At 69.9% G+C, this 82,865-nt stretch carries 75 protein-coding genes and 1 pseudogene (1 of these 76 only partly in view); 39 read left to right on the top strand and 37 right to left on the bottom strand.

What is annotated here, in order from left to right; genetic code table 11:
- The first annotated feature begins 932 nt into the window (after positions 1 to 932).
- Positions 933 to 1,400: a hypothetical protein gene (locus KV381_RS36250; protein ID WP_218787150.1), complete on the top strand. Its 468-nt coding sequence runs from the start codon at positions 933 to 935 to the stop codon at positions 1,398 to 1,400.
- Between the two features lie 506 nt (positions 1,401 to 1,906).
- Here the strand turns inward: KV381_RS36250 and KV381_RS36245 are convergent.
- On the bottom strand, positions 1,907 to 2,806 hold the full coding sequence (locus tag KV381_RS36245) for a hypothetical protein (RefSeq protein WP_218787149.1): 900 nt from the start codon (positions 2,804 to 2,806) through the stop codon (positions 1,907 to 1,909).
- A 770-nt stretch (positions 2,807 to 3,576) separates the two neighbouring features.
- Here KV381_RS36245 and KV381_RS36240 point away from each other — a divergent pair.
- The 3 genes from KV381_RS36240 to KV381_RS36230 all read left to right on the top strand — a co-directional run bounded on the left by KV381_RS36240 (position 3,577) and on the right by KV381_RS36230 (position 6,408).
- Complete coding sequence (locus tag KV381_RS36240; RefSeq protein WP_256994996.1) at positions 3,577 to 3,795, top strand: hypothetical protein; 219 nt, start codon at positions 3,577 to 3,579, stop codon at positions 3,793 to 3,795.
- Between the two features lie 815 nt (positions 3,796 to 4,610).
- Positions 4,611 to 4,859, top strand: a complete 249-nt coding sequence (locus KV381_RS36235; protein WP_256995222.1) for a hypothetical protein — start codon at positions 4,611 to 4,613, stop codon at positions 4,857 to 4,859.
- A gap of 916 nt (positions 4,860 to 5,775) precedes the next feature.
- Entirely contained in the window at positions 5,776 to 6,408 is a 633-nt protein-coding gene (locus KV381_RS36230) for a hypothetical protein (protein ID WP_218787147.1), read from the top strand.
- Positions 6,409 to 7,210: 802 nt separating this feature from the next.
- On the opposite strand, the gene KV381_RS36225 is transcribed toward KV381_RS36230, so the two are convergent.
- Complete coding sequence (locus KV381_RS36225) at positions 7,211 to 7,975, bottom strand: hypothetical protein (RefSeq protein WP_218787146.1); 765 nt, start codon at positions 7,973 to 7,975, stop codon at positions 7,211 to 7,213.
- Positions 7,976 to 8,844: 869 nt separating this feature from the next.
- On the opposite strand from KV381_RS36225, the gene KV381_RS36885 reads away from it, so the two are divergent.
- Complete coding sequence (locus tag KV381_RS36885; protein WP_256995221.1) at positions 8,845 to 8,973, top strand: hypothetical protein; 129 nt, start codon at positions 8,845 to 8,847, stop codon at positions 8,971 to 8,973.
- 516 nt (positions 8,974 to 9,489) lie between these two features.
- Here the strand turns inward: KV381_RS36885 and KV381_RS36220 are convergent.
- Positions 9,490 to 11,202: a hypothetical protein gene (locus KV381_RS36220; protein ID WP_218787145.1), complete on the bottom strand. Its 1,713-nt coding sequence runs from the start codon at positions 11,200 to 11,202 to the stop codon at positions 9,490 to 9,492.
- Between the two features lie 315 nt (positions 11,203 to 11,517).
- Here KV381_RS36220 and KV381_RS36215 point away from each other — a divergent pair, with 315 nt between their 5' ends.
- From KV381_RS36215 to KV381_RS36205, 3 genes are all read left to right on the top strand, one after another.
- The gene (locus KV381_RS36215; protein WP_218787144.1) at positions 11,518 to 12,246 is read left to right on the top strand and encodes a hypothetical protein; all 729 of its coding nucleotides are present in this window, start codon (positions 11,518 to 11,520) and stop codon (positions 12,244 to 12,246) included.
- A 74-nt stretch (positions 12,247 to 12,320) separates the two neighbouring features.
- On the top strand, positions 12,321 to 12,590 hold the full coding sequence (locus tag KV381_RS36210) for a hypothetical protein (RefSeq protein ID WP_218784206.1): 270 nt from the start codon (positions 12,321 to 12,323) through the stop codon (positions 12,588 to 12,590).
- A 1,076-nt stretch (positions 12,591 to 13,666) separates the two neighbouring features.
- Positions 13,667 to 14,140 carry a peptidoglycan-binding protein gene (locus tag KV381_RS36205; RefSeq protein ID WP_218784208.1) on the top strand — a complete coding sequence of 158 codons (474 nt, stop codon included), beginning with the start codon at positions 13,667 to 13,669 and terminating at the stop codon, positions 14,138 to 14,140.
- 401 nt (positions 14,141 to 14,541) lie between these two features.
- Here the strand turns inward: KV381_RS36205 and KV381_RS36985 are convergent, their stop codons facing one another.
- The 7 genes and pseudogenes from KV381_RS36985 to KV381_RS36175 all read right to left on the bottom strand — a co-directional run bounded on the left by KV381_RS36985 (position 14,542) and on the right by KV381_RS36175 (position 20,865).
- On the bottom strand, positions 14,542 to 14,880 hold the full coding sequence (locus KV381_RS36985; RefSeq protein ID WP_266490182.1) for a hypothetical protein: 339 nt from the start codon (positions 14,878 to 14,880) through the stop codon (positions 14,542 to 14,544).
- A 177-nt stretch (positions 14,881 to 15,057) separates the two neighbouring features.
- Positions 15,058 to 15,237: a hypothetical protein gene (locus KV381_RS36195; protein ID WP_218787143.1), complete on the bottom strand. Its 180-nt coding sequence runs from the start codon at positions 15,235 to 15,237 to the stop codon at positions 15,058 to 15,060.
- 184 nt (positions 15,238 to 15,421) lie between these two features.
- On the bottom strand, positions 15,422 to 15,682 hold the full coding sequence (locus tag KV381_RS36190) for a hypothetical protein (protein ID WP_218787142.1): 261 nt from the start codon (positions 15,680 to 15,682) through the stop codon (positions 15,422 to 15,424).
- Positions 15,683 to 16,617: 935 nt separating this feature from the next.
- A pseudogene (locus KV381_RS36185) lies at positions 16,618 to 17,012 on the bottom strand (IS110 family transposase); the annotation flags it as partial.
- Positions 17,013 to 18,656: 1,644 nt separating this feature from the next.
- Positions 18,657 to 19,301: a ScbR family autoregulator-binding transcription factor gene (locus tag KV381_RS36180; RefSeq protein ID WP_098025820.1), complete on the bottom strand. Its 645-nt coding sequence runs from the start codon at positions 19,299 to 19,301 to the stop codon at positions 18,657 to 18,659.
- A 613-nt stretch (positions 19,302 to 19,914) separates the two neighbouring features.
- Positions 19,915 to 20,133: a hypothetical protein gene (locus KV381_RS36980; protein WP_306438629.1), complete on the bottom strand. Its 219-nt coding sequence runs from the start codon at positions 20,131 to 20,133 to the stop codon at positions 19,915 to 19,917.
- A gap of 267 nt (positions 20,134 to 20,400) precedes the next feature.
- Positions 20,401 to 20,865, bottom strand: a complete 465-nt coding sequence (locus KV381_RS36175) for a MarR family winged helix-turn-helix transcriptional regulator (RefSeq protein WP_218787141.1) — start codon at positions 20,863 to 20,865, stop codon at positions 20,401 to 20,403.
- Positions 20,866 to 21,296: 431 nt separating this feature from the next.
- On the opposite strand from KV381_RS36175, the gene KV381_RS36870 reads away from it, so the two are divergent.
- Together KV381_RS36870 and KV381_RS36165 are read left to right on the top strand one after the other, a co-directional pair.
- Positions 21,297 to 21,566: a transposase gene (locus KV381_RS36870; RefSeq protein WP_256995220.1), complete on the top strand. Its 270-nt coding sequence runs from the start codon at positions 21,297 to 21,299 to the stop codon at positions 21,564 to 21,566.
- Between the two features lie 267 nt (positions 21,567 to 21,833).
- The gene (locus KV381_RS36165; protein WP_218787360.1) at positions 21,834 to 22,076 is read left to right on the top strand and encodes a hypothetical protein; all 243 of its coding nucleotides are present in this window, start codon (positions 21,834 to 21,836) and stop codon (positions 22,074 to 22,076) included.
- Positions 22,077 to 22,368: 292 nt separating this feature from the next.
- On the opposite strand, the gene KV381_RS36160 is transcribed toward KV381_RS36165, so the two are convergent.
- The 4 genes from KV381_RS36160 to KV381_RS36145 are packed head-to-tail and all read right to left on the bottom strand — an operon-like array spanning position 22,369 to position 25,937.
- A complete protein-coding gene (locus KV381_RS36160) occupies positions 22,369 to 23,691 on the bottom strand; it encodes a glutaminase (RefSeq protein WP_218787140.1) in 1,323 nt (440 codons plus the stop codon).
- A complete protein-coding gene (locus tag KV381_RS36155; RefSeq protein ID WP_218787139.1) occupies positions 23,664 to 24,155 on the bottom strand; it encodes an N-acetyltransferase in 492 nt (163 codons plus the stop codon). Before KV381_RS36155 ends, KV381_RS36160 begins: the two co-directional genes overlap by 28 nt.
- 58 nt (positions 24,156 to 24,213) lie before the next feature.
- Complete coding sequence (locus KV381_RS36150) at positions 24,214 to 24,870, bottom strand: NADPH-dependent F420 reductase (protein WP_086778504.1); 657 nt, start codon at positions 24,868 to 24,870, stop codon at positions 24,214 to 24,216.
- The gene (locus KV381_RS36145) at positions 24,867 to 25,937 is read right to left on the bottom strand and encodes an LLM class flavin-dependent oxidoreductase (protein WP_218787138.1); all 1,071 of its coding nucleotides are present in this window, start codon (positions 25,935 to 25,937) and stop codon (positions 24,867 to 24,869) included. The genes KV381_RS36150 and KV381_RS36145 overlap by 4 nt, the downstream gene beginning before the upstream one ends.
- Positions 25,938 to 26,380: 443 nt before the next feature.
- Between KV381_RS36145 and KV381_RS36140 the strand changes: the two genes are divergently transcribed.
- Complete coding sequence (locus tag KV381_RS36140; protein WP_218787137.1) at positions 26,381 to 26,692, top strand: hypothetical protein; 312 nt, start codon at positions 26,381 to 26,383, stop codon at positions 26,690 to 26,692.
- A gap of 84 nt (positions 26,693 to 26,776) precedes the next feature.
- On the opposite strand, the gene KV381_RS36135 is transcribed toward KV381_RS36140, so the two are convergent.
- From KV381_RS36135 to KV381_RS36115, 5 genes are all read right to left on the bottom strand, one after another.
- On the bottom strand, positions 26,777 to 27,016 hold the full coding sequence (locus KV381_RS36135; RefSeq protein WP_218787136.1) for a hypothetical protein: 240 nt from the start codon (positions 27,014 to 27,016) through the stop codon (positions 26,777 to 26,779).
- A gap of 328 nt (positions 27,017 to 27,344) precedes the next feature.
- Entirely contained in the window at positions 27,345 to 27,497 is a 153-nt protein-coding gene (locus KV381_RS36130; protein WP_181008109.1) for a hypothetical protein, read from the bottom strand.
- Between the two features lie 91 nt (positions 27,498 to 27,588).
- Positions 27,589 to 28,545 carry a DUF5996 family protein gene (locus KV381_RS36125; protein WP_030627623.1) on the bottom strand — a complete coding sequence of 319 codons (957 nt, stop codon included), beginning with the start codon at positions 28,543 to 28,545 and terminating at the stop codon, positions 27,589 to 27,591.
- A 35-nt stretch (positions 28,546 to 28,580) separates the two neighbouring features.
- Complete coding sequence (locus KV381_RS36120; protein WP_218787135.1) at positions 28,581 to 29,306, bottom strand: flavodoxin family protein; 726 nt, start codon at positions 29,304 to 29,306, stop codon at positions 28,581 to 28,583.
- Positions 29,307 to 29,811: 505 nt separating this feature from the next.
- Positions 29,812 to 30,462 carry a MarR family winged helix-turn-helix transcriptional regulator gene (locus KV381_RS36115; protein ID WP_107491617.1) on the bottom strand — a complete coding sequence of 217 codons (651 nt, stop codon included), beginning with the start codon at positions 30,460 to 30,462 and terminating at the stop codon, positions 29,812 to 29,814.
- Between the two features lie 304 nt (positions 30,463 to 30,766).
- Between KV381_RS36115 and KV381_RS36110 the strand changes: the two genes are divergently transcribed.
- The 3 genes from KV381_RS36110 (at position 30,767) to KV381_RS36100 (ending at position 34,111) form a co-directional block, all read left to right on the top strand.
- On the top strand, positions 30,767 to 31,129 hold the full coding sequence (locus KV381_RS36110) for a nuclear transport factor 2 family protein (protein WP_030089380.1): 363 nt from the start codon (positions 30,767 to 30,769) through the stop codon (positions 31,127 to 31,129).
- 54 nt (positions 31,130 to 31,183) lie between these two features.
- Positions 31,184 to 32,023 carry an alpha/beta fold hydrolase gene (locus tag KV381_RS36105; RefSeq protein ID WP_218787134.1) on the top strand — a complete coding sequence of 280 codons (840 nt, stop codon included), beginning with the start codon at positions 31,184 to 31,186 and terminating at the stop codon, positions 32,021 to 32,023.
- 342 nt (positions 32,024 to 32,365) lie between these two features.
- Positions 32,366 to 34,111, top strand: coding sequence for a carboxylesterase/lipase family protein (locus KV381_RS36100; RefSeq protein WP_218787133.1), 1,746 nt, complete (start codon positions 32,366 to 32,368; stop codon positions 34,109 to 34,111).
- 56 nt (positions 34,112 to 34,167) lie between these two features.
- Here KV381_RS36100 and KV381_RS36095 read toward each other — a convergent pair whose 3' ends face one another.
- A complete protein-coding gene (locus tag KV381_RS36095) occupies positions 34,168 to 35,154 on the bottom strand; it encodes a pirin family protein (RefSeq protein ID WP_030080460.1) in 987 nt (328 codons plus the stop codon).
- Between the two features lie 61 nt (positions 35,155 to 35,215).
- Between KV381_RS36095 and KV381_RS36090 the strand changes: the two genes are divergently transcribed.
- From KV381_RS36090 to KV381_RS36075, 4 genes are all read left to right on the top strand, one after another.
- A complete protein-coding gene (locus tag KV381_RS36090) occupies positions 35,216 to 35,692 on the top strand; it encodes a carboxymuconolactone decarboxylase family protein (RefSeq protein WP_030080462.1) in 477 nt (158 codons plus the stop codon).
- Between the two features lie 328 nt (positions 35,693 to 36,020).
- Positions 36,021 to 37,760, top strand: coding sequence for a pyruvate dehydrogenase (locus KV381_RS36085; protein ID WP_218787132.1), 1,740 nt, complete (start codon positions 36,021 to 36,023; stop codon positions 37,758 to 37,760).
- An 82-nt stretch (positions 37,761 to 37,842) separates the two neighbouring features.
- Positions 37,843 to 38,847 (top strand): hypothetical protein, encoded by a 1,005-nt coding sequence (locus KV381_RS36080; protein ID WP_218787131.1) that lies wholly within the window; start codon positions 37,843 to 37,845, stop codon positions 38,845 to 38,847.
- 169 nt (positions 38,848 to 39,016) lie between these two features.
- Positions 39,017 to 39,598: a TetR/AcrR family transcriptional regulator gene (locus tag KV381_RS36075; RefSeq protein WP_030627647.1), complete on the top strand. Its 582-nt coding sequence runs from the start codon at positions 39,017 to 39,019 to the stop codon at positions 39,596 to 39,598.
- A gap of 193 nt (positions 39,599 to 39,791) precedes the next feature.
- Here the strand turns inward: KV381_RS36075 and KV381_RS36070 are convergent, their stop codons facing one another.
- Positions 39,792 to 40,697, bottom strand: coding sequence for an NADP-dependent oxidoreductase (locus tag KV381_RS36070; RefSeq protein ID WP_218787130.1), 906 nt, complete (start codon positions 40,695 to 40,697; stop codon positions 39,792 to 39,794).
- A 120-nt stretch (positions 40,698 to 40,817) separates the two neighbouring features.
- Between KV381_RS36070 and KV381_RS36065 the strand changes: the two genes are divergently transcribed.
- Together KV381_RS36065 and KV381_RS36060 are read left to right on the top strand one after the other, a co-directional pair.
- Positions 40,818 to 41,270 carry a MarR family winged helix-turn-helix transcriptional regulator gene (locus KV381_RS36065; protein ID WP_030080472.1) on the top strand — a complete coding sequence of 151 codons (453 nt, stop codon included), beginning with the start codon at positions 40,818 to 40,820 and terminating at the stop codon, positions 41,268 to 41,270.
- Positions 41,271 to 41,697: 427 nt separating this feature from the next.
- Positions 41,698 to 43,251, top strand: a complete 1,554-nt coding sequence (locus KV381_RS36060; RefSeq protein WP_218787129.1) for an MFS transporter — start codon at positions 41,698 to 41,700, stop codon at positions 43,249 to 43,251.
- A gap of 65 nt (positions 43,252 to 43,316) precedes the next feature.
- Here the strand turns inward: KV381_RS36060 and KV381_RS36055 are convergent, their stop codons facing one another.
- From KV381_RS36055 to KV381_RS36045, 3 genes are all read right to left on the bottom strand, one after another.
- On the bottom strand, positions 43,317 to 44,255 hold the full coding sequence (locus KV381_RS36055; protein WP_030080474.1) for a zinc-binding dehydrogenase: 939 nt from the start codon (positions 44,253 to 44,255) through the stop codon (positions 43,317 to 43,319).
- Positions 44,256 to 44,297: 42 nt separating this feature from the next.
- Complete coding sequence (locus KV381_RS36050) at positions 44,298 to 44,603, bottom strand: GNAT family N-acetyltransferase (protein WP_030080476.1); 306 nt, start codon at positions 44,601 to 44,603, stop codon at positions 44,298 to 44,300.
- Between the two features lie 101 nt (positions 44,604 to 44,704).
- Entirely contained in the window at positions 44,705 to 45,013 is a 309-nt protein-coding gene (locus KV381_RS36045; protein WP_030627659.1) for a GNAT family N-acetyltransferase, read from the bottom strand.
- A 225-nt stretch (positions 45,014 to 45,238) separates the two neighbouring features.
- On the opposite strand from KV381_RS36045, the gene KV381_RS36040 reads away from it, so the two are divergent.
- A complete protein-coding gene (locus tag KV381_RS36040; RefSeq protein WP_218787128.1) occupies positions 45,239 to 48,994 on the top strand; it encodes a S8 family serine peptidase in 3,756 nt (1,251 codons plus the stop codon).
- A 117-nt stretch (positions 48,995 to 49,111) separates the two neighbouring features.
- A complete protein-coding gene (locus KV381_RS36035) occupies positions 49,112 to 50,110 on the top strand; it encodes a helix-turn-helix domain-containing protein (RefSeq protein WP_218787127.1) in 999 nt (332 codons plus the stop codon).
- Between the two features lie 22 nt (positions 50,111 to 50,132).
- On the opposite strand, the gene KV381_RS36030 is transcribed toward KV381_RS36035, so the two are convergent.
- The 3 genes from KV381_RS36030 to KV381_RS36020 form a co-directional block, all read right to left on the bottom strand.
- The gene (locus KV381_RS36030) at positions 50,133 to 51,629 is read right to left on the bottom strand and encodes an FGGY-family carbohydrate kinase (protein WP_103538469.1); all 1,497 of its coding nucleotides are present in this window, start codon (positions 51,627 to 51,629) and stop codon (positions 50,133 to 50,135) included.
- A gap of 102 nt (positions 51,630 to 51,731) precedes the next feature.
- The gene (locus tag KV381_RS36025; RefSeq protein WP_030080486.1) at positions 51,732 to 52,508 is read right to left on the bottom strand and encodes a DeoR/GlpR family DNA-binding transcription regulator; all 777 of its coding nucleotides are present in this window, start codon (positions 52,506 to 52,508) and stop codon (positions 51,732 to 51,734) included.
- A 5-nt stretch (positions 52,509 to 52,513) separates the two neighbouring features.
- Positions 52,514 to 53,164: a histidine phosphatase family protein gene (locus KV381_RS36020; protein WP_030080488.1), complete on the bottom strand. Its 651-nt coding sequence runs from the start codon at positions 53,162 to 53,164 to the stop codon at positions 52,514 to 52,516.
- A gap of 203 nt (positions 53,165 to 53,367) precedes the next feature.
- Here KV381_RS36020 and KV381_RS36015 point away from each other — a divergent pair, with 203 nt between their 5' ends.
- The 7 genes from KV381_RS36015 to KV381_RS35985 all read left to right on the top strand — a co-directional run bounded on the left by KV381_RS36015 (position 53,368) and on the right by KV381_RS35985 (position 64,142).
- Positions 53,368 to 54,423 carry a 2-hydroxyacid dehydrogenase gene (locus KV381_RS36015; protein ID WP_218787126.1) on the top strand — a complete coding sequence of 352 codons (1,056 nt, stop codon included), beginning with the start codon at positions 53,368 to 53,370 and terminating at the stop codon, positions 54,421 to 54,423.
- A 58-nt stretch (positions 54,424 to 54,481) separates the two neighbouring features.
- Positions 54,482 to 55,954 carry an FGGY-family carbohydrate kinase gene (locus KV381_RS36010; RefSeq protein WP_218787125.1) on the top strand — a complete coding sequence of 491 codons (1,473 nt, stop codon included), beginning with the start codon at positions 54,482 to 54,484 and terminating at the stop codon, positions 55,952 to 55,954.
- Positions 55,955 to 56,108: 154 nt separating this feature from the next.
- Positions 56,109 to 57,143, top strand: coding sequence for a substrate-binding domain-containing protein (locus KV381_RS36005; protein ID WP_283782943.1), 1,035 nt, complete (start codon positions 56,109 to 56,111; stop codon positions 57,141 to 57,143).
- Between the two features lie 61 nt (positions 57,144 to 57,204).
- Entirely contained in the window at positions 57,205 to 58,047 is an 843-nt protein-coding gene (locus KV381_RS36000) for an ATP-binding cassette domain-containing protein (RefSeq protein WP_030627675.1), read from the top strand.
- Positions 58,044 to 59,327 (top strand): sugar ABC transporter permease, encoded by a 1,284-nt coding sequence (locus tag KV381_RS35995; protein ID WP_218787123.1) that lies wholly within the window; start codon positions 58,044 to 58,046, stop codon positions 59,325 to 59,327. Before KV381_RS36000 ends, KV381_RS35995 begins: the two co-directional genes overlap by 4 nt.
- A gap of 57 nt (positions 59,328 to 59,384) precedes the next feature.
- A complete protein-coding gene (locus tag KV381_RS35990; RefSeq protein WP_218787122.1) occupies positions 59,385 to 60,629 on the top strand; it encodes a hypothetical protein in 1,245 nt (414 codons plus the stop codon).
- A gap of 171 nt (positions 60,630 to 60,800) precedes the next feature.
- Positions 60,801 to 64,142 (top strand): S8 family serine peptidase, encoded by a 3,342-nt coding sequence (locus tag KV381_RS35985; protein WP_218787121.1) that lies wholly within the window; start codon positions 60,801 to 60,803, stop codon positions 64,140 to 64,142.
- A 101-nt stretch (positions 64,143 to 64,243) separates the two neighbouring features.
- On the opposite strand, the gene KV381_RS35980 is transcribed toward KV381_RS35985, so the two are convergent.
- From KV381_RS35980 to KV381_RS35955, 6 genes are all read right to left on the bottom strand, one after another.
- Positions 64,244 to 64,846 carry a hypothetical protein gene (locus KV381_RS35980; RefSeq protein ID WP_218787120.1) on the bottom strand — a complete coding sequence of 201 codons (603 nt, stop codon included), beginning with the start codon at positions 64,844 to 64,846 and terminating at the stop codon, positions 64,244 to 64,246.
- Complete coding sequence (locus KV381_RS35975) at positions 64,846 to 66,378, bottom strand: ATP-binding protein (protein WP_373461191.1); 1,533 nt, start codon at positions 66,376 to 66,378, stop codon at positions 64,846 to 64,848. Before KV381_RS35975 ends, KV381_RS35980 begins: the two co-directional genes overlap by 1 nt.
- An 11-nt stretch (positions 66,379 to 66,389) precedes the next feature.
- The gene (locus KV381_RS35970) at positions 66,390 to 67,076 is read right to left on the bottom strand and encodes a response regulator transcription factor (RefSeq protein WP_086779353.1); all 687 of its coding nucleotides are present in this window, start codon (positions 67,074 to 67,076) and stop codon (positions 66,390 to 66,392) included.
- Between the two features lie 97 nt (positions 67,077 to 67,173).
- The gene (locus tag KV381_RS35965; RefSeq protein WP_218787118.1) at positions 67,174 to 67,800 is read right to left on the bottom strand and encodes a bifunctional 2-polyprenyl-6-hydroxyphenol methylase/3-demethylubiquinol 3-O-methyltransferase UbiG; all 627 of its coding nucleotides are present in this window, start codon (positions 67,798 to 67,800) and stop codon (positions 67,174 to 67,176) included.
- Between the two features lie 53 nt (positions 67,801 to 67,853).
- Positions 67,854 to 68,429: a hypothetical protein gene (locus KV381_RS35960; RefSeq protein WP_030080511.1), complete on the bottom strand. Its 576-nt coding sequence runs from the start codon at positions 68,427 to 68,429 to the stop codon at positions 67,854 to 67,856.
- Positions 68,429 to 70,063, bottom strand: coding sequence for a DNA-binding transcriptional regulator (locus KV381_RS35955; RefSeq protein ID WP_218787117.1), 1,635 nt, complete (start codon positions 70,061 to 70,063; stop codon positions 68,429 to 68,431). The genes KV381_RS35960 and KV381_RS35955 overlap by 1 nt, the downstream gene beginning before the upstream one ends.
- A 203-nt stretch (positions 70,064 to 70,266) precedes the next feature.
- Between KV381_RS35955 and KV381_RS35950 the strand changes: the two genes are divergently transcribed.
- Positions 70,267 to 72,846, top strand: a complete 2,580-nt coding sequence (locus tag KV381_RS35950; protein WP_256995263.1) for a DEAD/DEAH box helicase — start codon at positions 70,267 to 70,269, stop codon at positions 72,844 to 72,846.
- Positions 72,847 to 72,932: 86 nt separating this feature from the next.
- Here the strand turns inward: KV381_RS35950 and KV381_RS35945 are convergent, their stop codons facing one another.
- A complete protein-coding gene (locus KV381_RS35945; protein WP_218787116.1) occupies positions 72,933 to 73,796 on the bottom strand; it encodes a class I SAM-dependent methyltransferase in 864 nt (287 codons plus the stop codon).
- Between the two features lie 353 nt (positions 73,797 to 74,149).
- Here KV381_RS35945 and KV381_RS35940 point away from each other — a divergent pair, with 353 nt between their 5' ends.
- The 6 genes from KV381_RS35940 to KV381_RS35915 all read left to right on the top strand — a co-directional run bounded on the left by KV381_RS35940 (position 74,150) and on the right by KV381_RS35915 (position 78,597).
- The gene (locus KV381_RS35940; protein ID WP_218787115.1) at positions 74,150 to 74,770 is read left to right on the top strand and encodes a hypothetical protein; all 621 of its coding nucleotides are present in this window, start codon (positions 74,150 to 74,152) and stop codon (positions 74,768 to 74,770) included.
- 291 nt (positions 74,771 to 75,061) lie between these two features.
- Positions 75,062 to 75,286 carry a hypothetical protein gene (locus KV381_RS36860; protein WP_256995219.1) on the top strand — a complete coding sequence of 75 codons (225 nt, stop codon included), beginning with the start codon at positions 75,062 to 75,064 and terminating at the stop codon, positions 75,284 to 75,286.
- A 305-nt stretch (positions 75,287 to 75,591) separates the two neighbouring features.
- Positions 75,592 to 76,248: a DedA family protein gene (locus KV381_RS35930; RefSeq protein WP_193463478.1), complete on the top strand. Its 657-nt coding sequence runs from the start codon at positions 75,592 to 75,594 to the stop codon at positions 76,246 to 76,248.
- The gene (locus KV381_RS35925) at positions 76,245 to 76,385 is read left to right on the top strand and encodes a hypothetical protein (protein ID WP_158101227.1); all 141 of its coding nucleotides are present in this window, start codon (positions 76,245 to 76,247) and stop codon (positions 76,383 to 76,385) included. The genes KV381_RS35930 and KV381_RS35925 overlap by 4 nt, the downstream gene beginning before the upstream one ends.
- Before the next feature lie 9 nt (positions 76,386 to 76,394).
- On the top strand, positions 76,395 to 76,949 hold the full coding sequence (locus KV381_RS35920; protein ID WP_218787113.1) for a tellurite resistance TerB family protein: 555 nt from the start codon (positions 76,395 to 76,397) through the stop codon (positions 76,947 to 76,949).
- Between the two features lie 292 nt (positions 76,950 to 77,241).
- Entirely contained in the window at positions 77,242 to 78,597 is a 1,356-nt protein-coding gene (locus KV381_RS35915; RefSeq protein ID WP_030080527.1) for a hypothetical protein, read from the top strand.
- A gap of 83 nt (positions 78,598 to 78,680) precedes the next feature.
- On the opposite strand, the gene KV381_RS35910 is transcribed toward KV381_RS35915, so the two are convergent.
- The gene (locus KV381_RS35910) at positions 78,681 to 78,878 is read right to left on the bottom strand and encodes a ferredoxin (protein ID WP_030080529.1); all 198 of its coding nucleotides are present in this window, start codon (positions 78,876 to 78,878) and stop codon (positions 78,681 to 78,683) included.
- Positions 78,879 to 78,883: 5 nt separating this feature from the next.
- Positions 78,884 to 80,176: a cytochrome P450 gene (locus KV381_RS35905; protein ID WP_103537523.1), complete on the bottom strand. Its 1,293-nt coding sequence runs from the start codon at positions 80,174 to 80,176 to the stop codon at positions 78,884 to 78,886.
- 448 nt (positions 80,177 to 80,624) lie between these two features.
- Here KV381_RS35905 and KV381_RS35900 point away from each other — a divergent pair, with 448 nt between their 5' ends.
- Positions 80,625 to 81,113, top strand: coding sequence for a flavodoxin family protein (locus KV381_RS35900; protein WP_218787112.1), 489 nt, complete (start codon positions 80,625 to 80,627; stop codon positions 81,111 to 81,113).
- A 44-nt stretch (positions 81,114 to 81,157) separates the two neighbouring features.
- Here KV381_RS35900 and KV381_RS35895 read toward each other — a convergent pair whose 3' ends face one another.
- Positions 81,158 to 81,649: an FBP domain-containing protein gene (locus KV381_RS35895; RefSeq protein ID WP_218787111.1), complete on the bottom strand. Its 492-nt coding sequence runs from the start codon at positions 81,647 to 81,649 to the stop codon at positions 81,158 to 81,160.
- 82 nt (positions 81,650 to 81,731) lie between these two features.
- Here KV381_RS35895 and KV381_RS35890 point away from each other — a divergent pair, with 82 nt between their 5' ends.
- Together KV381_RS35890 and KV381_RS35885 are read left to right on the top strand one after the other, a co-directional pair.
- Positions 81,732 to 82,304 carry a TetR/AcrR family transcriptional regulator gene (locus KV381_RS35890; protein ID WP_030080536.1) on the top strand — a complete coding sequence of 191 codons (573 nt, stop codon included), beginning with the start codon at positions 81,732 to 81,734 and terminating at the stop codon, positions 82,302 to 82,304.
- Positions 82,305 to 82,379: 75 nt separating this feature from the next.
- Positions 82,380 to 82,865 carry the 5' end (the start) of a GDSL-type esterase/lipase family protein gene (locus KV381_RS35885; protein ID WP_218787110.1) on the top strand. The gene runs 735 nt beyond the window's last position, so 486 of the gene's 1,221 nt are visible here — the first part of the coding sequence; the start codon lies at positions 82,380 to 82,382; its stop codon lies off the right edge, out of view.

Raw genomic sequence — 82,865 nt, 5'->3', positions numbered from 1 at the left:
GTGCGTAGGAGGGCTGCGACACGGCTCAGGAAGTGATGTCAGGCCGATCAATCGCCGTTCGCGGACAGGGATGGGCGCTTACTGGCGGCTACCGGACCAAAGGGCCGTCACCGTAGCGCCCACCACTGACAACACGTGCAACTACCACGAGGTAACCTGATCACCTGTCACCACATATGGCGGAAACGCACGCCGCTTTGGCTGTAATTAACCTGCTGGAGATGTGCGCCGTCGAGATGCCACCTCGTGCGGATGCGTAACTGCAAAGTGGCCAAGAGCCCTGAACCCTCCTCAGCTGCGCGCCGAGAAATAAATGGCTGGTAACAGTTCCTGGGCTGCTCTCCTTACACTCACGCATTGCAGAGCTACGGGCCTCTTGCGCCGCATCGCGACACATCACTCCTTCCACCTGGTCGGCATTCTTCGGGAAGAGAGGAAACGATTCGCTCCCTGACCCGTTGTCAGAGGCAGCCGCAACGATGACGCGCATGAGTCTCACTTCCCGCCTGAAGGACCCCGCATCCGCCATCTCACGCTTCCCTGGCGGAACACCTTTCCTGACGTCGTGCTGTGCGACTACCGCGATCGCCTGGCCCAGTACTCACCTCCGGTCAAGCCCGCACCTGAAGCGGGCACGCGCGCCGAGTACCGCATGCTGGGACACACCATCGACCACCGGCTCCGGATCAGCCCGGCGTGCCCACCGGCCAGCCGATCCGAGGGTGTGGTGCGCGCCGCGCTCGACGACGACGGGTGGCCCAGCGTCGAAGTCATCGGCACCGTGCAGGCAGCGGGACAGGTGCTCCTGGAGGAACTGTCCCGGTACGAGAACACTGATGGTCGGCTGCTCACCCTCGACGACGCATCCGAGGACCGTCTCGTGCGTCTGTGCCACGTAGCCTCCAGTTTCGAAGCGATCTTCCGCTGTGTGGGTGGGTACGCGGCAACAATCTCGGTTCAACCCGCCCGGGGACACCCTCGACAACATCACCGCCGCGGTGCCCGATTACGTGGTGGCCGACATCCGCAGCCAGATGCGGCTGGCCGGCACGCCGGGCCCCTTCGACCGCTTCATCAAGCTGCCCGCCGCTGCACGGATCGGCGGCCCCGTGTTCGACGGCAGTCGCGATGTCGGCGGAGCGGACGCCGACTTCATCCTGGACGGGCAGCTGATCGACTGCAAAGCGACCATCCGGCCGGAGCGGATGAGCCGGGCCGAGATCTACCAGCTCGCCGGCTATCTCCTGCTCGACTACAGCGACGCCTTCACTGTCACGGAAGTAGGGCTGTACCTGTCCCGGCAAGGCGCGCTCGTCAACTGGAGCGTGCAGGACTTCCTGATCTTCAGGGATGCCGGCTCACATTGCCTGAGCTACGGGCAGCATGCCAGCACGCATTGACCGAGGGCTCCGCCGGCTCGCCCGCGCCAGCGGAAGCGATGCGGCGTCCACTCCCCGCCCCGCAACGCGCCGGCCGTACAGGAGAGCCTCTTCGACTGAAGTTGCTGGCCGTGAGGCGGGGCTGGTACCAACCACAGCGCACGCCACGTCTGCGGCCAGACGTTGTTGCAGCCGTCGGCCCGCTGCGTCGCGCGGGCCTTCGGAACCCAACCTGCTGGACAGCTCAGGTCTGCTGGCTGCACGGGGCTCGTCGACGTAGCGCCCGACAGCCGCTTCGTGCCTACCGGGCAGGCAGCCTGCGAGAGTCAAAGACCGTGCCTGAGAGGATCAGTCGGCTCTTCGAGCCTGGTGACCTCACGAAGCATGTGGGTCCTGATCACCCTCTGGGTTCGAAGTAGGCGTTTGCCCGGTCCCGCAGTTGGTCCAGTGGTGCGTGGGCGGGGTTCAGCGACGCGCTGCGCACTGCGGACTTCACGGAGCGCATGGCCAGTTCGCTGTCGAGCAGCTCATAGCCTGCGTGTACCGCTTGAGCGAGGGCGCTCGGCAGCAGACCTGAACGGCTCGCGCTTCTCGTCGAAGTCGTCGACAGGAAGCACTCTGCCTGCCTGGGCGTCCTCCAAGACGCGAACGAGGAAGGTAAGCCACGCACGGCAGCGCACGCCGGCGTCGTTGACCACGTCAATTCTCCGTGCGACAGCGTCCCCCAGCCTCTGCCTGCTGTCAGCGCGTTCCTTCCTGCGCTGAACAGTCAGAGGGCCGATCGTCGCAGCCAGCGCTGCGATCAGAGCAGCAGCGACTGCCCCCAGCAGACCGATCTTCGCAGCATCCACCAATCCACAGTAGCCAACGCTCTGCCCGCACCACGCTCTCGATGCAACCGCCAAGGGCTCACTCTGCGGGGGACGGGACGTGGGAGGGCCTCGCGCTGCTCGGCGCAGGCCAGCAAGCTTCGGGCCAACGCCCGTGCGGCAGGTAAACCACAGCCGCCTGCCGAGTCGCTGTTCTTCGCTGAGCGAGCCGATCCAGTTGGCGATCACGCCGCCCAGGGAAGGCAGGACGTTCAGGCCCTCCTCTTCACTGTCCAGGAAGAGCCACCCTCGCCCTGCCTGGTCGGGCCGGCGGGCAGCCGCGAGGGCTGCGCCAATCTGCGACTCGGTCTGATGTCGCCCCAGGTCTATCCGGTGCGGCCTGGCCTTCTTCTTCCCCACGGCCCGGCCCTCGCGCAGGATCGTCACCGACTTTCCGGCACCTCGTTCACCGAACAGCGCGAGCACCGGCACATCCTCCAGGTCTACCAGCGCTCGCCCGCGGTCCTCCTCGGAAGCAAAACTGCTCCGGCCCCGCCCGGGTGCCGCACTTCCCAGCGGCACCACCCGCAGAAGCCACCGATACACCGTTTCGGACATCACTCGTGTCTGCATAAATGACGCGCGTAGAAGGCAGCGCTGGCAGGCCTCTCCTGCCTCTGTATGGGGCGATGGCAATGCTTGGTCTGCTGCTCATTCTCAGGTCTGTGCGGACGTGGCGTTGCCGATGACGTCTTGCCCTCAACGGTGCCCCTGCGGATGCTCCGCAGCAATCCCGGCACGAGATCGGCACGCCGAAGGCCGACACCAGAGGGTGTCGGTGGCGCTCGGCAGGCGCGGACCAACGCGCCTGCCGTTCCTGAGGTTCGGGCTTGCGACCAATCGCCTTCAGGTGACACCGGCAGCTGAAGCGGCGGGTGTCGTCGCTGCGAAGCGTCCACCAATCGGGCCTGACCGCAAGCGAGCGGGAACGAATGCTGGGCCACGCGGCCATCTGCCGGCCGGGTCGTCGATCAGGCAGCCTCGCTTGCTCGCATCTCGGGCGTGCGCATCGTGGAACGACGGGCCAGCGGCATGCCTGAGCGCTGCGGTGCCGGCGGAACTGCGTAGCCGGCAGGGGAACATTGACTAGGCCGTGAACCGACAAAGAGGACATATAGGCCTTGGGTGGTAGGTGGGCGGCGGGGCAGGCGTGGAAGGCTGTACTCATCGTGCAACCCCGCTTAAGGCAGGGCCAACTGCCCAGGGCTGCACGTCGATTGCGACCACTCAACCTGGCCCCGGCCGCCGCGCCGGGGCCCTTCGCCCGACGGAGTCATCTCGTGAACCATCTGTCCTCTCCCCTTGCGCCTACTGCCCCGGCTTCGTCAGTGCGCTGGGACCCCACACATGCCCTGATCCTGCTGATCGCGTTTCTGGCGCTCGGCACTCTGCTGTTCCTCAAGGGAACGCCCACCGGCGCCATCCTCGCCCTGCTCGGCGGCTGCGGTGCAGTCGGCGCAGGCACCCTCGCGCTCGCCGGCGGCGGCCGCCACTGGCTGATCGCCGTCCTGGCCGAGGTCGCGATGCGCTCCGGCACCGGCAGGTAGACACCCGCCATGGCCCCTCCCACCAGCGACGCAGACGTGCCCTACGCCCGTCTCGCCGCGCACCCGTCCGCGCTGCGCAAGCAAGCACGGCTCAGCCAGCGCGCTCGCACTGACCGCAGCAGTCTCCCGCGGACAATTCAGAACGCCGAGTCCGGCGCCTCCGCCCTCCCCGCAGTCCTCGACGCGCTCCTCGACGCGTGCCAAGCTTCCCCACGCTCGCCACGACGCGCACCAACTACGAAACCAGGGCCGCACCACCGCCCGCGACCGCCACATCGGTGCGCCCTCCGCCCGATACATTTATGGCCGCGGTGCACTCGCCGCCGTGCTCGCCAACGCCTACGAGAAGGCCGGCGCCCCCTCCCCCAGCACTTTGACCCGCCCCGCGGCAGGGCTGACGCCCATCCCCCGCACCACCCTGTACAACATCATCAACCGGCGCAGACTGCCCGCAACCGAGGAACAACTGGCAACGTTCCTAGCCGTCTGCCGCGTCAAACCAAGCGACCGCGTCCACATCCACAGCGCATGGCGCAGCCTTCGCAACTTCCCTCAGCCGAAACCGCCAACCCACCGATCAAGGCACACCAACGCCCACGAGAGAACGCCCGGCGAGGCGCGGTCCAGCACCTGACCCACGGTACCCAAGACCGGTCTCGTGACCGGGCCAATCAGTGCCGGTGGCTGGACGCAATGAGGTAGTGCTCGTGCTGGTCCGCAGTCAGGCACTGACCGGACCATCCGTGGCAGTAGGAGCAACTGGGCCCGTTCCACTCCCAGAAGTTTCCCGTCAGCAGCAGCGCCGCACGACTTCGGTGCAGTGGCCCGAGGACATCGACCGGCACCTGAACATCCTGGTCCGTGCCGCCACAGCGGCCGGCGAACGCACCTCGCGCGCCGAACTGCTCGCCGCCCTGGTGGCAGCCGCCGACCCGCAGCATGAGCAGCTGACTGTCCTGCTGCACCGCTACCGTCGCCTGCCGAAACCGCTCGCCGACGACGAGAGCCGTGAGGACCTCCCCCACGTCCGCTCTCCCGGACCGCGCCGTGCGACGTCCGCTTAAACGACCGGTACCTGCGGGAGGTCACCGCGGCTGGTAGGCAACCGCAGCACCGGGCTCGCCACAAACGGAGGGTCGGCTGCGCCGGCATCGGGCACTCGTGCCGGGCTCGAGCTCTACACCACCTTCAAGAGTGTGCGCAATCCACTACCCGCCAGCAGTGGGCCGCTTGTTGCACAGCGGTGGCAGACTGCAGTCCATGGGTGAGGGCAAGAGTGAGGTGCGCACTACACGGACGTGGGCTGATGAGGTGGCGCAGGTCCTACGGAGCAGCAGATTACACTCCGCGGAGCGGGAGCTGACCTGGCCGGAGGCGCTGGAACAGCTGCGTGCGCGGGCTGGCGACGGTCCCTACACCGGGCAGCAGCGGCAGCCTTGGGAAGCGACCATTTCCGATCTCACGCATGCGGCTGTCCAGTTGGGTCCGGCGGTACGACACCAGTTGGAGCCTCGTCTCTCCGAGCTCCTTTCCGCTCTGTCGACGCCACCGAACGCCAGCGCCACAGAGCGCATCGCCAAGGCGGCGCGGCTGGCTGATGAGCTGCTCATGCAGGCTGATAGTGGGCAGTTGCTGCCCGCGGCGTGGCAGGATTGGGCTCGGCACGCGATGATGTCGGCTTCGACGCACTCAACGGGTGCCGAAAACTGCTGTACGTGTTGTTGCAGCGCTCACAGCATCGGGCCGAACAGGTGTGCAGCCAGTTGTCCGGGGTGATGCGCGATGACGCAGTGACTGTACAGGGGCCCAGCTGCGGTTGGTGATCTCGATGTCTCTGCACCGTGGAGAGACATCGCGGGTTGTGCGGCCAGGTGGAGCCCACAGGCACGCGCTGATCTGTGCGAGCGGCTGGTGGTGACTCAGCCCCTCACGGCCCATCACGTGGTATGGCACGCATTCAGACGGGCAGCGATCAGCAGGATGGTCGAGGAATACGGGCCCGTTACGTTGTACGACAGCGAGTGGTTGCGCGGGAACCTGCTCAAGGACGGGCCCTTCAGGGGCGATCTCCCTGCCGAGACAAGAGCCGACGACGGCTTCTTTCCCGCTGAGATGCTGCCCGAGGGGAAGGATGTGGTGATAGCCAGAGTCGATTTGGGTTCCGGAGCAAGGGCCGACGCTCCGGCCGACTCCCGAGTCTTGGTGCAGTCGTTGATTCTGGCAGCCACGTTCCCCGAAGACCAGCACGGCTGGGAGCTCTACGAGGGCTACATACATGTCGCCGATGGTGCCTGCGGCTGGAAGGTTTTCAGTCTGCTCGACGAGGACATCGACGCCCGGATGCCTTACGGGCCGATGGACATCACTGCGAAGCGCCTGTCCGAAATGGCACCGCGCGTAGCTCCGCACCTGGCTTCCGGGCTTGCGAACGTGTCCGGTGTAGTCGATGCCATCGGCTGGTGGAAGGCCTCGGGAGTGCAGCCTCCGCACGCGTCAGTACTGCTGGATGTGCGCATCCTGGAGACCGTGGCGACGGCGGTGTGCGAGCACGGCCAGACCTGGTACGGATATCTCGACGCCTTCCAGAAGAACTCATGGATCCGTCGCCCATGACATCCGAGCTGTTCGATGTGGTGTGGCATGCGCGCGATGACCTCCACGGGTGGAGCCCGCAGGAACAGGAAGCGATCACCACGATCCATGACAAACTGCTGCGTCATCGAAACTGGGAATCTCGCGCTGACATGGCCCAGGTAGCTGTCGAACTTCCTCCTTGGCAGCAGCTCTCCCAGAGCACACCCTGCAGCATCGCCGGACCGCTGCTGCAGCTCACCGGATATCAACCCCTGCTGGCGTACGCGTCTGGTACACGGACCTGGAGAACCGGTGGACGCGAACCCTGGGCCGCCTGCGGCTGGTCCGCAACGCCCTCGCCCACGGCGGCCCAGTCACCGCGGCCGCCGCAGCCAGCGTCGCCCCAGTCGTGCACCAACTAGCTGGAGGGGCACTGCTGTCCAGCCTTACCGCACTCGCAGAAGGAACGCCTGTAGCTGATCAGCACGAGGCGCATCGCGATCGATGCGATGCGTGGGCCCGGGACCGTCTGTCAGGCAGCACGGCCTACAAGCCCCAGCAGCTGACCGCCGCGATCTTCGTCACTGGCAAGCAGCCGGCCTGCGCCCGAGTCCGCGCCGGCGCTCCAACGGACGCTTACCGCAAGGCGAGCACACAACAGGAAGCCAGAACCTCAGCCAGCAGATCCTCCGCTAAGCTCTTTCCAGGGCCGGTCACTTCGGGTGTAGTGACTCGCAATCACCCGGCCCACCTGGAGAGACCAGGGTTCGAGTCCCCGTCCGCTGTGCGGGTCGTCCAATAGGCAAAGACACCCTTCCTTCCTTCCTCATCTGTCCGTCTTTCACGTCACAGTCGGTCGTGTCCGTTCGATGGGGCTGGTCAGGTGTGTGAACTGCAGGTCCACCACGGCAGCGTCTGCCTCGAGATGACGGATCACGTCCTGCTGCCGTTTTGCTAGTTCGGTGATCACTCGGTGCGCTGTCCAGGTGGCTTCCGGAAGTTGAGCCGAACTGGCCACCGCATACCAGTTGCCCAGCACTTCCAGTGTGAGATCGAGAGTTCCGCAGGCCCCATGAGCGTCATGGCTGTCCGCGACCGACGCGAAAACCCCTTGGTGCAGTGCTGTGTTGCGCAGCACGTACATCCAGCTGAGCTGAGCTCGGCAGCGTTCTTCGGCGTCCCTGAGCCATGCTGCGCACTGCTTCGGGCTGCTCATGCGGGCTCGCCAGACGTCGATGTCATAGGCGGGCAGGCCGTGCAGGACGGTCCTCAGGCGTGACAGGGCTGCTGAGCCGATCTTCACTTCCTGAGCGGCTCCGGGTGGCTCGGCCAGCAAGTCGGCCCACCGATTGAGGTCGCTCAGCAGGCCATGGCCGTTAACCGGGGCTGCTCGGTCGATTTCGTTCAGCGGCTGGAGATACAGGTTGTCGGCGTCTGCCGCCTCCAGTTCGGCAGTGGCCGCTCGGCCACGTGCCTCCCGCAGTTGCTGTTCCAGGGCCGACTGAGCGCCCTTCTGGCGAGGTGCCGCCCAAGCCCTCCACAGCACGACCGGTCCCCGCCGCACGCCCGTCACCTCGCCATGAATCGCGCTGGCGACACGACGCACGCACTGATAGAACTGAGCAGCTGCTGGCGCATTGCCTGAAGGCTGAGAGCGCGGGCGAGTTCCACATGAGCGGCACTGTCGTTGTAGCCGTGACGGATTCCGGCCGCTTCGATGGCGGCCCAGGACAGGGCTGCGCTGGTGAGTGGTGAGGAGGTGGAACGTGCGATGTGGGCCATACGGAGGCATTCGCGGATTTCCGCAGGCCAGTGCCTGGTCAGTGGCCACGCAGTGTCGACCGTGGGCCCTCGAGAGGTGTAACGACGCGAGCGGTCGTCTGACCTCGAAGACCAACGTCTCCGGCGCCAGGCGCAGTTCGGCAAGCCGGTGGCCCGCGACATAGGTGTCGAGCGCCTCTTCAATCCGTCGCCTGGCCAGGTGAACGGCGACGCCCCGGTCAGGTGCCATGACGGACAAGGTCAACAGGACGGCAGCAGCAGCCCGTTCCCCTTCCCGTGGGTCCACGCCAGCGTGACGGCCGTGTAGCGCTGCGAACTTCCTCAACTTCGCGGTCCCCTGGCCCCAGCCGTCCGGTGCCTTCTTGCCGATTGGAAACTGCCGGACATTGGTGTCGGCGTCGAACAGCTGGCCAAGCCCGGCCAAGGTGCGGGCACCCTCCACGACGGCAGCCACCCGGATCTGGCGATGCGCTGGCCGCAGCACCGAGAGTAGCCCCTGCCCGCAAGGCGCTTTCCGAAGGAAACGCTGCAGATCCGCAACCAGGCATTCATAGTCTCGTCCACGCCACACGGCGAGACTCGCGACCCGGCGATGGCGCGCTCGGCCGCCGTCACAGGCATTGCTGTGTCCCAGGCCTGCTGAAAGAGATCCAGAACGATGCGCTCGATCTTGGGTACGAACGCTGCCAGCTGATGAGCCAGAACGCCGCAGCGGGACGGCTCTTTGAGATCGTTCCGGCCACGGAGCACCATGTCTGCCAGCAGATCGTGGATATCCGCGAGCGGCTGCTTGGCCGGGATTACAACAGCCTCCAGTGCTAGCACTGACTTCAGGGTTCGCTCAATGACCGTGTAGGCCAGCTTCTCGTTCGGCTGGGCGTCTTTGCTGTCGCTCGCGCCAGCTCGGGATCGGAGCACAGCTTCGGCGCGGCTGAGGGAGAGTACGGCTGTTCCCCGGCCGCCGCGTGCTGCGTGGCATACGCACCGGGATGCATCGCTCTCAACGTCGCCTGTATTAGCAGACTTTGATGGCCAGCCAGGCCGGCCTTGCTCATGCCGGCGACAAGCTCCGGCTCAGATCCGGGATAGAACATCCCCGGACCTTACCCAGTGAGCCGAGCCAACAGCACGAGGGCCCGCGTCCCGCACCCCCTGGTCAGGTCAGCCAAAGATCTGCAGCATCTCTCGGCCTTGCGCTCAGCGCGATCCAGTCCGAAGTCTCCAAGTTCTCCACCTGCGCACCGTACCGAGACATGGTGCCCTTGCTGATTCCCGCTTGCCCCAGCGTGGCCTGTCGCGCCGCCACCCACAACAGCATCGGCCCGGCTACTGCTCCCTTCAGATTCCGAAGGCGGGTGCAGCCGCCTGGTGAGCGTGTGCGGTGACATGCAGGGCAGCCAAGAGAACGAGTGCCACCGTCTGAGGGGCCGTCTCCGTGTCGGATAGATCGTGGAGTTCGCTGTTGCGGAGGTTGAGTCCTCCGTCGCTGTCGACGAGCAGGAGACGCAGGAAAGCCTGCCAGTCGGCGTGCATGCCGGCGTCGGTCGCGCGGTCGATGAGGGTGGCCAGGAGAGTCACTCGGCCGCGGCTGTCACCCTGTGGCGGCTGGACGATCGGAATGCGGTGATAGCGCAGGTTCTCCCGGAGGATCCCTTCGATCCGGGGCAGGGCGATCGCGAAGGCTGCGTCGTACCCCGCTCCAATAGTAGCGGAAGCGCGCGCGAGCTTGGTGGCGCGGATCCCCGTGATGATGGGGTCGGCCGTGAACAGCTGGGCAAGCTGGGCGGTGGTCGGGTCGAAGCGGTCTCCCACCGTCTCCAGGAGGTGGTGCACGTAGACAGAGGTGATCATCATTGCGGTGACGTGCCACTGCCTCGTCGTCCGCTGCCGTGCGCACTCGGGCCTCCGCCACAGGAACGGGGCCAGCGGCATTGATCCGGATGCTGGGATGAAGGAGGACAACAACCCCTCGGATGCCAGCCTCCTTGCATGTTCCTGGGCAGCCTGCCGCGTTCCGCAGGGGGCCGGCAGGCTGGCCAGTGCGCTGAAGGCCTGCCCGAGGGTCTGCGCCTGGCCAAGGACCCTCTGGGAGTAGTCCTCGATCTCGCCTCGCCGCAGAGGGAACTCGAAGTGGAAACTTTCCATGCCGAGTTGGTCCGGAGCGATCGCCTGCATCCGTACCCGAGCGTCATCGAACAGGTCCTCCAAACCGTAGTCACGTGCTGCGGTGGCTGCTGCGTTCAGCCGGTCCACGCGGACAAAGCCCGTGAACCGCTCTGCTTCGGTGAGCAGCGCTTCGACGATCTGTCGCTGCAGTGCCGTCCGTTCTTGCGGGTCTTGCGTCCCCGCGATACGCAGCTGCAGCAGTTCCACCACCACCGGAACGTCCCCTCCGTGGATGCCGGTGGCCCTGCTGAGGAGTGCTTGCACGGCAGCATCTGAGGCGTGGCGGCCCACCAGCTTCCTCAAGATCTCCAAGACCAGGCCCGGCGCCGCTTCCTGGGAGTCGTCGAGAAGCTCAGACACAAAGCTGATCATGGCCTGCTTGGTGGTGAGTTCCAGGTCGCGCACGCTCAGCCGTACCGCAAGGTCGTACGCGAAGCACAGGCAGTCACTGGCCCGGCAGCGCCCCGCGGAGCGGTCCGCCATACCCAGAAATCGGGGCACAGCCTCCGTGTAGTCTTCGATCGCCTCGGGCATGTGGAAACTCTTGCGCGCCTCCCACACCAGGTGATGCAGGCGGGCACGCAGCATGGGGTGGCCCACAGCCTCCGCATAACCGGCCCAGGTCTCCATGGCACTGTCCGAGACGGCCTGAGGGTTCGCAGGCCACCGATCGGCGCCCCGGCCGATGAAGTCCCCCGCCAGCCCTCCCCGTTCCGTGACGTGGAAACACAGGGCAGCCCATATCGCGTCAGCTTCGGCTGCGGCCTGACCTTGCCATGCCTCTGCGTTGGCACGCTCGATCCAGCGCTGCAACAGCTCCTGGAGAGAAGCGAACTCAGCAGCTGTCTCGTCGATGCAGGCAAGCACGGCCGGGTCGATTCCCATCTGAACCTCCTGGAAGACCAGTATCGGCCGCGTCGCATCTGCCACCTACCGGTTTTCATCTGCGGCCACACCACATAGGACTACGCCCGCGGCCCTTCCCCCGGCCCCGCACCAGAGGGTGCACGCCTGCACAAACGCGCGCTGCCGAAGATGGCACCAACCACCGGGCCCGTAGGACCACATGGGAAGTGTCACCACGCTGCCCAGCAGAGATGTCACGTCCTGCCACTGGTGACCTCACAGCCGTGCCATCGAGCGCAACTACAGAGGCACAGCTCACAGGGTCGAAGCCATCAACCTGACGCTGGCTCAGTAATGACACCACTGCGCTGGCATCGCAACGACACTTCACACGGTCGCTTCAAGCGCATCATCAAGCGCCGAGAGTGCGGACTGGTCGGGGGAAAGGCCTCGGTGGCCTACACCGTTCCCACTGGTGCCAAGAGCGATGTCTACTTCCGGGTCCCCTTCGCATACTGGCGCGAGGACTGGCACCGGAAGCTGGACATGCCCGGCAAGGCTGTTCTGCTGGCCGCGATGAGCAGGCGGAAAGAGACCTTCACCCTCCCGCAGGACACCCGCGGTGCACGTGCCCTGGGACTGGGCCGCCACACGGTGACGCGGGGCATCGAGGAGCTGCTGCACCACGAGCTGCTCGTGAAGACCGGGACCGACGAGGTGGTGAACGCGCGCACCAAGGGCGGCTACGAGTCGGTACACACCTACCAGCTGGCTGCCGTTCAACATCAACCTGAGCAACTCGGAGATCGAGCGCTTGAAGGCCGAGCGCACGGAGATCGAGCGCACGGAGGCCGAGCGCCTGGAGGCGAAGTACCAGACGCTGGAGGAGGTCGAACTGGCAGTCGAGGAGGTCGCACTGCTGGCTCGGGGGAGCAATGCCGGCAGGAAGGCAGGGCAGCCGGGATGAGTGCCGCCGACCACCTGCGGGCGCGGGGACCGCCGGGCCCGTCCACCGCCTCGAACACGGCGATGCGCACATACGACAAAGGGAAGTTGCAGGTCAATGCTTGCAGGCTGACCTGAGACTTCCTGTCGTGATCACAGAAATTCGCCGCTTGTCCTCCGGTCCGTCTCGCAACAGCCGAAAGGGGCGAACTTTGACCTCCATCGAACGTACCTCAGACCACCGCGCGAGCATCAGCCCCGCCCTGGCCTGGGCACAGCTCTGCACCGCCGTGGCCTGCGTCTCCATCGCCCTGATCCTGCAGCTCACGGGGGCGGCCGCGCTGGCCTTGCCCATCGCGGGCATCGGTGCCGCCGTGTTCGGTATCCAGATCACGGTCCACATCACCCCCACTGCCCGCTCGGCAGCCGAGGCCCGTCCGGCGGACGCCGGGCGGCGGCCGCGGTGGTGGCGGCGCACCTGATGCAGAAGCCCGGAGGGCGGCACCCCACCACGGGGTGCCGCCCGCCGGCATGCGTGCGGTGTGGTCACGGCGTCGGCTGGTGGCCGTTCTCGTTCAGGGGTGTTGCCGCCGGAACCGCGCTCGCCGTGCGAGGCTGCACCCCGGGGCCGGTGATCGTCTGTGCGGGCCGCTGAGAGCTGATCTCCCGCCCCGCCAGCGGAGGGGCGCGGGGTGGGAGATCAGGGCTCAGAACGGCGCTGGGGCTGCTTCCTGGGCTTCGTGAGGCTGGTGGGTCTCTTGTGCGGTGGCGGCTGCGACGGCTGCGTCGCGGACGGCTTCCCACTCGCATACGACACGGTCGCGGTCGCGCTGGGCGGCGATCCGGCCGCGGGCGCAGAGCGGGTCTCCGGGCGGCGCGGCCGCAGGTGTCGGCGTGGCCGGGGCAGGTGCCGTCGTCGGTCTCGGTCACGGGGAGGGTGGCGTCGATCCGGACGAAGCGCGCTTCGTCCTGGCAGGTGGCGCACTGGGTGCGGGTGCGGACGGTGCAGGTGTAGTCGTCGAGGCCGGAGCGGAGCGGCCACCCGAGGTGCAGGGCGCACCGGGTCTCGCCGACCACGGCCAGGGTCGGGCAGAGACCGTCGTCGGCCTCGCAGCCTGGGTTCAGGTCGATCCCGCGCCGGACCTGGTCCTGCTGGCGCTCCAACTCGGCATACGGCATCGCGGTGGGCTTGGGGGCGTCGTCCCAGCGGCGCCCCTCCCCCGGTGCCGCACAGTCCGGGCCCGGAGTGGGAGCTCTCTATCCGCCTTCCTTCGGGTTGTAGTTGGCCTGTGCGTATTTGATTAGTGCGACACGGTCCGCATGCGCTTCCTCGCTCGTGTCAAATGTTCTCGGCCGAGCATTCTTTCCGAAGGGACGTCGCTCGTCCCACCGTCCCGCCATACCGCCGAAGCGGACGGTGTCCCCGCAGGTCAGCGGCTGAGACGTCCCACGAGGAGGTCATTTCCGCAGCAGCCGTGGCCCCCTCGCTGCCCGCCCCGCATTCTGATGTCGCAAGCCGGTGGCACGGCAGGTGCCGCCCCACGACCCAAGGGAAAGTATGCGACCGAACGCATTGACGAGGACCGTCATCAGCCTCACCGCCGCCGTCGGCCTCACCGCCGCAACGGTGGCGGGCGCGGGTACCAGCTTCGCGGCGTCCCCGCAGGCCGCCGAAACCGCGGCGAGCACCCAGGACGTCTCCGTCGCCGCGGTGAACAACCTCGGCCTGAGCAGCGCGCAGGCCAAGAACGTGCAGCGTGCGCTGAAGGCCCGCTGGGGCTACAACGACGCGATCGACGGGCATCTCGGCACCAACAGCTGGAAGGCGATGCAGCGCTTCCTCAAGAAGAAGTACGGCTACAAGGACAGCATCGACGGAATCGTCGGGCCCAACACGGTGACGGCGTTGCAGAGTTACCTCTACTACTTCGGATACAACGGACATCTCAACGGAATCGCCGGATCAGAGACCAGGGCAGCGTTCAAGAATATGTCCGGTTCCTGCCCCGACCACTGCCTGCCGTCTCCCTGAGCGAGAGCACGAACACGCCGCTGCCCGTCCCTCTCTCCCTCGCGGAGGAAGGGACGGGCAGCGTCCAGATGACGGCCAGGCGGCTGTCGATCGCCCGAGACCGGCGGACCGAAGCAACCGACCTCGTCGCCCGTCTCAGCGGATCCGTACGGCAGTCAGCGTGCCGTGACGGCCCGATCCGGCGAGCACTTCGACCACCAGCTCGGCATCGAACGCCGTGTACGTCTCGTCGCCCGCGCGCCCTTCCCCGTGGCCGGAGCGTCGGCGAGGACCGTGCCGACGCGGGCGGCCAGCGCGGCGTCCAGACCGGCCGACAGCTGCGGCTGGCTCTCCCCGGGCCGTGTCTGCTTCCGATCCCCGGGGCGGTCTGCCGGCGGTTTCCTCAGTCGAGGTCGGCGGGTCTACCGTCCGCGTCCCTGCCGGGGTGCGGGGGTGTTGTGCTGGCGGTGTGCGGCGGGGGCGGGCTGCTTCGGCGGTGCCGTGTCCGGGACCTCGGTGATGGAGCGTGAGCGGGTGGCTGTGGTGGAAACGCGGGGGCCGGTGGGCAGGGCCTGGTCGAGTGGTGTGGTGAGGGCGTGGTGGGCGGCCAGGAGCAGGCGGGCGGTGATGCCGGAGGGCGGGCCGGTACGCCAGGTGGCGGTGTCGGGTGCGATCCGGGCGAGGTGCGCGGCGAAGGGCATGTTCTGCTGGGCCATGCGGTGCATGCGGTGGGCGAGGACGGGCCACTGACGGGAGCTCACCAGGAGCGCGGCATCCCGCTGGCAGCAGGGTCTCGTTGACCCTGCTGACCAGGGTGCGGTGAGCGTCGAGGGTGACGCCGAGCTGGTGAAGGGCGCGGGTCCGGTCGCCGAGGTCGAGGTCATGCAGGATGTTCAGGCCTTCGGTCAGCGGGCCCCAGACGTTCTTCGCGTCGGTGCTCACCGCCGGGGCGGCCCAGGGGTCGGGCTTCTGCGCCGTGCCGGGAGCGGCCGGCGCGGGCGCGGCGGGAACGGGAGCAGCGGCGGCGGGGCGATGGCCTGGTCGATGCCGAGGCCGGCTGCGTGGGCGTCGGTGAGGATGCGTGCAACGTCGACGCCCTGGTCGTGGAGGCGGCCCATGTGGGCGGCGGTATCGGGCCAGGCCGGGAGGCGAGGATCGCGTCGCGGATGAGGCCTTCGGGGAGGGTCGTGCGCAGGAGGTCGGCCCAGCGGTCGGTGCCCTCGGCCTGGATGCGGGCGATGTTCTTGGCGACCGCGTGCTCGACCCCGGCGGCCATGCGGCCCAGGTTCGGGAGGAAGGCGGTCAGGTCGACGCCGCGCGCTGGAGCCCGGCGAGCTGACGGGCCATGACGGGCCAGTTCGCATCAGCCATCAGGTCGTGCAGGGCGCCCTCCGGCATCACCGCCCGCCTGCTCCTGGCCGTGGTGGTGCTCCTGGAAGCGCGGCGGACCGCGTCGGCGATCGTGAGGAACAGCCGGACCGACATCGCCGCGGCCTGCGCCGCCTCGGACAACGCTTCGGAGAACGGCTCACCCGGCAGCTGGGCAGGTGCGGGGGTGGTCATGGTGGCGGGTCTCCTTCGTACGGTCAGCGCAAGCGCCCCGGGCCCGGGCCCGGGGGTGGTCCGGTGGGGGGTTGGGGCGGTACACCGGTAACGGGCGGGGGCGGAGCCGGGCCACGCTCGGCAGCAGGTGTCACCCGTACGGTGCGCGGAGAGGCCTGGGGCGCCGGGCGGGGTGTCGTCGTTCGCGGCGCCGTCGTGGCCGGTGGTGGTGATGGTGGTGGCTTCGCGGAGGAGGACTGCGGCCCGGGCGGCGGCTGTTGTCTGGGCGCGGTGGTGTTGTGCGCGGTGCCAGGCGGTCGCCGCCTCGATGGCTTCGGCGAGGACGAGCAGGAGGTTCAGGGCGGCGGCGCCGCCGCGTGCCGTTCTGGGTGCGTGTTCCAGGGGCGGGCGGCGGCCTTGAACCGGGTGCGGGCGGTGCCGTCGCGGGTGCGGCCGGGGGCTGCCAGACGGCGGCGCGCGGACCTTGTTGCGTACGGCGGCGGGGACGTCGCGGCGGCGATGGTGAGGAGGTCGCCCAGGGCGGTGGCGTCGCCCGCACCCTGCGTGCGTCCGGCGCGGGCCAGGAGGGCGGCTGCTTCGCGGATGCGGTGGTGTGCGCGGGTGATGTCCGGGGGTGACGGCGGGTTCGTAGCGTTCGCGGATGCGGGGCAGGGAGAGGTCGTAGGCGAGGGTCCGGCCCGAGAACCAGACCGGCCGCGGGCCATGGTCGGCGCGACCGCGTACCCGTCGATGGTCCCGTTCTCGTCGTGGTGTTCGCGGACGCGGAGGCTGGCGTCGCGGAGCCGGTTCAGGAGATCGGTGGTGTCGGTGGGGGCGTTCCGGACCGAGACGTGCCACATGTGCTCGGCCGGGCGCGGTCCGCGCAGGGCGTCAACCGGGGCGTCCAGGTGCAGTCCGAGAGCGGACAGAGTCATGCGGTCGGGGGGCGCGCAGGGCATCGTCTCGTCCTCGCTGTCGATGGCCCGCAGTGTGTGTGGCATCGCGCGGGCCGCGTCGGCGATGATGAACGCGTCCCTCGCGTCCGTCTTCGCCTCGCCGGGGTAGAGGTCGGCGATCCGCCGCATCGTCAGACCATGCAGGTAGGCGACCGGGCAGCCTCTGTCCCGGGCGACCGCCAGCGGCAGAGCCCCGATCGAGGTCGGCTGGTCGACCACGACCAGCCGTGTCCCGTGCTTGGCTTGCAGCTTTGCGAACAGCTCGCGGAGCTTGGGCTCGGTGTCGGGCAGGCGCTTGTCGAAGGCTTTCTTCCGGCCGGGGTGACGGCGGTGGCCTGGTGTTCGCTCTTGCCGCCGTCCAGGCTGGGGAAGACGTCGACGTCTCCGGTGTCGATCACGTGCAGGCCCCTCCATCACGCTTACGTCCGGCCTTGCCAGGGCACCGAGCTGCCACATCCACGTTACGGAGAACTCTTCCGGCTCGGGGGGAAGCCGTGCTCAAGCCCCTCATCAGCGGTCCGTCGGTGTCTCCGGATCCGGTGACCCACCCCCGGATCATGAACAACAAAGAGGGGGGAAGTCATGCAGGACCTGAAGGCCGGAGGCCTCATTGCGGAGCCACGAAGAAGGTAACGGGGGGTGAGACCGAGCTGGTCCAGGGCGCTGGCCCGGTCTCCGGGGCCGAGGTCGCGGGATCCGTAGGCCTTCGGTCAGCGGAACCCTGGCGTTCTTCGCGTCGGTGCTCACCGCGGGAGCGGCCCACGAAGCGGGCCACGCCGGTCGTCCCTCAGCGCCCGTCTGTCCAGCAGTACCGCCGGACCTGCGCCTTCCGAAGCCTCAGCGGCGCCGGGCGGCCACATCCCCTTGCCCTGGCGTGCGGAGTCTGTACTCGGCCAGCAGGGGTGTCACCGGTTCCGGGATCGTGGATCTTTACCGCAGGGCATACGGATGATCTCGCTGACCTCTTGTATGTGGGCTTCCGGGCGAAGCTCGGCGGTGTTTCCTCGTCGGGTTGGAACCTCGGGCCTCGTCGGCCGTCCTCCCGGTGCGTCGGGCGCCACGAAGGCCGGCCCGGCGGTCGACTCCTGCACATCCATCCCTCGTCACCGCCGCCCAAAGCCCGTACCTCAGCGTTCTGCTGAGCGAACACCCTGGGGCTGCGGGAGGGGGCCGGGAACATGCTGCTGGAGCAAGCAGGTCCGAGCGGACCAGGGTGAGTTTGTGATCATGACGTGCACCTCGTCGGGGCGGTGCCACGCCTGGGGGTGCACCTGGTCGGGTGGGTCGGGTTGCGGCCGGGCGTGACGCGGGCCGGCCTGGTGACCGGCCGTGTGGCCCCGGGCGGGGGTACGTGTTCGTGCGTGCCCGCCCGGTTTCCGCTCCCGGCCGCCCCGGCGGGGCGAGGAAAAGCCTTGGTGACCATCGGGCAGCTGCCCCTGCTCCATGCCCTGTGTGCCGGGCCACCCGAGCAGGCAGCCGGTGCTCTACCGCGGCGCCTTCAGGGACACGGCGGCCGCGGCGGTAGTTGGCCGTTGATCGTTGTCTGCGGTCCCGGACAGCCGATGGTGGCGGCAGCTGACGGTCGAGAGCGTCTGAGGGTTCGTACTGCCGGCCCCCCGGGACAGCGCGGGGCCGAATCGGGCGTGATCCGTGAAGGCGGGCGGGTTCGTATGCCCGGCCCGGGCACGGGGCGGAGGGGCGGATACCGGTACCAGGCCAGATACCGGTGTACCGGGTACCAGCGCCAGGGCAGGTGCCAGGGCAAGGCAGGTGCCCGGGCGGATGCCAGGGCAGGGCCGGTGTCAGGGCGGATGCCGGTGCATCCGGAGAGCCGGCCGGCGGGTCAGCCTGCCGGCCTCCCGGGGCGTGGTGCACCCTGGGGGCGCCCTGCGAAGGGCGGTGCGCCTTGCGGGGATGTACGGGGGTGCGTGGGCGGGAGGGCTCTACGGCGGCGCGGCTCTGCTGGGTCCCCGGGCCCGTGCCGTGGCCGACGGTGCGGTGACCGAGGCGAAGTGGTGGTGGGGTGCACGGGCCCGGGCTCAGCGTGGGCGGGATGTACCCGCAGGGCGACGTGGCGGGCCCAGGCGCAGTCGGGTGAGAACGGCCGGGCGGGCGAGGCCGGGCATGATCAAGGCCCACATGGCGCTGACCTGCTGGTGCAGAGCGTCACGCTCGGCAAGGGCGAGAGCGAGCAACTGCACGCCGCTGTAGCAGCCGACCAGTGTGCGGGCGGCCTCCCCGGGGTCGACGTGGTCCTGGAGCTCGTCGGCGTCCCGGGCGGACTCGAGAGCGGCGGTGACGGCCCCCAGCGACGCCGCGTAGCTGTCGGCGGTCTGGTACGGGCCCGGCTCGATCGACAGGCGTACAGCGGCCCGCAGGACGGGGTCCTCGAGGATACCGGCGGTGTAGTGGTGGCTGATGTCGATCAGAGCCTGGAGCCAGAGCTCGGGGACCGGTCCCGCCGCCATCTGCTCGGAAACCTGCTTGAAGTAGTCGTGCTGGTGAGACAGGATCGCGTCGCCGAGATCTTCCTTCGACGCGAAATGGTGGTAGAAACCCCCGCGGGAGACATTCGCCAGGCGCTGGATCTCCGGAGTCGTCGCACCGGCGTAGCCTTCCCGGTCGAAAACGATTCCAGCGGCCTCGACGATCCGCTGAACGGTCCGCTCACCGCGTTCCTGCATCGTCGTCATGCCTCCCTGAACCGCGTCCGACGCTACCCGAGGCCCTGACACCACGCCTGTCCTGAAACACCCCCCAACCCCAAACACCCGAAAGGGCACCCCGGGGGGCACCCCGCCCAAGGCACCAAAAACACCCCGACTCCAGGCACCAGAAACAACCCCGCCCAGGCACCGGAAACACCCCCGACCGGGCAGGACACTTCCACCATGCCGGGCACGGAAAGACACCCCCACCCCCACCCAAGGCACACGACGAGAAACACCCCACCGGTGCCGAGCAACCCCACACCAACCATCCTCGACACCACCCGCCCACCCATGCCACCCATGCCACCCAGCAATAAACCACCACAAAACCAGAGCACCACAACACCAGAGCCCAGCCGAAAACACACCCCTCGAAACCCCGAACCCCCACACCAACACAAACACAAACACAAACAGACTGAATAAGACTAAACAAGACTGAACAGCCACGACGCACACCAACCAAAAAGAACCACACACCACGAACACACCCAAGACAAGACGAAGGACACACAGCCCAGACAGCCAAAAGACCCCGACAGTCTTCGTTCAGCGAGGCATGCGTCGTCCCCGTACCCGTGCCTTCTCACGCAGGCCCGCGGCCCAGACCCCGTGTCCGGCCGGAATTGGCATGCCTGTCACGGCGGAAACCTGCACGTCCTCGAACGAGGCTCCCGCAGTGGACCCGTGATAAGCCCAGCCCACCCCGACCCCCGCTCGTCTCGGCAAGAACCAGCGTGGTGACGATGAAGCCTTCGGATAGTGCAAGCCAGATAGCATGGCTCGTTCTTCGGTGCCGCGTCAGAAGAGCATCAACAAAGGTCTTGAAAGTCTCGGGGCTGATCTGGCACTAATCTAATGCGTGACGCCCCGTTGGACGGGTTCCACAACGTCTCGTCACCCATATCGAGGTACTGGCACATCCCCGCGCCTCCAGCACGGGCACGGCGACGAGATGCCCTGGGCGAAAGAGGAACGCAAACCGGGCCAGCCAAACGCACGGAGCAAGGTGCCTGCGCGCCCCAGGGCGGCGGCGCTCGCCGTGAGGGGGCAGGTCATCCCAACCAAGGCCTCAGTCGGGCTGCGCCTCCAGGTGAGCGACGACTCGGCTCGAAATCTTGGTGAGCGTGTTCAGCTCGTCCTCGGTGAGGGCGTCGATGAACAGCCGACGGACATGCTCGACGTGAATCGGCGCGGCGCCTTCGATCGCCTGATAGCCGGCCGGGGTGGCAACGATAAAGGACCCACGTCCGTCGTCGGGGCATTCCTCCTTGGCCACCAGACCGCGCTTCGCCATCCGCCCCACCTGGTGGGACATGCGGCTCTTCTCCCACTCCACCAACTTGGTCAGGTCCATGAAGCGCATCCGCCCACCGGCCTCAGTGAGTTTGGCCAGCACGATGAAGTCGGCCGCGGACATACTGGAGTCAGCCTGGACGTGGCGGGAAAGACGTCCGATGAGCTTCTCCTGCATGCGGATGAAGCCGTCCCAGGCGGCCTGCTGCTCCGGGGTCAGCCAGCGCGGTGTTGCGTTCATGGACCAAGCGTATCGAGGCCATCGGCACGTCCTCCATACCGCTGACGCGGCAGGCACCGGTGATTGCCCAGAACATGCTGGTCTGCTCGCACCATTGGCGATACTCATGGATTGTGGCTTGTGGCGCCTCTCACAAAAAGGTCCTGGCTCGCAGTCACACATTGACCGCTCAGGTGTGCAGAGCAGCTCTGCCGGACCTGCGGGGACGGCCTGCGGGCGCGGGCTGCGGGCGGCCGACAGGATCTTGCTGCCACTCGCCCCGGGGTCTTCGATCCCGCGCCCCGGCCGCATCGCGCAGAACGAGGCTGCAAGCAGGCCGCCCGAGCCGGCCGAGGTATCCCGCAGGCGATGGCCCGCCAGTGGCCCTCCAACCGCACTTATCGCTGACGCGACGGCACTGCCGCTGTCGCGCTCACTGCATCGGCTAGGCCATGTTCTTCAAGTCGAATCCGTTCCTCGTCCCGCGTTGTGATGATCTTGGTGTGGAGCGAGGGGACCTTTCTGACGAGCAGTGGTCGGTGCTGGAGACGTTGTTGCCGGTTGCGGAGTTGGGTAGAACGTCTCCGGGCCGACGGAAGCTGATCGACGGCATTCAGTGGCGCGTGAGGACTGGTGCTCCGTGGCGAGATCTCCCGGCGGACTACGGGCCGTGGCAGACGGTCTACGGACTTTTCCGCCACTGGCAGCGCGACGGCACCTGACCAGACTGCAGGCCCGGGCAGACTCGGCTGGCTGATCACGTGGGAGGTCAACATCGACTCCACGATCTGCCGGGCCCACCAGCACGCCGGGGCGCCCACCGCGACAGGCAGGCCCAAAAGGAACTGCCAGGAGGTCTCCAGCTCGAACCGGACGACCACGGACTGGGCTGGTCCCGGGGAGGCTTCATCACCAAGATCCACCTGGCCTGCGAACAGGGCCGGCGGCCCCTGTCACTACGGTGGACAGAGCGAGGAGCAACAACAACGATGGGGGCTCAGTGCCACGGCGCCGATAGTGAGAACGGCGACCGCATTGATGACCCCTTTGAGGGTGTTCCGGTCATGATGATCAGCGACATCAAAGACGCCCACAACACCTTCGTCGTCGTCCAGTCCGACGAGGACGCCCCTGTCTGGTTCGCCTCAGTGGCCGTCCTGGACGAAAGCGGCCACGAGATCGTTCGCGACCTCACCATCTGGATGGCCGCCCGCAGTATCAGCGCTCGCTAGCCCTGAACCTCACCCCGACGTCGCACGTCTGCGGCCTGCTCCCGTGCTGCTGCTGCCTCCGCTCTGGCTCTGGCCCTGTCCTCTTCGAAGACCAGCACGGGGGCCAACGCATCCAAGGCCTCAGCGATCCTCTCCCGCCAGTCAGCGAACTCGGCGGAGCACCCATCGGACGGCTGCCGCGACTTTACAGAGCGGAGACAGCGCAGGGCGTGCTCGAGCACGGGATCAACCACGAGGCTTCTTTCGATCGGTACGCGGTCGACTCCATCGTGCACCACCTTCAAAGCATGGCCTAGCCCCTCCCCCGCAGTCGGCTCCTGTCCCGGGACATGCCCTGCTGCGCGACCACGGCCTTGTCCAGGCTGTCCACGACGGTCACTCGTCCGCCGTCGCCCGGATCGGGGTCGGGCATGATCGATTCCGGGTCGACCAAGTAGACCTCGTGGCCGTCGAGTGTCAGCCGACGCGCGACTTCCAGCAGCATGCGCCGGGCCACGTCATCGATCGCATGGACCCGGGTGAGGTCCAGAGCCACCCCGGTTTCCGGGTACGAGGTGCCCACGGTCTCCCGGATGATCCTCTCGGCTCCGGCGAAGCCGATACCGCCCTGCAGGTGAAGAGCCCGGAGCGCCTCCGGTCCGCTGCCGACGACATGGTTGGTCCGCAAAGCCGCCCGCGCGGTGGCGGGGACCTCCATCACGTGCAGACCCATGTCCGACGAGAACCGTTCGAACAGTGACACCCCGCGAACGCTGTTCCCGTGGTTGTCCAGTCGCGGTGAGAACGTGGCCATGCCGATCTGTCCGGGCAGTGCGCCGATCAGGCCCCCGGCGACCCCGCTCTTCGCGGGGATGCCGACCTGGGTGCCCCAGTCGCCGGCCGCGTCGTACATTCCGCAGCTGAACATGACGCTCAGCACCTGGCGTACCACCGGTTCCGGGACCACCTGCTCGCCCGAGAGAGGGTTCATCCCGCGGTTCGCCAGCGTCGCGGCCATGATGGCCAGATCACGTGTGCTGACGAGCACGGAACACTGGCGGGTATAGCCGTCGACGACAGCCCTCGCGTCCTCTACGAGGATGTGGTGGCTGCGGAGCATGTGCGCGATGGCGAGGTTCCGGTGGGCGTGTTTCATCTCCGACGCGTATACGGCCTCATCGGTCGCCAGTCGACGTCCCGCGAAGGCCGAGAGGCCGTCGACCACGCGTTCCACCCGCTCGGTGGGGTTCAGCGCCTCCACGCCGGCCAGGGAGTGGACGGTGATCGCGCCGGCGTTGATCATCGGATTGCGCGGGCGACCGGTGTCGCTTTCGAGGGAGATCTCGTTGAACGCCTCTCCGGACGGCTCGACACCGACCTTGGCGATCACAGGGTCGAAACCGCGATCCGCCAATGCCAGCGCGTACACGAACGGCTTGGAGATCGATTGAATCGTGAATTCGGTGTCGATGTCGCCGGCACCGTAGACCTCTCCGTCGATCATGGCGAAGGCGGCACTGAGGCGGTCGGGGTCCGCTGCAGCCAGCTCGGGTATGTATCCCGCCAGCTTTCCGGACGTGTCCGGCTGCACAGCGCCCAATACCTCGGTCAGATAGTCGGGAATGATCGACCGCATTCGTCCCCCTCCGTGGAAAATGGCAACCTCGGTTCTGCCGCATGATCCTGCCGCCGTGGCACCGACGCATCGGATCCGCAGTCCTGCGCCTCGCTTCGCGCGGCACGCGTGATCAGTCTGATGTCGTCGGGCAGGGGCTCACGGAAGGCGCCGCCATCCGCGACGAACTCCTTGCCGTGCAGGCGTAGATGGTGAGCCAGTAGCGGGCACAACGGCACGACGGTGTATTTTTCGTCGATGCTGCTGTGCAGGATTTCTTGCATCAGCAGCCTCTCCAGGCCGTGTCCATGGACATCTGAATATATTTCGGTGCGGAAGAAAATCCGCTCTTCGTGCTCTCCGGGAGAGATCACGAAGTCAGCCGTGCCGACAACGCTCTCATCCGCACGACGAACGGAGTAGGAACAGATCGATGGAGTGATGTCGGCCCGGACCATCACGGAAGCGCCGGTTTCTTCGGACATTTCTCGGATCATATGAATGACTTCTCCTGGGAGGAGATCCGCCTCAGGTGCTTTCGGTCTACGAGTGCTCGACGAGTCCCGCCTGAGCGGGGGTCTCGGTAAGGATTCGGAGCTGAGCGGCATCGACGTTGGCGCCGAAGGCGGGTGTTCCGGGTTCGAGCCGGATACCCGCTGCGAGGTCGCCGATGATGAGCGGATCGAATCCGAACGTGTCGACCAGCGCGGACACGGTGGCGAGATCGTCGGGCAGGTGGCCGGCGATCGCGATCGCCTTGCGTCCGGGGGCGCCTGCCGCACGTGCCTCGCCCTCGAGATCGTGGTAGCCCATGTGGTTGAAGGCCTTCACGACGCGGGCACCCTTCAGGAACCCTTGCACGGCCTCGCTCGATGAGGTCTCCGGCGGGAGGATCGTGTCGCGCGGGCCATCGACCTCCCACCAGTGGTTCATCGCGTCGACGACCAGCTTCCCCGCCAGCTCGGGCACGGGGAGCTCTCGGTGCCTGCCGAGCGGAAGAGCGAGGATCACCACGTCGGCGGCGTCCGCGGCCTGGGCCGGCCATACGGCCGTCGCCCCCGGGGTGAGAACCTTGGTGGTCAGCACGATCTTGGCGGGGTCACCGGATCCGGAGATCAGGACCCGGTATCCGGCAGCGCCTGCCCGGCGCGCCAGTACGGTGCCGATCTTCCCGGCCCCCAGAATCCCGATGGTGCTCATCGCTTCGCTCCGGCCGTAGCCGCGGGCTGTTCAGCCAAAAGCTCGCGGACCCGGGGGATGACCTGGGTGCCGTACAGCTCGACCGCCCGAAGCCGGGCCGACGCCGAGACGGTACCGGCGGCGGAGTAGATCAGGTCGAATCGGCCTGCGTCCAGCACCCGGACCGCGTGCGCGATCTTGGTCGCGACCGTCTCGACCGAACCGACGTACAGCGAGCCGTGGTCGACCTCGGCGTTGAACTCCTCCCGGCGGAGCGGCGGCCAGCCGCGCAGCGCCCCGATCCGGTCGCGTGTCTCTTTGTACCCGGGGTAGAAGAGTTCCTTGGCCTCCTCGTCGGTGGAGGCGATGAAGCCGGGCGAGTGCAGCCCGACCGGGCGTGCGGTCGTGCCGAACTCTTCGCTCGCCCGCCGGTACAGATCCACGTAGGGAGCGAACCGGTCGGGAGCGCCGCCGATGATGGCGAGCATGAGCCGGAATCCGTACTGAGCCGTGCGAATCACGGACTGCGGTGTCCCGCCGACGCCCACCCAGGTGTTGAGGCGTCCCGATTCGGTCTTCGGGTACACGTCCGCGGCGTGCAGGGCGGGGCGTGTGGTTCCTTCCCAGGTGACCGGCTTCTCGTCCAGGAGCCGGTGGAAGAGGTCGATCTTCTCCTCGAACAACACCTCGTAGTCCTTCAGGTCGTACCCGAACAGCGGGAACGACTCGGTGAACGAGCCGCGTCCGAGGATCACCTCGGCCCGTCCGCCGGACAGCGCGTCGACCGTGGCGAACCGCTGGAACACCCGCACCGGGTCGTCCGAGGACAGCACCGTCACGCCCGACGCGAGCCGGATGCGCTTCGTGACGGTCGCGATACCGGCGAGCACGGTCTCGGGGCTGGAGATGGCGAACTCCGGCAGGTGGTGCTCGCCCAGGGCGACCACGTCGATACCGACCTCGTCGGCGAGGACCGCTTCGGCCACCGCGGCGCGGATCGCCTCCGCGTGCGAGACGATGGCGCCCCGGTCGTTGCGGGGTAGGTCTCCGAAGCTGTCGATTCCGAACTCGATTGGCGAAGCATCCATCGTGGGCCTTCTTTCAACGCTTACGTGGGCTCAGCGCGAGATCGCACGCTGCTGCGAGGCGAGGTCGGGGCCTGCCCCCTGGGGTGGGCCCGCCCGATCACAGCCCTCTTGGGCGCCCCGCCACTCCCCTTGCAATTAAGTTGACACATCAACTCTGCCATTTTATTGTTTATACGTCAACAAAGAGGTGGGTGGGCGGCGAAGTAGCCGCACGTCAACGGCCTGGCGGGAGTCCGCAGTCGGGCCGACAGGCCCAGGACGGGCGATGCGCCGACCTGAGCGGCAAAGTGGTCAGTGCCGCTCCCCCGAGCTCCGGCAACCTGCGACTGCGGCCAGTCATCGGCGACCGTTCGTGGGCCGAGGCAGTCAGACGGTTCCGTGCGCCGCCATCCGAACGTTCGCCTCGTCGGCCGGATCCCCGGCATTCAAGAGAAGGAAACGCCATGACCCATCCGTTGGTCGGCAAGAGCTACAGGTTCGAACTGGGGCCGCTCAAGGTGAACTTCACGTTCGACTCCCCCTCCCAGGGCAGTTTCGTGGTCGAGCAGGGCGGAGGGCTGGCACCCGACGGCCACACCGAGACCGTCGAGCTGGATCTCAAGAAGATCCGCGAGGGTCTGTACCTCAATTCCTGGACCGAGGCCAGTGGCGCCACCGTGACGCATGTGGAGGACTTCGCGAACGCCACGGTGTACTCCAACGTCACCGTCGACGGCACCCTCTACAACTTCGTCGGGACCATCAAGGAGGCATGACGGCCTCACCGCGCTGCTCGTCATCGGCGAGCAGCAGCGGCGCGGCCACTGCCTTTGTGGCCCGAGCCTCTTGGGCTTCGCCGCTCACGCACCCTCCCCCAGCGGCACCGGCGCCGTCGGCCCGGACGCGTCCCGCTCGCCGAGCTCCGCATCCGGGGAGGCCTCCACGGGGGCCAGGCGCTCGTTCAGGCTGGAGACGACCGTCATGTCGTCCTTCAGGGACAGCATGGCGACCATCGTGCACAGGACGGAGCGCCCGTCGTCGGTGAGCGGCTGCGTGTCCGTGGACCGTGTGTCCGGATCGGTCCCGCCCTCCTCGCTCATGCCGTCACCCCTACCGGCGGCTCCGCCCGGTCCGCCCCGACGAGCGCGGCACCGAGTGCCCTCGCCTCATCCTGCGTGACGTGCGCGAGGAGTCGTACCTCCGCCACCCGGCCCACGGCCTCCGTCCGACCCCACCGTGCCGTCTGCACGGCCGGCTCGCACTTGAGCGCTTTCACCGTGAGATTCCTTCCCATCACATCGTGCGGATCGTGTCCGCACCCCAGCCGTTCCTCGGCCACCGCGAGCCGCGCTTCCGTAGAACCGGGCGATCAGCAGGGCCGTCTGCGCCCAACGGAATCGTGCCCGGCGAACGGTCGGCCCGGTCCGGTCAGGGCCTCTCGCCACCGGAAAGGGCCCTGCCCGTCACGGGCAGGGCCCACAGGTGACCGCGTGCGACCGGGAAGGAGATGCCGCGAGCGGTCTCGCACCCACCGGCGAGCATGCGCCGCGGCTTCCCGGCCTCCATCACGTTCTGCGTCATGAGTCCAGGATCGCCCTGCTCATGCCCGTACGGCAGGGCGAGCTGTCATCGCCGCGCATGACAAATGTCAGCAGCCGGGGCCGGCGACGGGCTACTTGGGCGACCAGCGGGGCGTGGAGGTTCCGTCCCACCGGAAGGGGTCGTCTTCCAATGCGGCGCGGTCCCACTCCCCGAGCACCGCGGCGGCCTCGTAGGTGGTGTGCAGGAACTCGGCGACCGCACGGTCGGGGTCGGGCGCGGAGCGGACGGCCTCGTAGGGCAGCAGGAACTGCTTGAACTCGGGGCTGAAGTAGGCGCTTTCGGGCCCGACCGGGTGATCGGCGAACCCTTCGGGTTCGGGGTAGGCGTACGCGTAGAAGGCTCCTTCCTCGCCGCCGCCGGGCCAGAATCCGCAGCTGGAAAGCTCCCGGGAGTAGCCCTCGACCATGACCCAGTCCCCGCAGTTGGGTGCGCCGCCGGGGTGCGGAGGAGCCGTCCGCCCGGAGAAGCGGGTGCAGGCGAGGTCCATCGCTCCCCAGAAGAAGTGCACCGGGCTGACCTTGCCCACGAAGTGCGACCGGAACTCCCCCATGACCCGGTTCGCCTGCAGCAGCTGTCGCCAGAACAGGGTCGCCGCCTCACCGTCGTAGGAGGCGTGGTCGTGGTCCTCGGCGAAGGGGATCGCCTGCTCGACCTCGTTGGGGTGCGGATGGATCGGGGCCTCGATCCCGAGTGCGTCGAGCGTGTGCCGGACCTGTGCGTAGAACTCGGCCACTGCCATGGGGCGGAGCGGAAAGCCGCGCACACCGCCGTCGCTGCTGCGGACTTCGAGCCGGTGGCCGACGAAGTCGAATTCGATCTCGAACGCCCCGGAGCGGTACGGGATGGTCGATGTCGTCAGTCCGCGGGGGCTGACGTACAACGTCACCTGCCACCAGTGGTTGACCAGTGGTGCGTGGGCCATGCGGATCTTGCCCACGATCTGGGTCCACATGTGCAGGGTGTCGCGGGTCGCCGTCCAGTCGGAGACTTTCAGGCTCGGCCAGTTCGTGGCAGCCGGTGCGGTCATCGCAGCTCACATCCTCGGTAGCGCCTGCAAGCGGGTCAGCGGTATTCGGGATTGGCGTAGTCGGGGCGGCAGCCTGCGTCCCAGGCCGAGCGCTGGTTGCCGTAGGCAGGAAAGCCACCGGTGTTGCGGATCATCGTCGCGGTGTGGAGGAGGTTGTACGTCATGAACGAGATGTTCCGGTTGGCGAAGTCGTTCTCGGGCCCGCCGGATCCCTCGTCGAGGTAGGAAGGGCCCGGGCCGACCTCGCCGAGCCAGCCGGCGTCGGCCTGGGGCGGGACGGCGAAGCCGATGTGCTGCAGGCTGTAGAGGATGCTCATGGCGCAGTGCTTGAGGCCGTCCTCGTTGCCCGTGATCAGGCAGCCGCCGACCCGTCCGTAGTAGGCGTACTGCCCCTCCTCGTTGAGTACGCCGGAGTAGCCGTAGAGCCGTTCGATGACGCGCCGGGTCACCGAGCTGTTGTCTCCGAGCCAGATCGATCCGCCGATGATGAGGATGTCGGCGGCGAGGATCCGCTGAAGGAGCGCGGGCCACTCGTCGGTGTCCCAGCCGTGTTCGGTCATGTCCGGGCGGACACCGGTGGCGATGTCGTGGTCGACGGCGCGGATCTGGTCCACGCTGACTCCGTTCGCCTCCATGATGGCCACGCTGCGGTCGATCACACCCTGGGTGTGGCTGCGCTCGGGAGATCGCTTCAGAGTGCAGTTGATGTACATCGCGCTCAGCCCGCTGAAGTCGGGCTTTTCGATCGCGGGAGCGTTCATCGCGGTGGTCCTTCCGGGTATTCGGTGCTGTCGGCCCCCGAGAGCCGACCTCTTCGTGGCCGGCCTTATGCGTATCCGGCACGGCAGCCTGGCAGCGGGCAGTGCACATGGAGCGCGCTTCCACTCCGCTTCCAGCGGTCTCCGTACAAGAAAAGACATGCCTTCCGGAAGGCGGGCCCGGAGGCGACTCGAGGATGTCCACGACTCGTTCCGGAAATGACCCGACGTCGTGGCCGGAGATTCCCTGGATCCGGTCCTGCAAAACCCTGGGCCGGCCTTGTTCACCCTTCACGCCGAACCGGGCACTGTCCCGTAACTTTCAGAAATTCTGTCCCCCGTGCACAGACAGTAGAGGTTTTCGTCGTCGAATCCTGCGATCACCTCGCACGGCTTGAGCGACCATGCTCCCCTCGGGCGTCGGTAGTGCGCCGAGTCCGGTCTCGGCTCACCTGCTCATGGGACGGCTTGCACCTGCCGCCGTACACTAGCACCGACACTTGACGTGTCAACTAGATGCCGGTCCGCGCCGGAGGACCTGGCCGCTCCTGTCGGCGTCCAGGTTGACGATGATCTTCTCGGCGAGCGTGCGCAGTTGCGCGATCTCGGTCGCGGTGAGGCCCGAGAGCACGACGTCGCGGGCGAAGACGTCCTGCAGTGGCAGCACTCGTTCCACCAGGTCGAGGCCGCGTCGCGTGAGGACGGCCTGATAGGCACGGCCCTTTTCTGGGGTGTCCTCGCGACGGAGCAGACCGGCCGCCTCCAGCGAGCGGAGTGCGTGAGAGAGCCGGCTCTTGTGAAACCGCAGGGCGCGGCCCAGGCGGGTGAGTCCCATCGTGTGCCGGTCCGCGCCCGCGAGCAGCGCGAGGATCTTGAAGTGGCTGTGCGCGATGCCGGCATCGCACTGCGTCTTCCGCTCCAGTTCGGCTTCGACCAGGTGCGCGAGAATCACCAGCGACTGCCAGTTCTCCCGCTGCTCCCCTGCCGCCCGGGGCGTCGCGGCGTCGCCGGATTCAGCGGAGGGAAGGAGTCGGTGCTGTCCGCCGGGCTGCGGCGATACGAGATCGGACAATCGCTTCTCCGCCTCCTCCGGCTCTCCCGGCTTGCCAAACAGCGAAGCCTTCGTATTATTGGGTCCGTCAGTGAGTTGCGAGTTCAACTCACCTCTATGACTGCCCTCGTAAGAGGAATCTAGTCGTGCCGCACGTCAGCTCTCCGGTAAGACGTTCGCGGCATACCCCGGTGCACTGCGGGTGAGGCCGGCCGCCGAATCCGGCGCGCGAATGACGTTCACGGTGACCAGCGGCAGAATCACGGCCCACGGTCCACACCGGATCGGTCGACGTGGACATCGTGGGAATTCACCCGTAGGCCATTCTCGTTCCCCGGCATGACGCCATATTCGATCGCGGCCCTCGGCGGTCGGCAGTTCCGGCCGGCCGTAACCTTCAAGGAGTCCAGGTATGTCGAACAAGGAAACCCTGCTCACAGCCATGCGGGAGCTTTTCCACGACAAGGATGTGACCGCTCTGGACCGCTACTGGGCCGAGCCGTACATCCAGCACAGCCCCAACCTGCCCAACGGGCTGGACGGACTCCGCGCCGCGGTGCCGACGCTGGAGGGCTTCCGCTGGAATCCCGAGCGGGTGTTCGAGGACGGCGACTTCGTCATCGCGCACAGCCGGGTGAGCGGCTGGCACCCCGACGGTGACGCGGCGATCGTCGACATCTTCCGCTTCGAGAACGGCCGGGTCGTCGAGCACTGGGACGTCGTCCAGCCGTACGTCGAGGCGGACCGGACCGTCAGCGGCAACCCGATGGTCTGACCCGGAAACAGAGTTTGACCAGCACGTTCGCCCATCTCGGAAAGGGAGAAGAACATGGGTTACATCACCGTCGGCAGTGAGAACAGCACGCCGATCGAGCTGTACTACGAAGACCAGGGAACGGGTCGGCCCGTCGTGCTGATCCACGGGTATCCGCTGAACGGTCACAGCTGGGAGCGGCAGACCCGGGACCTGCTGGAGGCCGGGTACCGCGTCATCACCTACGACCGTCGCGGCTTCGGACGCTCGTCGAAGGTCGGTACGGGATACGACTACGACACGTTCGCCGCCGACCTGAACACCCTGCTGGAAGACCTCGACCTCCGCGATGTCGTTCTCGTCGGCTTCTCGATGGGTACGGGCGAGCTCGCCCGCTACGTCTCGCGGTACGGGCACGAGAGGGTTGCGAAGCTGGCGTTCCTGGCTTCCCTGGAGCCGTTCCTCGTCGCCCGCGACGACAACCCCGACGGGGTGCCGCAGGAGGTGTTCGACGGAATCGCCGCAGCGGCGAAGGGGGACAGGTATGCCTGGTACACCCAGTTCTTCGCCAACTTCTACAACCTCGACGAGAACCTCGGCAGCCGCATCAGCCAGGAGGCCGTGACCGCGAGCTGGAACGTCGCGACGTCGAGCGCGCCCGTGGCGGCCTACGCGGTCGTTCCCGCCTGGATCGAGGACTTCCGCGCCGATGTCGAGGCGGTCCGCGACAGCGGCAAGCCGGCCCTCATCCTGCACGGAACGGCCGACCAGATCCTGCCCATCGACGCGACCGCCCGCCGGTTCCGCCGTGAGCTGCCCGAGGCGCAGTACGTGGAGGTCGAGGGCGCCCCGCACGGGCTGCTCTGGACGCATGCCGACGAGGTCAACGCGGCCCTTCTCGCCTTCCTCGGCTAGGGCGTGTCCGGCCCTGATCCGCCGGACACGCCCTAGGACGGTCGCAACACCGGCCCCCTTCTCCTCGCCCCGCAGCGGCTGATCGGCCGCAGCGGGGCGAGGAGAAGCCTGTGTCGATCGCGGGCCGGTGCGTCGGTGACCTCACCACCGTGGCGCCGCCCCGGTGGAGTTGGAAGAACGAGTGCACCCGACGGGCGGACCGAAGGGAGTGGGACGAAGGAAGAGACAGTGGTGGGAACGCGAAATGAGCGGCGAACGACCGGCGCCGCTCGGGCCGCTCGCGAAGATTCGGCGCGCGGTCAGCGCGGTCAGCGCGGTCCGGGACGGTCTCCGTGGACGTGGGTGTCCTTCGCTCTTCTGACCGTTGCCGGCTCCGTGGTCTCCTGGCTCAACCGGAGCCCGTGGTGGGGGTGGGTGCTCGTCGCCGCCGCCCTGGGGGTGCTGGTTCTCACCGTACGTTGGTGGCTTCGAGGTCCCGCCCTGCTCAAGGCGGGGGCGTGGCTGCTGGCGGCGGTGTTCGTCTGCACCACGGCCGTCCTCGCCCACCCGTCGCCGCAGAACCGCGTGGCGGGAGGCTCCGATCCCCGGCCGTCCCGGACCGTGCCGACGCGAGAGGGGCCGGTCAGGGGCGTTCTCAACGATGAGCGCGACGTCGAGATCTTCGCCGGGATTCCCTATGCCCGTCCCCCGGTCGGAGACCTGCGCTGGCGTCCGCCGCAGCCCCCCGAGCCGCGTCAGGGGCTGCTCAGCGCCGACCGGTTCTCCGACGTTCCCGTTCAGCCGGCCTCCACTTTCCTCACCCGGGCGCTGTCGCAGGTGGTGGAAGCTCCCTTGGAGAACACGCTCCTCAACCCCTACCCGGTGAGCGAGGACAGCCTCTACCTCAACATCTGGCGCAGCAGGAAGCCCGCCTCGGCGAAACTCCCCGTGATCGTCTACATACCCGGCGGAGGGTTCGCCACCGGCTCCGGCGCCCTTCCGCTGTACGACGGCGAGTCGCTGGCCTCCAGAGGCGAGACGATCGCCGTCACGATCAACTACCGGCTCTGTGCTCGGCTGTCGCAACACGGCGTGCTCGACCAGATCGCCGCTCTGCGGTGGGTCCGTCAGAACATCGCGGCCTTCGGCGGCGACCCGGACCGGGTGACGATCGCGGGTCAGTCCGCCGGTGGCGAGAGCGTGTGCGTCCTCGGGGCGACACCGCGTGCGAAGGGTCTGGTCGACGGCATCATCGGCGGTGGTGGAGCCTGCATGGGGACGCGCGGGAACACCGAGCGGGGCGATCAGTACGACACCGGGCCGGTGGCCGAGGATGCGGGGCGGCGCCTGAGCGAGAAGCTCGGGGGCGCCACCGTGGAAGAGATGCGCCGCATGCCCGTGGAACGGGTGGTGGACGCGGCCAAGTCCCTCAAGAGCCACTGGCGGCCGTCCATCGACGGCCTGGTTCTGGACCGGACTCCCGCGGAGATATACGCGGCGGGCGATCAGCTGGATGTGCCCACGCTCGTCGGCAGCAACGCGGACGAGGCCTCCCTCGCCCTGCTGAGCCCCCCGGACGCCGATGTGGCCGGCTACCGGAAAAAGGTGCGCCAGGAGCACGGCGCGGACGCGGACCTCTTCCTCCGCCTCTACCCCGGCGAGACGGAGGCGCAGGTGCTCGATTCCCTCCTCCAGGCCGAGACCGACAAGATCATGACCCGGGCCATGCGCCGGTGGGGCACCTTGCAGACGCGTACGGGCAAGGCGGACGTCTACGCCTACTACTTCGCGCACGTCCCTCCGGAAGCCGGCCTGAGGAAGTTCGGCGCCTATCACGGGGCGGAGGTGATGTACGCGTACGACAACCTCGGCAAGGACGGCGACGCCGCCTACGGGCAGCGCGACCACACCCTGCGTGACCAGATGAGCGGGTTCTGGATCAACTTCGCGCGTACGGGAGATCCCAACGGGCCGGGGCTGTCGGCCTGGCCCACTTTGCGGGAGGAGGCCGAGAAGGTGATGAGGTTCGATGGCGGCAGCGCCGTCGCACCCCGGCCTCGCCCCGATGCCGTCGACTTCTGGATGCGCTACGACGGGCCTCTCGCGTAACGCATCCCGAGCCGGCGTCGGCCGCCCGCGGGAACACGACTCCCGCGGGCGGCGGTTCAGGAGGTTGGCGGGTTACGGCGCGGCGCGAGCGTCGCGTTGGGCAGTTCCGGGGCGGGCAGCCGCTCTCCGGCGTACCCCTCCACCGTGCCGAAGCGTTCGGACGCCTGCTCCCAGTCCTTGCGGGCCCGCACGATGTCGTCGTGGCTGCGGCCGATGAAGTTCCACCACATGACGATCTCCTCATCGAAAGGCGGACCGCCCAGCAGGATGACTCGGGCCCGGGCGGAAGATGTGTTGCGGACGGTCAGCGAACCGTTGCCCGGAGGGAGGAATCCGAGCTGGGCAGGGCTCAGCGCCGTCCCGTCCAGCTCGATGTCCCCCTCGTCCACCAGGAGGCCGTGCTCGAACGCGGCGTCGACGCTCAGCGCGAGGGAGGCGCCGGCCTCGAGGATCAGCTCCGCGCCGAGCAGCGGTGTGAAGGTGCGCACCGGCGAGACCGCGTCCAGCAGGGAGCCGAGGAACACCTTGATCTCGGCGCCGTCCTTCCGGATCGGCGATGGCACGTACCGCTGAAAGTCCCTTTCCGCCTCGCGGTGTTCGTCCGGCAGCGCCACCCACAGCTGCACACCGTGCAGGACGGTGGTGCGAGCGGTGGAGACCTCGGAATGGCAGATGCCGCGGCCCCCCGTCATCAGATTGATCTCACCGGGGCGCACAAAGGCATGGCTGCCGAGACTGTCCCGGTGCTCCACCTCGCCGTCGAACAGCCAGGTGACCGTCTGCAGGCCGGTGTGGGGGTGCGGCGGGAGATCCATTCCGCCGCGCAGGGCGACGTCGTCGGGACCGTAGTGATCGACGAAGCACCAGGCGCCCACGAAGCTGCGGGCCCGCTGCGGAAGGGTGCGGCGCACGCTCATGGACCGCGGGCCGCCCAGGGGAACATCACGCGGCGTCAGGATCTCGACGCGGCGGAGAGCGGGTTCAGCCGCCTCCGGTCCCCGCGTGCCGTGCCTGCTGACGGGTTCATGTTCGACGTTGCTCATGCTCGACTCTCCAGACATGTAGTTTATTCTTCAACAATACTTCGATCGCAGGGAGAAGACAGTGACCATCACCTCGGCATCGAGCCGCGCCAAGAAGGTGTTCATCGACAAGTTCGACCCCGAAGCGTTCCGCGCTCTCGCACGGACCGCACAGGCCGCCGGGGCGGCGGCCGCCCGCGCCGGCCTGCCGGTCACCCTGGTGGAACTGATCAACCTGCGCGTCTCCCAGATCAACGGGTGTGCCTACTGCCTGCGCGCCCACACCCGCGCGGCGCTCGACGCCGGGGAGAGCCCGGAGCGCCTCGGGCTGCTGCCGGCCTGGCGCGAGACCGAGGTCTTCACCGCCACGGAGCGCGCCGCGCTGACCCTGGCGGAGGAGACGACCAGCCTGAACGGATCCGCGCGGGGCGGCGCGGCCGCCGCGGCACGCGACGATCTCACCGACGAGCAGATCTCGGCGGTGCTCTGGGTCGCCATCAGCATCAACGCGTTCAACCGCGTGTCGATCATGAGTGGGCACCCGGTGAAGGAGGCCTGACACCGGCACGGCCGACGGACCGGCGCACCCCTCCGTGGAGACGAGCCCCGGCCCGCGGCCTCTCCACGAGGGCGCCGACGGCCGCCTGCAGGACCATCCCCTCTGCACCCCGCTCGGCGCCTTCCAGCGATGCGAGACTCGCCCACATCCCCACGGTGCACGCATCGACCCTCTTTTCATGCTCGTCGACGGCCCGGCCGATCCGGCCCCGCCACACCCCCTCTTCAGCACAGCGACGCCCGGGCCGCCACGAAGTAGACGTATCAACTATATTGGCTGCCGATCGTCACACAACACAGGTGTGCAGTGCGAGGGGAGAAGTCCGGCGATGCGGAATCAGACCGTGGCCCAGCAGATGGTGGACGTTCTGCGCCAGGCGGGGGTTGAGCGGATCTACGGCGTGGTGGGCGACAGCCTCAATTCGGTGGTCGACGCGGTGCGCCGCACGGACGGCATCGAGTGGGTCCATGTGCGGAACGAGGAGGCGGCCGCGTTCGCCGCGGCGGCGGAGGCACAGCTGACCGGCAAGCTCGCGGTGTGCGCCGGAAGCTGCGGCCCCGGAAATACCCATCTGGTCCAAGGGCTCTACGACGCGCACCGTTCCGGAGCGCCCGTGCTCGCCATCGCCTCGCACATCCCGTCCCACCAGATCGGCACCGGCTTCTTCCAGGAGACCCACCCGGAAAGGCTGTTCACCGACTGCAGCGACTACTGCGAGATGATCAGCACCCCCGGGCAGATGCCGCGGGTTCTGCGGATCGCCATGCAACGCGCCCTGGGCAACAGCGGGGTGTCGGTCCTGGTGATACCCGGCGATGTCGCACACGACAAGGCCGTCCATCCGACGGGAGCCGGCCACCTGGTCACCGAACGCGGCCGGGTCGTCGCCCCGGCCGCGCAGGTGGAGAAGCTGGCCGACAAGCTCAACGCGGCGCGGAAGGTGATGCTCTTCTGCGGCGCGGGAGTACGGGACGCCCACGCCGAGGTCATGGCGCTCGCGGACAGGGCCGCCGCCCCCGTCGGGCACAGCTTGCGGGGCAAGGAGTGGATCCAGTTCGACAACGCCTACGACATCGGCATGAGCGGCCTGCTCGGCTACGGCGCCTGCTTCGACGCGATGCACGAGGCCGACCTGGTCGTCCTGCTCGGTACCGACTTCCCGTACAACGACTTCCTGCCGCAGGCACGAAGCGTGCAGATCGACCACGACGCAGGCCGCCTCGGCCGTCGGACCGTTCTGGAACTCGGTGTCCACGGTGACGTACGGGAGACGCTGCGGGCCGTGCTCCCGTTGGTCGAGGCGAAGGAGGACCGCGGCTTTCTGCACCGGATGCTGCGCAAACACGCCCGCTCGCTGGAGGCGGTGGTCTCCCCCTACACCCACGACGTCGAGCGGCACACGCCCATCCACCCCGAGTACGCGGCCTCGGTTCTGGACGAACTCGCCGCCGACGACGCGGTGTTCACCGTGGACACCGGCATGTCCAACGTGTGGGCAGCGCGCTATCTGACGCCCAACGGCCGGCGCCGGGTGATCGGTTCGTTCGTGCACGGCACGATGGCCAACGCGCTGCCGCACGCCATCGGCGCACAGTTCGCCGACCCCGGGCGCCAGGTGATCTCGATGTCGGGTGACGGTGGACTGGGCATGCTGATGGGCGAACTGCTCACCGTGAAGCTGCACGATCTGCCGGTGAAGACGATCGTCTTCAACAACTCCTCGCTCGGCATGGTCAAGCTGGAGATGCTGGTCGAGGGGCTGCCCGAGCACGAGACCGACCACGAGCAGGTGGACTTCGCGGCCATCGCCCGCAGCGTGGGCATCGAGTCGATCCGCATCGAGCACCCCGGGGATGTCGCCGAAGGGCTCAAGCGGGCGCTCGCCCATGACGGACCGTTCCTGGTCGACCTGGTGACCGACCCCAACGCGCTCTCCATCCCGCCGCACATCTCGGCCGCCCAGATCAAGGGGTTCGCCTTCGCCGCGGGCCGGACGGTGCTCGACGGGGGCGTCGGCAAGATGCTCGACCTGGCTCGGGCCAATCTGCGCAACATCCCCCGCCCCTGATGCGGATGCGACCCGCACGATCCGCACGATCCGCACCGGGAAAGGTTTCGTCCATGGAAGAGATACTGCGAGGACCCCGCTCATGACCTCCACTCCCCTGCGCTGGTCCGACACGGCACACGAGGTGCTGTCAGGAGACCTGAACGTCGCGGTCGCCTACGTCACCCCGGCCGGTGGCGCCGTCGTCGTCAGCGTCTCCCCGCTCGGCCTCACCGACCGATCGGCTGGCCGGATCGGGTTCACGACCTCGCTCGGCTTCCCCAAGAAGCTGGAGCGCATCCTCCGCGATCCCCGTGTCGCGCTCGCGTACCACACGCGCGAACACGGATTCGCCCGCCCCGAGGACTACGTCCTCGCCCAGGGCGACGCCGTGGTGGACATGCGCCCTTCGCCCCAGCGGCTGGACGATGTCATCAAGGCGTCCGATCGCTTCTTCGGCCGGGGAAAGAGCGGCCGGGCCTGGGACTGGCTGCTGCACGAGTACCGGCGAGCCCGGGTCTGCGTCGATGTCGACGTCAGGAGGATGACCACCTGGCCCGACCTGGCCGCCTACGGGCCGCGAGAGGTCACCGGACCCGCCTGGCCGGACGCCCCGGCGGAACAGCGGGCGCCCGAGAACGGCACCGCACCTCGCGTCGACGTCGCCAAGCTCTCGCGGAAGATCAACCCCCTTCCGTACCGGCTGCTGGCCTACCGGGGTGCGGACGGGTACCCCGTCGTGGTGCCCGTCGAGGTCGTCGGGCGTGACCACACCGGGTTCCGGCTGCTGTCACCTCCGGGGCTGCTTCCGCCCGGCGGGAGGCGCGCGGGCCTGCTCGCACACTCCTTCCGCCCGCAGAACGTCGGTCTGGCCATGATGACCTTCACCGGCTGGCTGACGGCCCGGAGCGAGACGGAGGCCGTCTACGCCCCCCACACCTCCACGGCGTTGGCCGCCCCGGCGAACAGGACCGTCCAGGCCCTGGGCAACGGAATCCTGGCCAAGCACGGCGTGTGGCGGGCCGGACGCGACGGCACCGGCGAGCGGCTGCGCGGCCTCGCCGGCCGGCAAGGTCAACAAGGTCAGCAACGGCGGCAGGAGAGCTGAGGCCGGCCGGAAGCCGCGGCGTCGGCGTCGGCGACGCTCCGGCCGTACGGGGTCCATGACCGCGGGTCCCCTCTCAGGACGCTTCCTCACGCCCCGGTCTACCGTCCTGCCGTGTTGTAAAGTGGACCAATTGGTCAGTAGGCGACGTCAGGACGGGCGGGTGGATCGGGTGTCCGATGGGCGACAGACACGCAACGCGGAGCGCACGCGGCGTGCGGTGCTCGATGCGGCCGTCCAGGTGATCCTGGACAAGGGTGCCGCCGTGACACTGGCTCAGGTGGCGGCGGCCGCCGGGGTGTCGAAGAGCGGTCTGATCCACCATTTCGGCAGCAGGGACCAGTTGGTGGTCGCTCTGGTGGAGGACACGCACGAACGCTTCCGGGAGACGGTCCGCGGCTACCTCGACCTCTCCGAGAACTACCCGGGAAAGATGCTCCGCGCGTATGTTCGCGCACTCTGCGCGGGAAGCGCCGAGGCAGCGACCGCCCGCGACTTCACATCGGCGCCGATGTGGGGCGGTCTCTACACGATCCCCGCGGTCGCTCCGGTCATGGAGGAGAACGCCGCGTGGTGGGACGAGCAGCTCGCCCTCGACGGGATCAGCCCCGAACGCATCCTGATCGTGCGGAGGGCCGCCGAGGGGATCGCCATGGCCGCCGTCTACGGAGAGCAGGACGAGAACAGCATCTCGACCGCGCGCGACCTTCTGCTGGAGTTGGCCAGCGAGGGCACCTTCCGCACCCCTCTCTGAGCCCCTGGGCAACGGCCCGGACCGCGTGGTCCGGGCCGTTGCAGTCGCGGACCGACCACCATCCGCTTCCTGGAACAGGCCGCCCGCACAGCACGGCTCGGGCCCGGGAGAATCTCCCGGGCCCGAGCCGTCATGAGGAATCCCGTCACGGTGGCCGCGCACCGGCGTCATCGGCCGGTGGCAGCACCCGCCGTCAGAGGGTCACGATGAGCTTCCCCTGGACGTGACCGCCCTCGGCTTCCCGGTGCGCGTCCGCGATCCTGTCCAGCGGGTACGTCGCCTGTACGTAGGGGGTGTACGCGCCCCGGCCGCCCAGCGCCGCCCCCTCCGCCAGCACAGCCGCGTCGTTCTCGGCGTAGACGTGCCGCACTCCGAGCTCCGCCGAGCGGGCCGCGTCGGCCACCGTCACGACGCGGTCCGCGTGGCCGACGAGGGCGACCAGGTCGGCGAGCGATCCGGATGCCGCCAGGTCGAGCGCCGCATCGACTCCCCCGGGCGCGAGTTCGCGGACCCGGTCGGCCAGTCCGTCACCGTAGGCGGTGGGCACGGCGCCCAGCGTCCGCAGATAGGCGTGCTTGGCCGGGCTCGACGTGCCGATGACGGTGGCACCACGTGCCGCCGCCATCGCGACGGCGGCGCCGCCCACCCCACCGGCGGCTCCCTCGATCAGCAGGGTGCGGCCGGAGAGGTCACCGAGTGCGTCGAGCGCCCGGCCCGCGGTGGCGACCGCGAGGCCGGCTCCGGCAGCCTGTTCCAGGGTCCACGCCTCGGGCACCGCGGCCCAGGCGGTCAGCACGGCGTACTCCGCGGCCGCCCCGAAGATGCCGCCGAGGCCGAAGACCTCATCACCCACCGTCACACCCGAGACGCCCTCGCCGACCTCGTCCACCACTCCGGCGGCATCGCGACCGGGGATCGCCGGGAACTCGACGGGGAAGTACTCGCGGACCTCTCCCGAGCGGAGCTTCCAGTCGATGGGGTTGACGCCGGCGGCGGCCACCCGGATGCGTATCTCACCGGGACCGGCGTGCGGCTCCGGGACATCGTCGATGACGAGCACGTCGGCGGGGCCGTAGTCGTGGTAGCGGGCAGCACGCATGGAGTCACTCCTCGATCCGAAAATTACTTACTGCGGAAATTAACTTACAGCGACTTCCTTTCCGCAGCAAATAACGGTGTGTTGCTTTCCGCGGCAAGGATTGATGCTAGGATCACGCACATGGCAGCAGACGGCGAACTCCTCCCGACCGAGTCGGATACCTGGGACTCGATGCTGTCGGTGCTGCTCTGGCTTCCGGCGGCGCTTGAGGCGCGCCTCAAGCGGGACGGCCTCTGCCACCACGAGTTCCTGATCCTGTGGTGCCTGACGGAGCACCGCGAGCGCACGCACACCATGAGTTCACTCGCCGAGCTGTCCCGGGTCACCCCGTCACACCTGTCCCGCCTCGCATCGCGCCTGGAGAAGCACGGCTGGCTCACGCGCGAGCGGGACCCTTCCGACGCCCGCGTCACCATCGCCTCCGTGACCGAGGCGGGATCGGCGAAGTACGCCGAGACGGCGCCGGGTTACCACGCGACCCTGCGTGAACACCTCTTCGACCGGCTGACCGAGGAACAGGTCGCGCAGCTCGGCGGAATCACCGCGACGGTCGCGCTGTCGCTGGCCCGGTGAGCATGACGATCCACACGGTCACGCCGCGACGCACGCCCTGACGGGCGGCTCGGCCGCCCCGTCCGGCAGCCTCGGCACGGCCGCGATCACGGCCCCTTCCCCGCACACGACCGCGTGACGCCCGCGACGGCCGCCGGCGACGCCTGCCTCGACAGCCGCGGGTAGCACCGACTGCCCAGGCAGGGGCGCCACCCCCGCGAGGATCGATCCGTCGCACCCCGCCGCCCCCTCGCCGCTCCTTCCCCGGTCAAGCGCATCAGGCACCTCAGACACCACCGAGAGCACCGCGCGAGCGCGCACAGTAACGCACAGCGACCACCTACCGACCAAATGCCCGGCACTACAGTTCGCCACGTGTTGCATTACCGACCATATGGTCCGTACGCTCATGGGTAGCCCGTCCCCCGCCCTCGTATCAGGAGCGCCCATGCCTGGCCCCCCTCCCAAGGCCACGGCCAAGACCTGGACCGGTCTCGCCGTACTCGTCCTGCCCCTCTTGCTGATCACCATCGACGGCACCGTCCTGATCATGGCGCTGCCGGAGATCTCGGCCGACATGAGCCCCTCGGGCACGCAGCAGCTGTGGATGATCGACACCTACTCACTCGTGCTCGCCGGTCTGCTCGTGGCGATGAGCTCCGTGGGTGAACGGTTCGGGCGGCGGCGGAACCTGCTCGTCGGAGCCGTCCTCTTCGCGCTCGCCTCGGTGCTCGGCGCACTGGCGACGGAGCCCTGGATGCTGATCGCCGCCCGCGCGCTCCTGGGCGTCGGGGGCGCGATCATGATGCCCTCGACGCTGTCGCTGGCCCGCAACATGTTCCTGGACCGGCAGGAGCGCCGTTACGCGATGGCCGTGTGGGCGGCGATGGCGTCGGTCGGCGGAGCCGCGGGGCCGATCGTCGGCGGCTGGATCATCGAGACGTTCAGCTGGCAGGCCGCGTTCCTGATGAACATCCCCGTCATGCTGCTTCTCCTCGTCCTCGGTCCGCTCCTGCTGCCCGAAAGCCGCAACCCCGATCTGCACAGGATCGACATCCCGAGCGTCGCGCTCTCCTTCGTCGGGCTGATCTGCGTGGTGTACAGCATCAAGACCCTCACCGGGGGCAAGGACGTCGGTCTCGGACTCACGGCCCTCGCCGTCGGCCTTCTGGCGATCACCCTGTTCGTCCGGAGGCAACTGCGGCTCCCCACACCTCTCCTGGACGTCAGGCTGTTCACGGTGCGGTACTTCCGCGGCGCCGTCATCACGGATCTGCTGGCCATCCTCGCGATGGCCGGAGCTCTGCTGGCGCTCACCCAGCACCTCCAGCTCGTCCTCGGGCTCAGCCCGCTCCGGACGTCCTTCTGGCTGATGCCCCAGGCGGTCCTCGCCGCCGGCGCCGCGTTCGTCGGGGCCGCCCTGGTCAAGCGTCATCCGCCCGCCCACGTCGTCACCGGCGGGCTCCTGACGACGGCCACCGGGTTCGGGCTGACCGTCTTCCTGACTCCGACATCGCCCCCTCTTCTCGTCGCGGCCGTGCTGGGGCTGGTCTCGCTGGGCGCGGGCATGGCCCTGGCGCTGAGCAACGACATCATCATGAGTTCCGTGAGGCCCGAACGCGCCGGGCAGGCCGCCGCGACGTCCGAGACCGCGTACGAGGTGGGTACGACGCTCGGCACCGCGGTGCTGGGCGGGTTGCTCGTCTCCTGGTACACCAGGGCCGCCTCCGCGGGAACCGACGCGCTCGGCCTCCCCGCGGACCTGCTCGACCGGGTGTCCTCGACGCTGGCCGAAGCCCTGATCGTGGCCGGGGAGATCGGCGGCGGCACGGGGAGCCTCGTCCTCGCTGCCGCGAAGGAGGCGTTCACCGAGGCGGCCGTGGTGACCGGTGTCGCCGGCGCCGGGGTGATGGTCGTCGCCGCGGTCTGGGCGCTGGTGACGCTGCGAGGCGTGTCCGCGAACCTGGACCTCGCCGAGGAGCACGAACGCCAGCTCCACTGATGCGGGTTCAGGTGGGAGCGGGGCGCCGCGGCCACGGGCGGCGGCGCCCCCTTCCACCTGCCAGGTCACCGAACGGTCGGAACGTCCAGTACGGCCTTGCCGTGGAGGCGGCGGGAGTTCAGCAGGTCGATGGCCTCGTCCGCGCGGCTCCAGTCGCCGCGCCAGCCGATGTGGGGGGTGAGCACCTGCTCCGCCATCAACCGGGCGAGATGTTCCAGATCCGGGCCGGGTGCGGGGCCGTCCAGCGAGTGGAACGTGACGATCGCACGGCCGTGCCGGTTCTCGCTGCCGAGAAACGCGCCCGGCGGGAAGGTGACGGGGCGCGAGGTGACATCGCCGACGGCGACGAGCGTGCCGTGTGCCGCCAGCTTCGCGAAGGAGTCCACCAGCTGCTGGCCGCCGACCGTGTCCACGACGGCGTCCCACTCCCCGTCGGCGTGCTCGGGTCCATGAACGATCTCGTCCGCGCCCAAGGCCAGGAGGGCGTCCCCGTGTTCGTCCGGATCACCCGTGGACGCCGTGACCCGGGCGCCCTCGGCGTGGGCGAGGCGCACCGCGAACCGACCCACCCCGCCCGTCGCGCCGGTGACCAGCACGCGTTTCCCGGACACGGGTCCGCAACGGCGGAGGGCCCTCAGGGCGCTGAGGCCGGCGACAGGGAGCGTGCTGAGCGCACCGGGATCGGTGCCGGGCGGCACGGAGCCCAGGGCCCCGGTGTCCACCGCGCGGAGTTCGGCCCATCCGCCGTCCGCGCCGATGGTGAGCACCGGAGTGCCGACGGGCGGTCCGGACCCGTCGGCGGCGGCCTCTTCCACCAGCCCGGCCGCGTCCCAGCCGAGAACGACGCCCGGCGCCGCCGTCGCGATGCCGTGGCTCACCTCGCCGAAGTTGAGGGAGGTGGCGGCCACCCGTACCAGCGCCTGGTGGGGCGCCGGCCTGGGTGGTTCCGCTTCACCGAGACGGATGCCGAGGGGCGTTGAGCGATCGATGATCAGAGCTCGCACGGCGGAACCAACCTCCTCCGGTGTCCGGTGATCCGGCGGGTGTCACAGCCCGAACCGCGCGTGCTGCGCCTCCGGCACCAGGTCGGTGTACTCCGGGTGCTTGCGGAGCCAGCCACGGATGAAGGGGCAGAAGGGAAGCACCGTGAGCTCCTGCTTCCTGGCCTCGTCGAGGACCGAGCGGGCCAGCGTGCCCCCGAGGCCTCGGCCCCCGAAGCGCGGGTCGATCTCCGTGTGGAGGAAGGCGATCTCGTCCCGGAATCGGTGATACTCGACGAATCCGGCCCGCTCATCGCCGTCGAAGATCTCGTAACGCGACTCATCGGGGTTGTCCGCAACGCGCGTTCCCATGGTTCCCTCCTCGGGGTGACTGCCGAACCTCTGCCTCTTCAACGAGCGGCAGGGACCTACCGGGAAAGCCAATCATCCATATAGTTGACCAGTCAACTGCTTCAGTCGCTGACCTTGCTGCGGGACTGGTACAGCAGCTCCTGGTAGTCGGGGTGCCGGGCGATCCAGCCCGCGAAGAAGGGGCAGGTGGCGAGCACCCCCAGGTTCGCCGCGCGCGCCTCGTCCAGGGCGGCCCGGGCCAGCGCGGACCCGACTCCTCGCCCCTCGTACGCCGGCTCCACCTCGGTGTGCACGAACGCGACGAGCTCTGCCGTACGGATGTACTGCGCGATGCCCGCCGGCTTGGACTCTCCGTCGACGTACGCCTCATAGCGGTTCGCCCCGGGCACGTCGCTCACTTCGACCGCCATGTTTCCTCCTTGAATACCTGCTCGCTACCGGCTCGACGGATACCCGTCGACCGTTACGTCACCTTAACCCCGGGAGGTTGACGCATCAACATAAGGTCGGTTCGGGGCTGTCGCTCTTGCGACATGTCCCACCTGCGTCACGGGATTCGCATGACACCCCTTCGGCCATCAGCACATTCTGGCCCGGCACGCAGTTACGTCGATCAAGAGGAAAGGCTGCACCTGATGAGACGGTTGCGCCTGTTGGCGGCCATATCAGCTGGTCTCGCGCTGGCCGCCGGCGCCGTGGTCCCCCTGCCCGCGAGTGCGCAAGCGCCCCGAGGCACGGCCGCCGAGCCCCTGTCGCCGGGCGACGCGCCGACGGTGCGGCTGATCACGGGCGACCGGGTGGCGCTCACCCGCGGCCCGGACGGCCGCCAGGCGGCGTCCGTGACGCCGGGCCCCGGGCGGAAGGGGCTGCTCTTCCGGACCCTGGAGCAGGACGGCCACGTCACGGTCCTGCCGTCCGACGCCGACGCGCTGGTGACGGCCGGGCGGCTGGACCGCGGCCTCTTCGACGTAACAGCGCTCCTCGCGCAGCGGTACGACACGGAGCACACCGACGCCCTCCCGCTGATCGTGGAGCAGGCCGACGGCATGACGGCCTCGTCGCTGAACGAACTGACCGGGCTGGCCGAGCAGTCGTCCGTGCGCAGGCTCGACAGCATCGACGCACACGCGCTGCGCGTCGACAACGCCGATCTCGGCCGGTTCTGGAAGACGTTGGTCTCCGCCGACGGACGGCGTACGAAGGCCGTCGACGCGCCGCGCGTGTGGCTGGACGGCCGGGTGAGCGCGTCCCTCGATCGCAGCACGGCCCAGATCGGCGCCCCGGACGTGTGGTCGGCCGGGTATCGCGGCGACGGGGTCAAGGTGGCCGTCCTGGACACCGGAGCCGACCAGAACCATCCCGATCTGGCCGGCCGGGTGACGGCGGCCAAGGACTTCTCCGACAGCGGCGGCACCGGAGACCTGTTCGGGCACGGCACTCACGTGGCGTCCGTCGTCGGCGGCAGTGGCGTCGCCTCCGGGTCCGGCAGCACCCGCCGGGGCGTGGCGCCCGGCGCACGGCTGCTGGTCGGCAAGGTGCTCGGGGACGACGGTTTCGGCAGTTCGTCGCAGGTCATCGCGGGCATGGAATGGGCGGTGGAGCAGGGCGCCGACATCGTCAACATGAGCCTCGGCTCGTCGGGCGCCAGTGACGGAACCGACCCGATGAGCCTGGCCCTCAACGACCTCAGCCGGCGCTCCGGCGCCCTGTTCGTCGTGGCCGCCGGCAACGACGGCGAGCAGGGCCCGCGGACGGTCGGCTCCCCCGGCGCCGCGGACGCCGCCCTGACGGTCGGCGCGGTGGACCGGGACGACTCCCTCGCCCCGTTCTCCAGCCGCGGTCCGCGCCCGGGTGACGAGGCGGTCAAGCCGGATGTGACGGCTCCCGGCGTGGGGATCGTGGCCGCGCGCGCGGCCGGCACCACCATGGGCACGCCGGTCGACGAGCACTACGTCGCCGCCTCCGGCACCTCCATGGCGACTCCTCATGTGGCGGGCGCGGCCGCGCTGCTGGCCCAGCGGCACCCGGAGTGGACCGCCGACCGGCTCAAGGACGCGCTGATCAGCTCCGCGGTGACCGTCGCCGGACAGAAGGTGACGGAGCAGGGCAGCGGACGGATCGATGCCCGGGCCGCCGTGCTCGGTGCGGTGAGCGCCACCGGAACGCTGGCCCTCGGGCCCTTCTCGACGGAGGCGGCCGAACCCGGTCTCTCCCGGCTCCGCTACACCAACTCCTCCGGCACGGACGTCCAGCTGAGTCTGGCGGTCGAGCTGGCCACGGAAGCCGGCCGGAAGCCCGCTGCCGGATCGGTGCGTCTCGGCGCCGACTCCGTACGGATACCGGCGAACGCGTCCGCCGAGGCTCTGCTGACCGTCGACCCGGCCCGCGCGGGTCGGGGCAAGTTCTACGGCTATGTCACCGCCACCTCCGCCGACGGCACGGTGCTCGCGCGGACCACGGTGAGCGTCGTCGTCCAGGGGCCCACCCACCGGATCACCTTCAAGACCATCGACAAGGACGGCAAGCGGGTCGGTGACCTGCCCACCGTCTGGGGTGCCGACGGCTTCGTCGGGTACACCGACCCCGCCGCGGCCACCACCGAGGTCGAGGAGGGCGTCTACCAGGTCAACACCAGCTGGACCGACTCGGCGAACGACGGCGAGGAGCTGCGCCACGCGGTGATCCCGGAGGTGAAGGTCACCAAGGACATGACCGTCACCCTGGACGCCCGGACCACCGTGCCGGTCGAGATCCGCACGCCTCGGCCCGCCGAGCAGCGCGGCATCCTCAGCTACCAGACGTACCGGGAGATCGGGGGCCGGGGGCTGACGCAGGGCACGATGTTCTTCGACAGCGCCAAGCGGCTGTACATCAGCCCGACCGCCCGGGTCACCGAGGGCACGTTCGAGTTCGCCTCCCGCTGGCAGCTCGTCGCCCCACTCCTCAAAGCGAAGGTGAAGGCGAAGAAGAAGCAGACCGACCTCGGCGCCTACTACCTTCCGATGTCACCCCTCCTTCCCGAGTCCGGCCAGACCCTGACCGCGGTCGACGCGGGTGACGCCGACAAGCCCGACTTCGCCAAGGCCCGCGGCCGGATCGCGGTCGTGAACAATCCCATGGGCGAGAACGAGAAGGACTTCGCCGAAGGCGCCGCGAAGGCCGGTGCCCGGGCGGTGCTGGTCGTCCACTTCGAGGACAACAGCTGGACCCGCTGGCAGCCGATGGGCGAGCGCTGGGCCGTGCCCACGATACGGATCGGCGCGTCGGAGGGGGCCGCGCTGCTGGCCCGTATCGCCCGCGGCTCGGCCTCGGTGGAATTCTCCGGCACCGCCCGCAGCCCCTACCTCTACGACGTGATGCAGGTGGCTCGGCAGCAGGTGCCGCGGAAGGTCGTGCACACGGTGTCCGCGTCCAACAGCGCGGTTGTTCCCACCACATACGCGGACAACGGTGTCAGCGGCTGGGCCAGTGAGCAGCGCTTCGGCTGGCGGCCCTACCAGCAGACGGCCTGGAACCAGTACACGCGGTTCGTGCCTCTGGGGTTCGCCCGCACCGAGTACGTGAGCGCCGACGACACCGTGTGGCAGCACCGGGTGCACCACACGACGACCTTCTTCGTGGACGAGCCGCTCGTCCACGGCATGCTCGACCAGCCGCGCACCTTCCGGGCCGGCCACCGGCCCGCGGAGACCTGGCAGGGCGCGATCGTGCGGCCCTCCATTCCGGTCGGTACCTCCACCCCGACCGTGCGCGAGGGAAACCTGCTGCGTCTGAGGATTCCGGAGTTCACCGACTCGCAGCCCGGACACTGGTCGCGCAGGAGTGCCGGCGACGGTCTCGGCGAGGTCCCGCAGGTCGATGTCGCGAGCGCGGTCCTGTACCGCGACGGCGAGAAGGTGGCCGGGGTGAGCAGCGCCTGGCAGGACATCAGCGTGCCGGACGCGCCCGCCCGTTACCGGCTGGATCTGTCGACGGCGCGCGAGTCGGAGGACTGGAAGGCCGGTGTGTCGGCCGATACGTCCTGGTCGTTCCGTTCGGGCCACAGCAAGGCGACCACGCCGCTCCCGCTGCTCCAGCTGGACTACGACGTACCGGTCGACGCCCGCAACGTGGTGGACGGCGGACGGTCGCACCGCGTCGAGGTGAAGGTCCGCGCGCAGAAGGGCCTCGCCGCCTCCCGTGGCGTCACCCTCCGCGTCGAGGCGTCGTACGACGACGGACGGAGCTGGACCACCGCGCGCACCAGGGCTCACGGCGACCTCGGCTTCCGGGCCGAGCTCACGGCACCGGCACAGCGCCGGACCTGGGTCACGCTCCGCGTCACGGCGAGCGACAGCGCGGGCAACTCCGTGCGGCAGACGGTGCAACGCGCCTACGCCGTACACCGGTAGCCCCGGCACGGGAGGTACGGGGGTGTACGAGCGGCGTCGTGCACCCCCGGTCCCGCCCTCCAGCCACGTAGTACGCTATTCAACAATCTGACCCAGGTCTCGGGGAGGGCATGCGCCATGCTGGAGATTGCGGGGCTCTCCCCCGACGAGGAGTCCGTCTACGGGCTCCTCGTCGCATCCGGCCGGGCGAGCGCGTCCGATCTCGCGGAGCGCGCGGGGCTGACGGCGGCTCACACCGCGGAAGTTCTCCGGGCGCTCACCGCGAAGGGCCTCGCCAGCCCGACCGACGGCACCCCGCACCTCTACATGGCCGCCGCCCCGGACGCGGCCCTGCTGCCGCGGATCAGGCACAGCGCCGACGCCCTCGACATCGCCCGGCGCGAGGCCGCTCGGCTGATGGACTCCTACCGCGAGACGATGCGTCGCCGCGACGCGGGTCAGCTCCTCGAGGTCATCACCGGCGCCGAGGCGCTGCGTCACTGCCTGCGGCAGCTTCAGAAGGGCGCGCAGGACGAGATGCTCTGGTTCTGCAAGGCGCAGTACGTGGCCATGCCCTCGGGAAGCAACTGGGACGAGTTCGACGCGCTGGCCCGCGGTGTGCGCTACCGGGTGCTGTACGAGAAGGCGTTCTTCGACGACGAGGACGCGGTGAGCAACGTGATGGCGGGCGTGCAGGCCGGTGAGGTCGCTCGCGCCGTGCCGCAACTGCCGCTGCGCCTGGCGATCGTGGATCGCGCCGTCGCGGTGTTCCCGCTCGTCAGCGGCGGGCCGCACGGCAGCCCGGAGGAGCCCACGACGGCACTGGTCAGGGACAGCAATCTGCTCGCGGCCCTCATCGCGCTCTTCGAGCGTTACTGGGAGGACGCGGTGCCGCTCGACATCGACGACACGGGCGGGCCGGCCGATGGCGGCCCCCACACGCCCGACGTCCTCTCCCCCACGGACCGCCGGCTGCTGTCCTTGCTGGTGGCGGGGGGCAGTGACAAGACGATCGCCTCGCAGATGCAGCTGAGCCGTCGTACCGTCCAGCGCCGGATCCAGAGCCTGATGGAACGCTCCGACGCCGCGACCCGTATGCAGCTCGCCTGGCACGCGGCGCGCCACGGGTGGCTGTAGACGGCGTCGGGCCGCGGCCGCGTCAGTCGTCGGGGAGCCAGCCGCGCTCGCGCAGTGCCTCGACGAAGCGGGCGTGGGCGTCCTCCAGCGCGGGGCGTTCCGCCGGCACCGGCTCGACGAGCGCCCCCGTACGCACCATGGCGGCGGCGCTCGCCGTGAGGTCTTCGTGGAGCGTGCCGGTCGCGGCGAGGAGTGCGGCGCCGAACGCCGTCTCCGCGCGCTCGACGACCCGGACCGGGCGGTTCAGAACGGTGGCGCGGATCGCCGTCCATACCGCGCTGCGGCTGCCTCCACCGGCCGCGTGCAGAGGGCCGAGCACCGGGACGCCGAGACGCTCGATCCGGTCCAGGGCCAGGCGTTCCACGAACGCCACTCCTTCGAGTGCGGCACGGTGGGCGTCCGTCTCGTCGCGGGGGCGGCCCCGTGCGAAGCCGCGCGCCGCACCGGAGACGAAGGGGAACCGTTCGCCCTCGCGGCACAGCGGGTAGCGCGTATACGAAGCCGGGCCCCGGGCCGCCGCCGCGGCGTCCAGCGCGGGCAGGCGGGCCGGAGCGGTTCGGGCCAGGCACTCGCCTCCGGTGTTGGACGCCCCGCCGGGGAGCCACCAGCCGTCGGGGTGCCGATGGCTGTAGAACGCACCCGTCGGATCACGCACCAGGTCCGCGGAGACCCCCTTCAGGACGTACGTGGTGCCGAGCACGCCCACGAACCGGCCCGGCTCGACCGCCCCGGTGGCGATCTGGCCCGCACAGCCGTCCGTCATTCCGAGGCGTACGGAGCACCCTTCGGGCAGGCCCGTGGCCTCGGCCGCTTCCGGGCCGACGACTCCGGCCCCGGTGCCGGGGGCGCGTACGGCGGGGAGCAGGTCGAGCGGGAAGTCGAGGGCGTCGAAGACCTCGTGCGGCCACTCCGAACCGCGGGCGTCGTAGCCGGACTTGAGCGCGTGGCTCCAGTCCGTGGCGACCGGGTGGCCGGTCAGTTCGCGCCCGATGAGGTCGGGGGTGTGCAGGACCTGGTGCAGAGCGGAGCCGTAGGTGCGGCGGCACCAGACGGCTCGGCCGAGCGCCGCGGTGGGGCCCACCGACAGGCCGAGCGCGTTCCAGCGGGCGCTGCCGGTTCGCTGGGCCTCGGCGTTGAGCTCGGCGGCTCGCCGGTCGTCGTACATGAGGGCCGGGCCGATCGGTTCGCCGTCGGACCCGGTGGGCACGATGGTGCCGGATGTGGCGGACACGGCCACCGCGATCACCTCGCGGCCGCCCCGGGGCAGCGCGGCCGTGGTGCGGCGCAGGGCCGACCGTACGGCGGGCCACCACGAACGGGCGTCCTGCTCGCTCGTTCCCGTACGCGTCCCCGTGACCGTCCCCGGAGAAGTGCGCACGGGGGGCGGCAGATCGGTCCGGGCTTCCGCGAGCACCTGCCCCTGTCCATCGACGCACAGGACGCGGACGGACGCGGTCGCCACATCGATGCCGATCACGGCCGGAGCATGGGGGCCGGTGCCGCTGGAGTCACTGCTCATGGTCGAAGGCGTCCTTCCCCGGCGGGACCAAGCTCGTCCGTCCACCCTCCATGGGTGGTCCTGTGTGAAATTAACACGCCTTCCATCATCGGGCGGGCTGCTTCACCGTGCGACGGCCGCCACCGTCACCTGCGTGCGTTCGCGGAGTTTGCCGAGCAGTTCGGCGTCCGCGCCGTCGTCCACGACCAGATGGTCCAGGTCGGCGACGGGCCCCACGCGGTGCAACGCGGTGCGAGCGAGCTTGGTGTGGTCCATGAGCATCACCTTCGTCGCCGCCGACGTCAGCATCGCCCGCTTGACCAGCACCACGTCCTGCTCCTGGTGGTAGGCCGTCCTGGCGTCGAGGGCGGAGGTGGAGACGGCGACGAGGTCGACCGAGAGCGCCTCCACCGCCTCGACGCAGGGCATCCCGAGGAAGGAGTCGTGGGTGCGCGAATACTCGCCGCCCAGGGCGATCAGGCGGATGCCTTCACGGTCGGTGAAGACGTCGAGCACCCGGCGGGCGTTGGTGACCACGGTGAGCGGCGCGAGGTCGACGAGCAGGCCGGCCATGACCAGCACCGTGGTGGAGTCGTCGAGCATCACCGACATGCCGGGCTCGACCAGTTCGGCGGCGGCGCGTGCGACGGCGTTCTTCTCCGCCGTGTTGACGCCGAGCCGGTAGTCGAGGCTCGACTCGAACACCGTCGAGGGCAGGGCGGACGCGCCGCCGCGGAAGCGCCTCAGTACGCCTTGCCGCGCGAGGTCGTCGAGGTCGCGGTGGACGGTCATCAGGCTGACGCCCGTGAGCCGCGCGAGGGCGGCGCCGGTGACCGTGCCCTGTTCCACGACATGGTCGGCGATGAGCCGTCGGCGTTCTTCGGCGGATCTCTTGGTCATGGGGGTCAGTCTCCCGCAGGGCCCGGGCCGGGCGCGGGGGCGGGGGGCGCGGTGGTGGGGACGTTGAGCGAGCGCAGCGCCGTGTCTGTGCCATGGATCTCGATCTCCGTGACCGCCCCGTTGTCCAGCCGCGGGAAGATCCGCCGGTAGTGCCCGAGGGGCAGTCCGAGCAGCTCGCACAGGGCGATGCGCAGCAGCGTGTTGTGGGCGACGACGAGCACCCGGTCGCCCTGGTGACGGCGTGCGAGGTCGCGGAGGGCTCCGGTCGCCCGTGCCGCTGCCCGGGCGACCGGCTCGGAGCCGGGGAAGGCGCCGGAGTCGGCGTCCTCGCGGAAGCGCCGTACGGCTTCGGGGTCCTCCTCGGCCATCTCCTGGACGGTCCGACCCTCGCCCCACCCGAAGTCCACCTCCCGCAGCCCCTCCTGGACGTCGACCGCCAGGCCCAGCGCCGCCGCCGCGGGCTCCGCCGTCCGGCGGGCGCGGCTGAGCGGGGAGCAGGCGATCGCGTCAACGCCGTTGCGGGCGGCCCAGGATCCGAGGGCGGCGGCCTGGGCCGTGCCTCTGGGCGTCAGGGCGACGTCGGTGACGCCGGCGTACCGGTTCTCCGCGTGCCACTCGGTCTCGCCGTGCCGTACGAGCAGGAGACGAGAGGTCATGGGGGCCGCCCTTTCGAGGTCGTGGCCGTGGCCCGTGCGCCGTACACGCCGAGTGCGCCGGGCACATTGCCCGCTCACGCGGCCGCTGTTAAATTTAACAGACTCTCCACAGCCCAGGACCGGGCTGTCGCGGCCCGGATCACGCTCCGACCTGCTCGCCCACGCCATCCCACCGGCTCTCCTCGCAGAAGGAATCCGACGTCATGCGCATCCTCGCCGCAGGCGACCACTTCGTCCGTCCCGCGTTGATTCGCGCGGCAGTGAGTCAGGAGCTGGCCCGCACGGGCGGGGAGCTGCCGGAGTTCGCGGAGCTGACCCTCCCCTGGCCGCACGAACCCTTCGGTCCGGTCGCCGGGGTCCATGAGGCGAGCGGCACGGAGGACGAGCTCGTCGAGGCGCTGGACGGGGCGTCCGTCTGTGTGACACAGATGGCCCCGTTCACCGAGCGGGTGTTCGCCGCGTCGCCGGCGTTGCGCCTGGTCGCCGTCTCGCGGGGCGGGCCGGTGAATGTGGACCTGGCCGCCGCCACCCGCCACGGAGTCAGGGTGAGCTTCGCCCCCGGCCGTAACGCCCCCGCGGCCGCGGAGTTCGCCGTGGGGCTCATGCTCGCGGCGATGCGGCGGATCGGCACGGCCGACGCGGAGCTCAAGCGGGGCGTGTGGCGGGGCGATCTGTACGCGTACGAGGAGAGCGGCGGCGAACTCGGCGGGGCCACGGTCGGGCTCGTCGGCTACGGGGCCATCGGCCGCATCGTGGCGCGGGTGATGCGCGCCTTCGGGGCGCACGTGCTCGCGGCCGACCCGTACGCCGACCCGGAGGCGGTCGCGGCCGACGGTGTCGAACTCGTCGAGCTGGACGACCTCCTGAGCCGGAGTTCGGTGGTGAGCCTGCATGCCCGGCTGACCGAGGAGTCCCGCCATCTGCTCGACGCCCGCCGTCTCGGGCTGCTGCCGCACGGCGCGGTCCTGGTGAACTCCGCCCGCGGCGGACTCCTCGACCACGCGCCGTTGCCGGAGCTGCTGCGCAGCGGCAGTCTGGGGGCGCTCGCCCTCGATGTGTACGACATCGAGCCGATCCCCGCCGACTGGGCGCTGCACGACGTACCGAACGTGATCACCACGCCCCATCTGGCGGGCGCGACCCGGCAGACGGCTCACCGCGCGGCGGACATCACCGCCGCGGAGGTCGGCCGCTTCCTGCGGGGGGAGAAGCTGGCGCACCTCGCGAACCGCGACGTCCTGGCGGCGGACCGGCCCTGACCGCCGCCGCCATCGAAGCCGCCCGGGAACCCATCGGCCCGCACAGGAGGTATCAGGCGTGAGCACGATCATCGGCGTGGACATCGGTACGTCGGTCATCAAGGCCGTGGCGTTCGACGGGACGGGCGACCGCCTGGCCTCAGCGAGCCGGCGCTCGCATGTGGAGATGCTGTCGGGCGGCCGGGTGGAGCAGGATCTCGACGAGGTCGTGGCCGGTGTCGTCGAGGTCGTTCGCGAGGTCGCCGCCGCCATCGGCCGTACGCCGGACGCCGTGGCGCTCACCGGTCAGGGGGACGGTCTGTGGCTGCGGGACGCCGAGGGGCGTGCGGTGCGGCCGGCCATCTCCTGGATGGACGCGCGGGCCTCGGACCTGGTGACCCGGTGGCTGGCGGACGGCACGATCGCCACCGCTTACGCGCACACCGGCTCCGGCATGTTCCCGGGGTGCCACGGCCCCCTGCTGAACTGGCTCCAGGAGCACGAGCCGGACGCGCTGGACCGGGCCGCCGTCGCGGGGTACTGCGTGGACGCCGTCGCCCAGCGGCTGACCGGCCGGGTGTGTCTCGACGCGTCCGATGCCACGCTGCCGTTCCTCGACCCGCGTACCCGCCGCTACGCACCTCGGGCGCTGGCCGCGTGCGGGGTCGAGGGGCGGGCGGGGCTGCTGCCGTCTCCCGCTACTCCCGGGACGGTGCTCGGGCTGGACGGTCGCGGCGCCGGACTGCTGGGGCTGCCCGAGGGGCTGCCGGTGGTGGCGGGGCCGTACGACCTGCCGGCCTGTGCGATCGGCAGCGGGGTGCGTGAGGTGGGGGACGGGGTTCTCATTCTCGGCACGACCCTCGCGAGCCAGGTGCTGACCGACCGCGTCGATCTCGATCCGCTCGCCGAGCCAGCCGGCATGTGGCTGTGCACGCCCGACCCGGGCCGGTGGCTGCGTGCCATGCCCGCCATGGTGGGGACGGCGGCGCTGGAGTGGGTGCTCTCCCTCGTCGGCGCGACCACGGCCGACGTCGACGCGCTGCTCACCGACAGCCCGCCCGGCGCCCGGGGCGTCCGCGCCTTCCCCTTCCTGTCCGAGGCGGGCGAACGGGCCCCGTTCGTCGAACCGTCGGCGCAGGGCAGGCTCGACGGGCTCAGTCTGGCGACCGGCCGGGCGGACGCGGTGCGGGCCGTCTGCGAGGCCATCGGGTACGCGGCCCGGCACTGCCTGGACGCGGCGGGGCTGAACGGCACGCTCGCGCTGTGCGGCGGCGGCACGCGATCGGTGATGTGGGCCCGGCTGATCGCCGACGTCCTCGGGCGGCCCGTCCGCATTCCGCTGGAGGAGCAGGTCGGGGCGCTCGGCGTGGTGTCCGTCGCCAGGGCCTCGCTCTCCCCCGGGTACGAGGCGCCGCCCGGGCGCCATCAGGTGGTCGACCCGCGCGCGGACGTACGGGCGCTGTACGAGGACGGATACGAGCGGTACCGCGCCGAGTTGGCGACGGCCAGGACCCTGTGGGCAGCACCCGCGGGGGTACCCGTACGCCGCTGAAGAACCCGACCGCCCTGTTATTTATGACATGCCCATTGACACTACTAACATTTCCGCTGTTAATTTGACGCGAAGGAGGGCTCTCCGCCTCAGGACAGAGGAGATTCCAGTGAAGCGACGCTCTGTCAGATCTCTTGCAGCAGCCTTGTCCGCGATGGCGGTGGTCGTCTCCGCCGCCGCCTGTACGACACAAGCGCCGAGCGGTTCGGACGGCAGGTCGTCAAAGAACGCGAAGATCGCCTTCCTGATGCCCGACATCGCCTCCACCCGCTACGAGCTGTACGACGCACCGCTCTTCAAGGCCAAAGTGAGGGATCTCTGCGGCGGTTGCGAGGTGCTGTACCAGAACGCGGGCGGCGATGCCGCGAAGCAACAGCAACAGGCCGACTCCGCTCTCGCACAGGGCGCCGATGTCATCGTGATCGATCCGGTGGACTCCGCCGCGGCGGCGAGCACCGTCCGTACGGCACAGGGCCGAGGGGTTCCCGTCATCGCGTACGACCGGCCGATCCCGGCGGTCACGGCGGACTACTACGTCTCCTTCGACAACGAGAAGATCGGCGCCATGATCGGCGCGTCCCTGGTGGAACACCTGCAGGCCACGAAGGCCGAGGGCGGTCTCCTCCAGGTCAACGGGTCACCGACCGACGCGGCGGCGGGCCTGATCAAGAAGGGCATCCACAGTGCGGTCGACTCCAGCGGATTCGATCTGCTCGCCGAGTACGACACCCCGGCCTGGGAACCGGGCAAGGCGCAGAGCTGGGTCAGCGGCCAGATCAGCAAGTTCCCGGGGAAGATCGCCGGTGTGGTGGCCGCCAACGACGGAACGGGCGGCGGTTCCATCGCCGCGTTCAAGGCGGCCGGGGCGACCGTGCCGCCGGTGACGGGGAACGACGCCGAACTCGCCGCCGCGCAGCGGATCATCAAGGGCGATCAGTACAACACCATCTCCAAGCCGATCAAGACTGTCGCGGAAGCGGCGGCGACCGCGGCCCATGCCTTCGCCCAGGGGAAGAAGCCCCGGGGGAAGACGACACTCTTCGGCACCCCCTCCGAACTCTTCACCCCGACCGTGGTCACCCGGGAGAACATCGCGGAGGTGCTGGTGGGCGACGGGAAGCCGCTGAAGACCGCCGAGGTGTGCACGGCGACGTACGCGGCCGCCTGCGCCGAGGCGGGTGTCACGTAGTCGCGGGAGCGGACGGATCCGCGCCGCTCCCTCTGCCCTGCCCGCCTCGGAAGGTCGGTCGATGTCCGCTGAGTCCTTTCCCTCCCCGCGAGAGGCGTCCGGAGGGCCGCTGCTGTCGCTGCGCGGCATCAGCAAGTCCTTCGGTGCGGTCGCCGCGCTCACCGATGTGGCCCTGGACGTCGCCGCGGGCGAGGTCGTCGCGCTGGTGGGCGACAACGGCGCGGGGAAGTCCACCCTGGTCAAGGTTCTCTCCGGGGTGCACCAGCCGGACACCGGTACCGTCGGCTTCGGCGACGCGGTCGTCTCCATCCCCTCCCCCGCCGCCGCACAGCAGCTCGGCATCGCGACCGTGTTCCAGGACCTCGCCCTGTGCGAGAACCTGAACGTGGTGGAAAACCTCTTCCTCGGAAGGGAGTTGCGCGGTCTGCGGCTGGACGAGGTGACCATGGAGGTCCGCTCCCGCGCCCTGCTCGGAGAGCTGTCGGCGAAGATCCCCTCGGTGCGCGCACCGGTCGCCGCCCTGTCCGGCGGACAGCGGCAGACGGTGGCCATCGCGCGGACCCTGCTGGGCGACCCCAAGGTGATCATCCTCGACGAGCCGACGGCCGCGCTGGGTGTGGCGCAGACGGCGGAGGTGCTCAACCTGATCGAGCGTCTGAAGGGGCGTGGCCTGGGCGTCATCATGGTCAGCCACAACATGGCCGATGTGCGGGCCGTCGCCGACACCGTGGTGGTCCTGCGGCTCGGCCGCAACAACGGCGTCTTCGACGCGGCCGAGGCGACGGCGTCGGACCTGGTGGCGGCCATCACCGGAGCCACGGACAACGTGGTCAGCCGCCGCGCCGGCCGGGCCCGGAGCGCGAGCGGCGGAACGGAAGCCTCGGGCGAGGGGGAAGCGTCATGACGGAACCGGCGGCGAGCGAGGGGGACGTCGTGACGGAGCCGACCGCGAGCCCGGAGCTCTCGCGGGTCGGCCCCCGAAAGCCGACGGCCTGGTCCGACGGGGCGCGCGACCGATGGCGGGCGGTCTCCTCCCGGCTGCGCGGCGGCGATCTCGGTCTCCTGCCCGTTCTCGCCGGGCTCGTCGTGATCTGGGTCGTGATGCAGATCCTCAACCCGATCTTCCTGTCGAGCGCGAACCTCACGAACCTCGCCCTCGAAAGCGTGCCGGTAGGGATCATCGCCCTGGGGGTCGTCTGTGTCCTCCTCGTCGGTCAGATCGATCTGTCGGTCGGCTCGGTCAGCGGGCTGAGCGCCGCCGTCCTGGCGGTCCTCTTCGTGGACCGGGGTCTGCCGTCCTGGCTCGCCGTGGCCGCCGCGCTGGCCCTGGCGGGTCTGATCGGCTGGTTCTACGCCCAGGTCCACAACCGGATCGGCGTGCCCAGCTTCGTCATCACCCTGGGCGGTCTCCTCGGCTTCCTCGGCGTGCAGTTGTGGATTCTCGGGCCGAAGGGTTCGATCAACCTGCCCTTCGATTCGGGCCTGGTGACGTTCGCCCAACTCCAGTTCCTGCCGCCCTGGCTGGCGTACACGCTGGTCGTCGCGGGCGCGGCGGTGCTGTACGCGACCGGTGCGGCCCGTGCCGGGGAGCGTCGGCGGGCGGGTCTCGCCGCCGCCTCGCGGGGTCTGCTCGTCGGGCGGAGCGTGACGTTGCTGGCCGGTCTCGGCGCGGCGGTCTGGTATCTCAACCGGGACCGGGGGGTGGGCTGGATGTTCGTGTTCTTCCTCGCCCTGGTACTGGCGTTGCACTACGTCCTGTCCCGTACCTCGTTCGGCAAGTCGATGTACGCGGTCGGCGGCAACTCGGAGGCCGCCCGGCGTGCGGGCGTGAACGTGCAGGCCGTCCTCACCACCGCGTTCGTGCTGTGCACGACGCTCGCGTGCGTCGGCGGGGTGCTGTCCGCCTCGCGGCTCGCGGCGGCCAACCAGAGCAGCGGCGGCGGTGACGTCAACCTCAACGCCATCGCGGCGGCCGTCATCGGCGGGACCAGTCTGTTCGGCGGCCGGGGCACGGCGTTCGCCGCGCTGCTCGGCGTTCTCGTGATCCAGTCGATCTCCAGTGGGCTCACCCTGCTGAATCTCGACTCCGCCTACCGCTTCATGGTCACCGGCGGGGTACTGCTGCTGGCGGTGTCGCTGGATGCCGTGGCCCGGCGTTCGCGGGTCTCGCACGGCAGGGCCTGAGATACCGCTCGCATCCGGTGGCGCCGCTCACCCCAGGATCTCGACCTCGGAGGAACCATGCGAAGCCGCGCACTCGCTCACAGCGCCGCCCTGTTCCTGTCCACCGTCCTCGCGTCGGCCCTCCTCGCGACGGGCGGGGGCCTGGCCCATGCCCGTACACCGGACACACCGAACATCCCGACCACGCCGTCCACGCCGTCCACCGGGCAGAGCGGGCACGCCGGCGCCGTGCCGCCGCGCCCGTCTCCGCCGCCCTCTTCCGTCGACGGCGGGGCCTGGCGGTCCGGGCATCTCCAGGGCGCGGCCGTCGACCGCCGCAGGGGCCACATGTACTTCTCCTTCACCGATCTGCTGGTGAAGACCGATCTGGCGGGCCGGCCGATCGGCTCGGTCACCGGCTTCACCGGGCACCTGGGTGATCTGGACTTCAACACCGGCGACGGCCGGGTCTACGGCTCTCTCGAGTACAAGGCCGCCGAGGCGTTCTACATCGCGATCTTCGACGGGTCCCGCATCACCCGGATGAACATGGACGCCCGGACCACCGATGTGGTCTCCACCGTCCATCTCCGGGAGGTCGTGCGGGACTACACCGCCGACATGAACGGCGACGGCGTCTTCGACGGCGACACCGGCGACACCCCCGACCACCGCTACGGCTGCAGCGGGATCGACGGTGTCGCCTTCGGCCCCGACCTGAACCGCAGGGGCGGCGGCCGGCTGCTCACGGTCGCGTACGGGATCTACTCCAACACCACCCGCACCGACAACGACCACCAGGTGCTGCTCCAGTACGACGTACGCGACTGGCGAAGGTACGAGCGGCCGCTCACGGAAGACGCGCAGCACACCAGCGGCCCCGGCTCCCCCGACGGCAAGTTCTTCGCCCACACCGGCAACACCACCTACGGCGTCCAGAACCTGGAGTACGACGGGTACAGCGGCAACTGGCTGATGGCCGTGTACAAGGGGAAGAAGACGGCGTTCCCCAACTACTCGCTCCACGTGGTGGACGGGTCGAAGCCCGCCCGCCGGGGAGTGGTGAAGGGGCAGCCGCGCCCGGAGTCCGGCCGCCTCCTGTCCCTTCTCCCGCGCGGGCTGTTCCACGAGCCGTCCGGTGTGTACGGGTACGAGTCGGCGGGGCAGTACGGTCTGGTCTCGCTCGACGACGGCCGCTTCTACCTGGGCGAGGCGGGTACCGCCGACTCCGGCGGCACCACGCTGCAGACCGGCCGGGCGGTGCTGCACCGCTGGACGGGAGCGGTGCCCGATCCCTTCACCTCACCGGGTCACGCTCGATGAGATCGCGGAGGTCGAGTAAGCCGAATCACGTCGATCGGCTGTTACACAACGATCATTGAGTGCGTTCGAACGGCCTCTGCATACTTCAGGAATCCGGGACGCGCACCTCTACAACACGTCCCGTGCGGCCGGGACTTCGCCCGCCCGAATCACTCCTGAGCAGGGACTGTCTTGCGTAAACGATCATTGAAGGCCTGTGCCGTCACGGCGGCCGCCGTCGCCGTGACGATGGGCATGACCGGCCCGGCGTCGGGGAAGACCGACGGCCCGGACCCAGCGGGCACGGCCGCCCCCAAAGGCTTGGCGGCGGCCGGTACAACCGTGCACACCGTCACCCTCATCACCGGCGACCGGATTCTCGTGGATGCCCGGGGCCGGGTAGGTGGCATCGAGCGGGCCGAGGGCCGGGAGGACATTCCCTTCTTCACCGAGATCCACGACGGCCGCACCCACGTGGTGCCGCGTGACGCGCGGCAGTTGATCGCCGACGGTGTTCTGGACCGGCGGCTCTTCGACATCACCGCGCTCGCCGGGCCGGAGAGCCGCAGGGCTCATCGGGCCGGTCTCAAGGTGATCGTCGGCTACCGCGGAGCCGCGGCCGGGTCCGCCCGGGCCGGGGTGCGGTCCGCCGACGGGACCACCGTCCGCCGGACCCTGTCGGCTCTGGACGCCGATGCCGTCACCGCTTCCGCCGCGACCGACGGCACGGGCGGACTGTGGGACGCCCTGACACGTCAGCGGCGCGACGGTTCGGCGGCGACCACATCCGGTATCGCGCGGATCTGGCTGGACGGTGTGCGCACGGCGTCGCTCGACCGCAGCACCGGCCGGATCGGCGCCCCGGCGGCCTGGGCCCGGTCGTTCGACGGCACCGGTGTGAAGATCGCCGTCGTGGACACGGGCATCGACGCCACCCATCCGGACCTGGCGGGCCGGGTCGCGGCGGAACGCAACTTCAGCGCCTCCCCGGACGCCCGCGACCGCGACGGGCACGGCACGCACGTGGCGTCCACGGCGGCCGGCACCGGGGCGAAGGACGCCCGGTTCAAGGGGGTGGCGCCCGGGGCACGGCTGATCAACGCCAAGGTGCTGGACGATCAGGGCGTCGGCGACGACTCCGGCATCATCGCGGGGGTCGACTGGGCCGTGTCGCAGGGCGCCGACGTCATCAGCATGAGCCTGGGCGGCCTCGACTCCCCCGGCATCGACCCGCTGGAAGCCCAGGTCAACAAGGTCTCCGCGGAGAAGGGCGTCCTGTTCACGATCGCCGCGGGCAACAACGGTCCGGAGCAGGGCACGATCGCATCGCCGGGCAGCGCGGATGCGGCCCTGACCGTCGGCGCCGTGGACGACGACGACCTGATCGCCGACTTCTCCAGCGTCGGACCCCGGACCGGTGACAAGGCCGTCAAGCCCGACATCACCGCGCCGGGCGTGTCCATCACGGCGGCCGCCGCGGCGGGCGTGGCGGGGCAGGACCCGCCCGGTTACCACAGCCTGAGCGGTACGTCGATGGCGACGCCGCACGTCGCGGGCGCGGCCGCGATCCTCAAGCAGAAGAACCCCGCCTGGACGGGCGCCCAGCTCAAGGCCGCCCTGACGGGCTCGGCCGAGGGCGGCTCCCACTCGGTGTTCCAGCAGGGCGCGGGCCGGCTCGCGGTCGACCGGGCGCTCGATCGGACGGTCGTCGCCGAGCCGGTTTCGGTCTCACTGGGCACCCAGCCGTGGCCGCACGCCGACGACTCCCCCGTCACCGGGAAGGTGACGTACCGGAACCACGGCAGCGCCGATGTGACGCTGGATCTGTCGCTGGCGGCGCCCACCGGCGCGGACGGACAGCCGGCTCCGGCCGGGTTCTTCACCCTCGGGGCACCGCGGGTCACGGTCCCGGCGGGCGGCACCGCCGCCGTGGACCTGACGGCCGACACCCGCCTCGGCGGTACGGTCGACGGCTCCTACTCGGCCACCGTCGTCGCGTCCGGGGGCGGGCAGAGCGTGCGCACGGCGGCCGCGGTGGAGCGTGAGCCGGAGTCGTACGACGTCACCTTCACCGCCACCGGACGGGACGGCGCGCCCAGCACCGGCTGGCAGGCCGACCTGAAGGGGCACGGCGGTTCCGCCTCGGGCCTGCGGTTCTTCCCCGACCTCTCGTCCGGTTCGGCCACGGTCCGGCTGCCGCGCGGCACCTACAACCTCTCGGCCGATCTGCTGGTCGACCCGGCGGCCCCGGGCAAGGGCGCCGACCTGATCAACAACCCGCAGTTCTCGGTGACCGGCCCCACCACGGTCGAGCTCGACGCCCGGACCACCCGCCCGGTGTCGTTCACGGTGCCGGACGCGACGGCCACGCCGACGCGCGCGGGCATGATGTACGCCCTCAACACGCCCGAGACGGGCATCACGCTGTGGAGCGACTTCACGAGCTTCGACAACGTCCGCACCGCGCACCAGGGGCCCCCGGTGACCGGCGAGTCCTCCCTCTACCAGCAGTGGTCCGCCCACTGGGAGCGCGGTGACACCGAGTACAACGCGCTCGCCGGCAGCCTGGTCCCGAAGCTGGCCACCGGCTACGGCAAGACCTACACGACGAGGAACATGGCCCTGGTCAAGGTGGGCATCGGCTCGTCCGTGCCCGGCGTCGACGGCATCGTCAAGGCGTACGGCGAACTGGCCCACGGGGGCGTCGACCCGCTCTTCTCCGTCCACAAGGTGCCGGGTACCCGGAAGGTGTATTTGTCGACGGACGACGAGGCCGTCTGGAACATCGCGGCGGGTGTGCTGGGCGAGAAGGACCCGGCGGGGAACCGGCGGATCGAGGCGGTCCACACCTTCGACGGGACACGGCGGTTCGAACCGGGAACCACGCACGCCGAGAACTTCCAGGTCGGCGTGGCAGGCCCGAAGGTGAACGCGGGCGACGGGATCGTCCGCGACGGCGACGACATCCACGGCTCGCTGACGCTGGTCAGTGACGGAGCGGGCCATCCCGGGTTCACCCGGTACGCCGGTGCGAGCACCACCATCCACCGCGACGGTGTGCTGTACGCGAAGGAGGACGCGGCGATCGACGAGCGGCTCTTCACGCTGCCTGCGGAGTCCGCGACGTACAAGGTGGCGACCACGATCAGCCGGAACCCTGCCGTCCATCGCGCGGGCACCCGGATCGACGCCTCGTGGACCTTCACCTCGGCCCGCACCGAAACGCCGGTCACGCTGCCGGTATCGACGGTCCGTTTCCTGCCGCGGCTCGCGCTGGACTCCACCGTTCCGGCGGGCGGCACGCAGACGTTCCCCGTCGTGGTGCAGGGCGCGGCGGCCGAAGCCGGTCCGAAGTCGCTGCGGGTGCTGGTCTCGTACGAGGACGGGAAGTGGCTGCCCGCCGAGGTCTCTGCGGGCAAGGTCACCGTGCGCGCCCCGGAGAAGGGCAAGGCGATATCGCTGAAGGCCGTCGTCCTCGACAGGAAGGGCAACGAGTCGACGGTCACGGTCCACAACGCCTTCTTCGGCAGGTGAGGCGCCTGCGGGCAGGGGGAACACGGCCCGGCGTGAGATGAGGTGAGGTGAGCGGCCCGGCGGAGCTTCGGTTCCGGCGGGCCGCTCGTTCTCGTACGGGATCAGCGTGCTGGGGCCGGGGCCGGGCGTACGGGGCAGTCGGCCGGCGCGAGGCGTCCGTCCTGCCCGACCAGGCTGACGGACACGGCCCCCTTCGTGTGCGCCGCGTACGCGGCCGTGCAGACGAGTTGGTCGCGGGCGGGTGCGGCCAGCCGCCTCACCGGCAGCCGCAGTTCGACCTCGACGGTGGAGCCGTCCGCCACGACCCGGTCGGCGGCGGTCGGGGCGCGCGGCAGGGTGGGGGCGTTGCGCAGCCCGGCCCGCCGTTCGGCGTTGTCCGGTCCGGTGAGCAGAGCGGTGACGGCCGCCAGCGGCGAGGACGCGCCCGTCCCCTCATCGGCGGCGGCCGATCCGGTGGTACCCGCGTTCGCGTCCTGCCAGGGATCCTGGACGATCCGGGGCACGGGCAGCAGTTCCCCGTCGGGAGAGAAGTAGAACAACAGGACGCGTCCCTCACGCGGAGGAAGCAGATCGCCGACGGCCGGCCGGCCCGCCTGGATCACGTCCGTCTCCTGGATGCCGCATCCGGCGAGCGGTCCTCCGGCGAGCACCAGGAGCGCGGCGAGGCCGCCTGCCGGTCGCCTTCGGAACATCTGCTTCCTCATCAGGTGGCCTCCTTTCCTCGCTCGCGCCTTCGGTTGTGGCTTCGGTTGTGGCTGTCCGCCGGTTCCGTGTCGTGGGCCGGCGGCGGGACGTCCGGCGCTCGGTTCCCGGCGGCGGGCCCGTCGAAGGGCAGTCGCACCGTGAAGCGGGCCCCGCCGTCAGGGGCGTTCTCCGCGTGGATCGTGCCGCCGTGCAGCCGTACGTTCTCCTCGGTGATCGCGAGTCCGAGACCACTGCCCGAGGAGCGGGACCGTGCGGCGTCGGCCTTGAAGAAGCGGTCGAAGACGTGCGGCAGCGCGTCGGCGGCGATTCCGGGGCCGCTGTCACGCACCTCGGTGATCAGGGCGCCGCCGCGTGCCGTGAGCCGCACGGTGACCGGTTCGGCGCCGTGGTGCAGGGCGTTGCCGACGAGGTTGGCGACGATGACGTCGTAGCGGCGCGGGTCGAGGCGGATGCGGAGCCCGTCGGGCAGCTCCGCCCGGACCCGGCCCTGCCACTGCCTGGCGGACAGGGTGCTGTGTACGGCCTCCGCCGCGTCCACCTCGTCGACGTTGAGCTCCGCCGCGCGGGCGTCGAACCGGGAGATCTCCATCAGGTCCTCCACCAGCACGGCCAGTTTGCCGGTCTCGGCGCTGATCAGGCGTACCGCGCGCGCGGTGTCCGGGTCGAGCGTCCCGGCGTCCTCGTCCAGCACGTCCGTGACAGCGAGCATCCCGGCGAGCGGGGTGCGCAGCTCGTGCGAGACGTCCGAGGCGAAGCGCCGGGCCCGGCCTCCCGCGTCCCGCAGCTCCTGCACGGAGTGTTCGAGGCGGGCGGCCGATTCGTTGAACGTCCGGGCCAGGTCCGCCATTTCGTCCCGGCCGTGGACGGGGATACGGGTGTCGAGCTGCCCGCCGCCCATGGAGTGCGCGGCGCGCCGCAGCGCGCGGACGGGGCGCAGCACGCTGCGTGCGGCGAGCAGGGCCGGCACCAGGGCGACGGCGAGTCCCGGCAGCGCGCCGTCGCGGGCGGCGGTGACCAGTGCGTCGATGTCCACCTCCTCGTTCGTCATGGGCATCACGGCGTAGAGGACCAGGCCGCTGGGCACCGCGTCGCCGCCCGCGACGATCCGGGTCATCACCGGCATCCCGATGGTCAGGTAGGCGCGCCCGTCCTTGACGACCCGTTGGAAGCTGCCGTGCGGTGAGGTGAGCGCGGTGCGGCGGAGTTTCGCGGTCAGCACCCCGGAGGCGGGGCGGTCGCCCGAGGAGACACGGACCGTGCCGTATTCGGCGAAGACGATCCATGGATGCGGTTTGGAGCGTGCCGCGATGTCGTAGAGGTGCCACCGGAGTGATTCCGGGTCCAGGGGCAGGCTGGGGACGAAGCGTTCGGCTTCCTCGCGGAAGGAGACGACGGCGGTGTCCTGCGCCCGTTCGAGGACCGCGCTGCGGGCCTCCCGGTAGGTCAGTGCGGCGGTCGTGACGGCGCTGACGGCGGCCACCAGCAGGAACGCGAGTACGAGGCGGGTGCGCAGCCCGAACGCGGCGCTCACCGCGGGTCTTCTCACAGCGGGCCGAAGCGGTAGCCGAAGCCTCGCAGCGTCTGGATGTACCGAGGGCTGCGGGCCGGGTCCTCGATCTTGATGCGCAGTCGGCGTACGCAGGCGTCCACCAGCCGGACGTCGCTGTGGAAGGTGTGCTCCCAGACGGCTTCCAGGAGCCGCTGCCGGCTGAAGACCTGATGGGGTGTCGCGGACAGGTACAGGAGCAGCTTGAGTTCGGAGGGTGCGAGGGCGACGGGCTCGCCCGCCTTGAGGACGGTGTGGCCGGCGCGGTCGATGTCGAGTTCACCGTGGTGCTCGACGGTGGGTCTCGCGTCGGCCGCCGGTCTCTCCATCCGGCGCAGGACGGCGCGTATGCGGGCCTCGATGACCGCGGTGCGGGCGGGCTTGACGATGTAGTCGTCCGCGCCCGCGTCCAGGCCGACGACGATGTCCAGCCCGTCGCCGAGGGCGGTCAGCATGATGATCGGCACCTGGCTGGTCTCGCGGACGCGGAGGCATACCTGGACGCCGTCCATGGCGGGCAGCATCAGATCGAGCAGCAGGAGATCGGGGCGGAAGGTGTGCAGGGCCTCCAGGCCGGTCTCGCCGGTGGCGGTGGCGAGGACCTCGTGCCCGCGCCGGCGCAGCCCCAGCTCGACGCCCTCACGTACGGAAGGGTCGTCTTCGACGAGGAGGACGCGTGACATGGAGGGGTCTCCGGGGTCGTGAGGAGGAGGGGACCGCGATGAAGGAAGCCGCGATGGCAGGAACGGCGATGGGGTGTGCGGCGGACGGGCCGTGTGCTCATGCGGTGGGGCGGGAGTGCACACTCACGGCGTAGCCGCAGCCGTCCTCGTAGGGGTCGCCGCTCCAGGTCGCGTAGCGCTGTCGCAGCGTCAGTCCGGCCCGGGCGCACCAGTCGTCGAACTCGGTGATGGTCACGGGCGGTTCGGGCAGCGGCAGATGTGCCGCGTCCAGTCCCATGCCGGTGACCAGCAGTCCGCCGGGGCGCAGCGTGGTTGCCAGGTGCCCGACGACGGCCGGTCCGGTGCCGGGGGCCAGCAGGGGGATGACGTTCCCGGCGGCAAGCGCCAGGTCGAACCCCGGTTCCAGGCCGAGGGCGTCCAGATGGGACAGGTCGCCGAGGAGCCACTCCTGGGTGGGTGCCTCGCGGCGTGCGACGGCGAGCATCGAGGAGTCGACGTCCACGCCGGTGCAGTGGTGGCCCAGTTCGGCGAGCCGGATCGCGATCCGGCCGGTGCCGCAGCCGGCGTCGAGCACCCGGGCGGCGGGCTCCAGCAGCGTGTCGCAGAAGGTGGCCTCGCCGTGGATGTCGTGGCCCGATGCGGCGAGCCGGGCGAACCTGCGGGCGTACTCCTCCCCGGCCTCTCCACCGGTCAGTTCCGCCCAACGGTCGCGTTGCCCAGTCATGTTTCCTTCTGCCTTCCGGTCAGGCTCCGCCGGTTCGTGTGCGGTGGGCACGGTCAGGCGGCCCAGCCGATGGAGGAGACGTTGCTGTATCCGTCGTAGTCGGAGCCCAGGTCCTCGATGATCCGGTCCCAGATGGCGTCGAGCTCCTGGGCGTCGTCGTCGAGCCAGGCGTCGACGGCCCGGTCCCAGACACCGCGGACGTTGATGCTGCGGCCGGCCAGATCGCGGCGGTACTTGCGCTCCACCTCGGACTGGTCGACGGGGTTGATCTCGACGCGGGTGCCGCGGCCGTTGTTGTTGAGCCGGTGCTTGAGGTCGGCGGCGACGTTGCGGCGGCGCAGGTCCCAGTAGGCGGCGTCCAGGCGGGTGCGGTTGGCGCGGTTGGGGGTGCGCTCCTCGGCGAGCCAGGCGATGAGGGTGCGGGGGGAGACATGGATGCCGGCCCGGTCCATGGCCTCGTAGCCGGCGTCGGTGGTGGTGAGGTAGCGCAGGCGGGCGGCGAGGCCGCGCTCGGTGTCGACCGGTGAGGCGATGCCGGTGACCATGTTCTCGATCGCGATGCCGAGGGCGTCGGCGCCGGGGACGCCGTTGGCGTTGTACTGGCCGAGGTTCATCCAGCGGCCTGCCATCAGCGGGTCACCGTGCCGATCGTGTACTCACCGGACGCCCTGCCCTCGCCGTACTTGATCTTCATCTGGGCCACGCCCCGGCCCTCGGGGAAGACCTGCCGCCAGTCGCCCGTGACGTGGAGCTCGTCGGTGCCCGTCATGGCGACGACGTCGAGGCCCGCCTGGTGGGCCTTGTAGGCCTTGCCCCAGAGGTTGGCGTACGCCTGGCTGTGGATGATGTGCATCCAGTCCGGCCGGACCATCTCCCGGTTGTGGATCGACTCCCCCATCGTCGAGATGAACTTGCTGTACATCGCTTTGACGTACTCCAGCGTCAGGAAGTCGTCCTCGGCGATGGCTGCCTCGCGGGCGGCCCCGAGGGTCTTGCGCAGGGCGTCGAGGAAGTTCTCCGTGGCGCCGGACGTCCACGACTCGTGGATGACGGGCGCCTCGGTGAGACCGTGCTTGGGGCCGGAGAGGCGTTGCAGCAGGCGCAGGGTGGCGTTGGTGACCCAGAGAGCGCCTGGTTCGTCGCGGTCGCCGATCGGGTCCGGCAGATGCGGGTGGGTCCACGGGGCGGGGGTGATCAGGTGGACACCGGAGCGTTTGGGTTCGACGCCGTCGGCGCCGGTGCTGTGGTCCAGCTTTCCGATGGGGAGCCAGCACTTCAGCGCGGACAGATAGGCCGCGTTGACGTCGAGCGCGGTGACCCGGATGTCGCCGGGGGCCTTGAGGGAGTAGCCGGGGTGGTGGAAGCGGGGACGGGCTTCCCAGATCTGGTCCGGGTCCTTCTTCGAGGGCTTCTTCAGGATGTCCGGCAGGGCGGGGTAGGCGGTGTAGTCGTAGCGTGCGGTGGCCCGGGTCTCGTTGAACAGGTGCATCACGTCCGGGATCGCCCGCTTGACCAGGGCCTTGAGCGCGGCTTCCTCGTCCCCTCCGGAGCGCTCGGCCTCTTCCTGGACGGCCCGGCCGATGAGCGAGGTCGTCTCGGCCTGGGCGCGGGCGGCCGACCTGGCCCGGCGCTGCGGGCGGGTCGGGACCGGCGCCGGGGTGGGTGAGGCGGTTGCCGGAGCGGGGACGGTTGCTGCCGGGGTGACGGCGGGGGTGGGCGCGGTCTCGTTCGAGGGGGCCGCGGGTACGCAGAAGGCGCCGGCGTGCAGCGGGTGGCCGTCGGTGGACCGGAAGGTGGTGGTGACTCCGCAGCGGACGCAGGGGCCCGGCTCGCCCTCGACGGCGAGCCCGTCCGGGCCGCGCAGCGTGTCGTGGCCGGTGAACGCGGGCACGGGCACCGTCGGTTCGGGGTCGGCGACGGCAGCAGGCGCGGGAGTGGGAGTGGGAGTGGGAGTGGGAGTGGGTTCGGACGCGGGCCCGGGAGCAGGGTCGGGGGCCGTGGCGGGAGCGGACGCCGGGGCGGCCGGGTAGATCTCGACGAGGCCCTTCAGCAGGCGCAGGTAGGAAAGGCGTGCGGGTGGCTGCGGATCGGAGACGCCGGTCTCCCAGTTGGCGACGGTGGAACGTCCGACCCCGACCGCCGACGCGACCTGGGCGCGGGACAGCCCGGCCGCTTCACGCAGCCGCTGCCGCTCGGCCGGCGGCGGAATGGCGGCCGTCAGGCGGGCCTCTTCGAGGAGCGCTTCGACACTGTTCTCACTCACCGACCCACCGTACAACAATTGGACATCATCTGCGCATATGTTGGACGCGTGTTGGACGGTGCCGGACGCGAGGTCTGATGCGATTCTCCCGGGCGGAGATGCGCGGGCGGAGCACCGGAGCCTCGCTATTGTCTGATGTCCGGGCTCGTCGGTCCGTCGTATCCCTCGAATCCGTCGGACACGGGGAGTCAGGAGTGGTGAGTGTGCAGGGGTTCAGCCTTCGCCCGCATCAGGCGGAGGCCGTCGATGCCGTGATCGAGGGCCTTTCCCCCACCGCGTCGCCCGCGGACGGTCCGGTGGCCGCTCGGGGCCTACGCGGACAGGTCCGGATGGCGACCGGCACGGGCAAGACCGTCATGGCGGCGGTGGCTGCCCGGCGGTTGGTCCCGCGCGGCCTGGTCGGTGTCCTGGTGCCGACGCTGGACCTGCTGACGCAGACGGTCGAGTCCTGGCGTGCCGTGGGGCACGACGGTCCGGCGGTCGCGGTGTGCGGTCTGGGTTCCGACCCGCTGCTCGAAGCTCTCGACGTCCGGTGCACGACGAACCCCACGCAGTTGGCGCTGTGGGCCGGCAGCGGGCCGATGCTGGTGTTCGCCACGTACGCGAGCCTGTCGCCCCAAGGTCTGGAGGACGACCAGGGCGACCGGGACGACCAGGGCGGGGCCGGCGCGGCCCCGGGTGTGCTGGAGCGGGCCCTGCTCGGCTCGTACGGACAGCGCATGGGCGCCTTCGACCTCCTGGTCGTCGACGAGGCGCACCGGACCTCGGGCGATCCCGGGAAGGCGTGGGCGGCCGTCCACGACCAGAAGCGGATCCCCGCCGCGCGGCGGCTGTACATGACGGCCACCCCACGCCTGTGGGAGGCGTCACCGGGCGCCGGCGCCGCGCCGGACGTGCCCGGCGGGGGGCTGGTGGCGTCGATGGACGACGAAGAGCTCTACGGCCCGGTGCTGTACGAGTTCGGGCTGATGGAGAGTGTCGAGCGCGGGGTCCTGGCGCGGTTCGAGATCGACGTACTGGAGATCCGCGACCCCGCACCGCCCGGGCCGGACGCGTCCTCGGAGGAACGACGGGGCCGGCGGCTCGCCGCGCTGCGGGCGGCGCTGCTGAAGCATGCGGACACCACGGGGATGCGGTCGTTCATGACGTTCCACTCCCGCACCCTGGACGCCATGGCCTTCGCCCGCGGCCTCCCGGAGACCGCCGCCGAACTCCACGCGGTGGACCCGGTCGCGTATCCGAAACGGATCGGCGCGGACTGGCTGTGCGGTGAGCACCCGGCCGCGCACCGCCGGGCCGTGCTGAGCCGGTTCGCGGACGGGCTGGACGCGGAGGGCTGGGTGACCGACCTGAGCTTCCTGAGCAGTTGCCGGGTGCTCGGCGAGGGGGTCGACATCCGGGGCGGGCGCGGGGTGGCCGGGGTCGTCTTCGCCGATACCCGCAGCTCCCCCGTCGAGATCGTGCAGATCACCGGCCGGGGTCTGCGCCAGGAACCCGGCGAGGGGAAGGTGTCCCGGCTGGTCGTCCCGGTGTTCCTCCGCCCCGGCGAGGACCCTGACCGCATGATGGCCTCGCCGAGCTACCGCCCTCTGGTCGCCGTGCTGCAGGGGCTCCGGGCCCACGACGAACGGCTGGTCGAGCGCATGGCCCTGCGCACCACGACCGCCCGGGGCAGGGCACTCTCCGTGGTCGGCCTCGACCCGGTCCAGGAGGACGACACCGACGACGAAACGGTGTCAGGCACCCCGGCCCCGGGCCCGCCCGGCAGCGCGGACGCGCGTACTGGCACGCGTACGAGCGACGCGGGGGTGCCCCTGCTCCGGTTCTCCCGGCCCCATGACCCCGGTGTCATCGCCGCGTTCCTGCGCACCCGCGTCCTGCAGCCGGACTCCGAGGTCTGGCTCACCGGATACCACGCCCTGTACGCCTGGGCCCGGGAACACGGAAACGCCCGCGTTCCCGTGGGCACCGTCGTCCCCCTGGACGGCGGCGAGGGCGCGTTTCCGCTCGGGTCCTGGGTCAGCGAGCAGCGAAGGGCGTTCCGGCTCGGGACCCTCAAGCCGTGGCGGGCCGGACTTCTCGACGAGCTCGGCATGGTCTGGTCCGTCGCGGACGCCGCCTTCCGGAAGAAGCTCGCGGCCGCCCGCGCCTACCACGCCAAGCACGCCACGCTCGCCGCTCCGAAGGACGCCGTGACGGACGGTGTGGCGGTCGGCCAGTGGCTCGCCAACCTCCGCAGGCCCGGCGGCCTCGGCAGGAACGAGGAGCGGGCGGCGCACCGTCGTGAGGCCCTCGCGGCGATCGACCCGGACTGGAATCCGCGGTGGCCGGTCGACTGGCAGCGGTACTACGCCGCCGCCCGCCTGCTGCTCGCCGAGGAGCGCAGCGCCACCGGGATCCTGCCCGGCGTCACCGTGCTCGGTCTCGACGTCGGGACGTGGGTCCACCGGCAGCGCGAACCGTCCGTCTGGCAGGCCCTGATGCCCGAGCAGCGCGCACGCCTGGAACGGCTCGGCCTGCGCCCGCCGGCCGAACCGGAGCGGCCCGCGGCCGGGAGGACGGGGTCCTTCGAGCGCGGCGTACGGGCGCTCGCCCAGTACACCGCCCGCGAAGGCCACCTCCGGGTCCCGCGCGCCCACACCGAGGAGATCACGGTGGAGGACGAACCCGGCCCCGTGCAGGTGCGGCTGGGGGTGTGGCTGTCCAACACCAGGAGCCGCCGGGACGGGCTCGCCGAGGAACAGCGCGCCGTGCTCTCGGAACTCGGCGTGCGGTGGACGTGACGGAGTGGGCGTCAGCGCGAGCGCATGCCGGGCCGACGTGACGGCCGGCCGTCCCGAGCGGCGTTTCCGTCACCGTCTCGCCCCGCTCACCCGGGGCTGGAGTCTGTCCGACGCGGGGACGACGGCGTGGTCGTCACGGTCGGCCTGTGTCCCCAGGCCGTGAGCATGCCGGCCGACAGCGCGGCACACGCGGTGCTTTCGAGGTAGTGCACCGCCTCGTCGACAGCCGCGTCGTCGACCAGGCCGGTGGCGAGCATCGCTTCTCTGCCGCGCTGCCAGGTGTCGGCCCAGAACCGGCTGATGGGGCTGCCGGGAAGCAGCGGCGGTACGTGGATCTCGGCGGCGACGGGTTCGAGGCCCGCACCGCGCAGCAGGTGCGGATAGGACGGGACCCGGGAGACGTCGGTCCCGATGGTGGTCCGAAGTCCTTGCCACATCGCCCGCATCGCCGTGGAGTACGGGGTCGTCGGCGGCCGGTCGCTCGTGAGGTCGACCGCGTCGCTGAGCACCAGGACGCCGCCGGGCACGAGGAGTTCGGCCAGCTCGCCGATCAGGCGGTCCCGCTCCGGCAGGTGCATCAGCACGAAGCGGGCGTGGATGAGGTCGAAGCGTCCGGGGGCGAAGCCGGGGGCGGTGATGTCGGCCTGCAGCACCTCCAGGCCGGGTGCGGGGCGCGCGTTCAGGAACCGTACGTCGCGGTCCACGGCGAGGACGCTTCCCACCCCGGCCTCGCCCAGCAGCCGGTGGGACACGGTGCCCGTCCCGGCGCCGATGTCGAGGCAGTGCCATCCCGGGCCGGCTCCGAGCGCCAGCAGCCGGGCCATGGTCAGGTCGTCGTAGGCGAGGGCCCCGAAGTCGATGCGCTCCGCCTCGCCCGCCCGGTCGGGGCGGAAGTACGCCTCGCCGTAACGGCCGTCGCCCGGCGTTCCCTCGGGCGGAGGGGCGGTCACGCCGCCACCGTCACGACGCCGGATCGGGCCCGCTCGTTCGAATGGTTCGGATGGTTCGGATGGTTCGGGCGCGGTCCTGGGCCGCCGGCCAAAGGGATCGGTGGTTCGTCGGGCTGCTTCATGGCCGGGGCCTCTCCACGCGACAGTGCGGTACGGGGGCGGTCCTGGGCCACCCCGGCCATCCTGCATCGGCGGTCGTTCGCGTGGCCGAGGCTCGCCGCGGCTCGCTTCCGTGCACCCCCGGTAGCCGGACCCGGATGGGTTCTTCGTACGATCGGGCGCTCCCGACGACGACGGGCGGACCGCCCGACGGACGGTCAGGTCACCGCGATGAGCCACAACGAGGTGGAGTCTTGATCAACGGATACGAGGAGGGCCCGCTGGTCCCCGGAGAGCCGTTGCTGACGCGACCGGGCTTCTGGTCGAACCACCTCATGGCGATGGGCGGCGCCGGGACGGGCGCCGAGCGTGCCGTTCCGGAGTGGTTCGGCGACGACGGCGCGGACACGGACGCCCTCTCCGAGGTCCTGTTCGATCCCGAGCGCTGGCCGGTGTTCCGGGTACCGGCCGCGGACGGCACCGGGGTCGTGGTGATCTACCGCAACCTGGTGGGCGACTACGGCATCGACCACCTCCTCACCCGCCCGGACCGGAGCCGCGCGCGGCGGATCACCGGCGGGGACGGAGGGTTCTCGGCGACCGGGCTGCCCTGGCGTGAGCTGGTCCGCATCGCCGACAGCCCCGACCCCGAGGCCGAGGGTGTCCAGGACTCCACCGCACGCCTGCTGCTCCTCCTTCCGCTGCTCGACGAACTGGACGTGCCACGGTCGGCACCGGCAAGGCTGAGCACCGCCCTCATCGCGGCGGGCGCCCCGCACGAGACCGCCCCGAACACGGCGGAGAGCCTGCTCACGCACCTGATGGGCAGACCTCGGCACGACTGGGCATGGGCATCGCCTCTGAGCGGCCCGTAGCGGGTGAGCCTGAGCTGCCGAGGGCGGAGCGGACGGCTGAATGGGCTTCAGGTTCCCTTCATCCAGGGCTGTTAGAGTGCAGCCCTGCGGCGACCGTTCACCGGGCCGCTTTGACGCTTCGTTCGGACGAGCGGAATCCACGGGACAGGGAGCGTAGGAATGCGCTGCAGGGAGATGCTGGCCTTCTTCGCCGGTATCGCCGTGCTCCTGATCGTATCCGCGTTCGCTTTCGGTGCCCCTGCCCCGACTCCGGGGGCCGTGGACACGGCAGCTCATTCTCAAGCCGTCTCCGTGATCGATGCGTCGGGGCAGAACACTCCGCTGGAGGGCCTGGACGGCGACGTCACGCTCCAGCACCGCCACAAGGCGGGGAACACGACGGTCTCGCCCACTGTTCAGGCGGCCGTTCCCCTCACCTCGCCGGATCTTCACGACTGCGCGGCGGGCGTGGCCCGGCAGCATGCTTCGCACTCCGAGTCGCGCGGTCCTGACCGTGCCCGGATCCTTCGCTGCTGAGCGAACCGGCCGACGCCTTCACCTTCGGGAAATCCCGGAGAACCCGGAACTCCCTGAACTCCTGAAGCTGCTGACGCTTCTGTCGTTCTGTCACCTCTCGCTTCTCCTGCGGCAGCCCTGCGGGCCCCGAATCGCCTGACATCGTTCGACGGTGCGTTCTTCGGCATTCCCTGAAACGCGCACCACATCGCACTTCGCGTAATCCCGGGGCCGAATTCGGCAATCCAGAAGTACGCCCTTTTCGGGAATCCCTTCGGCCGTCGCCCTCCGCAGCCCTTCCTCTACTCAGTCCTGGAGCAACGCACATGCATCAACTCCACCTCGCCTCGGAGCCGTCCGGCGGCATCGCAGGGTGGGCGACCGGTCTCGTCGACACCATGGGTGGCCCCGGGGCCGGGCTGGCGATCGCCCTGGAGAATCTCTTTCCTCCGTTGCCGAGCGAAGTCATTCTGCCGCTGACCGGATTCGCCGCGGGACAGGGCGTGATCAGCCTGTACTCCGCCCTGTTCTGGACCACGCTGGGGTCGGTGGTGGGGGCTGTCGCGCTCTACCAGATCGGTGCGCTCTTCGGCCGGGACCGCATGTACGCCCTGTGGGAGCGGATGCCGCTGGTGAAGGTGTCCGACTTGAAGAAGACGGAGGCCTGGTTCGTCAAGCACGGCATGAAGGCCATCTTCTTCGGCCGGATGATTCCGATCTTCCGCAGTCTGATCAGCGTCCCGGCAGGCATTGAGCGGATGCCTCTGCCCACCTTCGTACTCCTCACCGCCCTCGGCAGCTTCCTGTGGAACTTCATCCTCGTCATGGCCGGATATCTGCTGGGTGACCAGTGGGATCTCGTGGAGCGTTACGTCGGCGTGCTCTCGAAGGCCGTTCTGGTGCTGGTCGTCGCCGCGCTGGCGGTCGCGATCGTTCGCCGGGTGCGCGCCCGTCGAGCTGATCGGCAGCAGGACCTCGTATGAACGACCCGGTGAACCGTCCTGAGCTTCTTGCCAGGGACGGCCCGCCGATCACCCTTCGCGGGCCGCCGGAAGCGGTCCGCGAAGAGTCGCTGCAACTGGCCGCGCACATCGCGCGGAACATCGAACCGATCGACTAGGTGGCACGCATGGCTATGTGGGACCGCATCAAGGACCAGGCCAAGGGCCTGCAGCAGCAGTCGCAGGGCGCGCGGGGCCCCGCCGCGGGCGGGCGGCAGTCGGGTACCGGGGCTTCCGGGGGTTCGAAGGAGAAGCTGGTCGGGCTGCTCAAGTCCCAGCTCGGCTCTCTCAAGACGGAGCTCAAGAGCGGGGCCTATCGGGACGCCAGTATGGCGATGTGCGCTCTGGTGGCCGCCGCCGACGGGTCCGTCGACCCCGCGGAGCGGCATCACGTGGAGTCGCTGATCGTGCAGAACGACGTCCTGCAGAACTTTCCGCCCGAGCAGTTGAGGCAGAGGTTCAACAAGCACGTCGACCAGATGATGGCCAACTTCCCGCAGGGCAAGGCCGAGGCGATGCAGGAGATCGCCAAGGCGGCGAAGAAGCCCGTGGAGGCCAAGGCGGTCGTCCAGACCGGCTTCGTGATCGCCGGTGCGGACGGGTACATCGCCCCGGCCGAGGCGCAGGTGCTGCGGGAGGCCTGTGCGGCGCTCGGGGTGTCCCCGCAGGAGTTCGGGCTCTGATCCGGACGGGCAACGGGCGGGGCCCGCACCGTACCTGCGGTGCGGGCCCCGCCCGGCCGGAGCGCTGCGGGACCCGGCCGACCGGCGCGGTGCGGGCCGTCTGACGGGGCGTACAGGCGGGCCATCTGACGGGGCGCGCGGTGCGCGCCGACCGACGGGGCGTCGGCGTACGCGTACGGGCACGGGTCACGTCACCACCCGCACAACCCCACGGCTTCCTTGATCGTCCAACTGGCGCCGGGGGCACCTCAGTCCTCGGCGGGAATGCATCGTGCCCAGTCACTGGAGAGCCATGAGACCCGTCTCCGTCCATCCTTTCGTACGTTTCGGCGCCAGCGCCGTCGCGACCGCCGGAATCCTGCTGGCCGGTCTGTCCGCGCCGGCCTCCGCCGTGGAGTCCGCCGCGGAGTCCGATCAGCTGTGGATCAACGCGCCGTACGAGAAGAACCTGCAGATAGGAGCCGAGACCGGGACACCTGTCGAGGTCGGCCTCTACCACGACAACGACAACTTCACCGTCACGGACGGCCGTCTCACCGTCGACGTCTCCGGCATCGCGCACATGGCCGAGGTGACCTGGCCGGAGAACTGCGCGCCCACCGGGACGACCGCCGTGTGCAGCGTCGCCCAGGTGCCCGCGATCGGCGACGACTACAGCCCCCAGGTGCGCCTGGAGGTCCGTGCCGCCGACACCGCCGAGGCGGGGGCGCGCGGCCGCATCACCTATGCCGCGACCGCGACCGGTGGCCCGGAGGGGACGCTGGAGGCTCCGCTGGACTCCTTCGAGACGACGCTCACCGTCGCCTCCGGCCCGAACCTCGTCCTGAACGGGCTCGCCCCGGTCGAGGGCGCCACTCCGGGCACCGTCCACACGGTGCCGCTCTCGGTGACCAACGAGGGTCACGAGCCCGCCCAGGGCTTCACGCTCGGCATGGCCGCGTCGTACGGACTCGGGTTCGACGCGCGGTACGCCGCGTGCGCGTACACGCAGACGGGCGGCGCGTACGCGCCCATGTCGCACGCCGAGTGCGCCTTCGACCAGGTGCTCCGGCCCGGTGACACCTTCACGCTGCCGGAGCCGCTCCGGATCTCCGTCGCGGACCACGCGCTCCGGGAGCGCCTCGACATCGATGTGCGGCCCGCGGGTGGGGCCACCGACATCGACACGAGCGACAACTACGGGATCGTGGCCGTGAACGCGGTCAACACCGCCGACTTCGCGGTGCGTGGCTCCCGGGTGAGCGGAGCCGCCGGAGAGACGGTCAAGGCCTCCCTCACCTTCCGTAACAAGGGGCCGGGCTGGCTCGGCAACCTCGGTTCCGGCGACCCGGTCGCCCTCGTCGACTTCACGGTTCCCGAGGGTGTCACCGTCACCGGCGCCCCCGAGGCGTGCCAGGCGCGGACGCTCGCCGGCGGCTACCGCCCGGGCCACCTCGGCGCGCCGCGCTACGTGTGCGAGATGTCGTACTGGGTGCTGGAGAACACCGTTCGCACGTTCAGCTTCGACCTGCGCGTCGACAGCGTCGTTCCCGACGCCAGGGGCCGTGTGGCCCTGCAGCCGGTGATTACCGGCACGGGCTTCCCGCACGACCCCGAGCCGGGCAACAACAAGGGCTGGGTGACGGTCAACCCGACCCCCGCCGCGTAACCGCGGAACCCGGTGGGGTGCGACCGCGTCGCACCCCACCGGGCGGGCCGGGGCCCGGTCGCGGCGACCGGGCCCCGGGTCCGTCAGTCGCCGGTCAGGGCCACCGCGCCCACCGGGCAGGCCCGTACGGCTTCCCGTACCAGCGGGTGGTCGCCCGTCGCCGCCGGGCGGCCGGGAAGCATCTCGCTGAACCCGTCGTCGTCCTGCGTGAACACGTCCGGAGCGGTCAGCGCGCACATGCCGGCCCCCACGCAGCGTTCCTTGTCGACCCGGACGCCCATGCCGCTCACCACTCCACCGGGAGTTCCAGCAGGCCCTGGACCGTGTCCCCGGGTTTGTGCTCGATCTCGTGCGCGGGTACGGCGAGCCTGAGGTCCGGCAGCCGTTCGAAGAGCGTGCGCAGCGCGATGTCGAGCTCGGTACGCGCCAGGTTCTGGCCCAGGCACTGATGGACACCGAAGCCGAAGGCGAGATGGTGGCGGGCCGACCGGTCCCAGTCGAGCGTCTCCGGATCGGCGAACACCTCGGTGTCGCGGTTGATGAGCGAGGTCGAGAACATCACGCCCTCGCCCTTGCGGATCGTCGTCCCGGCCACCTCGATGTCCTCGGCCGCCAGCCGCTGGAGCCCGTCGGCGATGGACAGGAACCGCAGGAGTTCCTCGACCACCACCGACGTCGTCGTCTCGCCGGCGCGCAGGGCCGCCAGCTGTCCGGGGTGTCCCAGCAGCGTGAACGTACCGAGCGAGATCATGTTCGCCGTCGTCTCGTGCCCCGCGATGAGCAGGATCACGGCGAACGAGACGAGGTCCTGGCGGTCGACGGGTCCGTTCGGGCCGTCGCGGTGGATCAGCTCGTCCAGCAGCCCGTCCCCGGGTTCCGTCCGCTTGCGGTCGATCAGGGCGCCGAGGTACTCCTCCAGTTCGGCCCGGGCGCTGTCCACGTCGGCCGCGGCCGGGCCGCGCAGGAGCCGCCGTGAGCACTCTTCGAAGAACTCGTGGTCGGCGTACGGCACCCCGAGGAGCGCGCAGATCACCATCGACGGCACCGGCAGCGCGAAGTCGGCCACCAGCTCGGCCGGCGGCCCCTTCCGCTCCATCGCGTCCAGTCGCCGGTCCACGGTCTCCTGGATGCTGGGGCGCAGCGCGGCGATCCGCTTCACGGAGAAGCTCGGGATGAGCATCCTGCGCTGGGCGTTGTGCTCGGGATCGTCGACGCCGAGCAGGGCCACGCGCCGTTGCCGTGCGTTGGCGAACCGCTCGGCCGGTACGGGGAAGGCGGGGTGGGTGCGGTCGGTGGACAGCCGTGGATCCGCCAGCAGCCGTCGGGCCAGGGCGTGCCCGGTGACCGCCCAGACCGGGCGTCCGTCGTAGAGGGTGACCCGGCTCAGCGGCCGGTCCTCGCGCAGCGGCGCGTAGCCGGCGGGCGGGTGGTAGGGGCAGTCGCGGTCCTGCGGGAAGGGTGTGGCGGTGGGTGGTGTGGCGGTGGCCGGGGTCGCGGTGACCGGTCCGGCGCCGGGTCGGGTGACGGGGCAGGTGGGGGCAGGGTCCTGGCGGGCCGGTTCCGTCGTGGATTCCGTCATGGAGCGGTCGCCTCGCAGAGCTCGGTGATGGGTGCGGAGCGGGTCGCTCCGCACCGCACACCAATTGGATGCCTCAGGCACCTATGTGGTCGATGGGCGGACCGGCCAGTTCTCGGGACGGCCGATCTGGCCGATGTCTTTCGCACCCGCCCGAGCCGTGCCGTATCCGCTCAGGTCCCACGGGTGCGACGGACCGGCGCCGGGAGGATCACCGGGGCGCCGACGGCCGGAAACGTTCACGACGACGTCCGGAATCGTGCCGTCCGGGGCCGGCGTGTACGCCCTCCGCGGGCAGGCGCCACGCGTGTGGCCCACGTAACACGGGCGCGGTGTCATATCCCGTGGTGCTGCGCTGTCTTCACTTCGGAAGCACCGCACGAACAACCAGGACCGCGAGCACCGCGCGCACCGCAGCAGCGCCGCGGAAACCGGAGAGGGGAAATTCGCAGTGAAGGCCGTCATCGTGTGCGTCTCCGTGTCGCACGGCAACACCCTTCGCATCGCCGACACCATGGCCCGGCCGCTGGGCGCCAAGGTCGTCAGTCCCGAGGAGGCCGATCCGGGGGAACTGGCCGCCGCCGACCTCGTGGGCTTCGGCTCCGGCGTGTTCTACGGCAGACTCCACCCGCGCCTCACCGACTTCGTGAACTTCCTCCCCACCGGACGACGTCCGGACCGGCCGGACGTCCGCGCCTTCGTGTTCGCCACCAGCGGCCTCCCCGAAGCGCCGGTGATCCCGTACACCCGCCCCCTGGTCCGCCGCCTCGAAGAGAGAGGGTTCGCCGTGGACGGGAGCTTCGCGTGCCGGGCACTCGACACCTGGGCGCCCTTCAGACTCCTCGGTGGAATCAACAAGCACAGGCCCGACGCCGACGACCTGTCCGCGGCCCGCACCTTCGCCGAGCGGCTGCGGGACCGGGGAGCGCCGTCGACCTGATCCCGCCACCCGCCCCTCACACCTGACGCCTCACACCCGCGACCTCAGGCCCTCACCTTGGCCACGAACGCGTCGAGATTCGCCATGGTGCGCTCGATCTTCTGCTCCAGGGTCAGCGATTCATGGAGCCGCGCCCCGACGCCCGCGTCCTTCTTCCCTCGTACGTAGAGCGAGCAGGCGAGGTCGCTGCACATATAGGCGCCGACCGAGTTGCCCTGCTGGCCCGCCTTCCCGGACCTCGGGGCCACCAGCAGGGAGACGCCTCCGGTGTGGGTGGTCACGCACATCGAGCACATGCTGCGGCGGGTCTGCCAGGAGCCGGCGTCGGAGGAGCGCAGCTGGACCCCGACGACACCCCGGTCGGACGGGATCACGAGGTAGGCCCGGGCGGGGGCCTGGGGGTCGCGCCAGCCCAGGAAGTCCAGGTCGTCCCAGGGGCGGTCGGCCAGGTCACGCGGCACGGACAGGCGCTTGGCCTCGCCCTTGGTGCAGTTGACAAATGCGGCACGGATCTCTTTTTCGGTCAGCGGTTCCATGAGACCCACGCTAATTTGCCTAATAGCGTTAGGCAAATTATTATTTGGTTAGGCAATCATGGAGAAGCGTTCGGAGGGTGGCATGGCACGAGCAGGACTCACCGCGGAGCGGGTGGTACGGGCGGGGGCCGAGCTGGCGGACGAGATCGGCTTCGAGCACGTGACCCCTTCGGAGCTCGCCCGAAAGCTGGGCATCAGGACCGCGAGTCTCTACTCCCACGTCAAGAACGCCCATGACCTCAAGACGAAGATCGCGCTGCTCGCCCTGGAAGAGCTCGCCGACCGGGCGTCGGCAGCCATCGCCGGGCGGGCCGGCAAGGACGCGCTCGGCGCCTTCGCCGACGCCTACCGCGACTACGCCCTCCAGCACCCGGGGCGCTTCACCGCGGCCCGCTTCCGGCTCGACCCGGAAGCGGCGGCGGCGAGCGCGGGCTTGCGGCACTCCCGGATGACACGGGCGGTCCTGCGCGGTTACGCACTGACCGAGCTCCAGGAGACCCACGCGGTCCGGCTCCTGGGCAGTGTCTTCAACGGCTTCGTGGAGCTGGAGACGGCCGGCGCCTTCAGGCACAGCTCCCCCGGCTCCGGGGAGAGCTGGACCGAGATCCTCGACGCGCTCGACACCCTGCTGCGCAACTGGCCCGCCCGGCCCTGACCGACGCCCGGCCCTTCGACCGGAACGTCGGCCAGATCCCCGAACACCCCCTCGACGGATGCGGAGAACGAGAACATGACCACCCGGCACGACGCCCCGCACCAGGCCCGGCAGGACTGGACGACGACCCCCATCACCCTCGGCATCCTGCGGGGCGCGCTGGACCTGGAGCAGACCGAACGCGGTGTGCTGCCGCACCGGTTGCCCGCCCGCGCACGGCTGCAGATCCCCGACGGTCAGCTGGCCATGGCCGAGTCACAGCCCTCCGGGGTCCGGCTGGCGTTCCGCACCCGGGCCACCGCCGTCGAGCTGGACGTGGTGGCCACCAAGCGGGTCTACACCGGCGCGCCGCCGCGTCCCGACGGGGTGTACGAGCTCCTCGTGGACGGTCGCCCGGCGGCCCGGGCCAGTGCCGCCGACGGCGACACGCTGACCATCGATATGGCCACGATGAGCACACAGTTCCGGACCGGACCCGTGGAGACGCTCCGGTTCACCGGTCTGCCGGACGCCGAGAAGGGCGCTGATAAGGACGTCGAGATCTGGCTGCCCCACGACGAG

It is taken from the genome of Streptomyces sp. WY228 (genome assembly GCF_019287315.1).
Taxonomy (GTDB): domain Bacteria; phylum Actinomycetota; class Actinomycetes; order Streptomycetales; family Streptomycetaceae; genus Streptomyces; species Streptomyces caviscabies.
Note: the sequence above shows the minus strand (reverse complement) of the source record. Positions and strands in the feature narration are given on the sequence as shown.

Bases quoted from the DNA above. Each gene is read 5' to 3' on its own strand.
- KV381_RS36245 (WP_218787149.1), bottom strand. From the start codon at position 2,806: ATGTCCGAAACGGTGTATCGGTGGCTTCTGCGGGTGGTGCCGCTGGGA.
- KV381_RS36230 (WP_218787147.1), top strand. From the start codon at position 5,776: ATGGTCGAGGAATACGGGCCCGTTACGTTGTACGACAGCGAGTGGTTG.
- KV381_RS36885 (WP_256995221.1), top strand. From the start codon at position 8,845: ATGAGCCAGAACGCCGCAGCGGGACGGCTCTTTGAGATCGTTCCGGCC.
- KV381_RS36220 (WP_218787145.1), bottom strand. From the start codon at position 11,202: ATGGGAATCGACCCGGCCGTGCTTGCCTGCATCGACGAGACAGCTGCT.
- KV381_RS36215 (WP_218787144.1), top strand. From the start codon at position 11,518: ATGACACCACTGCGCTGGCATCGCAACGACACTTCACACGGTCGCTTC.
- KV381_RS36205 (WP_218784208.1), top strand. From the start codon at position 13,667: ATGCGACCGAACGCATTGACGAGGACCGTCATCAGCCTCACCGCCGCC.
- KV381_RS36195 (WP_218787143.1), bottom strand. From the start codon at position 15,237: ATGGGCCGCCTCCACGACCAGGGCGTCGACGTTGCACGCATCCTCACC.
- KV381_RS36190 (WP_218787142.1), bottom strand. From the start codon at position 15,682: ATGACCACCCCCGCACCTGCCCAGCTGCCGGGTGAGCCGTTCTCCGAA.
- KV381_RS36180 (WP_098025820.1), bottom strand. From the start codon at position 19,301: ATGCAGGAACGCGGTGAGCGGACCGTTCAGCGGATCGTCGAGGCCGCT.
- KV381_RS36175 (WP_218787141.1), bottom strand. From the start codon at position 20,865: ATGAACGCAACACCGCGCTGGCTGACCCCGGAGCAGCAGGCCGCCTGG.
- KV381_RS36870 (WP_256995220.1), top strand. From the start codon at position 21,297: ATGTTCTTCAAGTCGAATCCGTTCCTCGTCCCGCGTTGTGATGATCTT.
- KV381_RS36165 (WP_218787360.1), top strand. From the start codon at position 21,834: ATGGGGGCTCAGTGCCACGGCGCCGATAGTGAGAACGGCGACCGCATT.
- KV381_RS36160 (WP_218787140.1), bottom strand. From the start codon at position 23,691: ATGCGGTCGATCATTCCCGACTATCTGACCGAGGTATTGGGCGCTGTG.
- KV381_RS36155 (WP_218787139.1), bottom strand. From the start codon at position 24,155: ATGTCCGAAGAAACCGGCGCTTCCGTGATGGTCCGGGCCGACATCACT.
- KV381_RS36150 (WP_086778504.1), bottom strand. From the start codon at position 24,870: ATGAGCACCATCGGGATTCTGGGGGCCGGGAAGATCGGCACCGTACTG.
- KV381_RS36145 (WP_218787138.1), bottom strand. From the start codon at position 25,937: ATGGATGCTTCGCCAATCGAGTTCGGAATCGACAGCTTCGGAGACCTA.
- KV381_RS36140 (WP_218787137.1), top strand. From the start codon at position 26,381: ATGACCCATCCGTTGGTCGGCAAGAGCTACAGGTTCGAACTGGGGCCG.
- KV381_RS36135 (WP_218787136.1), bottom strand. From the start codon at position 27,016: ATGAGCGAGGAGGGCGGGACCGATCCGGACACACGGTCCACGGACACG.
- KV381_RS36130 (WP_181008109.1), bottom strand. From the start codon at position 27,497: ATGACGCAGAACGTGATGGAGGCCGGGAAGCCGCGGCGCATGCTCGCC.
- KV381_RS36125 (WP_030627623.1), bottom strand. From the start codon at position 28,545: ATGACCGCACCGGCTGCCACGAACTGGCCGAGCCTGAAAGTCTCCGAC.
- KV381_RS36120 (WP_218787135.1), bottom strand. From the start codon at position 29,306: ATGAACGCTCCCGCGATCGAAAAGCCCGACTTCAGCGGGCTGAGCGCG.
- KV381_RS36110 (WP_030089380.1), top strand. From the start codon at position 30,767: ATGTCGAACAAGGAAACCCTGCTCACAGCCATGCGGGAGCTTTTCCAC.
- KV381_RS36105 (WP_218787134.1), top strand. From the start codon at position 31,184: ATGGGTTACATCACCGTCGGCAGTGAGAACAGCACGCCGATCGAGCTG.
- KV381_RS36095 (WP_030080460.1), bottom strand. From the start codon at position 35,154: ATGAGCAACGTCGAACATGAACCCGTCAGCAGGCACGGCACGCGGGGA.
- KV381_RS36085 (WP_218787132.1), top strand. From the start codon at position 36,021: ATGCGGAATCAGACCGTGGCCCAGCAGATGGTGGACGTTCTGCGCCAG.
- KV381_RS36080 (WP_218787131.1), top strand. From the start codon at position 37,843: ATGACCTCCACTCCCCTGCGCTGGTCCGACACGGCACACGAGGTGCTG.
- KV381_RS36070 (WP_218787130.1), bottom strand. From the start codon at position 40,697: ATGCGTGCTGCCCGCTACCACGACTACGGCCCCGCCGACGTGCTCGTC.
- KV381_RS36065 (WP_030080472.1), top strand. From the start codon at position 40,818: ATGGCAGCAGACGGCGAACTCCTCCCGACCGAGTCGGATACCTGGGAC.
- KV381_RS36060 (WP_218787129.1), top strand. From the start codon at position 41,698: ATGCCTGGCCCCCCTCCCAAGGCCACGGCCAAGACCTGGACCGGTCTC.
- KV381_RS36050 (WP_030080476.1), bottom strand. From the start codon at position 44,603: ATGGGAACGCGCGTTGCGGACAACCCCGATGAGTCGCGTTACGAGATC.
- KV381_RS36045 (WP_030627659.1), bottom strand. From the start codon at position 45,013: ATGGCGGTCGAAGTGAGCGACGTGCCCGGGGCGAACCGCTATGAGGCG.
- KV381_RS36040 (WP_218787128.1), top strand. From the start codon at position 45,239: ATGAGACGGTTGCGCCTGTTGGCGGCCATATCAGCTGGTCTCGCGCTG.
- KV381_RS36035 (WP_218787127.1), top strand. From the start codon at position 49,112: ATGCTGGAGATTGCGGGGCTCTCCCCCGACGAGGAGTCCGTCTACGGG.
- KV381_RS36030 (WP_103538469.1), bottom strand. From the start codon at position 51,629: ATGAGCAGTGACTCCAGCGGCACCGGCCCCCATGCTCCGGCCGTGATC.
- KV381_RS36025 (WP_030080486.1), bottom strand. From the start codon at position 52,508: ATGACCAAGAGATCCGCCGAAGAACGCCGACGGCTCATCGCCGACCAT.
- KV381_RS36020 (WP_030080488.1), bottom strand. From the start codon at position 53,164: ATGACCTCTCGTCTCCTGCTCGTACGGCACGGCGAGACCGAGTGGCAC.
- KV381_RS36015 (WP_218787126.1), top strand. From the start codon at position 53,368: ATGCGCATCCTCGCCGCAGGCGACCACTTCGTCCGTCCCGCGTTGATT.
- KV381_RS36005 (WP_283782943.1), top strand. From the start codon at position 56,109: ATGGCGGTGGTCGTCTCCGCCGCCGCCTGTACGACACAAGCGCCGAGC.
- KV381_RS36000 (WP_030627675.1), top strand. From the start codon at position 57,205: ATGTCCGCTGAGTCCTTTCCCTCCCCGCGAGAGGCGTCCGGAGGGCCG.
- KV381_RS35995 (WP_218787123.1), top strand. From the start codon at position 58,044: ATGACGGAACCGGCGGCGAGCGAGGGGGACGTCGTGACGGAGCCGACC.
- KV381_RS35990 (WP_218787122.1), top strand. From the start codon at position 59,385: ATGCGAAGCCGCGCACTCGCTCACAGCGCCGCCCTGTTCCTGTCCACC.
- KV381_RS35980 (WP_218787120.1), bottom strand. From the start codon at position 64,846: ATGAGGAAGCAGATGTTCCGAAGGCGACCGGCAGGCGGCCTCGCCGCG.
- KV381_RS35970 (WP_086779353.1), bottom strand. From the start codon at position 67,076: ATGTCACGCGTCCTCCTCGTCGAAGACGACCCTTCCGTACGTGAGGGC.
- KV381_RS35965 (WP_218787118.1), bottom strand. From the start codon at position 67,800: ATGACTGGGCAACGCGACCGTTGGGCGGAACTGACCGGTGGAGAGGCC.
- KV381_RS35960 (WP_030080511.1), bottom strand. From the start codon at position 68,429: ATGGCAGGCCGCTGGATGAACCTCGGCCAGTACAACGCCAACGGCGTC.
- KV381_RS35930 (WP_193463478.1), top strand. From the start codon at position 75,592: ATGCATCAACTCCACCTCGCCTCGGAGCCGTCCGGCGGCATCGCAGGG.
- KV381_RS35925 (WP_158101227.1), top strand. From the start codon at position 76,245: ATGAACGACCCGGTGAACCGTCCTGAGCTTCTTGCCAGGGACGGCCCG.
- KV381_RS35920 (WP_218787113.1), top strand. From the start codon at position 76,395: ATGGCTATGTGGGACCGCATCAAGGACCAGGCCAAGGGCCTGCAGCAG.
- KV381_RS35915 (WP_030080527.1), top strand. From the start codon at position 77,242: ATGAGACCCGTCTCCGTCCATCCTTTCGTACGTTTCGGCGCCAGCGCC.
- KV381_RS35910 (WP_030080529.1), bottom strand. From the start codon at position 78,878: ATGGGCGTCCGGGTCGACAAGGAACGCTGCGTGGGGGCCGGCATGTGC.
- KV381_RS35905 (WP_103537523.1), bottom strand. From the start codon at position 80,176: ATGACGGAATCCACGACGGAACCGGCCCGCCAGGACCCTGCCCCCACC.
- KV381_RS35895 (WP_218787111.1), bottom strand. From the start codon at position 81,649: ATGGAACCGCTGACCGAAAAAGAGATCCGTGCCGCATTTGTCAACTGC.
- KV381_RS35890 (WP_030080536.1), top strand. From the start codon at position 81,732: ATGGCACGAGCAGGACTCACCGCGGAGCGGGTGGTACGGGCGGGGGCC.